Annotated in this window: 102 protein-coding genes and 1 riboswitch (2 of these 103 running past the window's edge); of the genes, 42 read left to right on the forward strand and 60 right to left on the reverse strand. The window is 65.4% G+C overall.

Features of this window, described 5'->3' with window-relative positions; translation table 11 throughout:
- Both F3H41_RS13670 and F3H41_RS13675 read right to left on the reverse strand, forming a co-directional pair.
- Positions 1-256, reverse strand: partial view of an ABC transporter substrate-binding protein gene (locus tag F3H41_RS13670; protein ID WP_149739248.1) — the 5' portion only. 773 nt of this gene lie to the left of the window's left edge; only the first 256 of its 1029 coding nucleotides appear in the window; the start codon lies at positions 254-256; the stop codon falls past the left edge of the window.
- A 126-nt stretch (positions 257-382) separates the two neighbouring features.
- Positions 383-802 (reverse strand): YqaA family protein, encoded by a 420-nt coding sequence (locus F3H41_RS13675; protein WP_149739249.1) that lies wholly within the window; start codon positions 800-802, stop codon positions 383-385.
- Between the two features lie 237 nt (positions 803-1039).
- Between F3H41_RS13675 and zigA the strand changes: the two genes are divergently transcribed.
- The 5 genes from zigA (at position 1040) to F3H41_RS13700 (ending at position 5815) form a co-directional block, all read left to right on the forward strand.
- Positions 1040-2242, forward strand: a complete 1203-nt coding sequence (gene zigA, locus F3H41_RS13680; RefSeq protein ID WP_149739250.1) for a zinc metallochaperone GTPase ZigA — start codon at positions 1040-1042, stop codon at positions 2240-2242.
- Between the two features lie 56 nt (positions 2243-2298).
- Positions 2299-2512, forward strand: a riboswitch (cobalamin riboswitch).
- Positions 2513-2614: 102 nt separating this feature from the next.
- The gene (locus F3H41_RS13685; protein WP_188129465.1) at positions 2615-3031 is read left to right on the forward strand and encodes a DUF1636 domain-containing protein; all 417 of its coding nucleotides are present in this window, start codon (positions 2615-2617) and stop codon (positions 3029-3031) included.
- Complete coding sequence (locus F3H41_RS13690) at positions 3028-3846, forward strand: ABC transporter ATP-binding protein (protein WP_149739252.1); 819 nt, start codon at positions 3028-3030, stop codon at positions 3844-3846. Before F3H41_RS13685 ends, F3H41_RS13690 begins: the two co-directional genes overlap by 4 nt.
- The gene (locus tag F3H41_RS13695; RefSeq protein WP_149739253.1) at positions 3843-4802 is read left to right on the forward strand and encodes an ABC transporter substrate-binding protein; all 960 of its coding nucleotides are present in this window, start codon (positions 3843-3845) and stop codon (positions 4800-4802) included. The genes F3H41_RS13690 and F3H41_RS13695 overlap by 4 nt, the downstream gene beginning before the upstream one ends.
- 8 nt (positions 4803-4810) lie before the next feature.
- A complete protein-coding gene (locus F3H41_RS13700) occupies positions 4811-5815 on the forward strand; it encodes an iron ABC transporter permease (RefSeq protein WP_244616204.1) in 1005 nt (334 codons plus the stop codon).
- A 7-nt stretch (positions 5816-5822) separates the two neighbouring features.
- Here F3H41_RS13700 and F3H41_RS13705 read toward each other — a convergent pair whose 3' ends face one another.
- The 7 genes from F3H41_RS13705 to F3H41_RS13735 all read right to left on the reverse strand — a co-directional run bounded on the left by F3H41_RS13705 (position 5823) and on the right by F3H41_RS13735 (position 13045).
- Positions 5823-6599, reverse strand: a complete 777-nt coding sequence (locus tag F3H41_RS13705) for a glucose 1-dehydrogenase (protein WP_149739255.1) — start codon at positions 6597-6599, stop codon at positions 5823-5825.
- Positions 6600-6611: 12 nt separating this feature from the next.
- Positions 6612-7343 carry an SDR family oxidoreductase gene (locus F3H41_RS13710; RefSeq protein WP_149739256.1) on the reverse strand — a complete coding sequence of 244 codons (732 nt, stop codon included), beginning with the start codon at positions 7341-7343 and terminating at the stop codon, positions 6612-6614.
- 91 nt (positions 7344-7434) lie between these two features.
- Positions 7435-8199, reverse strand: a complete 765-nt coding sequence (locus tag F3H41_RS13715; protein ID WP_149739257.1) for a 3-oxoacyl-ACP reductase family protein — start codon at positions 8197-8199, stop codon at positions 7435-7437.
- Positions 8200-8215: 16 nt separating this feature from the next.
- A complete protein-coding gene (locus F3H41_RS13720; RefSeq protein ID WP_149739258.1) occupies positions 8216-9535 on the reverse strand; it encodes a D-tagatose-bisphosphate aldolase, class II, non-catalytic subunit in 1320 nt (439 codons plus the stop codon).
- Complete coding sequence (locus tag F3H41_RS13725) at positions 9532-10566, reverse strand: sugar kinase (protein ID WP_149739259.1); 1035 nt, start codon at positions 10564-10566, stop codon at positions 9532-9534. Before F3H41_RS13725 ends, F3H41_RS13720 begins: the two co-directional genes overlap by 4 nt.
- 254 nt (positions 10567-10820) lie before the next feature.
- On the reverse strand, positions 10821-12023 hold the full coding sequence (locus F3H41_RS13730; protein WP_149739260.1) for an ROK family transcriptional regulator: 1203 nt from the start codon (positions 12021-12023) through the stop codon (positions 10821-10823).
- Positions 12024-12160: 137 nt separating this feature from the next.
- A complete protein-coding gene (locus F3H41_RS13735; protein ID WP_149739261.1) occupies positions 12161-13045 on the reverse strand; it encodes a sugar phosphate isomerase/epimerase in 885 nt (294 codons plus the stop codon).
- Between the two features lie 291 nt (positions 13046-13336).
- On the opposite strand from F3H41_RS13735, the gene F3H41_RS13740 reads away from it, so the two are divergent.
- From F3H41_RS13740 to F3H41_RS13750, 3 genes are all read left to right on the forward strand, one after another.
- The gene (locus F3H41_RS13740) at positions 13337-14380 is read left to right on the forward strand and encodes an NAD(P)-dependent alcohol dehydrogenase (RefSeq protein ID WP_149739262.1); all 1044 of its coding nucleotides are present in this window, start codon (positions 13337-13339) and stop codon (positions 14378-14380) included.
- Positions 14381-14617: 237 nt separating this feature from the next.
- Positions 14618-16009 (forward strand): FGGY family carbohydrate kinase, encoded by a 1392-nt coding sequence (locus tag F3H41_RS13745; RefSeq protein WP_149739263.1) that lies wholly within the window; start codon positions 14618-14620, stop codon positions 16007-16009.
- Positions 16010-16120: 111 nt separating this feature from the next.
- On the forward strand, positions 16121-17683 hold the full coding sequence (locus F3H41_RS13750) for a histidine kinase dimerization/phosphoacceptor domain -containing protein (protein ID WP_188129466.1): 1563 nt from the start codon (positions 16121-16123) through the stop codon (positions 17681-17683).
- A gap of 84 nt (positions 17684-17767) precedes the next feature.
- Here the strand turns inward: F3H41_RS13750 and F3H41_RS13755 are convergent, their stop codons facing one another.
- The 3 genes from F3H41_RS13755 to F3H41_RS13765 all read right to left on the reverse strand — a co-directional run bounded on the left by F3H41_RS13755 (position 17768) and on the right by F3H41_RS13765 (position 20799).
- Positions 17768-18031 carry a hypothetical protein gene (locus F3H41_RS13755; protein ID WP_149739265.1) on the reverse strand — a complete coding sequence of 88 codons (264 nt, stop codon included), beginning with the start codon at positions 18029-18031 and terminating at the stop codon, positions 17768-17770.
- A gap of 115 nt (positions 18032-18146) precedes the next feature.
- Complete coding sequence (treZ, locus tag F3H41_RS13760) at positions 18147-19925, reverse strand: malto-oligosyltrehalose trehalohydrolase (protein ID WP_149739266.1); 1779 nt, start codon at positions 19923-19925, stop codon at positions 18147-18149.
- 127 nt (positions 19926-20052) lie between these two features.
- Entirely contained in the window at positions 20053-20799 is a 747-nt protein-coding gene (locus F3H41_RS13765) for an endonuclease/exonuclease/phosphatase family protein (protein ID WP_149739267.1), read from the reverse strand.
- Between the two features lie 138 nt (positions 20800-20937).
- Here F3H41_RS13765 and F3H41_RS13770 point away from each other — a divergent pair, with 138 nt between their 5' ends.
- The gene (locus F3H41_RS13770) at positions 20938-21885 is read left to right on the forward strand and encodes a lysylphosphatidylglycerol synthase domain-containing protein (RefSeq protein ID WP_149739268.1); all 948 of its coding nucleotides are present in this window, start codon (positions 20938-20940) and stop codon (positions 21883-21885) included.
- Between the two features lie 62 nt (positions 21886-21947).
- Here the strand turns inward: F3H41_RS13770 and F3H41_RS13775 are convergent, their stop codons facing one another.
- Complete coding sequence (locus F3H41_RS13775; RefSeq protein ID WP_149739269.1) at positions 21948-23417, reverse strand: phospholipase D-like domain-containing protein; 1470 nt, start codon at positions 23415-23417, stop codon at positions 21948-21950.
- A 166-nt stretch (positions 23418-23583) separates the two neighbouring features.
- Between F3H41_RS13775 and treY the strand changes: the two genes are divergently transcribed.
- Positions 23584-26217 carry a malto-oligosyltrehalose synthase gene (gene treY / locus F3H41_RS13780; protein ID WP_149739270.1) on the forward strand — a complete coding sequence of 878 codons (2634 nt, stop codon included), beginning with the start codon at positions 23584-23586 and terminating at the stop codon, positions 26215-26217.
- Between the two features lie 106 nt (positions 26218-26323).
- On the opposite strand, the gene F3H41_RS13785 is transcribed toward treY, so the two are convergent.
- From F3H41_RS13785 to rhaM, 3 genes are all read right to left on the reverse strand, one after another.
- Complete coding sequence (locus F3H41_RS13785; RefSeq protein WP_244616192.1) at positions 26324-26641, reverse strand: DUF982 domain-containing protein; 318 nt, start codon at positions 26639-26641, stop codon at positions 26324-26326.
- A 251-nt stretch (positions 26642-26892) separates the two neighbouring features.
- Entirely contained in the window at positions 26893-27879 is a 987-nt protein-coding gene (locus F3H41_RS13790) for an aldo/keto reductase (protein WP_149739271.1), read from the reverse strand.
- 91 nt (positions 27880-27970) lie between these two features.
- Positions 27971-28285, reverse strand: a complete 315-nt coding sequence (gene rhaM / locus F3H41_RS13795) for an L-rhamnose mutarotase (protein WP_149739272.1) — start codon at positions 28283-28285, stop codon at positions 27971-27973.
- Between the two features lie 230 nt (positions 28286-28515).
- Here rhaM and F3H41_RS13800 point away from each other — a divergent pair, with 230 nt between their 5' ends.
- Complete coding sequence (locus F3H41_RS13800; RefSeq protein WP_149739273.1) at positions 28516-28899, forward strand: hypothetical protein; 384 nt, start codon at positions 28516-28518, stop codon at positions 28897-28899.
- A gap of 91 nt (positions 28900-28990) precedes the next feature.
- Here the strand turns inward: F3H41_RS13800 and tal are convergent, their stop codons facing one another.
- Positions 28991-29956, reverse strand: coding sequence for a transaldolase (tal, locus tag F3H41_RS13805; protein ID WP_149739274.1), 966 nt, complete (start codon positions 29954-29956; stop codon positions 28991-28993).
- 246 nt (positions 29957-30202) lie between these two features.
- Between tal and F3H41_RS13810 the strand changes: the two genes are divergently transcribed.
- Positions 30203-31171, forward strand: a complete 969-nt coding sequence (locus F3H41_RS13810) for a sugar-binding transcriptional regulator (RefSeq protein WP_149739275.1) — start codon at positions 30203-30205, stop codon at positions 31169-31171.
- 220 nt (positions 31172-31391) lie between these two features.
- Here the strand turns inward: F3H41_RS13810 and F3H41_RS13815 are convergent, their stop codons facing one another.
- The 3 genes from F3H41_RS13815 to F3H41_RS13825 all read right to left on the reverse strand — a co-directional run bounded on the left by F3H41_RS13815 (position 31392) and on the right by F3H41_RS13825 (position 36417).
- A complete protein-coding gene (locus F3H41_RS13815; protein WP_149739276.1) occupies positions 31392-34550 on the reverse strand; it encodes an efflux RND transporter permease subunit in 3159 nt (1052 codons plus the stop codon).
- A gap of 23 nt (positions 34551-34573) precedes the next feature.
- A complete protein-coding gene (locus F3H41_RS13820) occupies positions 34574-35734 on the reverse strand; it encodes an efflux RND transporter periplasmic adaptor subunit (protein WP_149739277.1) in 1161 nt (386 codons plus the stop codon).
- A 71-nt stretch (positions 35735-35805) separates the two neighbouring features.
- Positions 35806-36417, reverse strand: a complete 612-nt coding sequence (locus F3H41_RS13825; RefSeq protein ID WP_149739278.1) for a TetR family transcriptional regulator — start codon at positions 36415-36417, stop codon at positions 35806-35808.
- A 235-nt stretch (positions 36418-36652) separates the two neighbouring features.
- Here F3H41_RS13825 and F3H41_RS21300 point away from each other — a divergent pair, with 235 nt between their 5' ends.
- The 6 genes from F3H41_RS21300 to F3H41_RS13855 all read left to right on the forward strand — a co-directional run bounded on the left by F3H41_RS21300 (position 36653) and on the right by F3H41_RS13855 (position 44555).
- On the forward strand, positions 36653-37216 hold the full coding sequence (locus F3H41_RS21300; RefSeq protein ID WP_280177048.1) for a response regulator: 564 nt from the start codon (positions 36653-36655) through the stop codon (positions 37214-37216).
- Between the two features lie 251 nt (positions 37217-37467).
- Entirely contained in the window at positions 37468-39387 is a 1920-nt protein-coding gene (iolC, locus tag F3H41_RS13835) for a 5-dehydro-2-deoxygluconokinase (RefSeq protein ID WP_149739280.1), read from the forward strand.
- Positions 39388-39417: 30 nt separating this feature from the next.
- Positions 39418-41247, forward strand: coding sequence for a 3D-(3,5/4)-trihydroxycyclohexane-1,2-dione acylhydrolase (decyclizing) (gene iolD / locus F3H41_RS13840; RefSeq protein WP_149739281.1), 1830 nt, complete (start codon positions 39418-39420; stop codon positions 41245-41247).
- Complete coding sequence (iolE, locus tag F3H41_RS13845) at positions 41244-42146, forward strand: myo-inosose-2 dehydratase (RefSeq protein ID WP_149739282.1); 903 nt, start codon at positions 41244-41246, stop codon at positions 42144-42146. The genes iolD and iolE overlap by 4 nt, the downstream gene beginning before the upstream one ends.
- 412 nt (positions 42147-42558) lie before the next feature.
- Complete coding sequence (gene iolB / locus F3H41_RS13850; RefSeq protein ID WP_149739283.1) at positions 42559-43368, forward strand: 5-deoxy-glucuronate isomerase; 810 nt, start codon at positions 42559-42561, stop codon at positions 43366-43368.
- A gap of 71 nt (positions 43369-43439) precedes the next feature.
- Complete coding sequence (locus F3H41_RS13855) at positions 43440-44555, forward strand: Gfo/Idh/MocA family oxidoreductase (RefSeq protein ID WP_149739284.1); 1116 nt, start codon at positions 43440-43442, stop codon at positions 44553-44555.
- 15 nt (positions 44556-44570) lie between these two features.
- Here the strand turns inward: F3H41_RS13855 and F3H41_RS13860 are convergent, their stop codons facing one another.
- Positions 44571-45239: a sulfite oxidase-like oxidoreductase gene (locus tag F3H41_RS13860; protein ID WP_149739285.1), complete on the reverse strand. Its 669-nt coding sequence runs from the start codon at positions 45237-45239 to the stop codon at positions 44571-44573.
- A gap of 184 nt (positions 45240-45423) precedes the next feature.
- On the opposite strand from F3H41_RS13860, the gene F3H41_RS21305 reads away from it, so the two are divergent.
- Complete coding sequence (locus F3H41_RS21305) at positions 45424-45600, forward strand: hypothetical protein (RefSeq protein WP_188129468.1); 177 nt, start codon at positions 45424-45426, stop codon at positions 45598-45600.
- 61 nt (positions 45601-45661) lie between these two features.
- On the opposite strand, the gene F3H41_RS13865 is transcribed toward F3H41_RS21305, so the two are convergent.
- From F3H41_RS13865 to F3H41_RS13885, 5 genes are all read right to left on the reverse strand, one after another.
- Positions 45662-46831, reverse strand: coding sequence for a M20 aminoacylase family protein (locus F3H41_RS13865; protein ID WP_149739286.1), 1170 nt, complete (start codon positions 46829-46831; stop codon positions 45662-45664).
- 1 nt (position 46832) lies between these two features.
- Positions 46833-47630 carry an ABC transporter permease subunit gene (locus F3H41_RS13870; protein WP_149739420.1) on the reverse strand — a complete coding sequence of 266 codons (798 nt, stop codon included), beginning with the start codon at positions 47628-47630 and terminating at the stop codon, positions 46833-46835.
- An 83-nt stretch (positions 47631-47713) separates the two neighbouring features.
- Positions 47714-48445, reverse strand: a complete 732-nt coding sequence (locus F3H41_RS13875; protein WP_149739287.1) for an ABC transporter permease subunit — start codon at positions 48443-48445, stop codon at positions 47714-47716.
- Positions 48446-48504: 59 nt separating this feature from the next.
- Positions 48505-49284, reverse strand: coding sequence for a transporter substrate-binding domain-containing protein (locus tag F3H41_RS13880; RefSeq protein ID WP_149739288.1), 780 nt, complete (start codon positions 49282-49284; stop codon positions 48505-48507).
- A 36-nt stretch (positions 49285-49320) separates the two neighbouring features.
- The gene (locus F3H41_RS13885) at positions 49321-50094 is read right to left on the reverse strand and encodes an ATP-binding cassette domain-containing protein (RefSeq protein ID WP_149739289.1); all 774 of its coding nucleotides are present in this window, start codon (positions 50092-50094) and stop codon (positions 49321-49323) included.
- A gap of 218 nt (positions 50095-50312) precedes the next feature.
- Between F3H41_RS13885 and F3H41_RS13890 the strand changes: the two genes are divergently transcribed.
- The 4 genes from F3H41_RS13890 (at position 50313) to F3H41_RS13905 (ending at position 54716) form a co-directional block, all read left to right on the forward strand.
- Positions 50313-51185, forward strand: a complete 873-nt coding sequence (locus tag F3H41_RS13890) for an arginine deiminase family protein (RefSeq protein WP_149739290.1) — start codon at positions 50313-50315, stop codon at positions 51183-51185.
- Positions 51182-51802 (forward strand): TetR family transcriptional regulator C-terminal domain-containing protein, encoded by a 621-nt coding sequence (locus F3H41_RS13895; protein WP_149739291.1) that lies wholly within the window; start codon positions 51182-51184, stop codon positions 51800-51802. Before F3H41_RS13890 ends, F3H41_RS13895 begins: the two co-directional genes overlap by 4 nt.
- 95 nt (positions 51803-51897) lie before the next feature.
- Positions 51898-53088, forward strand: a complete 1191-nt coding sequence (locus F3H41_RS13900) for a pyridoxal phosphate-dependent aminotransferase (protein WP_149739292.1) — start codon at positions 51898-51900, stop codon at positions 53086-53088.
- Positions 53085-54716, forward strand: coding sequence for a 5-guanidino-2-oxopentanoate decarboxylase (locus F3H41_RS13905; RefSeq protein WP_149739293.1), 1632 nt, complete (start codon positions 53085-53087; stop codon positions 54714-54716). Before F3H41_RS13900 ends, F3H41_RS13905 begins: the two co-directional genes overlap by 4 nt.
- Before the next feature lie 23 nt (positions 54717-54739).
- Here the strand turns inward: F3H41_RS13905 and F3H41_RS13910 are convergent, their stop codons facing one another.
- Genes F3H41_RS13910 through F3H41_RS13925 form a run of 4 tightly spaced genes read right to left on the reverse strand, consistent with a single transcriptional unit; the run spans position 54740 to position 59437 of the window.
- Complete coding sequence (locus F3H41_RS13910) at positions 54740-55000, reverse strand: hypothetical protein (RefSeq protein WP_149739294.1); 261 nt, start codon at positions 54998-55000, stop codon at positions 54740-54742.
- Between the two features lie 4 nt (positions 55001-55004).
- Entirely contained in the window at positions 55005-56219 is a 1215-nt protein-coding gene (locus F3H41_RS13915; protein ID WP_149739295.1) for an aminomethyltransferase family protein, read from the reverse strand.
- 37 nt (positions 56220-56256) lie between these two features.
- Positions 56257-57831: an NAD(P)/FAD-dependent oxidoreductase gene (locus tag F3H41_RS13920; protein ID WP_149739296.1), complete on the reverse strand. Its 1575-nt coding sequence runs from the start codon at positions 57829-57831 to the stop codon at positions 56257-56259.
- Positions 57818-59437, reverse strand: a complete 1620-nt coding sequence (locus F3H41_RS13925) for an NAD(P)/FAD-dependent oxidoreductase (protein WP_149739297.1) — start codon at positions 59435-59437, stop codon at positions 57818-57820. The genes F3H41_RS13920 and F3H41_RS13925 overlap by 14 nt, the downstream gene beginning before the upstream one ends.
- Before the next feature lie 257 nt (positions 59438-59694).
- Between F3H41_RS13925 and F3H41_RS13930 the strand changes: the two genes are divergently transcribed.
- A complete protein-coding gene (locus F3H41_RS13930; RefSeq protein ID WP_244616193.1) occupies positions 59695-60366 on the forward strand; it encodes a TetR family transcriptional regulator C-terminal domain-containing protein in 672 nt (223 codons plus the stop codon).
- Between the two features lie 84 nt (positions 60367-60450).
- Positions 60451-61524 (forward strand): extracellular solute-binding protein, encoded by a 1074-nt coding sequence (locus F3H41_RS13935; RefSeq protein ID WP_149739299.1) that lies wholly within the window; start codon positions 60451-60453, stop codon positions 61522-61524.
- 9 nt (positions 61525-61533) lie between these two features.
- Here F3H41_RS13935 and F3H41_RS13940 read toward each other — a convergent pair whose 3' ends face one another.
- From F3H41_RS13940 to F3H41_RS13950, 3 genes are read right to left on the reverse strand one after another with little or no spacing between them, the layout of a single operon-like run.
- A complete protein-coding gene (locus tag F3H41_RS13940; protein ID WP_149739421.1) occupies positions 61534-62607 on the reverse strand; it encodes an ABC transporter ATP-binding protein in 1074 nt (357 codons plus the stop codon).
- An 11-nt stretch (positions 62608-62618) separates the two neighbouring features.
- A complete protein-coding gene (locus F3H41_RS13945; RefSeq protein WP_149739300.1) occupies positions 62619-63437 on the reverse strand; it encodes an ABC transporter permease in 819 nt (272 codons plus the stop codon).
- Positions 63434-64363 (reverse strand): ABC transporter permease, encoded by a 930-nt coding sequence (locus F3H41_RS13950; protein ID WP_149739301.1) that lies wholly within the window; start codon positions 64361-64363, stop codon positions 63434-63436. The genes F3H41_RS13945 and F3H41_RS13950 overlap by 4 nt, the downstream gene beginning before the upstream one ends.
- A gap of 233 nt (positions 64364-64596) precedes the next feature.
- On the opposite strand from F3H41_RS13950, the gene F3H41_RS13955 reads away from it, so the two are divergent.
- Positions 64597-66009, forward strand: coding sequence for an aminotransferase (locus tag F3H41_RS13955; RefSeq protein ID WP_149739302.1), 1413 nt, complete (start codon positions 64597-64599; stop codon positions 66007-66009).
- Positions 66010-66036: 27 nt separating this feature from the next.
- Here the strand turns inward: F3H41_RS13955 and F3H41_RS13960 are convergent, their stop codons facing one another.
- The 10 genes from F3H41_RS13960 to F3H41_RS14005 form a co-directional block, all read right to left on the reverse strand.
- Positions 66037-67236, reverse strand: coding sequence for an aromatic ring-hydroxylating dioxygenase subunit alpha (locus F3H41_RS13960; RefSeq protein ID WP_149739303.1), 1200 nt, complete (start codon positions 67234-67236; stop codon positions 66037-66039).
- A gap of 215 nt (positions 67237-67451) precedes the next feature.
- Positions 67452-68336 carry a formyltetrahydrofolate deformylase gene (gene purU / locus F3H41_RS13965; protein WP_149739422.1) on the reverse strand — a complete coding sequence of 295 codons (885 nt, stop codon included), beginning with the start codon at positions 68334-68336 and terminating at the stop codon, positions 67452-67454.
- Between the two features lie 194 nt (positions 68337-68530).
- The gene (gene glnT / locus F3H41_RS13970; RefSeq protein ID WP_149739304.1) at positions 68531-69838 is read right to left on the reverse strand and encodes a type III glutamate--ammonia ligase; all 1308 of its coding nucleotides are present in this window, start codon (positions 69836-69838) and stop codon (positions 68531-68533) included.
- Between the two features lie 118 nt (positions 69839-69956).
- Positions 69957-70418 carry an OsmC family protein gene (locus F3H41_RS13975; RefSeq protein ID WP_149739305.1) on the reverse strand — a complete coding sequence of 154 codons (462 nt, stop codon included), beginning with the start codon at positions 70416-70418 and terminating at the stop codon, positions 69957-69959.
- A 1-nt stretch (position 70419) separates the two neighbouring features.
- Entirely contained in the window at positions 70420-71748 is a 1329-nt protein-coding gene (locus tag F3H41_RS13980; RefSeq protein ID WP_149739306.1) for an FMN-binding glutamate synthase family protein, read from the reverse strand.
- 12 nt (positions 71749-71760) lie between these two features.
- Complete coding sequence (locus F3H41_RS13985; RefSeq protein ID WP_149739307.1) at positions 71761-72447, reverse strand: GXGXG domain-containing protein; 687 nt, start codon at positions 72445-72447, stop codon at positions 71761-71763.
- A 54-nt stretch (positions 72448-72501) separates the two neighbouring features.
- Positions 72502-73410 (reverse strand): glutamine amidotransferase family protein, encoded by a 909-nt coding sequence (locus tag F3H41_RS13990; RefSeq protein ID WP_149739308.1) that lies wholly within the window; start codon positions 73408-73410, stop codon positions 72502-72504.
- Between the two features lie 114 nt (positions 73411-73524).
- The gene (locus F3H41_RS13995; RefSeq protein ID WP_149739309.1) at positions 73525-74193 is read right to left on the reverse strand and encodes a helix-turn-helix domain-containing protein; all 669 of its coding nucleotides are present in this window, start codon (positions 74191-74193) and stop codon (positions 73525-73527) included.
- 23 nt (positions 74194-74216) lie between these two features.
- Positions 74217-74585 (reverse strand): ArsR family transcriptional regulator, encoded by a 369-nt coding sequence (locus tag F3H41_RS14000; RefSeq protein ID WP_244616194.1) that lies wholly within the window; start codon positions 74583-74585, stop codon positions 74217-74219.
- Positions 74586-74624: 39 nt separating this feature from the next.
- Entirely contained in the window at positions 74625-75653 is a 1029-nt protein-coding gene (locus tag F3H41_RS14005) for a GlxA family transcriptional regulator (RefSeq protein WP_149739310.1), read from the reverse strand.
- 94 nt (positions 75654-75747) lie between these two features.
- Between F3H41_RS14005 and F3H41_RS14010 the strand changes: the two genes are divergently transcribed.
- From F3H41_RS14010 to F3H41_RS14030, 5 genes are read left to right on the forward strand one after another with little or no spacing between them, the layout of a single operon-like run.
- Positions 75748-76998 (forward strand): sarcosine oxidase subunit beta family protein, encoded by a 1251-nt coding sequence (locus tag F3H41_RS14010; RefSeq protein WP_149739311.1) that lies wholly within the window; start codon positions 75748-75750, stop codon positions 76996-76998.
- Between the two features lie 9 nt (positions 76999-77007).
- Complete coding sequence (locus F3H41_RS14015) at positions 77008-77289, forward strand: sarcosine oxidase subunit delta (protein ID WP_149739312.1); 282 nt, start codon at positions 77008-77010, stop codon at positions 77287-77289.
- Positions 77286-80240, forward strand: coding sequence for a sarcosine oxidase subunit alpha family protein (locus F3H41_RS14020; protein ID WP_149739313.1), 2955 nt, complete (start codon positions 77286-77288; stop codon positions 80238-80240). Before F3H41_RS14015 ends, F3H41_RS14020 begins: the two co-directional genes overlap by 4 nt.
- Positions 80233-80799: a sarcosine oxidase subunit gamma family protein gene (locus F3H41_RS14025; RefSeq protein ID WP_149739314.1), complete on the forward strand. Its 567-nt coding sequence runs from the start codon at positions 80233-80235 to the stop codon at positions 80797-80799. The genes F3H41_RS14020 and F3H41_RS14025 overlap by 8 nt, the downstream gene beginning before the upstream one ends.
- Positions 80800-80838: 39 nt before the next feature.
- Positions 80839-81198, forward strand: coding sequence for a LysR family transcriptional regulator (locus F3H41_RS14030; RefSeq protein WP_149739315.1), 360 nt, complete (start codon positions 80839-80841; stop codon positions 81196-81198).
- Here the strand turns inward: F3H41_RS14030 and modC are convergent.
- Both modC and modB read right to left on the reverse strand, forming a co-directional pair.
- On the reverse strand, positions 81195-82265 hold the full coding sequence (gene modC, locus F3H41_RS14035; RefSeq protein ID WP_149739316.1) for a molybdenum ABC transporter ATP-binding protein: 1071 nt from the start codon (positions 82263-82265) through the stop codon (positions 81195-81197). The two genes, F3H41_RS14030 and modC, sit on opposite strands and share 4 nt — an antisense overlap.
- Complete coding sequence (modB, locus tag F3H41_RS14040; protein WP_149739317.1) at positions 82262-82963, reverse strand: molybdate ABC transporter permease subunit; 702 nt, start codon at positions 82961-82963, stop codon at positions 82262-82264. Before modB ends, modC begins: the two co-directional genes overlap by 4 nt.
- Before the next feature lie 386 nt (positions 82964-83349).
- On the opposite strand from modB, the gene fba reads away from it, so the two are divergent.
- Positions 83350-84393 carry a class II fructose-bisphosphate aldolase gene (gene fba / locus F3H41_RS14045; RefSeq protein WP_149739318.1) on the forward strand — a complete coding sequence of 348 codons (1044 nt, stop codon included), beginning with the start codon at positions 83350-83352 and terminating at the stop codon, positions 84391-84393.
- 80 nt (positions 84394-84473) lie between these two features.
- Here fba and modA read toward each other — a convergent pair whose 3' ends face one another.
- The gene (gene modA, locus F3H41_RS14050) at positions 84474-85274 is read right to left on the reverse strand and encodes a molybdate ABC transporter substrate-binding protein (protein WP_244616195.1); all 801 of its coding nucleotides are present in this window, start codon (positions 85272-85274) and stop codon (positions 84474-84476) included.
- 184 nt (positions 85275-85458) lie between these two features.
- Here modA and ung point away from each other — a divergent pair, with 184 nt between their 5' ends.
- The 6 genes from ung to F3H41_RS14080 all read left to right on the forward strand — a co-directional run bounded on the left by ung (position 85459) and on the right by F3H41_RS14080 (position 90783).
- Positions 85459-86160, forward strand: coding sequence for a uracil-DNA glycosylase (ung, locus tag F3H41_RS14055; RefSeq protein ID WP_149739319.1), 702 nt, complete (start codon positions 85459-85461; stop codon positions 86158-86160).
- A 109-nt stretch (positions 86161-86269) separates the two neighbouring features.
- Positions 86270-87046 (forward strand): precorrin-6A synthase (deacetylating), encoded by a 777-nt coding sequence (gene cobF, locus F3H41_RS14060; protein WP_149739320.1) that lies wholly within the window; start codon positions 86270-86272, stop codon positions 87044-87046.
- Positions 87047-87157: 111 nt separating this feature from the next.
- The gene (cobG, locus tag F3H41_RS14065) at positions 87158-88567 is read left to right on the forward strand and encodes a precorrin-3B synthase (RefSeq protein ID WP_149739321.1); all 1410 of its coding nucleotides are present in this window, start codon (positions 87158-87160) and stop codon (positions 88565-88567) included.
- Positions 88568-88625: 58 nt separating this feature from the next.
- Positions 88626-89258 carry a precorrin-8X methylmutase gene (locus F3H41_RS14070; protein WP_149739322.1) on the forward strand — a complete coding sequence of 211 codons (633 nt, stop codon included), beginning with the start codon at positions 88626-88628 and terminating at the stop codon, positions 89256-89258.
- 11 nt (positions 89259-89269) lie between these two features.
- On the forward strand, positions 89270-89995 hold the full coding sequence (locus F3H41_RS14075) for a precorrin-2 C(20)-methyltransferase (RefSeq protein ID WP_149739425.1): 726 nt from the start codon (positions 89270-89272) through the stop codon (positions 89993-89995).
- The gene (locus F3H41_RS14080) at positions 89992-90783 is read left to right on the forward strand and encodes a precorrin-3B C(17)-methyltransferase (protein WP_149739323.1); all 792 of its coding nucleotides are present in this window, start codon (positions 89992-89994) and stop codon (positions 90781-90783) included. The genes F3H41_RS14075 and F3H41_RS14080 overlap by 4 nt, the downstream gene beginning before the upstream one ends.
- Here the strand turns inward: F3H41_RS14080 and F3H41_RS14085 are convergent.
- The gene (locus F3H41_RS14085; RefSeq protein ID WP_149739324.1) at positions 90735-91517 is read right to left on the reverse strand and encodes a cobalt-precorrin-6A reductase; all 783 of its coding nucleotides are present in this window, start codon (positions 91515-91517) and stop codon (positions 90735-90737) included. The genes F3H41_RS14080 and F3H41_RS14085 overlap by 49 nt on opposite strands.
- On the opposite strand from F3H41_RS14085, the gene cbiE reads away from it, so the two are divergent.
- On the forward strand, positions 91516-92757 hold the full coding sequence (gene cbiE, locus F3H41_RS14090) for a precorrin-6y C5,15-methyltransferase (decarboxylating) subunit CbiE (RefSeq protein ID WP_244616196.1): 1242 nt from the start codon (positions 91516-91518) through the stop codon (positions 92755-92757). The genes F3H41_RS14085 and cbiE overlap by 2 nt on opposite strands.
- A gap of 231 nt (positions 92758-92988) precedes the next feature.
- A complete protein-coding gene (cobM, locus tag F3H41_RS14095) occupies positions 92989-93768 on the forward strand; it encodes a precorrin-4 C(11)-methyltransferase (protein WP_149739326.1) in 780 nt (259 codons plus the stop codon).
- A 6-nt stretch (positions 93769-93774) separates the two neighbouring features.
- Here cobM and mnhG read toward each other — a convergent pair whose 3' ends face one another.
- From mnhG to F3H41_RS14125, 6 genes are read right to left on the reverse strand one after another with little or no spacing between them, the layout of a single operon-like run.
- A complete protein-coding gene (mnhG, locus tag F3H41_RS14100) occupies positions 93775-94176 on the reverse strand; it encodes a monovalent cation/H(+) antiporter subunit G (RefSeq protein ID WP_149739327.1) in 402 nt (133 codons plus the stop codon).
- Positions 94173-94454, reverse strand: a complete 282-nt coding sequence (locus F3H41_RS14105) for a K+/H+ antiporter subunit F (protein WP_149739328.1) — start codon at positions 94452-94454, stop codon at positions 94173-94175. Before F3H41_RS14105 ends, mnhG begins: the two co-directional genes overlap by 4 nt.
- A complete protein-coding gene (locus F3H41_RS14110; RefSeq protein ID WP_149739329.1) occupies positions 94451-94939 on the reverse strand; it encodes a Na+/H+ antiporter subunit E in 489 nt (162 codons plus the stop codon). The genes F3H41_RS14105 and F3H41_RS14110 overlap by 4 nt, the downstream gene beginning before the upstream one ends.
- A gap of 4 nt (positions 94940-94943) precedes the next feature.
- Positions 94944-96572, reverse strand: a complete 1629-nt coding sequence (locus F3H41_RS14115) for a monovalent cation/H+ antiporter subunit D (RefSeq protein WP_149739330.1) — start codon at positions 96570-96572, stop codon at positions 94944-94946.
- A gap of 6 nt (positions 96573-96578) precedes the next feature.
- Positions 96579-96914, reverse strand: a complete 336-nt coding sequence (locus tag F3H41_RS14120) for a Na+/H+ antiporter subunit C (protein WP_149739332.1) — start codon at positions 96912-96914, stop codon at positions 96579-96581.
- Positions 96905-99847, reverse strand: a complete 2943-nt coding sequence (locus F3H41_RS14125; protein WP_280177047.1) for a monovalent cation/H+ antiporter subunit A — start codon at positions 99845-99847, stop codon at positions 96905-96907. Before F3H41_RS14125 ends, F3H41_RS14120 begins: the two co-directional genes overlap by 10 nt.
- A 417-nt stretch (positions 99848-100264) precedes the next feature.
- Here F3H41_RS14125 and F3H41_RS14130 point away from each other — a divergent pair, with 417 nt between their 5' ends.
- Both F3H41_RS14130 and F3H41_RS14135 read left to right on the forward strand, forming a co-directional pair.
- On the forward strand, positions 100265-100981 hold the full coding sequence (locus tag F3H41_RS14130; RefSeq protein ID WP_149739334.1) for a response regulator transcription factor: 717 nt from the start codon (positions 100265-100267) through the stop codon (positions 100979-100981).
- A gap of 3 nt (positions 100982-100984) precedes the next feature.
- Positions 100985-102241, forward strand: coding sequence for an ATP-binding protein (locus tag F3H41_RS14135; protein WP_149739335.1), 1257 nt, complete (start codon positions 100985-100987; stop codon positions 102239-102241).
- 180 nt (positions 102242-102421) lie between these two features.
- On the opposite strand, the gene F3H41_RS14140 is transcribed toward F3H41_RS14135, so the two are convergent.
- The 7 genes from F3H41_RS14140 to F3H41_RS14170 all read right to left on the reverse strand — a co-directional run.
- Positions 102422-103876: an efflux transporter outer membrane subunit gene (locus F3H41_RS14140; protein ID WP_149739336.1), complete on the reverse strand. Its 1455-nt coding sequence runs from the start codon at positions 103874-103876 to the stop codon at positions 102422-102424.
- On the reverse strand, positions 103873-107025 hold the full coding sequence (locus tag F3H41_RS14145) for an efflux RND transporter permease subunit (protein WP_149739337.1): 3153 nt from the start codon (positions 107023-107025) through the stop codon (positions 103873-103875). The genes F3H41_RS14140 and F3H41_RS14145 overlap by 4 nt, the downstream gene beginning before the upstream one ends.
- Before the next feature lie 2 nt (positions 107026-107027).
- Positions 107028-108284: an efflux RND transporter periplasmic adaptor subunit gene (locus F3H41_RS14150; RefSeq protein WP_149739338.1), complete on the reverse strand. Its 1257-nt coding sequence runs from the start codon at positions 108282-108284 to the stop codon at positions 107028-107030.
- Between the two features lie 333 nt (positions 108285-108617).
- Positions 108618-110225 carry a cisplatin damage response ATP-dependent DNA ligase gene (locus tag F3H41_RS14155; RefSeq protein WP_149739339.1) on the reverse strand — a complete coding sequence of 536 codons (1608 nt, stop codon included), beginning with the start codon at positions 110223-110225 and terminating at the stop codon, positions 108618-108620.
- Positions 110222-111238 (reverse strand): ligase-associated DNA damage response exonuclease, encoded by a 1017-nt coding sequence (locus F3H41_RS14160; RefSeq protein WP_149739427.1) that lies wholly within the window; start codon positions 111236-111238, stop codon positions 110222-110224. Before F3H41_RS14160 ends, F3H41_RS14155 begins: the two co-directional genes overlap by 4 nt.
- A 326-nt stretch (positions 111239-111564) precedes the next feature.
- Positions 111565-112518: a nucleoside hydrolase gene (locus F3H41_RS14165; protein WP_149739340.1), complete on the reverse strand. Its 954-nt coding sequence runs from the start codon at positions 112516-112518 to the stop codon at positions 111565-111567.
- Positions 112519-112604: 86 nt separating this feature from the next.
- A protein-coding gene (locus F3H41_RS14170; RefSeq protein ID WP_149739341.1) for an FAD-dependent oxidoreductase crosses the window boundary here: on the reverse strand, positions 112605-112965 show its 3' end. The gene runs 875 nt beyond the window's last position; 361 of the gene's 1236 nt are visible here — the last part of the coding sequence; its start codon lies off the right edge, out of view; its stop codon occupies positions 112605-112607.

Here is a 112965-nt window from a genome sequence, read left to right on the forward strand (position 1 = left end):
GTTGGGGCAGAACCTTGCTCGGCCAGAACGCGGTGCCGGCCATCTTGTCCTCGAGGCCGAGCAGCAGCATGATTTCCGCGCTGTTCTGGCCAAGCCCGATAGCGCGTTCCGGCGCTGCCTTGAACGTGACCTGAAGACCGCAATTCTCGATGGTCAGCGGATAGGTCGTTTCAGCGGCTTGCGCCTTGCCAGCAAGCAGCGCGGCGGCAAGAAAAAGGCCGGATGCGGCAGAAACGAGAGGGCGAATGCGGGTCATGGTTCAGCGTCCTTCAGCGTCAGCAATGAGCGAGTGCTTCTCAACACACCTTCTTTTCAAAAACAAGATGAAATTACTCATATTAAATGCGGCGTGACGGGAGAGCCATGCTCGCGGCGTCTGCGTTCAGGTGAAGAGCCAGGCAATCGCCGCGTAGCGGGCCGTCTTGGCGAGGCCGACGAGGAGGACAAAACGCCATAGCGGCTCCCGCAGGATGCCCGCCGCAAAGGTGATGGGATCGCCGATCACCGGCACCCAGCTTGCCAGCAGGGACCAGCGCCCGTAGCGCCGATACCAGCCCTGCGCCTGTTCCAGCTTCTGCTCGGAAAGCGGAAACCAGCGCCGGCCGCGAAACTGCTCGATGCCCCGGCCGAGCATCCAGTTGACGAGCGATCCCAGCACATTGCCGAGACTGGCCACCGTGACGAGAAGCGCGACGGGGTGGCCGTCTTGCCGGACGAGGTAGGCGAGAAGCGCCTCCGACTGGGCCGGCAGCAGTGTGGCGGCGAGAAAGGCCGTGGCAAAGAGGCCGAGATAGGTGGTCATGCGGCGGTCCTGTTTCGCAGCCGCCCTTTTGTCACGCCTGTCGGGCTTTGGCCATGCCCGGCGCTCTTGCCGGCGTCACAGTCCGTTGAAACGGCGGCGCGCCTCGATGGAGGCAAAGCGAGGGGGCTTGACAGCGTCCGAATATGTAATGTTATTACATTTACTATCGAAGTGTGCCACACCGGTTCCATCCGAAGGCGTCGCTTCTGCCCTGTTTTCTCATCTCTGGAGCCATTCATGAACAAGCTTCCCGTCACCGTTCTCTCCGGCTTTCTCGGCGCGGGAAAGACGACGTTGCTGAACCACATTCTCGCGAACCGGCAGGGGATGCGGGTCGCGCTGATCGTCAATGACATGAGCGAGGTGAACATCGATGCCGCGCTGGTGCGCGATGGCGGGGCGAACCTGTCGCGCACAGAAGAACAGCTCGTGGAGATGACGAATGGCTGCATCTGCTGCACGCTGCGCGAAGATCTTCTGACCGAAGTGCGTGCGCTCGCGGCTGCCGGCCGCTTCGATTATCTGCTGATCGAATCGACCGGTATTGCCGAGCCGCTGCCGGTTGCCGCCACCTTTGACTTCCGCGACGAGAATGGTCTCAGTCTCTCGGACGTCGCCCGCCTTGACACGATGGTGACGGTGGTGGATGCCGTGAACCTGCTGAAGGACTATGCCTCCACCGACTTCCTTCGGGATCGCGGCGAGACGGCCGGGGAGGGGGATGAGCGGGCGCTGGTCGATCTCCTCGTCGAACAGATCGAGTTCGCCGATGTGGTGGTGCTGAACAAGATCGGATCGGCCACGCCCGAGGAGCGGGATGCGGCCCGCAAGATCATCGTCGGGCTGAATCCGGATGCGAAGCTCGTCGAAGCCGATTTCGGCCAGGTGGACCTCAAGGAGGTGCTGGGCACCGGCCGCTTCGATTTCGCGAAGGCCGAGACCCATCCGCTGTGGTTCAAGGAGCTGCACGGCTTCAAGGATCATGTTCCCGAAACCGAGGAATACGGCATCCGCTCCTTCGTCTATCGCGCCCGCAAGCCTTTCGATCCCATGCGCTTCCAGTCTTTTCTCGATCGTCCGTGGCCGGGGGTCGTGCGCGCGAAGGGCTTCTTCTGGCTTGCCACGCGGCCGAATGATGTCGGCGAGATCAGCCAGGCCGGGGCGCTGGTGCGCAACAGCCGGCTCGGCCGCTGGTGGTCGTCGGTGCCCAAGGCGCAGTGGCCGCAGGATCCCGGCTTTGCCCGTCATATGACGCCCTATCTCGATCCGGTCTGGGGTGACCGCCGGCAGGAAATCGTCTTCATCGGCGCCGATCCGATGAACGAGGCTCGCATCCGCGCCCAGCTCGACGCCTGTCTGATCGACAGCCCGGTGTTCCAGCCGGATCTGTGGCGCAGCCTTGCCGACCCGTTCCCGCGCTGGGACCGGCAGGCGGCCTGACGACAGGCGGCAGGAGGGTGACGCGGTGTCCCGCCTTGACAGGCGGACCGCGCTGCCGTCTAACGGACGGTGACGGTTCCCGAGGCAAAGCCGGAGGGATTAATAGGGAACACGGTGAGGACGACCCGAATGGGGCCGAAACCGTGGCTGCCCCCGCAACTGTGAGCGGCGAGGCTCTGCCATCCATGCCACTGGTCGGAAACGACCGGGAAGGCCGGCAGAACCAGCGACCCGCAAGCCAGGAGACCTGCCGTCGAAGCACGTAACAACCGGACGGGGTGATCCGGGAAGTGTTGGACCGTCCGGCCCCGCGCCCTGTCGCATGGCCTCTCGCTTCATCCTTCTCCGGCTCCGTTGTTTCGAAGGATGATGATGGACGACCTTCTGTCGATGGCGGTTTGCAGCCGCTGCCAGACTCTGCCCGTACCCGACGCGGTGCGCGGCACGGTCCCACCCGATCTTGCCACCTCTTACCCACAGGCGCCCGGCGCGCGGCTTCTCGACCGGCTCGCCGCCGCCGTTGCCGACCACGGCATCCGCGTGCAGCCGACCGCCTGCCTTGCCGGCTGCGACCGGCCGCTGACGATCGGCATTTCCGCGCCGGGACGGGCCTCCTACCTCTTCGGCAATATCGATCCCGAAACCGATCTGCCTGCGCTTATGGACTTTGCCGCGCTCTACCGGACTGCCCCCGGCGGCTGGACGAACGAGGGGCAGAGGCCGCTCGGCCTTAGGGGCAAGATCATCGCGCGCATTCCGGCGCCTGCCGTCAGCGAGGTGCACGCATGAGCGAAATCCTTCTGGATGCGAAGGACCTCTCCTTCGTCACGGCCTCGGGTGCCCGCATCGTGCGGGATGTCTCGCTGCAGGTCGCCAGCGGCGACCGTCTGGCGATCATCGGCCCGAACGGGGCCGGCAAGACGACGCTGATGCAGATGCTCGCGGGACTTTTGAAGCCGGCAACCGGTTCGCTGCGCCTCGCGGGCCGCCCGCTCGACCTGCTGCGGCCGGCCGAACGCGCACGGCTCGTCGCCGTGGTTGGTCAGTCCGATCAGCCGGACCGGCGTATTCCGGTGCGCGACTACGTGGCGCTCGGCCGCATTCCCCATGCCGGGACCGTCTCGCCCAAGGTCGATGCCTTCCTCGTCTGCGAAGCGCTGGAGCGCACCGGCATGGACGGTTTTGCGCGGCGCGAGATGGGGTCGCTGTCGGGCGGCGAGCGCCAGCGGGCGCAGATCGCCCGGGCACTTGCGCAGGAGCCGCGCATTCTCTTCCTCGATGAGCCCACCAACCATCTCGATCCGCGGGCGCGCGGCACACTGCTGTCGCTCGTCGCCGATCTCAATCTCACGGTGGTTGCCGTGCTGCACGACCTGCATCTGGTGCCGGGCTTTGCCACGCGCGTCGCGGTGCTGAGCGCGGGCGCCATGGTCGCCTCCGGTCCGGCCGCGCAGGCACTGTCACGCGAGACGATCCGCGATGTCTTCGGCATCGACCTCATCCGTCTTCCCCATCCCCACGAAGACCGCGAACTGACCGTCTTCGACATTCCCCTCACATCGACCCCTGTCCTTTCTCCCGATTCCGGAGCCCTTCGCCCATGATCCCGCGCACCCTTGCCGTCAGCGCCGCCCTGTTTGCCGCGCTCTTCTCCACATCCGCCTTCGCCTTCCCGGTGACCGTCGACAGCTGCGGCCAGCCGCTCACCTTCGATGCCGCGCCGAAGCGCATGGTGGTGCATGACATCAACATGTCGAAAATGGCCTTCGCGCTCGGCCTCCAGCCCGAGATGGTCGGCGTCACCGGCATTTCCGGCTGGTACAAGACGGACGACGTCTTCAAGAAGGAGCAGGGCGCCATCCCCGAGCTGGCGCCGAAATATCCGACGGTCGAGAACCTCGTCGCAGTCAATGCCGATTTCTTCTTCGCCGGCTGGTATTACGGCATGAAGCCCGGCGGCGACGTGACGCCGGATACGCTTTCCCCCCATGGCATCAAGACGCTGGTGCTGACGGAAAGCTGCGTGCATCTCGACAAGAACCGCCCGGCCGCCTCCATGGACCTTCTCTATGGCGACATCGAAAAGCTCGGAACGATCTTCGGCAAGGAGGCGGAAGCCAAGACGCTGGTCGATGGCTGGAAAGCGCAGCTTGCCGATATCCAGGCGAAGATCGGCGACAAGACCGGCACGCGCGTCTTCCTCTTCGACAGCGGCGAGGACAAGCCGTTCACGGCCGGCAAGTTCGCGATCCCCACCGCCATGATCGCCGCCGCCGGCGGTGAGAATATCATGGCCGACATGGAAACCAGCTGGGGCACGACGGACTGGGAAACGGTCGCAACGCGCAATCCGCAGTTCCTCGTCCTGCTCGATTACCAGGATGGTGCGGGCTACAAAAAGCTGCTCGATTTCCTGAAGGCGCATCCGGCCATGAAGGAGACGGATGCGGTGAAGAACGAGCGGTTCGTGGCCCTGCGCTATGAGGAACTGACGCCTGGCCCCGACAATGTCGCTGCAATCGGCAAGATCGCCCGGGCCATGCATCCGGAAGCCTTCTGATCGTGAGCCTGCGTTTCGGTTTCGGTGTGACGGCGGCGCTTGTTGCCGTTGCCCTGCTCGCCTGCGCCTCCGTCGCCTACGGCTCCACCGTCATTCCCATCGCCGATGTGCTGACGGCGATCGGCCGAGCCGTGGGGCTGGTGAACGATGGCGTGACGACGCCCGTCGATCGCATCGTCGTCGATCTTCGCCTGCCGCGGGCCATCCTGGCGATTGCTGTGGGGGCCGGACTCGGCGTCATCGGCCTGCTGCTCCAGACGGTTACCCGCAACGACCTCGCCGACCCCTTCCTCTTCGGCCTTTCCGCGGGGGCCGCGGCAGGGGCGGTGGCGGTCATCACGCGGATCGGCGACCGGCTCGGCGTCTTTACCCTGCCGATTGCGGCCTTCGTCGGCGGCATGCTGGCGACGGGCGTGGTGCTGATGCTGATCCGCCGCGCGCAGGGCTACGGACCGGAACGGCTGGTGCTGGCGGGGCTCGCCGTCTCCTTCCTGTTTACCGCGCTCACCAATTACCTCGTCTTTTCCGGCGACCAGCGGGCGGCGCATTCCGTTCTGTTCTGGACCATGGGGGGGCTTGGCCTTGCCAGCTGGCAGAATATCGGCATCGGCATCGTCGGCGCGCTGATGGCACTCGGATACACGCTCTACCGGCACCGACAGCTCGATGCGCTGCTCGGCGGCGAGCAGACGGCCGAAAGCCTCGGCGTGCCGGTCACGCGGCTGCGCAACCTGACCTTCCTCGTTGCCAGCTTCTCGACCGCGCTGCTGGTCTCTATTGCCGGGGTCATCGGTTTCATCGGCCTGATGATCCCGCATATGGCGCGCGCCTTCGCCGGGCCGCTGCATGCGCGGCTCGCCGTCGCCTCGGCGCTTCTGGGTGCGGCCCTGCTGCTCGGCAGCGATCTCATCGCCCGCACGCTGCTGCCGCCGCAGGAGCTGCCGGTCGGTGTCGTCACCAGCTCCATCGGGGCCTTCTTCATCGTCGCCATGCTGGCCTACCGGCCGCGCTGAGAACGGCTCACCAGCAGGTGAAGCCGCCGTCGACGGGGAGGACGGCGCCGGTGATGAGGCTTGCAGCGTCCGAGGCGAGGAAGAGGATGGCGGCCGCCACCTCGTCGGCCTGGCCCATGCGGCCCATCGGCGTATCGTTCAGCCAGATCGGCAGGCGCTCCAGGTTCGCCGGATTGGCGCTGACCATCGGGGTCTCGATATAGGTCGGCGCCACGGCGTTGACGCGCACCTTGTGCTGCGCCCATTCCGCCGCCATGGAGCGGGTCATGTGGTGCACGGCGGCCTTGGAGACGTTGTAGGGCGTCTGCGGCTGCGGGCGGTTGGCGATCGTGCCGGACATGGAGCCGAGATTGACGATCGAGCCCTTGCCGGCCTTGACCATGTGGGCGCCGAAGGCGCGCGAGCACCAGAAGACGCCGTTGACATTGACGTTCATGATCTTCAGCCACAGATCGTCCGAGACGTCCTCCGAGGACGTGCCGCTGTCGCCGATGCCGGCATTGTTGATGAGGATGGTGGCGGGCGTGCCGCGCGCGGCCAGTTCGTCGGCAATCGCGGTCATGCGGGCGCTGTCGGTCACGTCACCTTCGAAGAGTTCGGCCTTGTAACCCCTGGCGGTCAGGTCCTTCACGGCCTCTTCACCCATCTCCGCCCTCGGCTCGATGATGACGACATGGGCGCCGGCCTCGCCGAGCGCTAGCGCGGTCTGGTAGCCGATGCTGCGACCGCCGCCGGTAACGACGGCGACGTCGCCGGGAAGGTCAAAACGCTGCTTGAACGACATGGAAGTTTCTCCTCAGATATCCTGGCTGGCGGGAAGAATCACGACATCGCGGATGGTGATGTGGCGCGGGCGGCTCAGCATGAAGAGTAGCACGTCGGCGATCTCTTCGGGTTCGATCAGGCTTTTGGCGGCCTTGGCTTTTTCCAGCCGCTCCTCCACCCAGTCATCAAGAAGGGCGGTGATAACAGGGCCGGGCGCGATGGAGCCGACGCGAATGCCGTGTTTGGCCACCTGCCGGCGCAGCGTGTAGACCAGCGTCTGCACCGCATGTTTGGAGGCGGAATAGACCGGTTCCCACGGAATATGTTCGTGGCCTGCAACGGAGGTGGTGACAACGATGTCGCCCGTTTGGCGCTCGATCATGTGCGGCAGCACGGCATGCACGGTGCGGAAGACGGCGTTGACGTTGAGGTTCAGCAGCCTGTCGAAGGCATCGGGATCGCCGTCCACGAGATCGCCGCCGATATAGGTGCCGGCATTGGCGTGGAAGACGTCGAGCCGGCCGGCCTTGGCGAGGATCGCTGGCACCATGGTCCTGACGCTTTCCGGGTCGAGGAGATCGACGACGAGCGGGATGGCGCGGTCAGGGCTGACCTCGGCACAGATGCGCTTCAGCGCTTCCTCAGCGCGATCCACGAAGAAGACGGTGGCGCCTTCAGCGACGCAGGCTTTCGCACAGGCGAGGCCGATGCCGGATGCCGCGCCGGTGATGGCAACAACCTTGCCGGAAAGTGACTCTGCCATGGATTCCTCCATTCGACGGGGATGGGATGCGCAGGTGTATCGGGCGGCGCCAAGCGGCGCCGCCGGTTGCCCGGGCGATCAGATGGATTGCTCAGCGGGTCGTATAGCCGCCGTCGGCGATGAGAACGGCGCCTGTGACGTAGCTCGAGGCGGGTGAGCAGAGGAAGAGGATGCAGTTGGCCATTTCCTCCGGCAGGCCGTAGCGGCCGATCGGCGTAGCGGCGCGCCAGACGCTGTCCCATTCTTTGTTGGTCTCGCGCACAGCCGTCATGTCGGTCTCGATATAGCCGGGCGCAAGCGCATTGACGCGGATATTGTCGGGGGCAAGCTCGTTGGCGAGACTCTTGGTCAGCATGTGCACCCCGGCCTTGGAGGCATTGTAGGCCACCTGGTTCTGCGGCACGTTGGTGACGACACCGGAGATCGAGCCGACATTGAGGATGACGCCGCCACCCTGGGCGCGCATCGGGTTGATGGCCGAGCGGCAGAAGCGGAAGAGCTGCGTCAGGTTGGTCGACATGATCTTTTCATAGAGCTCGTCGGTAAAGTCGGGCGTATCGCCATGCTGGGCGACGCCGGCATTGTTGACGAGAATGTCGATGCGGCCATACTTTTCGATGGTGTGGGCGATCAGCTTTTCCGGCGTTTCCGGGTCGCGCGCGTCAGCCGAGACGAAGTCGAATTCGTAGCCGGCAGCCTTCAGTTCCGCTTCGCCCTCCGGATTGTCGCGCCGCGCCGTCAGCACGGATTTCGCACCGGCCTCGCCGAAGAGCTTGGCAACGGCAAGGCCGATGCCGCGATTGCCGCCGGTGATCAGCGCGACCTTGCCGTCCAGTCTGAAGTCGTTGAGTGCCATGATGTTTCTCCCAAATTTATCGTGAGGCCGTGTTGTCTCGGGTCAGCGGCGCGCCTCCTCCGGCGCGGCCCGTCGATGCATAGGCATAGTCTTCCACGACGCGGCCGACGGCGGCCACCGCAAGGGCAGCGGGATCGAGCGGCGTGCCCGCGAAGGCGGTGAAGTGGGGCAGGTGTTGCCGGAAGAGCGTGACGGGCACGCTGACACCGGAGAGGCGAGCGAAGAGATCCGAAACGGCCGCCTCCGCTTCCTTCTGGTTCCAGTAGTAGCGGATGCGATCGGAATAGGAATAGTGGCGCTGGATGCGCTGGTTCTCAACCGTGCCGCCATAGTGCCGCGCCCAGTCGCCCGGCTTTTCCAGCATCAGCGTTTCCATGGCATCATGCAGGGCACGCGGAGCCCGATCGGGGAAGAGGTCGCCGGCGATGAGGTCGAGGCCGTAGAGCGCCTCGCGCAGGGCAAAGGTCAGTTCCGGCCCGACCTTCAGGATGGCGAAGCCGTCTTCGACGAGGGCCCGCAGCGGTCCGCGGCCCTGGTAATCGGTCGAATGCGCCTCGAAGGCGAGGTCCGGCTCATCGTCCAGAACGGCGCACAGGGCTTTGGCCTTGTCGCGATCGTAGAGAATGACGTTCTCGTTTCCGAACTCCACGCCGGGCTGCACGACGACGCCGACGACGCGGGCAAAGGCATCCGAGAGGCCGGCGTCGGCAAAGACGCTGCGGTGGATGGCGATGGTGGTGCGTGCGGCTTTGGCCGAGGTCGGCTCGATGGCGGTCAGCACATGGTCGGCGCCGCCGGGCGGGGGCACTTCCGTGCCGATGATGTAGACAGGCGGCGTGCGGCCGCTGCGTCTGGCTGCCTCTTCGGCGACCTTTGCCAGGCGCGCGGCGCGGCCGGCGGTCGCCGCGTCGTCAAGGGCTTCCGGTTCACCCAAGCAACCCATCGAGGCGTCGAGGTGGATCTTCGAAAAGCCCGCCTCAATGTAAGCCGCGACCATCTTTTCAGCCTCGGCCATCGCAGCCTCGGCCGTCTGCTTTCGCCAGGGGTTTGGCCCGAGGTGGTCGCCGCCGAGGATGATGCGGTCATGGGCAAGGCCCGCAGCATCGGCCATCGAGAAAACACGGGCGGCAAAGTCGGCGGGCGTCATGCCGGTGTAACCGCCCTGATGGTTCACCTGGTTGCAAGTCGCCTCGATCAATACGGTGGTGCCCGTGCGGGCGGCGTATTCCAGCCCGGCGCGGATGACAAGAGGGTGGGCCGAGCAAAGCGAGGTGATGCCCTGCGCCTTTGTCTTTGCAACGGTCGGATCGCGGCGGAAGAGGGCAGGGCCGGTCATGGGCGCCTCCGGGTGGCCGCGATGAAGGCGTCGAGCTCGGCGAGCGTGCCGGCGCCTTCCATCGGGCCCTGCACGGTGACATTGCGGGCGCCGGCGGCATTGGCGTAATCGAGGGCGCGGGCCGGCTCCATGCCGAGCCGGCGGCAGGCGACGAAGGCGCCGCCGAAGCAGTCGCCGGCTCCCGTCGGGTCCACTTCCGGCACATCGAAGCCGGCGCAATCGACGCGACCGCCATCGGCGCCGAACCAGGTGGCGCCGGCTTCGCCGCGCTTCAGCGCGATTTCGCGCACGCCGCGGTCGAAAAGGGCGGCGACGGCCTCCTCTTCGCTGCCATCGATACCGGCGGCGACGAAGAGCTCATTGCCGGAGGGCAGCAGCAGGTCGGCGGCCGCGATGGCGCGGGAAAAGCGCTCGGCGGTCTGGCCGTGCTGGAGCAGTTCCTTGCGCATGTTGGGATCGACCGAGACGCTGCCGCCATTGGCGCGGATCGTGGCCAGTGCCTCTTCCAGCATGTCGGCGACGGCGGGGATGGCGAAGGCGGTGCCCATGATGTGCAGGTGGCCGGCGCGGGCGATGAGGGCGCGGGCGGGACCATCGAGCGACAGGCGGGCGGCGGCGGATTTCGAGATGTTGAAAACAAAGTCGCGCGACCCATCCGGCCGATAGCGCACGAAGGCGCTGCCGGTGGGGTAGGCGGGATCGACGGCGACGGCCGACACATCGACACCGTCACGGGTCAGGCGATCCGTGTTGACGCGACCGAAATCATCGTCGCCGACGGTGGCGATGATGCCGGCGCTACCGCCGAGGCGGGCGCACTGGTCGATGAAGATGGCCGGTGCGCCACTCGGATAGGGGCCGGTCAGCGTCAGCGGTTCCAGAAATCCTGTACCGCGTTCGGCGGCCATGATCTCCACGAGGATTTCGCCGATCGTGATGGTGGGGCCGCGTCTATCGGGACTGAGGCCACCCCTGTCGATTGTCTCGCGCAGTGTGCCGTTCGCCTGCCCGGCGCCGTCTGGCTCGCTCATGCCGTTCCCGTCTCAAAGGCAGGTCGCCGCGGGCTGTCGCGCCCGTTGCTCCTGGTCTTGTTTTTGCATCGAGCTTTGGCGTTTTTCGCGCCTTGCTCCTCCCGTGGACGACACCTTAGCGAGGATTGTAATTTCATGCAACATATTACGTCGGGCAAGGTGGGGCAAGGTCACGCGATTTGCCCTCGTCGCCGCGCAAGCAATGCTGCGGCGCAATATTCGTTGCTTGCGAAAAGGAATGTGCGGGCACCGCTTCAGGCGGGCTCGTCGGCGAAGCGGTTGCTTTCCAGCGACAGGTAACGCTGATGCAGCATGCAGGCCGCGCCATAGGCCGAGCCGGAATTGGCTTCGGCATTGAGGAGCACGACCGGCAGCGGGAAACCTGGCTCCTGGGCATTCTTCATGTGCGCTGTGAGGCGCGATGCGATGAGCGGCAGCAGCTTGGCGACGGAACCGCCGAGCACGATCCGGTCGGGATCGATGATGCGACAGGTCTGGGCGAGCGCGTGGCCAAGCGCCTTCGCCCAGATTTCGGCGATGGCCACGGCCTCGGGTGCGCGGTCCTCGACATCCGCCAGGAAGTCCTCGAGGCTGGCCTCGCGCCGGCCTGTCTGTTTGCGGTAAAGGGTGAGGATGCTGCCGAGGCCAACGACCTCTTCGAGGTTGCGGGCGGCGCCGTCTTCGGTCGGTATCAGCATGTGGCCTATCTCGCCGGCAAGCCCGTGCGCGCCGCGCAGCAGCTTTCCGTCGATGACGATGCCGCCGCCGACACCGCTTTCCATCACGACGAAAAGCGTGACGCCGCCGGCCATTTCCAGGCCGGAATAGCCGGCGCCGATCGCGAAGGCGTTGGCGTCGTTCTCGACCATGACGGGCACGCGGCCCGGCAGATACTGCCGGGCGAGGTCGCTGAGGTTGACGTTTTTCCAGCCGAGCAGCGGGGCGAGATGCACCGTTCCATCGGGGCGAAGCTGCGAGGGGGTGGAGATGCCGACGCCTTCGAGCCGCTCGATATCCTCGGGCGAAAGATCGGCAAGGGCGCCCTTGACGGCATGGCGGATTGCGTCGGCGGCGGAATGCGCTGGCCCATCGAAGGGCTCGGTGCGGCTGTGTGCGACGGCGCCGGAAAGGCCGATCCGGACGGTGGTGATGTGCTCGACGCCGATCTCGATGCCGATGAAGAGCACCGCATCCGGAACGAGTTCGATCATGACGCCGGGACGCCCGGCGCGGGCATGTTCGCGCGGAAAGCTTCTGTCATCCTCCATCTCGCGCACGAGGCCGGCAACGGTGAGTTCGGCGATGATGTGGCCCGAAGAGGACCGGTTGAGATTGAGGGCGCGCGCCAGATCGGCCCTGCTCAACCGTTTGGCCCGGTGCAGCGCCTGCAGGGCGGCAATCTCATTGTTCTGCCGGATCCTGCGCGGGGAGCTTGCAACGAGGCTGGTGTCTTTCATGGGCGAGGGGTCCGCGTTTCTAGCCTTGAGCTCGGCGCTTGCACGAAGCAGCGGCGCGCCTGTTACCATACTGGTTTGTAACAGTTTCGCGCCCGGATGCCAGTCAAGCTTAGAGGATGCTCGTCACCGTGACCGCCTCAGGGGCGGCCGTTGGTCTCCCGCCGGCGCTTCGCTTCCGCCATCTTGAGGTCGATGAACTGTTTGGCGTGAATGGCGAGCGGCATGTTCTCGGTCCAGGTGTCGCGCCAGATGGCGCAGGCGATCGTCAGTCCCTCATCGACCACCGCGCTGGAGAAGGATTCGAAGGTGATGTCGCGCTGGTAGTCGATGTCGAGCAGGGCGTCGAACATCAGGTCGAAATTCAGCGTTCCGTCACCCAGATAGCCGCGATTGCTTTCGCCGATGTGGAAATAGCCGAGCTTGTCGCCGGCGAGCCGAATGGCGGCGGCGGGATTGGCCTCCTCGATGTTCATGTGGAACGTGTCGAGGTGTAGCCGAACATGGTCGGAGCCGGTTTCGGCGATGAAGGCGAGGCCTTGGGCGGTGGTGTTGAGGAGGTTGGTCTCGAAGCGGTTCACCACCTCCAGCACGAGATCGACGCCCTCCGCCTTCGCGATGTCGGCGGTCTTGGCAATGGCCGCGATGCTGTTCTTGCGGCCCTTCGCGGTTGGGGTGCGCGAATATTTGGTGTGGGCGGAGTAGAGGATGCCGCCGAGCTTGGAGCCTCCGATATCCCTGACCGCCTTGACGGCGTCGGAGAGCACCGCCTCGCCCTTCTTCACGATGTCGGCGTCCTCGCTGGAGACGTCGGCCGACAGCGGCAGGCCCATGGTGACGGCGATGTCGATGTCGAGCGCCTGGGCGCGCTTGCCGAGCCGGTCGAGGTTGAATTTCTCGGGTTTGAGATAGGCGAGCTCGATCAGTTTGAAGCCGGTTTCTGCGGATTTTTCCATTGCTTCGATGAGGGACTCTTCGCGCGCGCCATCCGTCCAGACGAAAGAATGAATGCCAAGCCGTGCCATGAATAAACCTCCCGGATTTTATTTGCTGTTAAAAGCAACAAAATGTGTTTTTACGTCCCTGTCAAGAACGGATGGATAGTGCCAGCAGGTGATCGCCATGCGACCGATCGCGAACCACGAGATCGTCGCGGAAAATTGGCTGGATAGGCAACAAATATTGCACCACCCGGCACGATCCGCTAGACAGGACGCGCGTCAGGAGGAGGCGCGCCTTCGCGAACTTCGCCGAAAGATGGTTGCACCGGAGCCGTTCGCCTGCAATCCCGTGCCTGGATAAAGTGAGGAAACCCGATGAAATCCCTGGTTCTCGAAGAGAAGATGAAGCTGTCGCTGCGCGATTTTCCCATCGAGCGCGAGGAGGTCATGGGGCCGAATGACGTGCGCATCAAGCTGCATACGGTCGGCATTTGCGGCTCGGATGTGCATTATTACACGCACGGCGCCATTGGCGATTTCGTGGTGAAGGCGCCGATGATCCTCGGGCATGAGGCATCCGGCACGGTCATCGAGGCGGGGTCCGCCGTGACCGATCTCAAGGTCGGCGACCGCGTCTGCATGGAGCCCGGCGTTCCCGATCCGCTGAGCCGTCCGACGCGCCTCGGCCTCTACAATGTCGATCCGGCCGTGCGGTTCTGGGCAACGCCGCCGGTGCATGGCGTGCTGCGCCCGAGCGTCGTGCATCCGGCCGCCTTCACCTTCAAGATCCCGGACACCGTCTCCTTTGCGGAAGCGGCCATGGTCGAGCCGCTGGCCGTCGGCGTGCACGCCGCAACGAAGGCCCAGGTGAAGCCCGGTGATATCGCGCTCGTCATCGGCGCCGGCCCCATCGGCCTTGTCACGGCCCTTTCGGCACTCGCGGCCGGCTGCGCCCGCGTCTTCGTCAGCGATGTCGACGACACCAAGCTCGCGCTTGCCGCAAGCCTCGGTGCGGTCACGCCGATCAACGTCACCCGGCAGGATGTGACGCGGGAGATTCTTGCGGCCACCGACAATTGGGGTGTCGAGATCGTCTTCGAATGCTCCGGCAGCCCGAAGGCCGCCGCCGCCGTCTTCGACCCGCTCTGCCCTTCGGGTCGCGTCGTCTTTATCGGCATGCAGCTCGAGGATATCGCCTATAGCGTCGGCAAGGCGATGGTGCGCGAGGCGCGCGTCGAACACGTCTTCCGCTATGCCCATGTCTTCCCGCGCTGCGTGGCGATGCTGGCCTCCGGCGCCATCAATGTGAAGCCGCTGATCACCCGCACCTTCGGCTTCGAGGAGAGTGTCGAAGCGTTCCGCATCGCTGCGTCTGCGCCGAGCGGCGAGGTGAAGATGCAGATCGAGCTGCCGCAATAGGCTCGGTCCGCGCGCTCGGATCCGGCACTTTGACCGTCCCGGGGAGTCGGTGCCGCGCCTCGCACGCATCGTGGAACGAGGTTCTTTCCCGATCTTGCCGCACCCGGCGTCATGCGGACCAGGCCCCGGTTGCGGCGGGCGGCGAAGGCGGGGGTGTTCGCCTTGAACTGACGGCGGTTGTCAGCGCGTCCTCTTTCATGGAATAGCTCTGCCGAAATTTGGGGGAGTGGGTGCCACATGCGTTGTCTTGTCTTTGATCTCGGTGCCGGTTCGGGGCGGGCCATGCTGGTCGAACTTCAGGGTGAAACCCTGTCGATCCGCACCCTGACCCGCTTCACGGGCTACGAGGTGCGGGCGGTGGACGGGCCGGCCTGGGACATCGACATCATCCGCGCCGGTATCCGCGAAGGCCTGGCGAGGGCCGCCGATCACGGTGAGATCGCCTCTGTCGCCGTCGATAGCTGGGGTGTCGATTTCGTGCTGATCGACGTCGACGGCGCGATCGTCGATCCGCCGCGCACCTATCGGCATCCCCGAGGTGGCGTGGGGCTTTCCGCGCTCTCTGCCCATCACGAGCGGATCGCGGCGCGCACTGGTCTGCAGATCATCCCGATCGCGACGCTCTTCCATCTCAGCCAGTGGGCGAGGGACAATCCCGAAAAGCTCGCGCAGGCCGAACAGGTGCTGATGATCGCCGACTATTTCGCCTTTGCCCTGTCGGGCGTGGCGCGGTCGGAGCGCACGCTGGCGCGCACCACAGGCTTTCTCTCGGTCGCAACGGAGGATTGGGATGACGAGATCGTGATGCTTGCCGGCCTGCCGCGGCACATCTTCGGGCCCATCGTGCCGGCCGGCACCGTGCTCGGACCCATGCAGGCGCAGTGGAGTGGGCCACCGGGCCTCGCGCAGACGAAGGTCGTCTCGGTGGCGGGGCACGATACGGCCTGCGCGGCCTTTGCGCTGGCGCCGCTGGCGGGCGAAGCCTTTGCCGTTTGCGGGTCCTGGAACCTCTTCGGCGTCGAGGTGCCGGCGGGAACCCTGCCGGCGGAAACGGGCGCCTGGGGTTTCGGCCTTGAAGGCGGCATCGGGTCACGGGCGGTGCTCGACCGCGCCATGCCGGGCCTGTTCCTGATGCGGCGACTGAGGGACAGCTGGGCGGCGCGTGGCGGTGAGACGCTCGACTTTCCCGCCATCAGCGCGCTTGCGCTGGACGCCGATCCGGCAACGCCTGCGATTGCGCCTTCCGACCCGGTGTTTTTCGATCCCGTCGACATGGTCGGGGCGATGGAAGGTTTCCTGCCTGCCCTTGCCGGTGCCGGCATCGCTGCGCTGGCGCGCTCGCTCTATGTCGGGTTGGCGCGGGAGGCCGCCGAGACTATCCGTCAGCTCGCCGTGCTCTCCGGAGAGCCGATCCATACGATCCGGGTCGGTGGCGGCGGAAGCCAGGATGTCGCCTGGATGCAACTCCTTGCCGAGGAGACGGGGTGCGAGGTGGTCGCGGGGCCGGTCGAAGCCAGCGTCGTCGGGAATGCCCTGATCCAGCTGACCGCGCTCGGCGCCATCCCCTCGCTGGAGGCGGCGCAGGCGCTTGCGCGGCGCGGCGCTGGCATGCAGCCGGTCACGGAATAATGCTGAACGTCCGTCGCGATTATGACTTCCTGTCATTGCATCTCGTTGATGTTTCATTGATGTTACGGCCTCGCGCAAGCAGACAACATGTTTTGCGAAGGTGGAGGGTCGATGTCGTCTGGTCCGAAAAACCGCCACACGGTCGAGCGGACATCATCGCTGCTGCTGGCGAGCCTTATCGTCATCATCGTCATTCTCACGAGCGGCTGGCTCGTGCAGAGCTACCGCGCGACCCGTGACAATCTCACCGACCGGGTGACGGCGTCGACGAAGATCGTCGGCACCCATACGGAATGGCTGAATGCCGTCGCCTGGCAAGCGCTGCGCCGCATCGACGATACATTGCCGAAGCCCCTTTCCCTGCCTGCGGGCGAGGAGATTGGCTCCATTCGGGATGCGGTCAAGGACCTGCCCGGGCAGGTGCAGGCCTATGTGGTCGACGCCAATGGCCGGACCATCTTTTCCACCGACCCGAAGATAAAGCCGGTCGATATCACGGATCGCGAGTATTTTTCGGCATTGCGCGACGGTACGCCGACCTTTGTCTCGAGCCTTTTGACCAGCCGGCTGAGCGGCGACCAGATCTTTGTCTTCAGCCGCCGGCTGACGGAAGGCGGCGTGTTTCGTGGCGCTGCCATGGTCGCTTTCGATGTCGATCTCCTCGCGCCGATCTGGGAGTCGGTGGCGCTCGGATCCAATTCCACCATCAGCCTGTTTCGCAATGATGGTGTGCTGGTGGCCCGCTATCCCGTTGCGGATCCACTGCCCGAAATTGCAGCTTCGCCCCGCTTTCTGGAGAGGCTGGCCACGGCGCCGGCCGGTACCTACGGACTTGTCTCACCGATCGATGGCGTCCAGCGCCTCGTGGCCTATGCTACGGTTCCCGGTACGCGTTTCGTCGTCGTTTCGGCAGCCGACTACGCCGAGGGTATGCAGGGCTTCTGGCACAATCTCTATCTCGCCATGGGGTTGGCGACGATCGCCATTCTCGGCGCGCTCGTGGCGGGCTGGTGGATCCGCTCGCTGTACCGGCGGGAGGAGTTGCAGGCTGCGCAGATCCGTCAGGCGAACGAGCAGAACGAATTGCTGCTGCGGGAAATCCACCACCGCGTGAAGAACAACCTGCAATCAGTGCAGTCGCTGCTGCGCGTCCAGACCCTGCCGGCGGAGACGCAGAAGGTGCTGTCGAACCGGATCGGCGCCATGGTCGCCGTCCATGAACGCATCTACAGCCAGGATGGCTTCCAGGAGATCGATCTGGCTGCGTTGGTGACCGCCGTGGTCGATCGCCTTGTCGAGGCCTATGCGAGCCCGGTGAGCGTTGAATACGACATCGATCCGGTGCCCATCGACAATGACTGCGCCACGCCGCTTGCCCTGCTTTTCACGGAAGTCGTCACGAATTCGATCAAATACGCCTTCACCGACCGCGCCGATCCGCAGATCGCCATCACCGTGCGCGCCGATGACAAGGGTCGGGCGACCATCGTCGTCCGCGACAATGGCAAGGGCTTCGATATAGAGAAGACACCGAAGAACATGGGCAGCCGGCTGATCGTCGGCGCGGTCCGGCAGCTTGGCGGGCAGGCGCGCTTCGAGCGCGATGGTGGCACGGTATTCCATGCCGAGGTGCGTATCCGCTCGGCAAAGCCCCTTGCGCAGGCGTCGGCGTAGAGGCGTCCAGCAAAGCTGAGGTGGCGGTTTTTGTCCGGCCGCGTCGAACGAAGTGAACGCTTGCCGGGCGCGGCCGAGGTGTGCTCAGTCGCGGGCCGGCAGGGCGGGCCAGTGGCGGTCGCAGCGAAAATCCGTCGGGATTGGCGCGGGCGCGGCGATCTTTTCGCTCATCAGATCCATCTGCGCCAGAACGTAGGCGCGGGCCCGCAGGGCGTTTTCGCCGCAGCGGGCGAGGACGTGGTGGAGACGCTGCGCGGCCTCGGCCGCAAGGTCGGCGGGGGTCGGCTCGTGTACGCGGCCGGCCTCGTCGGCAATGGAGATCAAATAGGGGCGGTAGCGCTGCGTCATCGGTCGTCCACTTCAAGGATGACGCCATCCTTGGCCGGCGTGGCTTGCCCCAGAGTGGAGCCGTGTATGGACGCGGCCCCATCGCTGCAAAGCATGGTCGTTCTTGATGGCGCTGTCAGGGCTGTTCGAGCGTCCAGATGACCGTCCAGGCACCGATCTCCCCGCTGGCGCCGACTGCGCCTTCGATCCAGAGACTTCTTCCGGCGGGCGCTGCGATCGGCACTCCGTCCACGTCATCGAGATTGGCCGTCACCGTCAGCCGGCTGCCGTCGCCGAGCCGCCAGGTGACGCGTATCACTTTGCCTGCCAACCGCTCCCCTTCCGCTTTGCCGGTGATGCCCGGCAGGCGGGGGATGACGGTGCTTCGGCGCAGCGCGATGAGGCGCTTGTAAAGGGATAGGTGGTCGGCATGGTCGCCGGACAGCCGCTCCTCCCAGTCGAGCTTGGCCGCCTCGAAGGTCTCCGGCACCGTGGGAACCGGCGGTTCGCCGTCGTGATCTTGGAAGCCCGGAAGGCGGGCCAGTTCCTTCGCGCGCCCTTCGCGAACGGCCGTGTTGAGCTCTTCGTTGAAATCGCAGAAATAGGGGAAGGGCGTCTTCGCATTCCATTCCTCGCCCATGAAGAGCATGGGAATTTGCGGTGCGAGCAGGTAAAGGGCTGCGATCGCCCTCAAGGCTTCCGGCTTGGCGATCTCGCCGATGCGGTCGCCATAGGCGCGGTTGCCGACCTGATCGTGGTTCTGGATGAAGGACACGAAGGCGGTTGGCGGCAATTCGCCGCTCGGCTCCCCGCGCGGCGTGCCGCGATACGGCATGGTTTCGCCCTGGAAAACGAAGCCATCGACAAGGGCGCGGATCAGCTTCTCCTCGCCCTCGTAGTCGGCGTAATAGCCCGTCGTCTCGCCGGTTGCCGCCACATGCAGCACGTGGTGAATGTCGTCGTTCCATTGGGCCGTATAGGTCTCGGCCTTTCCATCGCCGTTGCGGTCCAGCAGGCGGGCGTCATTTTCCTCATTCTCGACGATAAGATGCACGTGACGGTCCCCGGCAGCCGCGCGAATGCGCCGCGCCATCTCGTGCAGCAGATGTTCCTCGCTGTCATCGATCAACGCATGCACGGCGTCGAAGCGCAGGCCATCAAGGCGGTAGTCGACAATCCAGTAGAGCGCGTTTTCGATGAGGAAATCGCGGGCGTCGCGTGCGCCTTCGCCATCGAGATTGACGGCATTGCCCCAAGGCGTGTGGTGGCTATCGGTGAAGATCGGCGCCATCAGCGGCAAGTAGTTCCCGTCCGGGCCGAAGTGGTTGTAGACGACATCGAGAAAGACCGAGATGCCACGGGAATGGGCCGCATCGATAAAGGCCATCATGTCTTCCGGCCGGCCATAACGGCTGTCCGGCGCATAGGGCAACACGCCGTCATAGCCCCAGTTTCGCCGTCCGGGAAAATCGGCGACCGGCATGATCTGGATGGCGGTGATGCCGAGGGCTGCGAGATGATCGAGGCGCTCGATCGCCGCCGCGAAGGTGCCATCGGGGGTGAAGGTGCCGACGTGCAGTTCGTAGAGGATCGTTTCTTCCCAGGCCCGTCCGCGCCAGTCCGGCGTCATCCAGCTGAAGGCGCGGGTGTGAACGATCTCGCTCGGCCCATGCACATCCTCCGGCTGGTGGCGCGAGGCGGGGTCCGGCACGCGGGTGCCGTCAGGCAGGAGAAAGGCGTAGCGCGTGCCGGCGGGGCAGGGCGCGTGGGCAAAGTGCCAGCCCTTTTCGTCCCGCTCCATCGGCTGTGGCGGCCGTCCCTCCACGTCAAGGAGGATGGTCTCCTGGCGCGGCGCCCAGAGGCGAAATTCGAAACCGTTGTCACAGGGTGTCGGGCCGAAGGAATAGGTTGTCACGTGGTGCAGCTCCAGTCTTCTGTTGCATGGGTCCCACGGGCGGAACCGGGTCCGGGCGGGAAGGTTTCCATCGGGCCCTGCCCAATCCCTATCTGGAGCGCGGCGATCCAACGTCGAGTCGTGACCTTCAAGCCGATCGCTGCGCCGTCTCCAGCTCGATCGTCACCGAGAGCGGCAGATGATCGGAGGCACGCCGGGCCGGCGGCCGCTTGATGACCTCGGCGGCCACCGTCCGGATGCCCTTGCTGCCGAAAATGTGATCGATGCGCAGCAGAGGGAAACGCGCCGGGAATGTCGCGTCCGGTCTGGCGTGCACGGCGCGCGGAAGGTCCGTCAGCCGTGCCGCGAGGGCCCGGTAGGGCGCGCTGCGGGGCGGAGAGTTGAAGTCGCCGGCAAGGATGAGCGGACCCTCGGCGCGATGGGCCGGACCGATCCAGTCCGGGCCGAGCAGGGTTTCCACCTGCTTCATGCGGTCGCTGCCGCGAAGACCGAGATGGGTGTTGATCACCTGCAGCACCTGTCCGCCGCCGACATCCACCTCCACCCAGAGCGCACCGCGTGCTTCGCCGCGGGCCGGCAGCGGGCCGGCCTTAATGAGCCGGGTCGGGAAGGCGGTGAGGAGCGCATCGCCATACCGTTCGTTTTCGACATGCAGGGCCGGATGGAAATGGGCCTGCATGCGCAGGTGCTCGGCGATGATGCGCGACTGGTCGAGCCCGCCGCTGCGCAGCCGCTCAACATCCACTTCCTGCAGGGCGATGATGTCGGCGCCGGTCATGGCGATCGTATCGGCGATGCGGCGGGGGTCGAGGCGACGGTCGGTGCCGAAGCAGCTGTGGATGTTGTAGGTGACGATCGTCAGGCGGCGCGGCATCTCGTTTTGGCAGTCTCCTGTTGGCGGGCACGTCGAGGCAGCTCGACGCTCGAAGGGCGGGGCGGCAATTTCCTTGCAGCGGGGAGGGAACACCTTCGGCCTGCATTTCGTTCCGCATCGAATCAAGCGGAGACCCCCATGACCCTCACGTCCCGGCGCAGCCTTTTCAACATCGTCCTGGTGGTGGCCACCCTGGCCGCGATGGTGCTCGTCTATCGCGGCCTCAGCCGCTACTCCTATGACGAGATCCGTCAGTCCCTGGCCGCGATCTCTACAGGGCACATGCTGGCGGCCATCGGCTTTGCGGCGCTCTCCTACTTCGCGCTGACGTTCTTCGACTATCTGGGCCTTCGCTATGCCGGCCGTCCCTTAAGCTACGGGAAGGCGGCGATCGCATCGTTCTCCGGCCTTTCCATCGGCCACAATGTGGGCGTTGCGGCACTGTCGAGCGGTGCGGTCCGCTATCGCTTCTACTCGCGCTATGGCCTCAGCAACGAGGAGGTCGCGAAAGTCATCCTGTTTTGCGGCGCGACGGTCGGCATCGGTCTCGTGACGCTCGCGGGCATCAGCCTCGTTTTCCTGCCGGATCTCGCCGGGCGCGTCGCGGGGCTGGGGGTCAGCGGATCGCGCATCGCCGGCATCGTCTGCCTGCTGGTGATCGCCGCCTATCTCGTCGCAGCCGCCGTTGTACGCGGCACTGTCACGGTGCGAAAATGGACCTTCGACATGCCGAGCCTGCCGCTGGCCATCGGCCAGGTGGCGGTCGGTACGGCCAACTTCGTCTTCGTCGCTGCCTGCCTGCATCAGCTCATTGGCGGAGATGCCGGCTTCGGCGCGGTCACGGCGGCCTATGTGGTGGGCAACCTTGCCGCGCTCGTCAGCCATGTGCCGGGCGGTCTTGGCGTGCTGGAGGCGACGATTTCCTATGTCATGGGCGGCGCGGCCTCGATCGGCGCGCTGATCGCCTTTCGCTTCATCTACTTCTTCCTGCCGCTGCCTTTCGGCCTCGCCTGCCTGTTTGGCGGAGAAATCGCCAATCGGATGGGAAACGCGACCGACCGGGAAGCCGAACGTCCGGCCACCTGACAGGCGACGACCGGAATGCATTTCGGAATAGGGAAGGCAGGGCGCGCCGATAGCGCCCGCCGTCAGCTGCGGGCGAACAGGCGAAACAGCCGGGGCAGCGGCCACCAGGGTTCGCGCGGATCGACAAGGTCGGTGCCGATGACGAGATCCGTTGGCCCAGCCTTGCGGGCATCCTCAAAGGGCCGAAGACCGCGCGGACCGACATTGAGCTGGTCGAAGGCTTCCGTCAGGGAACCATTGCCCTCAAGGACGGCCGCCATCACCTCCTGCGACGCGCCGAGATGTTCTGCAAAGAGGCGTGCGCGCAGGGCGCGCAGCGCTGTCCGGTCCTTGGCCCGGTCCGTTTCGATGGCGAGGTCCAGCTCGCTGTCGAGTTTTTCGGAGCGCTGGTTGAAGTTGGAGGAACCGACACGCAGGAAGACGTCATCGACGACGATGATCTTCGAGTGCACGTTGACCTCCTCGCTTGTCCCGTCGGCGCGCGGCACGACCGGGAAGCCGGCCCTGAGGCGGCCGTAGTGATCAGACGCGATCAGCTTGCGCAGCAACCGGTCGCGGTTGGCGCCGAGCACCAGGCGTTCGAGAAAGCCATGGGACGAGCGCGTGGTGATGATTACGACTTCCGGGCCGTTCGGATCCTCGAGCTTCTCGCAGAGCAGACGGGCGATCTTGCGGGAAGCGAAGTACTGGTTCTCGATGTAGATGTGGCGGCGGGCCCGGGCCAGGGCGGCGAGCGTCAGGCGCATTGCCTCGTTGCGGCCCTTGCGACCGCGAAGGTCCGGCTCGGTGCGGGCGAGCGAGACGGGAATGTCGGAGAAAACAGGCGTCGCGATGAAGGGCGCCGCATCGCCAGCCCGGCGGACCGGCGCGATGCGCTGGCGATTGGCCCGCAGCCAGCGGCGGCGCGCGATGTCGCCGATGGCCGCCGCCGCCGCGCCTTCCACCACGCTCTGGGCATCGTGGACCGGGCCGTAAGCGCCGCCATCCGGCAGGGTGCGGTGCGGATCATCCGGACGGTGTTCGGGCGTATCCCAGCGCTTGGCCGTCAGGTCGATACCACCGGCAAAGGCGATGCGATCATCGATGACGACGAGTTTCTGGTGGTGCGAGCCGCGAATGGCGTGGCGGGTGTCGAAGCAGATCTCGATGCGGGGATGCTCGTTCCAGCCCTGTCCGGAAAACATCTTCAGCGATTTGCCGGAATAGATGGGACCCATAGCCCAGACGAGAATGCGGATCGTCAGCCCCGGCTTGGCCTCGGCCAGCGCCAGCAGCCGCGCGCCAAGCGTCGGGCTTTCCTCGCAGTCCGGCCGCAGGCGGATATCCGGATTGAAGTCCCAGCCGACGATCCACAACTGCTCCTCGGCCAAATCCAGCGCACGGTCCAGCGCCGCATAATAGGCTGCACCGTCGATCAGCAGGTCGAAGCGATCTGCCGTTGCGGTGCGCCAGGCGGTGTCGCCAGGGCGGGCGATGGGCTTGGCCGTCAGGGGGCGGCGCTTGAAGGTCGAGAGGAGGCTATCGTGTCGCAAGAGGGGTTCCCAGCACGCTCATGGTGCCCGGCGAAGGCCGGCACTCCCCGCGAAACGGGCCACGAGGCACTTTGTTCCAGCCTGATGCCGTCGCCTATGGCCAAAGGCGGGAACAAAGCCCGGCGGGGCTCGTTTACTTCGGCCCTTCCAGGAGAACCCCCGCCCCATGCCCCTTCCCACCGCGACCTACCGCCTGCAATTCCGCAATGGAATGACCTTCGATGCCGCCCGCACGCGCATTCCCGCCATCAAGGCGCTCGGTGTCAGCCATCTCTATGCTTCTCCGATCTTTACCGCGACGAGCGGGTCCACCCATGGCTATGACGTGACCGATGCCAATGCGATCGACCCCGCCCTTGGTGGAGCCGAGGGGCTGGAGGCCCTGTCGCGCGCCCTGAAGGAGGCTGGTCTCGGGCTGATGATCGATATCGTGCCCAACCACATGGCCTCCTCGCTCGAAAATGCCTGGTGGAAAAGCGTGGTGCGCCACGGCGCCGACAGCCCGTTTGCCGGTCATTTCGACATCGACTGGAGCCAGCGGCTGACCCTGCCGTTCCTCGGGGAAGACGCGGTGGACGCCGTTGCCGAGGGCAAGATCCGGCTTGGCATCGACCCTCAGGATCATGGTCCGTCCCTGATGTATTACGACACGGCCTATCCGCTGACGCCGCAGAGCTGGTCGATGCTGGCGGAGGCACTTCCGGACCCGGAAGCGGCCACGGCGCTCGCTGCCCTTGCAGAGGCTGCGGGGCCGGGTGCGGACTGGCCGGACGAGCGGCTTGCCGCCTTGGCGCCCCGGCTGGAAGGCCCGCTCGACGCGCTCTCCGGCAATACGGCGCTGATCGCGGCGCTGCACGACGCTCAGCCCTATGTGCTGACCAACTGGCGCACGGCCTGCAAAAGCCTGACCTATCGCCGCTTTTTCGAGGTCACGGGTCTCGTCGGCCTGCGTGTCGAGGATCCCGCGGTTTTCGAGGATGCGCACCGGCTGATCCTTGATCTCGTGCGGCGCGGGGTGGTGGATGGGCTTCGCGTCGACCATGTCGATGGCCTTGCCGATCCCGCCGCCTACCTGCAGCGCCTGCGCGCAGCCGTGGGACCTGATGTGACCATCGTCGTCGAAAAGATCCTGGAGGAGGACGAGAGCATTCCGTCCGACTGGCCGATCGAGGGTACCACGGGCTACGAATTCATCACGGCCCTGACGCATCTCCTGGTCGACGAGACCGATACGGGCGTTCTCCACCGTGCCTTTGCCGATGCGAGCAATGACGAGCGACCGCTCGGCGTACAGGCGCTGGAAGCCAAGGACCTGATGCTGGAGGTGAATTTCGAGGGTGAGGTGAGGCGGCTCAGTGCGTTGCTCGCCGCCGCCTCGCGAGCTTCCGGTTCTGGCATCGAGGCCGATGCCTTTGCGGAGGCGGTGCGGGCGATGATCCGGGCTTTGCCCGTCTACCGCACCTATGTGACGGAAGAGGGCCCGAGCGAGGCCGATTGCCGGCGCCTCGCCTCCATCCGCGAGACGGCGGCCGAGACGGTGACGGGCGAGGCGGCGCGCAAGGCGGTGGATTTCGTTGCGCGGCTGATGGCAACTCCCCTGGACGGTGTCGACGCCGATGCGCAGCTGGAAATCCGCACGAGGTTCCAGCAGCTCAGCGGCCCCATCATGGCCAAGGCGATGGAGGATACGCTGTTCTACCGCTACGGCGCCATGCTGGCCCTCAACGAGGTCGGCGGCAATCCGGGCCAGCGGCCGGGCGGGCCCGTGGCCTTCCACACCCGCATGGTGCGCCGGCAGGCGGATATGCCCCATGCCCTTTCGGCCACGTCCACCCATGACACCAAGCGTGGCGAGGATGCCCGTGCGCGGCTTGCGACCTTGAGCGAAATGCCGGCGCTGTGGATTGCGGCGGTGACGCGCTGGCGACGGCTGAATGCGCCGCTGGTGCCGACACTTGCGCGTGGACCGGCCCCGGAGGCCTCGGTTGAGTGGACCCTTTATCAGGCCATGCTCGGCGCATGGCCGATCGAGGGGCGGCAGGATCCTGAGTTCGCAGGCCTTGCCGAGCGCTTCGACAGCTATGTCGAGAAGATGCTGCGGGAGGCCAAGATGCGCACCAACTGGGGAGCGCCGGACGAGGCCTATGAAAAGGCGGTGCGCGGCTTTGCGCGCCATCTTCTCGATCCCGACGCCAGCGCGGTCTTTCTCGCCGATTTCGAGAAGACCGCTCAGCCCTTCCTGACGGCGGGCCTCGTCAACTCATTGTCGCAGACCGTGGTCAAGCTGATGGCACCCGGCATTCCCGACGTCTATGCCGGCAGCGAGCAGGCGGACTTCTCGCTCGTCGATCCCGACAATCGTCGTCCGCTGCCCCCGCCCGTTATCCCCCCGGCCCCGGCGCCGATGCCAACGCCGCAGAGCTTTACCCGGTACAAGGCGGCGCTGATCCGCCGGCTCCTGTCGCTGCGGACCATGCCGCAGGTGCGGGAGGCTTTCGCCGGTGATTATCGCCCGCTGGCCATCGAGGGGCCGGCCGCCCGGCACTTCCTGGCCTTCGAACGCCGAGGGCGGGATTGTGCGGTGATCACGGTCGTGCCGCGCTGCGTGGCGGGACGATTGGTCGAGGGCACGCTGATGCCCGATACGGACCTGACCGTTGGCGCCGACATCGCGCTTCCCTTCGATCTCAATGGAAGGCTGATCAATGCGCTGAGCGGCGAGCGCGTCGATGCGAGCTTCGTGGCCTCCGTCGGAAGCCTTCTCGGCGACCATCCGGTGGCGGTGCTGGCGACGGAGTGATCCGTCGGCCTGCCCCGGGCTGGAGAACCCACAAGTGACCGCAGGGCAATAAAAAAGGCTGCTCCGGATCGGGCAGCCTTTGTTAAGTGTCTCCTGGCGGTCCCGCTCAGGCAGCGCCGGCGGTTGCCCGCGTGCTATTGGCGGCGACGGGCATGGCCGCTGGCATGGTCATGCGATTGGTCTCCGTGCAGAGCACGCCGGCTTCCAGCGCTGCGGCGATCATCGCTTCGCGGGCGGCCTCCGTCTCGCGCGGGTCTGTCAACGCGTTGCGGCAGCGTTCGCGGGCTGCTGCATAGTGGTTGCCGCGCCGTACCGGCCATTCAGCGTTGAGAAAGTCGAGGGCGTCGTACGGACTGCGCACGTCGTGGCGGATGCCGCTGTGGAGCTTGAGGGTGACGGGACGAAACCAGGCGATGTAGTGCATGACCATTTTTCTTGCCTCCATGGTGGGCTTCAAACGCGCCGCCGTGAGGAAGGTTCCGCATAGCTTCGATGATTTCGAGAAAATTTTTGATTGCAGTGCAATATGCGTTTGAGCCGAAAAGCGGTGGTCTGCAATCGGACGATCCTTCCCGGGCGCGCAGCCTCGGGAAGGTAATTTTTCAAAAGGAATTCAGATTCTTATCGCAAATCGATTTAGGCGACTTCTCATCGTGTTCCCTCTGGTGAGATTTACTACCATCGGTAGTGAACATGCGGCGCAACCAGCTTTTCGTAGACTTCGCGCGTTGCCGCCATGGCCGCTTCCGACAAGCGCGGCAGATCGGCAGCGCTTGCGTTGGCGCGGGCCTGTTCGGCATTGCGGGCGCCCGGAATGACGACGGTGACGGCGTCCGCCATCAGGATCCAGCGCAGCGCGAAGGCGACCATGCTCTGGTCGGCCGGCACCAGCTTGCGGATTTCCTCGACGGCTTCGAGGCCAACCTCGAAGGGAACGCCGGCAAAGGTCTCGCCGACATCGAAAGCCTCGCCATTGCGGTTGAAGGCGCGGTGGTCGTCGCTGGAGAAGGTGCTGGCGGCGGTGATCTTGCCCGAGAGCAGGCCGCTTGCCAGCGGGACGCGGGCAATGACGGCCACGTCGCGCGCCTTGGCCTCGCGGAAGAACAGATGATCCGGGCGCTGGCGGAAGATGTTGTAGATGATCTGGATGCTTTCGACGCCGGGATATTCGATCGCCTTCAGGGCCTCCTCGACCTTCTCGACGCTCACGCCGTAACCCTTGATCTTGCCCTTGGCCTTCAGTGCCTCCAGCGCGTCGAAGACGCCGCGGCGGTAGAGCACCTCGGTCGGCGGGCAGTGGAGCTGCACGAGATCGAGCGTCTCGACCTTCAGATTGGACAGGCTGCGATCGATGAAGGCTTCAAGGTTTTCGGCAGTGTAGCCATCGGCCACATGCGGGTTCAGCCGCCGGCCGGCCTTGGTGGCGACCATCGGGCGATCCCCGCCGCGGGCGGACAGGACGTCGGCCACGATGCGTTCGGACCGGCCATCGCCATAGACGTCGGCGGTGTCGATGAAGGTCATGCCGGCATCGAGCGCGGCGTTGAGGGCGGCGCGGCCGTCGGCCTCGCTGACCTCGCCCCAGGAGCCGCCGATCTGCCAGGCGCCAAAGCCGATGGGGCCGACGGTGAAGGGCATGCGCCCGAAAGGTCGTTGCTGCATTTGATCTCCTTGAATGCTGTCTGCGCGTGCAGATGGGGTGCTGGCGCCCCGAGGAAAGGTCTGTCAGAGAAGGGCTGTCAGAAAACGCCAGTCAGGGAAGGTGGAACATCTTCACGAGCGGCACCTGCACCGGCGTGTTGTCCGGCTCCACGGCCATGATGTCGGCCATGAAATCCCACCAGCGGCGCACGATCTCGCTCTGCGGCAGGGCGTCCATTGCGTGGTTTTCCGGTCGTTTCAGGATGGCGAAGAGGTGGTGGGTCTCCTCGTCCAGCCAGATGGAATAGTCGCTGGCGCCAGCCTCTTTCAAGAGGGCGGCAAGCTCCAGCCAGATCTCGTCGTGACGCCTGCGGTACTCCGTCGCCTGTCCCCTGTTGAGGATCATGCGGAACGCGATCGTTTCCATGCCGGCCTCCCTGCCCTTGTCTTCCCTGCTCCGGCCGCGACGTGAACCCATCGCGTGCGGCGCGTCAAGGGTGTCGTCGCCATTCTCCCGAGGCGGACGGCAGCCCTCACATGCGGATGGCACTATTGTGTGTTGCGCGGGAACCATCGCGCCGTCACCCTCGTTACCCTCACGGCCAATCGTGGCCAGCGCACGGCCAGCTTGGCCCTTGCGAAGGGAAGGAGGTCACCATGTCGCACTTGCCTGAACTGCATGACGGTCATGCACCCATCACCCTGCAGCAACTGTTTGGAGAGGCGCTCGACGCCTATGACGACTGGGAGCCGGGCTCGGGAGAGCCGACGGTGACTCATGATGGGCAGGTCTACCCGATCAGCGCCGTTTTCGAGCGGATGCGCAGCTGCACGGACATCCTGCCGAACAATCTCGTTGTCATCGTCAAGGAGCGCGTGACGAAGCCGCTGACCAACGAGGCCTATGACCAGATCCCGTTTTCGACCGCGGCGCGTGTCATGGGCATCCTGGTGCGCCGTCGCCGTCGCTCCGAGCCGAGCGACATTGCCGGCCTGATCGAGATGATGACGCAGGGCCGTCCCGCGCTGGTGCGCGGCTGATCGACATCCGGCGGCGTCGATCGCTGAAAACAAGGCGGGGGATCCGACGATCGGATCCCCCGCTTTTTATTTCACGGTGCGCTGCCGGACATCAGGCCGCGGCGCGCTGCATGCGCTGGGCCACCATGGCGCGGAGCGCGCCGAGGTCCTTGGCGAAAGCGCGGATGCCTTCGGCGATCTTTTCCGTCGCCATCGCGTCCTCGTTCAGCATCCAGCGGAAGGTCTTCTCGTCGATGTCGAGCTTCGGCTGGGCCGAAACCGTTTCCGGCGACAGCTTGCGCGTCAGCGTGCCGGTGTCCTGCTCCAGCTCGTCCAGCAGGTTCGGCGAGATGGTCAGGCGGTCGCAGCCGGCCAGCGCTTCGATCTCGCCGATGTTGCGGAAGGAGGCGCCCATGACGATCGTGTCGATGCCGTGGGTCTTGTAGTAGGCGTAGATGTCGCGCACCGAGAGGACGCCCGGATCTTCTTCCGCCGTGTAGTCCTTGCCGGTCGACTTTTTGTACCAGTCGAGGATACGGCCGACGAAGGGCGAGATGAGGAAGGCGCCGGCATCGGCGCAGGCAACGGCCTGGGCCTTGTTGAAGAGCAGCGTCAGGTTGCAGTCGATGCCTTCCTTCTGCAGCACTTCGGCGGCGCGGATGCCTTCCCAGGTGGAGGCGAGCTTGATCAGGATGCGGTCACGCTCGATGCCGCGATCCTTATAGGCTGCGATGATCTGGTGCGCCTTGTCGATCGAGGCCTTGGTGTCGAAGGAGAGGTCGGCGTCGACTTCGGTCGAGACGCGGCCGGGCACGAGGCCGACGAGGGCGGCGCCGACGGAGATCGCCAGGCGGTCGGCAACGGCGGCGACGACGGCATCGGAGGCGCCGTTCTGCGAATTGCCCCACTTGACGGCTTCATCGACGGCATCGGCGAACATCGGCGTGCCCAGCGCCTTCAGGACGATGGTCGGGTTGGTGGTGCAATCGACCGGCTTCAGGCGGGCAACCGCCTCGATATCGCCGGTGTCGGCCACCACGGTGGTCATGCTGCGCAGTTGTTCAAGCTTTGTTGCCACGGAACGTTCCTCCGAATTGATGCCCGGGGACGGGGTGTCCCAGGGGTGAAACCTGTTCTCCCGTGCCGGGAGATCAAGGGTGACAGGCCGCTTCCCCGCCATCCCTTCCTCCTTTGCCTTATCCTGCAATCATGGCATTTTTGTCAAATCATTTGATCAAAAGTCGCGCTGAATGCTAAAGAGAAGACGAGGGTCGATCGTCCCGCCGCGGGCGCCCGGAATGCGAAACGATTTCAGAGGACAGCGATGGCGAAGCTTCAGAGACATGCGCCCGTGCTTCTCGAAACGCGCTCGCTGCGCGCTCGCGCTGCGTGGCTCTACTACAACCGCGGGATGACGCAGAAGGACATTGCCGAACATCTCGGCGTCAGCCGCTCCACCGTCATCCGCATGCTGGACGAGGCGCGCAAGCGTGCCGAGGTGCAGATCATCATCAATCAGACGCCGGGCGAATGCACCGAGCTGGAACTGATGCTGGAGGAGCGCTACGGGCTTGATGAGGCGATCGTCGTTCCCGGCGAGGGCGATGCGCTGCAGACGGCGCGGGATGTGGGCGCCGCGCTCGGCCGTTTTCTCTCCGACGTCATCACCGACGGCGCGGTGGTCGGGGTCGGCTGGGGACGCACGCTGAATGCGTCGTTGCAGACCTTTTGTCCCGCCCGCCGGGAAGGCGTGCAGGTGGTGTCGCTGCTCGGCGGCCTCGTGGACACGACCGTCATCAATCCCGTCGAATATTCCTGGCGCATGGCCAGCCTGCTCGGCGGCGACTGTCTTCTCTTCCTCGCGCCGCTCTTGGTCGACAGCGCCGATACGAAGCGACGCCTGATCGAGCATTGCGGGCTTGGGCAGCTCATGGATCTTGCCAACAACCTCGATATTGCCGTCGTCAGTTGCGGAGATTTCGTTCTGTCGGGCACCTCGCTGTCGCACAATTTCATCGCCGATGCCGACCAGAAGAGCCTGCTCAAGGCCGGCGCCATCTGCGACACCATGTGCCATTTCCTCGATGCGGAGGGGCGCACGGTGGATCATCCGATCCACGACCGCGTCATGTCCGTCGGTCTTGATACCGTGGCGCGCGCCAAGCACATCGTGCTCGCCTCCGGCGGCGCCCACCGGGCCCGTGCCATCCGCGCCACCATGCTGCGCACCGGCTGCCACACGCTGGTGACCGACGAGGGTGCAGCCCGGGTTTTGCTGGAGCTGGCGGGGTGATGGGGTGGGCGGTGGCGATGCCTCCGCCGTCGTCATGCCGGCCGCCGAGCCGGCATCCAGCGCGATCACGTCCGTGATCGCAGAGGACTCCTTCACGGCGCAGACGCGCCGTGGCTAGATTCCGGCTCGGGGGCCGGAATGACGGTGGGGAATAGTTTGCCCGCCAAGCAAACGGGGCCGCCCTCTCGGACAGCCCCTCCATCGTCTCAAGCGCTTCAGCTCACTCCGCCGCCAGATGCAGCTTCGCAGCTTCGGCCTCCGCGAGGGTTTTCTCGGCCCCATCGGGCGCATCCGTCTTCTTCTTCGGCTCGCGGCCGAAGAAGAGGGCGTAGGCAGCGGGAAGGACGAGGATCGTCAGGACCGTCGCGACGAGGATACCGCCCATCATGGCGTAGGCGAGCGGGCCCCAGAAGACGCCGCGCGAGATGGGGATGAGGGCGAGCACTGCTGTCAGCGCCGTCAGCACGATCGGGCGGAAACGACGCACGGCCGCGCCGACGATGGCTTCCATCCGTTCATGGCCGGAGGCGATATCCTGGTCGATCTGGTCGATGAGGATGATCGAGTTGCGGATGATGATTCCGAGCAGCGCGATGACGCCGAGGATGGCGACGAAGCCGAAGGGGGCGCCGCTGATCAGCAGCGCAGCAGCCGCGCCGATGATGCCGAGCGGTCCGGTCGCCAGAACCAGCATGGATTTGCCGAAATGCTGGAGCTGCGCCATCAAGAGCACCACGATGATGAGCAGCATGATCGGCGCCTTGGCGGCGATCGAATTCTGGCTTTCGGCGCTGTCTTCCGCCCCGCCCTGGATCTCGACCTTGTAGCCGGTCGGAAGGGCGGCGCGCAGGTCCGCCATCTCGGCATACATCTTCAGCGATACGTCGTTCGACTGGACGCCATCCGGCAGGGTGGCGCGCACCGTGATGGTCGGCAGGCGATCGCGCCGCCATTCGATGCCCTGCTCCATGACGGGAACGACGCGGGCGATCTGTGACAACGGCACGAAGCCGCCGAAGTCGGTGGGGATGTAGATGGAGTTGACCGAGGTCAGGAGATTGCGGCTGGCATCCGGTTCGCGGGCGACGATCGAGACGGTTTCCTCGCCGTCGCGGAAGTCGGAGAGCGGCGCGCCGCTGACGGAGGCCTGGAGCATCTGGCGCAGGCGCTGCGAGGTGACACCGAGCGCGCGGGCGCGGTCCTGATCCACCACCAGCTTCATGGCCGGCACCGGCTCCAGCCAGTCGTCATGCACGGCGCCGAGCTGCGGGTTGGCGAGGAAGCGGGCCTTCACCTCGTCGGCGATGCGACGCACCTCGTCGCGTTCCGGGCCGATGACGCGCATCTGCACGGCCCAGCCGGTCGGCGGCCCGAGGAAGAGGCGGTCCACCTTGCCGCGTACGGTCGGGAAGTCCTTGGCGAGGATGTCACGCAGCTTCAGGATCAGGCGTTCGCGGGCCGGTTCGTCATTGGCCATGACGAGGAGCTGGGCGTAGTTGGGATTGCGCAGCTGCTGGTCGAGCGGCAGGAAGAAGCGCGGGGCGCCTTCGCCGACATAGGTGGCGATGAACTTCTTGTCCGGATCGTCCATGATGCGCGATTCAAGGGCGGCTGCCTGCTTTTCCACTTCCTTGATGCTCGTGCCTTCCGGCAGCCACATGTCGACAAGGATTTCCGGACGCGAGGATTGCGGGAAGAAGTTCTGCGGAATGAACTGGAACGACCAGAGGCTGGTGGCGAAGGTGCCGAGGGTCAAGAGGATGACGATGATGCGGTGGCGCACGGCCCAGCCCACCGTGGCGCGCAGGCCCCGGTAGAAGCGCGTATCGAAGGCATCGTGGTGGCTGCCGGCATGGGCGCGCTGCTTGAGGATCATGTAGCCGAGCCAGGGCGTGAAATAGACCGCCACGAACCACGATATGACCAGCGCGATACCCACCACGTAGAAGAGCGAGCGCACATATTCGCCGGCGGTGGAATCGGCAAAGCCGACCGGAATGAAGCCCGCCGTGGTGATCAGCGTGCCCGTCAGCATCGGAAAGGCGGTGGAGGTATAGGCAAAGCTCGCCGCTTCGATCTTGACGAGGCCTTCCTCCAGCTTGCGCTCCATGAGTTCGACAACGATCATCGCGTCATCGACGAGCAGGCCGAGCGCGATGATGAGGGCGCCCAGCGAGATGCGCTGCAGGTCGATGCCGAGTTCGTACATGACGGCGAAGGTGCCGGCCAGCACGAGCGGGATGGCAATGGCGATGACGAGGCCGGAGCGCCAGCCGATGGAGAGGAAGGAGACGACGAGCACGATGGCGAGCGCTTCGCCAAGCGCCTTCATGAATTCGCCGATCGCTTCGCGCACCACTTCCGGCTGGTTGGAGATCTGGTCGACCTTGACGCCGTGCGGCAGCGTCTGCTCGAAGCGCGCGAAGGTTTCGTCCACGGCCGTACCGACATCGGTGACCTTGAAGCCCTTGGCCATGACGACACCGATCTGCACGCTGTCCTGGCCATTGAAACGGAACTTGCGCTGGTAGGGATCTTCGAGGCCGGGGGTAACGGTGGCGATATCGCCGAGGCGGGTGACATTGTTGCCGGAGCGCAGACGCAGATTGCGGATGTCGTCCACCGCATCCACGCTGCCTTCCACGGAGATGCGCACCGAACGCTCGCCGGTATCGACGGCGCCGGCCGGGTCCACGCTGTTCTGGCCGGCAAGGGTCGATTGTATGTCGGCAAGCGTCAGTCCGCGCTCGGCCAGAAGCTTGGAGGAAATGTCTATATAGATTTTCTGCGGCTGATCGCCGAGGATCACAGCCTTCTCGATTCCGGGCGTCGTCAGCAGCATGTCGCGGGCCGAGAGGGCGAATTTTTTCAGTTCGGGATAGCTGAACCCGTCGCCCGTCAGCGAATAGAGCGTGATGAACGTATCGCCGAACTCGTCGTTGAAGAAGGGACCGAGCATGTCGCTCGGCAGTTCCGAGCGGATGTCGCCGACCTTCTTGCGGACCTGATAGAAGGCATCGGCCACCTCTTCGGCATTCGTATCGCCCTTGACCTGCAGGGTAATGATGGCGCTGCCGGCGCGGGTGTAGGATTTCACCCAGTCGATATGCGGCGTTTCCTGCAGCTTTCGTTCGATCTTGTTGACCACCTGGTCCTGCATCTCCTCGATGGAGGCGCCGGGCCAGGCGGCCTGAACCACCATGACGCGGAAGGTGAAGTCCGGATCTTCCTTTTGGCCCATGTTCATGAGGCCGAAGATGCCGCCGATGAGCATGAGGGCGAAGAGGAAGCGGGCGATGCTGGGGTGGCCGATGGCCCAGCGCGAGAGGTTGAACGAGCCCTTCGGGCCCGCGCTGTTGTGATCGACAGGGGCGGTCATGATAGGTTCCGGGTCCGTTGGGTTCAGCGCTGGATGCTTGCCGTGGCATCGGCCGGCGGCGTGGCGGCGGCGGCATCCCTGATCTCGGGATCCAGCTTGACCTGCAGGTTCTCGCTCATGAACTGCGTGCCGGCGGCCACGACGAGATCGCCGGGCTTGAGGCCGGAGGCGATGCGCACGCCCTTGTCGGCAAATTCGGCCACTTCGACGGGACGCGCATGCACCGTCTCGCTTTCGCGGGCGACCGTCCAGACGATCGGCTTCTTGTCCTTTTCGGCAAGGGCCGTCAGCGGAATGGTGATGAAGTCCTGGCCTTCATTCGCGGTGGTCTCGACAAAGGCGGTCATGCCGAGCAGCACGCGATCGTTTTCCGGCAGGCTGATGCGCACGTCGAAAGTGCGGGACGTGGGGTCTGCGCTGCCCGCGACTTCGCGGACCTTGCCCTTGAGCCGCAGACCGCGGTCCGACCACAGGCCGACCGTCACGTCCTTGCCGACGGTGAAGGCCGAGACTTCCGTTTCGGGAACGGCGATCTGCACTTCCTTCTCGCTGTCGCGGGCGACCGTGACGACCGGCGTGCCGGCGGCGACGACGAGGCCCTGTTCGCCCTGCGTCGCCGTGACAATCCCATCCTCGACGGCCGTCAGGTCGGTGTAGCGCACCTGATTTTCGGCCTGGGCAAGGCTGGAGCGCGCACTGTCGCGCAGGGAAGCGGCCTGGCTGACGCCATTTTCCGCCTCCTCGAGCTGCGACTTGGAGGCAACGTTCTTGTTGAAGAGATCACGGGCGCGGCGCTCGGCCGATTGGGCGGTCTCGACCTGCCGTTCGGCGGCGGCAAGGTTCGCCTTCGCCGTCTCGACGGAAAGCCGGTAGTCGGTGGGGTCGATCCGGGCGAGCACGTCGCCCGCCTTCACCCGGTCGCCGATATTGACCGGACGCTCGGTGATCTTGCCGGGGACGCGGAAGCCGAGGGCCATTTCGCTGCGGGCGCGGATGCGGCCGGAATAGTCGAGCTTGCGCTCACCCTCGCTGCCGGCGACTTCCACGACCTTGACCGGACGGATGACGGGGGCGGGTGCTTCGGCCTTTTCCTCGGTGCAGCCGGCAAGAACGGCCGCGGAAAGCGCGAGCAGGATGCCGACGGCAAGGCGGCTGCGGCGGAAAGGACGGGTTTGTGCGAACATCGGGCTTGTCCTGATTGCGTGTGGCCGGGGTTCAATCGGCCATGACATAAACGTGGCGGGGCTTCTGCCGGTCAGGCCTTCAGCGCCCTGATGGCAAATTCGATCAGTTCATCGACGGTGGCCCGGTTGGTCTTGGCCAGACACTGGGCCACCACCTGGGGGTGGCAAAGGGTGACGATGGATGCGCTGAAACAGCGGGCGGCGGCATCGGCATCCTGCTCGGCAAATTCGCCGGCTGCGATTCCGTCCCGGATGATCCCGGCCAGCACCTCGTTGACCCGGTCGAAATGGGCGTCGATCACGCTCCAGTCCCGCTCCATGGCGATGACCACCATTTCATGGACCTTCTGCTCGTCCAGCATGGTTTCGACCGTCATATTGTATTGGTTCAGCACATAGGCGCGCAGGCGATCGGAGGCGGTGGCATCGAGGCTGGCCGCGTTGCACACGAGGTCGTAATGGGCGGCCAGCATGCGGCTCGCCAAGGCCTGATGGATTTCGACCTTCGAGCCGAAAAAGCGGTAGATATTGGCGCTGGACATGCCGAGGTCGCGGGCGATGTCGGCAACCGTCGTCTTCGTGTAGCCGTAATGCCGAAACAGTCGCTCAGCGGCATCCAGAATGCGTGTGACATTTTCCTGATGTCGCGAGGTCTCCTGATGGGCTTCGGCGAGTGCGTTCATGACGGTTAAGGACTTTCGAATGACGTGTGACGAATTTTGAATTTCATCACACATTATTCGAAATTCCGGCAGAGTCAATCTTCGATCACGTATGTGTGTCCGGATGTCGGTTCGAAAGGCCCTGAAGCGCACGCTCGCCGCCTTGCAGCGCAGGCGGACTGACCTAGTCTTTCGAGCAAATGAACGGAAAAGACCGTCACGCTCCACATGTCCGGCTCGCAGTTTCGTGTCTGGAATGGAACAAAGGGGAGAGACGGACGTTCTAGCCGGGATTTGGGAGCGCCGAGAGGGGCTCTGCCCGGTCGCTGAAGTACGGTGCGCCTGCGCCGCGGTTGAAAGTAAAAGCATGCGAGACAGTGACATGGCCTGCAAGATTCTCATTGTGGAGGATGAGTTCATCGTTGCGACAGAAATCGAATATCTGGTCGCGGAAAGCGGAAACGAACCCGTGGGAATCGCAGCCGACATGCCGGCGGCACGCCGGCTTGCGGACAAGGCAGACGTGGCTTTCGTCGATCTCAACCTTCGCGACGGTCCGACGGGCCACGAGATCGGCCGTATGCTGGCCCAGGAGCACAATGTCACGGTGATCTACATCACCGCCAATCCTTCCCAACTCGGGCGCGGCGTGCCCGGCACGCTCGGCGTCATCCCCAAGCCGGTAACGGAGCATGAGATGACGGAGGCGATCAATTTCGCGATCGCCGTGCGGACCGTGATGGATTCACCGATCCGCGTTCCAGCGCCCTCGCGGCTGCGACTGTTTTCGTTCAACGATGGCGAGGGTGCTGTCGCCTGACAGCCGGCGTGGAGCGGATGGATGGTGTGATCTGACCGGCGGTTCCCCGCCGGTTTTTTGTTGTGTCGACCTTCCCGCCGGCATTCGGCAAAATTTGGAATAAATAGTCTAAAAATTCCATAAATGCATTTTCGTTCCATTGCGGACGTGCGGAGAAGCTGCTACCTCATTCTGGCGATCACTGAGGCTTCCACGGAAGCTTGGGCACAACGGCCGGAACGGCCCCGATCGCCATCAGGGGAGGCAGACCATTGAAATCGCTCGACCTCATCACGATCGGACGATCCTCCGTCGATCTCTACGGCGCACAGGTCGGTGGCCGGCTCGAGGACATGGCCTCCTTCAACAAATACATTGGCGGTTCGCCGACCAATATCGCGGCCGGCACGGCGCGGCTGGGGTTGAAGTCGGCGCTGATCACCCGCGTCGGCAACGAGCATATGGGCCGCTTCATCCGCGAGCAGTTGGTGCGCGAAGGCGTCGATGTGCGCGGCGTCGTTACCGATCCCGAACGGCTAACGGCGCTGGTTTTGCTCGGCATTCGCGACCAGCACCAGTTTCCGTTGATCTTCTACCGCGAGAACTGCGCGGACATGGCGTTGTGCGAAGACGATATCGATCCCGCCTTCATTGCCGAGGCGCGCGCCGTCTGCGTAACCGGCACGCATCTGTCGCATCCGCGAACGGAAGCGGCCGTTCTGAAGGCCTTGCGTCTCGCGCGCGAGAGCGGCTCAAAGACCGCGCTCGACATTGACTATCGCCCCAATCTCTGGGGCTTGGCCGGCCACGGCGATGGCGAGAGCCGCTTTATCGAATCCGCCGCCGTCACCGCCAAGCTGCAATCGACGCTGACGCTCTTCGATCTCATCGTCGGAACGGAAGAGGAATTCCATATTGCAGGCGGTTCGACCGATACGATCACGGCGCTGAAGGCGGTGCGGGCTGTCAGCGGCGCCACGCTGGTGTGCAAGCGCGGGCCGATGGGCGCCGTCGTCTTCGAGGGTGCCGTTCCCGAAAGCCTTGATGAGGGCCAGACGGGGCAGGGTTTCCCGATCGAAGTCTTCAATGTGCTCGGCGCCGGTGACGGCTTCATGTCGGGCCTGCTGAAGGGCTGGCTGACGGGCGAGGACTGGCCGACGAACCTCAAATTCGCCAATGCCTGCGGCGCCTTCGCCGTCTCCCGCCACGGCTGCACGCCGGCCTATCCGAGCTGGGAGGAGCTGCAATATTTCTTCCGCACCGGCATTCGCAACAAGGCGCTGCGCAAGGATGCGGATCTGGAACAGGTGCACTGGGCGACAAACCGCAAGGTGCAGTGGCCTCAGATGCGCGTCTTCGCCTTCGACCACCGCATGCAGCTCGAAGAGATGGCCGACAAGGCCGGCGTGTCCCACGAGCGGATCGGCGCCTTCAAGGAACTCTGCCTCAAGGCCGCGACGACGGTGGCCGGCGGCCGGCAGGGCTATGGCATTCTCTGCGACGGGCGTCTTGGGCGCGACGCGCTCTATCAGGCGGCCGGCAGCGGGCTCTGGATCGGTCGCCCGGTGGAATGGCCCGGTTCGCGTCCCCTGACGCTGGAGCCGGAGATCGGCACGGATTTCGGAGGCCTCAACGAATGGCCGCTCGAGCATGTGGTGAAGGTGCTGTGCTTCTATCATCCTGATGATACGGCCGAAATGAAGGCCGAGCAGGAGGCGACGGTGACGCGCCTTTTTGCCGCCTGCCGCCGCAACCGGCTGGAAATGCTGCTGGAGGTCATCCCTTCCAAGGTCGGGCCGGTCGGTGACGACACGGTGGCCGCGATCATCGAGCGCTTCTACGAAATCGGCGTCTATCCCGACTGGTGGAAGCTGGAGCCGATGACCTCGCATGCCGCCTGGGAAAAGGCCTGTTCGGCGATTTCGCGCCACGATCCCTATACGCGCGGCATCGTGGTGCTGGGTCTCGATGCGCCGGCCGAGCAGCTGGAGGAAAGCTTTGCCATTGCCGCGGGCTTCGATCTGGTGAAAGGCTTTGCCGTGGGCCGGACGATCTTCGGTGATGCGGCCCGCGCCTGGCTGGCCGGCACGATGACGGACGAGGACGCGGTCGCGCAGATGGCCGAGCGCTATCAGGCGCTGGTGGCCGTGTGGGACAGAGCGCGCGCCGGCGCGAAAGTCGCTGCCGAATAGGCTGCGGAAAAGAAAGATCGGGAGGCAGCAGTGAAGACCGTGAGATTGACCGCCGCGCAGGCGATGTTCCGTTACCTCGCCAGCCAGAGGAATGCCGATGGCGAGCCCTTCATCGCTGGTGTCTGGGCCATCTTCGGCCATGGCAATGTCGCCGGCATCGGCGAGGCGCTGCATGGCATCCGCGACACGCTGCCGACCTATCGCGGCCATAACGAGCAGTCGATGGCCCATGCGGCGATTGCCTATTCCAAGCAGCTCGGTCGGCGGCGCGCCATGGCGGTGACCTCCTCCATCGGCCCCGGCGCGACCAACATGGTGACGGCGGCGGCGCTTGCCCATGTCAACCGTATCCCCGTGCTCTTCATCCCCGGCGACGTCTTTGCCAACCGCGCGCCGGACCCCGTGCTGCAGCAGGTGGAGGATTTCCAGGACGGCACCGTGACGGCGAACGATTGCTTCCGCCCCGTCAGCCGCTACTTCGACCGGATTGTCAGGCCCGAGCAGCTCCTGACCGCGCTGCCGCGGGCGCTGCGGGTGATGACCGATCCCGCCGAATGCGGCCCGGTGACGCTCGCCTTCTGCCAGGATGTGCAGGCCGAGGCCTATGATTATCCCGAAAGTTTCTTTGCGCCGAAGGTCTGGGCGCAGCGTCGTCCGCGCCCGGATGCCGACGAGCTTGCGGCGGCCATCGCGGCGCTGAAGGCGGCGAAGAAGCCGGTGATCGTCGCCGGTGGCGGCGTGCATTATTCGGGCGCGACGGAAACGCTGAAGGCCTTCGTCGAGAAGCACGGCATTCCCGTCGTCGAGACGCAGGCCGGCAAGTCGGCCCTGCCGTGGGACCACGCGCAGAACCTCGGGCCCGTGGGCGTGACGGGCGCGGCGAGCGCCAATGCGGTCTGTGCGGACGCCGATCTCGTCTTCGGTGTCGGCACGCGCTTCCAGGATTTCACCACAGGCTCCTGGGCGCTGTTCCGCAATACGGATCGCACGCTTCTGTCGCTGAACGTACAGCCCTATGACGGCTTCAAGCACAATGCGCTGCCGCTCGTTTCCGACGCGCGGATCGGGCTCGAAGAGCTGTCCGCAGCGCTCGGCGACCATTGCTTTGAATTGCCCGACGAGAGCCTGAAGCGCGGCTGGTTCGCCGATGCGGACGCCGTGACCGATGCGCCGGAGGCCGGCAATGCGCTGCCGACCGACATGCAGGTGATCGGCGCGGTACAGCGGCAGGCAAGCGACAACACCGTCGTCATGTGCGCGGCCGGCACCATGCCGGGCGAGTTGCACAAGTTGTGGAAGGCTGGCCGGCCCATGTCTTATCACATGGAATACGGCTATTCCTGCATGGGCTACGAGATTGCCGGCGGCCTTGGCATCAAGATGGCAGAGCCGGATCGCGATGTCATCGTGATGATTGGTGACGGCTCCTATATGATGATGAATTCGGAGCTGGCGACCGCCGTCACCATGGGCGTCAAGATCACGGTCGTCCTGACCGACAACCGCGGCTATGGCTGTATCAACCGGCTGCAGATGGCGACCGGCGGGGCGGAGTTCAACAATCTCCTCGACCACGCCCATCATGTGAACCCGTCGGCCATCGACTTTACCGCCCATGCGGCGGCGATGGGCGCGGAGGCCCGCAAGGTCAGCTCGATCGCCGAGCTGGAGGCGGCGCTGGCGGCCACGCGCGGCGGTGAACGCCCCGTGGTCATCGTCATCGATACCGATCCCTATCCGTCCACCGCGGCCGGCGGCCACTGGTGGGATGTCGCGGTGCCGGAAGTGTCCGTGCGGCCGCAGGTCAACGAAGCGCGCGCCCATTACGAGGCCGCCGTCAAAGCGAGAGACGAAGCATGATCCTCTACGGCACCAATCCGATTGCCTGGTCCAACGATGACGACCAGACGCTGGGCGCGCATATCAGCCTCGACCAGTGCCTGGACGAGACCGCCAAGATCGGTTTCGACGGCATCGAGAAGGGCCACAAGTTTCCGCAGGACCCTGATGGACTCAAGGCCGTGCTGGAGCCGCGGGGCCTGCGCTACGTTTCCGGCTGGCATTCGCTGAACCTTCTGACGAACTCCATCGAGGACGAGAAGAAGGCCATGCAGCCGGCACTCGATCTGCTCAAAGCCATGGGCTCGAAGGTCATCATCGTCTGCGAGACCTCGAACGCCATTCACGGCAATGACGATGTGGCACTTTCGCGCCGTCCGGTTCTGCCGGAAGCCGACTGGGCTACCTTCGGCGCCGGCGTCGAGGCGCTGGCGGCCTTTGCGGCCGAGCAGGGCGTCGCGCTCGTCTACCATCATCACATGGGCACAATCGTCGAGAGCGAAGACGAGATCGACCGCCTGATGGCGAACACCGGCCCGGCCGCCAAGCTCCTGCTCGACACCGGCCATTGCTGGTTCGGTGGCGGCAATCCCGAGCGTGTCGCACGCAAGCACATGGGCCGCGTCGGCCATATCCACGCCAAGAACGTGCGTGGCGCGATTGCCGAGCAGGTGCGCAGCGAAGGGCTTTCCTTCCTCGAGGGCGTGCGTCGCGGCGTCTTCACGGTTCCCGGCGACAGCGAGGGCGCGGTGGATTTCGAGCCGGTGCTGAAGGTCGCGGCCGAGCACGGCTATTCGGGCTGGGTGGTCATCGAGGCCGAGCAGGACCCCTCGGTGCGCAATCCGTTCGAGTACCAGAGCCTGGGGCTGACGTCGCTGAAGGCCTTTGCGAAGTCGGCGGGGCTCGATACGGGGGCGTGAGCCTTTCAACCGTCATCCTCGGGCTCGACCCGAGGATCCATGCTGCAAGCGCTGAGCTTGCAGGTGGATGGTCGGGTCAAGCCCGGCCATGACGGAGGGAGGGTACGTCCGCAAGGCCAAGTCTTTGGTCTGAAAAGTCCTCCCGGCCGCGCAGACGCGCGGCTGCTGGATCCCGGCTCGGGGGCCGGGATGACGCTGGTGGGGGAGTGGCGCATAACCAGGCGCCGTCATCCTCGGGCTCGACCCGAGGATTCATGCCGCAGACGCCGAGCTTGCCGATGGATGGTCGGGCAAGCCAGACCATGACGGAGAACGGGACGCTGTTGCGGTCGGGACCGCGCACGTTGCTTTACTGAAGTTCCACCGGCAACGGCCCAGCCGTCACCCGGAGATGCCTTTCAAGGAGACACCCATGGCCGATCTCTTGCGCAAACCTAAGGGCACCACCGGTAAGGTGCATTCGCTGACCCCGGCCGATGCCGGCTGGGGCTATGTCGGTTTCGGACTTTACCGTCTCAGGGCCGGCGAGCGTGCGGCGGAGGTCACCGGCGAGACGGAGGTCATCCTTGTGCTCGTTGAAGGTAAGGCAGAGTTTACGGCTGGCGGCAAGGATTTCGGCGAGCGGGGCGAGCGGATGAACGTGTTCGAGCGTATTCCGCCGCATTGCATCTACGTGCCGGCCGGCGCCGATTGGTCGGCGGTTGCGACCACCGACTGCACGCTCGCGGTCTGCACCGCGCCGGGCAAGCCGGGCCGCGAGGCGGCGGTGATCGGGCCGGAAGGCATCACGCTTGCCACACGCGGCAAGGATGCCAACACGCGCTACATCCACGCCATCGCAATGGAAGAGCGCGATGTGGCCGACAGCCTGCTCGTGACGGAGGTCTTCACGCCCACGGGAAACTGGTCGTCCTACCCGCCGCACCGGCATGACGAGGACAATTTCCCCGAGATGACCTATCTCGAGGAGACCTACTACCACCGACTGAACCCCGCGCAGGGCTTCGGCTTCCAGCGCGTCTTTACCGAGGACGGGTCGCTGGACGAGACGATGGCGGTTGCCGACCACGATCTGGTGCTGGTGCCGAAGGGGCATCACCCATGCGGCGTGCCGCATGGCTACGAAATGTATTACCTGAACGTGATGGCCGGGCCGCTGCGCAAATGGCGCTTCCAGAACCATCCGGACCATGACTGGATCTACAGGCGCGATAATCCGTAAGTCATTTCGAACCTTTTCTGCCGGGCGGGGAGGCCCGGTGGAAACGGACCATGATCGGGGAGGAGGAACCCATGAAACCGCTTGGCGTCGGGCTGATCGGCACCGGCTACATGGGCAAGTGCCATGCGCTTGCCTGGAATGCTGTTGCTTCTGTCTTCGGAGAGGTGGCGCGTCCGCGTCTCATGCATCTGGCCGAGCGCGACGCGGCGCTTGCGGCGGAACGGGCGCGGGCCTTCGGCTTTGCGAAGTCGACGGGTGACTGGCGGGCGGTGATCGCCGATCCCGAGGTCGATGTCGTCTCCGTCACCACGCCGAATGCCTTCCATGCGGAAATGGCCATTGCGGCCCTTGAAGCGGGCAAGCATGTCTGGTGCGAAAAGCCGATGGCGCCGAAGCTTGCGGACGCCGAGCGCATGCTGGCGGCCGCGCGCGCCAGCGGGCGCGTCGCCATCATCGGCTACAACTACATCCAGAACCCCGTCATCCGCCATATGGGCCGGCTGATCCGCGAGGGGGCGATCGGCGCCGTCACGCAGGCCCGCGTCGAGATGGACGAGGACTTCATGGCGGACCCGGCGGATCTCTTCTCGCTGAAGAGCGAGGCATCCTCGGGCTATGGCGCGCTTGACGATTTTGCCGTGCATCCGCTGTCGCTGCTCAAGGTTCTGGTCGGCGATGTCGAGGCAGTGATTGCCGACATGGGCAAGCCCTATGCTGACCGGCCGACGGCGGATGGCGGCCGGCGCACTGTCGAAAACCACGACATGGCGAGCATCCTGATGCGCCTTGCGGGCGGCGTGCCCGGTGTGATGGTGGTGAACCGCGCCGCCTTCGGCCGGAAGGGCCGCATCGCCGTGCAGATCTATGGCTCGGCGGGTGCGATCCTCTACGATCAGGAGCGCATGAACGAGTTCCAGCTGTACCAGCACGCCGGACGCGCGGAGGAACGGGGTTTCCGCACCGTGCTGACGGCGCCGCATCATGCGCCCTACGACCGGTTCGTTCCGGCGCCCGGCCATGGCCTCGGCTTCAACGAGTTGAAGATAATCGAATGCCGGGAGCTGCATGCCGCTATCGCCGGCCAGCCCTTCACCGCGCTGACCTTCGAGCAGGGTATCCGCATCGAGCGGACCGTGCATGCGATGGCTGAGAGCCATGCCGAACGGCGGTGGGTGGACGTCGCCTGATCTCCCGCCTTCGGCTCAGTCGTCCGAGTAACGCTCCTCGCGCCACGGATCGCCGCGCATGTGGTAGCCGTTGCGCTCCCAGTAGCCGGCCTTGTCGGCGGGGATGAACTGGATTTCGCGCAGCCATTTGGCGCTCTTCCAGAGATAGAGATGCGGCACGATGAGGCGCATGGGGCCGCCATGTTCCGTGCTGATCGGTTCGCCCTCCCAATGGGTGGCGAGGATGGCGTCGTCGGCGGCGAAATCGGCGAGCGGCAGATTGGTCGTATAACCGTCGAAGCTCGTCAGCAGCACGTGGGTGGCGTTCTCGGTCGGCATGGCGAGGTCGAGCAGGTCATGCGTTGACACGCCCTGCCAGCGATTGTCGTAGCGCGACCACGTCGTCACGCAATGCATGTCTGAGACGAAGGTCGATGTCGGCAGGGCGTTGAACTGATCCCAGTTCAGCGACAGGCGGTTTTCCACGGCGCCGGTGACGTCGAGCCGCCAGGCGGAAAGCGGAATCTGCGGCTGGACGCCGAGATCGAGCACCGGCCAGTTCTTGACGAGATGCTGGCCGGGCGGCAGGCGCTCGGTCTCCGGGCGGCTGATGCGGCCCGTGAGGAACTTGCCGTCGCGCGCCCAGGCCCGCTTGGTGCGGGTCAGTTTGCTGTCTTCGGGCGTCGTGGCGTCGTCTTCGCTCATGCGCATGTCTCCATGGCTCTGGTTCTTAGCGGACCCTGTCCTGAAATATAGGCCATCGCGCCAAAGCCGAAAGCCCTTTCGTGTGGCCTGTTCCGCAGGGGACAGCGCGAGGGCGGAGCATGTGCGATTGTCGGGTCACTGGATGAGACGGGCTCATCCGAAACCGACACAAAGGACCCCAGCCATGCGCAAGATCGTTCTCTCCACCGTCATCGCCGCCTTCGCCGCCCTCTCCTTCGCCGCCCCCTCCCAGGCCGGCTACTACAGCTACGACTACCAGCCGGTCTGCCACATCAAGAAGATCAAGACCTGGGACCACTACGGCAACCTCGTCATCAAGAAGATCAAGGTCTGCAAGTAACGCTGATCGATCAAGGCGCGAAACGGCGCGGCGGGGTTTCCCGGCCGCGCCTTTCGCCGTTTCAGGCCTTGCGGGCGAGGAAGGTTTCGGCAAGCTCCGTCCAGAAGGCGGCGCCGATCGGCAGAAGGTCGTCGTTGAAATCATAGGCGGGGTGGTGCAGCGGCTTTTCCTCGCCCGTCACGCGGCTGCCGAGGAAGAAGTAACTGCCAGGCACTGCGCGCAGCATATAGGCGAAATCCTCACTGCCCATGTAGGGGCGGGCGAGGTCGACGACGTTTTCCGCCCCTGCAAAGCGCGCCGCCACGCCGCGCAGGAAGTCCGTCTCGGCGGTGTGGTTGATCGTGGCGTCGTAGCTGCGCTCGTAATCGACGGTGGCGCGCATGCCGAAACTCTCTGCCTGCGCCTCGGCGATCAGGCGGATGCGGCGTTCGAGTTCGTCGCGGACCTTGGGGTTGAAGGAGCGGATGCCGACGACGATCTCAACCCTTTCCGGGATGATGTTGCTGGCCGAGCCGCCGTGGAAGGAGCCGACGGTGATGACGGTCGGATCCTGCGGATCGATGTTGCGCGAGACGATCGTCTGAAGGGCCATGACGATGGAGGCGCCGCAGACGATGGGGTCGGCTGTCTCCTGCGGCTCGGCGCCGTGGCCGCCGCGGCCGTGCACGGTGATGCGGGCCTCGTCGACGGCGGCCATGATCGGCCCGTCGCGCAGCGCGAATTGCCCGAAGGGCAGGCCGGGCTCGTTGTGGAGCGCAAAGACGGCGTCGCAGGGAAATCTGGTGAACAGGCCTTCCTCGACCATGATCTTCGCGCCGCCGACATTCTCCTCCGCCGGCTGGAAGATCAGATGCACGGTGCCCTCGAAATTGCGTCGCTCGGCGATCATCCGGGCCGCACCGAGCAGCATGGCGGTGTGCCCATCATGGCCGCAGGCATGCATCTTGCCGGGGATGGTGCTGGCATAGTCGCGGCCCGTCTCCTCGTGAATCGGCAGGGCGTCCATGTCGGCGCGGATGCCGATCGAGCGACCGGCCCCGTTGGTGAGGGTGGCGACGAGGCCGGTGCGGGCAAGGCCGCGCGTGACGGTGTAGCCGAGCGCCTCCAGCTGGGCAGCGACGACGGCGGAGGTCCGCTCTTCCTCAAGGCCGAGTTCGGGATGGGCGTGCAGATCGCGGCGCATGGCGATCATCTCCGGCACGGCATTGGTCAGTTCGGGCAGGCGGGTCATGTCAGACACCCCGTGTCGGTATCCGGTTCTCGAGCGCCCGGAAGGCGACGACGAGAATGCCGGTGAGGCAGCAATAAATGGCGGCGAGCAGCAGGAGCGGCTCGTAGGTGAGGAAGGTCTCCTGCCGCACGCGCGAGATGACGGCGTAGACGTCGATGACGGTGATGGTGGCAACCAGCGGCGTCGACTTCAGTTGCAGCACCGTCTCGCCGGCCAGCGTCGGCAGGGCGCGGTGGACAGCCCGCGGCAACCAGATGCGGCGAAAGAGCGTGAAACGGCCCATGCCATAGGCGCGGCCCGCCTCCAACTCGCCGGCCGGGATGCCGGCAAAGGCGCCGCGCATGACCTCGCCCTCATAGGCGGCGAAGGAGATGGTCAGGGCCGCGAGCCCGTAGGGCCAGGACTGGCGGAGATAGGGCCACAGGAAGGATGAGCGGATCTCCGGATACTGCGCGAAGATCGAGCCGAGGCCGTAATAGAGCAGCCAGAGCTGCAGCAGCAGCGGCGTGCCGCGGATCAGCGTGCAGAAGGCCTGCGCTGCCCGCTTCAATGGCCAGGGGCCTGTAACCTGCACGAGCCCCAGCGGCACCGCAAGCAGGAAGCCGAGGCCGGCGGAGGCAAAGAGCATGATCAGCGTCACGACAATGCCGGAGCCGATGCGCGGCAGGTAGCCGGGCAGCCAGTCCCAGCGCATCAGAAGCGCCATGGCGAGGATGGCGCCGGCAAAGATCAGCATCAGCACGATGCGGTGCGGCACCAGCAGCGCCTTTAGTGCACTGCTTTCAGGAGCGGCGGGCATGATGGCGGCCACATGGTCGCGGGCATCGGGAGCGCCGGGCTCCGGCGGCATGTCCGCCTTGGGGGATGGGGCGTTGGAACTGCTCATGCCACCTCCGGGAAACCGCGCCGGGCGCGCCGCTCGATGAGGGCGATGAGGCCGTTCGAGACCAAAGTCAGCAACAGGTAGAGCACGCCGGCGGCAACGAAGAACAGCATGTAGTGCTTCGTGGTGCCGGCCGCCTGCCGCGTGACCAGCGTCAGCTCGCTGAAGCCGACGACGGCCAGAAGCGCGGTGTCCTTGGTGGCGATCAGCCAGAGATTGGCCAAGCCGGGAATGGCGTAGGGCAGCATGGCCGGCAGAGTGATGCGCCGCAGCATCTGCACCGGCGCCATGCCATAGGCGCGGGCCGCCTCCATCTGTCCCGAGGGTACGGCCTTGATCGCGCCGCGCAGCACCTCGGTCGAATAGGCACCCTGCACGACGCCGATGACGAAGATGCCGGCGGCAAGGCCGCTGATGTCGATGGGCGGGTAGCCGGCAAGGGCGAGCACCTGGTTCACGCCGTCCGTGCCCGCGTAGTAAAGGAGCAGGATCAGCACCAGTTCCGGAACGGCGCGCACGAGGGTGGTGTAAATCTCCAGCAGGTCGCGCGTGATCGGCCCGCCATAGAGCTTGCCGAAGGCACCGCCGACGCCCAGCAGGAGGCCGAGCGAATAGCCGCCGATGGCGATCTGGATGGAATTGACGAAGCCGGCCAGCAGCACACCGCCCCAGCCCGGGGCGGAAAAGGCAAGCAGGCTCCAGTCAATCAGGCTTGAGGCATCGGCGGCCATGCGCATCTATCCTTTCACGAAAAGGAAGGCGGCGGGGTCACCCCCGCCGCATCGAGCCGTCATTCGCCGTAGATGTTGAAGTCGAAGTACTTCTTGGAGAAGGCGTCATAGGTGCCATTGGCGCGGATCGCCTTGATGGCGGCGTTGATCTTTTCCTTCAGCGCCGTGTCTTCCTTGCGCAGGCCGACGCCAACGCCGGCACCGAGGATGACGGGATCATCGGCGACATTGCCCTTCATCTCGCAGCAGGCCTTGCCCTGCTCGCTGTCCAGGAAGGCTTCGAGCGTGATGGAATCGGCCTGGACGGCATCGAGGCGGCCGGCGGCGAGATCCTGGTTGGCCTCGTCCTGTGTCTGATATTCCTTGATTTCGGCGGCCGTGGAGAAGTGCTTCTTGGCGTAGTCGGCATGGATCGTCGATGCCTGGACGCCGAGGATCTTGCCGGCAAGGCCTTCGGGCGTGGCTTCGAAGGGGACGCCCTTGGCGCCGATCACGGCGGTCGGGGTGTTGTAGTACTTGTCGGAGAAGTCGATGGTCTTCTTGCGCTCGTCGGTGATCGACATGGAGCCGATGATCATGTCGATCTTCTTGCTCGTCAATGCCGGAATGATGCCGTCCCAGGCGACGGGGGTGATCACGCAGTCGAGCTTGGCTTCGGCGCAGATCGCCTTCTGGAAATCCACTTCCCAGCCCACCCAGTTGCCGTTGGCATCCGGCGAGGTGAAGGGCGGGTAGGGCTCGGCGGCAAAGCCGACCTTGACCTGTTCGGCCTTGGCACCGGCAGTGCTGGCAAGGGCGGCGAGGAGCGCCAGTGCGCAGATCGAAAGAGCTTTCTTCATGATGCTTTCCTTTCTCGGGAGGTCGGTGGCGTAACGTCAGTGAATGGAGCGGATGAAGCGCTTGAGGCGCTCGGATTGCGGATTGTCGAAGATGGCGTCCGGCGGCCCCTGTTCCTCGATCTTGCCGTCGGCGAGAAAGACGATGTGGTTGGCGACGTTGCGGGCAAACTTCATTTCGTGGGTGACGAGCAGCATGGTGCGCTTTTCGCGGGCGAGGTCGCCGATCACCGAGAGCACTTCGCCGACGAGTTCCGGGTCGAGCGCCGAGGTCGGTTCGTCGAAGAGCATGACATGCGGCTGGATGGCGAGCGCCCTGGCGATGGCCGCGCGCTGCTGCTGGCCGCCGGAGAGGAAGGCGGGGTAGGCATCGTGTCGCGCCTCCAGCCCGACGCGGGCGAGGAGCGCTTCCGCGGTGGCGATCGCCTCGGCGCGGGGAATGCCGAGCACATGGATCGGCACCTCGATGATGTTCTGCAGGATCGTCATGTGCTGCCAGAGATTGAAGCTCTGGAAGACCATGCCGAGGCGCGAGCGGATGCGCTGGATCTGCTTGCGATCGGCGGGCATCTGGCCGCCGCGCCCGTCCGGCTTCATGCGGATCGTTTCGCCGCGGATGGCGACAGAGCCGGCGCTCGGCAGTTCCAGCATGTTGATGCAGCGCAGGAAGGTGGATTTGCCTGAGCCGGACCCGCCGATGATGGCGATGACGTCGCCTTCGCGGGCGGTGAGCGAAACGCCCTTCAAGACCTCCAGCGGGCCAAAGCGCTTGTGGAGATCGGATACGGATATGGCCTCGGCGGCTAATGTCACAGACGGACCTCCAGCGCCGGGCCGCGCGGTTGCGCGACAGCTTTCATGCGAGACTGTTCCCCTTTTCCCGTGCGGCGGTTTTTGCTCGTCACGTCGTCTTGCGGATTGCATCGTTGCACTTGCGAGGTAATTATTCAAGTGTACAATAAGCAATGTTCGCGATTTTCTGACCCGGTCGTGATCGCCTCTTCCGTTCGTCCCCCTCTTCAGGAGCAAGCATGTCCCGTTACGGTTCCCAGGAAATGTCCGCCGCCTTGACGCGTGTTCTGATGCGCCGGCCCGGGCCCAGTCTTGCAGGTGCCGATGCGGCGCGCTGGCACTATGGCCCCGGTTTCGACGGGCCGCGCGCGGTGGAACAGTACAGCGCCTTCGCGCGGCTGGTGGAAGCGTCGGGGGCCGAAATCCTCTGGCTCGAGGACAATGGCGACGGGCTGGCCGACGCCATGTTCACCCATGACCCCTCGCTGATGACCGACAAGGGCGCCGTCATCCTTGCCATGGGCAAGCCGCTCCGTGCCGGCGAGCCGGATCTGCACGAAGCGGCCTATCGCGCCGCCGGCATTCCCATTCTCGGGCGCCTTGAGGCTCCCGGTACCGTCGAGGGCGGCGACTGCATCTGGCTCGATCGTTCGACCCTGATCGTCGGGCGTGGCGTGCGCAGCAATCAGGCGGGCATCGAGCAACTGTCCGCCATCCTCGCGCCGATTGGCGTCACCGTCATCGGCTTCGACCTGCCGCTCTGGCAGGGGGAGGAAGCGTGCCTGCATCTGATGTCGGTGATGAGCCCGCTCGCGGACGATCTCGCGCTGGTCTTCGCGCCGCTGCTGCCGGCGCCGTTCTATCAGTTGCTGAAGGCCCGCGGCATCCGGCTGATCGAGGCGCCGGCCGAGGAGTTTTACGCCAGCAACGGCCTCAGCCTCAACGTGCTGCCGCTGAAGCCGCTGGATGTCGTCATGGTCGACGGCTTTCCGCAGACGAAGGCGGCGATGGAAGCGGCCGGCTGCACCGTGGCCGTGTTCGAGGCCGATGCGCTGTGCATCGCCTGCGAAGGCGGGCCGACCTGCCTGACGCGGCCGGTTCTGAGGGGATGATGCGCCGGACCTTCCACCGGGCCCCGGAGGCGGAGCGGCGGCAGGAGCTGATCGCCGCGACCCTCGACTGCATCTCGGAGCTTGGCCTCAAGGGGGCGACCGTGCGCGAGATCACGGCGCGGGCCGGCGTGACGGCAGGTCTGGTGCGGCATTACTTCGAGACCAAGGACCAGCTGATCGCGGCCGCCTATCGAAGCCTGATCGCGTCCCTGACGGAGAAGGCGGAGAATCTCACGGGCGATCCGGAAAGCCGGCTGCGCGACTTCATCGTCATCAACCTGACGGAGCCCGTCGCCAACAGCCGCAGCCTGTCGCTCTGGGCGGCCTTCATCAGCCAGGTCGGGTCCGATCCCGTGCTGGCGGCGGTGCATCGCGAGGGCTATCTCGCCTTTCGCGATTCGCTCGAGGGGCTGATTGCCGACTTCCGGGTGCTGCGCGGGCTCACCGCCGATCCGGGCATCTGCCGCGCGCAGGCCATCGCCATCAACGGCCTGATGGACGGGCTGTGGCTGGAAGGCTGCCTTGCGGGCGATCTCTTCGCGGATGGCGAACTGATCCGCATCGCGACGGGGTCGGTGGAGGCCCTGCTCGGGCTGTCGCTGCAAGGGGCGGGCTGACGGCCTTTGCGGCCGGAAACGAAGGACAGGACCGAGGGATTTGCGCCCGAGCCTTGCACAAGGCGGGCCGTCTCTTTGACAACAGGGGGAACGACATGCGCTATTCGACCATAACCGACCGCCTCGCCGATCTCGGCTCCGGCAAATGGGCCCTGCACATCCGGGCCCGGGAACTCGCCCGCGAGGGCCGCGATATCATCGAGCTGACGATTGGCGAGCCGGATCTGCCGGTCGATCCGCAACTGATCTCGGTGTGCCAGGCCGCCATGAATGCCGGCCGCTATCGGTACTCGAACGGGCGCGGCGAGCCGGCCGTGGTCGAGGCGATCGCGGCGAAGTACCGGCAGCGACGCGCCGACGTGACGGTCGACAATGTCATGGTGTTTCCGGGCACGCAGACGGCGCTGTTCGCGGTGATGCTCGGCCTTTGCGAGCCGGGTGACGGGGTGCTGGTCGGCGATCCGCTCTATGCCACCTACGAAGCGGTGATCCGCGCCACGGGCGCCGAGCCCGTCTACGTGCCGCTCAGGCCCGAGCGGGGCTTCCATATGCAGGCGGAGGATCTGGAGCGGGCGTTGACGCCGGCCTGCCGGGTGCTGCTGCTCAACACGCCGCACAACCCGACGGGCGCGACGCTCACCCGCAATGAGATTGCCGCCCTCGGTGCCGTCGCCCGCCGCCATGATCTCTGGATCGTCTGCGATGAGGTCTATGAGGAGCTCATTTTCGGCGGTGCGTTTGCCTCGCCCTTCGATGATCCCGATCTTGCCGAGCGGACCATCGTAGTTTCCTCCATCTCCAAGTCCCATGCCGCGCCGGGCTTTCGCAGCGGCTGGGCGGTGGGGCCGGCGGAGTTTGCGCGGCGGCTGCTGCCGGTCTCCGAAACCATGCTGTTCGGCGTGCAGCCCTTTATCTCCGATATGACGGCCTATGCGCTGTCCAACCCGATCACGACCTCTGCGACCATGCGCGCCGCCTATCAGGGCCGCGCGTCGCGCATCTGCACGGCACTGTCGGGCGGAGGCGTGCTCGCGCCGCACCGGCCGGAAGCCGGCATGTTCATCGTGGTCGATGTCTCCGCCACCGGGCTCGATGGCGAAACCTTCGCCTGGCGGCTTCTGGAAGAGGAGGGCGTTGCCGTGATGCCGGGCGCCTCCTTCGGCGAGCAGGCCAAGGATTTCATCCGCCTCAGCCTCACGGTCACGGAGACGAGGATCGAGGAGGCCTGCCGACGCATGAATGCGCTGGCAGCCCGCATTCAACCGCGCAAGGAGCGTCGTGCATGAGCGCTGAACCCGTCGTCACAGAAAAGGCCTTGACCGTTGGCGAGGCGCTGGTCGAACTGCTGGCGCTGAACGGCGTCGAGGTCGTCTTCGGCATTCCCGGCGTCCATACGGTCGAGCTTTATCGCGGGCTTGCGGCCTCGCCGATCCGGCATGTGACGCCTCGCCACGAGCAGGGCGCCGGCTTCATGGCCGACGGCTATGCGCGCGTCACCGGCAGGCCGGGCGTCGCGCTCGTCATCACCGGGCCGGGCCTGACCAATACGCTGACGGCGATGGCGCAGGCGCGGCAGGATTCCATCCCCATCCTCGTCATCTCCGGCGTCAACCGCCGCGATTCGCTCGGCCACGGACGCGGCCTGCTGCACGAGCTGCCCGACCAGCACGCGCTGGCAAAGACGGTGGCGCTCTACAGCCACACGCTGCTCAATCCCGCTGATCTGCCGGCTGTGATCGAACGAGCCTTTGCCGTGCTCGGTTCGGGACGTCCCGGCCCCGTGCATATCGAAATCCCGACGGATGTGATGGCGGCGAAGGTCAGCCTGCCGGCAACCGTGCGCCCGGCGCAGGCCACGCGCCCCCGCGCCGATGCGGAAACGCTGCAGAAGGCGGCGATCCTGTCGGCGGAGGCACGCCGACCGGTCATTTTGTGCGGCGGCGGTGCCATCACGGCAGAGGCGGAAATCCGCGACCTTGCCGAGCGGATCGGGGCACCGGTCGTCACCACCGTCAACGCGCGCGGGATGATGGCCGGGCATCCGCTGAATGTGCCCGCGAGCCCCAGTCTCAAGGCCGTGCGCGCCCTCATTCGCGATGCCGACCTCGTGCTCGCCTTCGGGACGGAGATGGGGCAAACCGACTATGACATGTATGCCGATGGCGGGTTTCCGCTGCTCGACAAGCTGATCCGCATCGATATCGATGCCACGCAGCTGGCCGCCGGGCCGCAGACCGCCATGTCGATCCTCTCGGGCGCCCGCGCGGCGGCGCTTGGCATGCTCGGCTTCCTGCCGGACGATGTCGCGGGTGACGGCGCACGGCGGGCCGAAGCGGCGCGCAAGGCCACATTGAAGGAGCTGACCGCCAAGATGCGGGCCGAGATCGACATCATCGATACGATCTACAAGACGCTGCCGGAGGTGACGATCGTCGGGGATTCGACGCAGGTCGTCTATGCCGGCAACCTCTTCTGCAACGCGCCGCGCCCGCGCAGCTGGTTCAATTCCGCCACCGGCTTCGGCGCGCTTGGCTATGCGCCGCCGGCTGCGATCGGCGCTACCGTCGGTGTCGGCGGCGCTCCGGTCATCTGCCTCGTCGGGGATGGTGGCATCCAGTTTTCCCTGGCCGAGATCGGCTCGGCTGCCGATATATCCGCGCCGGTGATCTTCCTCGTCTGGAACAATGACGGCTATCAGGAGATCGAGACCTACATGATCGACAATGGCATCGTGCCGGAAGGCGTGCGACCGGGCGCGCCGGATTTCCCCAAGGCTGCCGAGGCCTATGGCATTCCGGGTAAACGGCTTGCCAGGCTCGAGGATCTCGCGGCGGCGCTGACCGAAGCGGCGGCGCGCAAAGGGCCATCGCTGATCGAAATCCACGAGACGCTGACGGCCGGAATCAAGCGGTAGGGCGTCAGCGTGTCAGGTATTGCTTACGCTTCATCGGAGCTGAGTCCACGCGCCGCATCATCCAGCCAGTCAAGCCAGGCTGCGCCGACCTGCCAGCGGCGCAGAACGTCGCACGGATCTTCGCCGTCAAGGCGGCAGCAGATGCGATAGATCTCCAGCGTCTCCTCATCCATCGCGCCGGCCGCATGGAAGAAGGCCGCAGCCGCATAGCGCGACCGGCCCGACCAGGCGAGGCCGGGCGGCGTGAGAATGAGGCGAAGGTTGCGGGCGCGCTCCTCGTCCATCGGATCAGAACAGGCCGGGCGGATTGGCGGTGCGGCGCGGCAGGGAGACGAAGGGGCGCGGTACGATGACGGCGCGCTTCATCATCTTCTGGTAGGAGAGTTCGCGAAGGGCGTAGATTTCCACCCAGAGGTCGTTCGTGATCTCGGTGCCGAAGGGGCGGGTGAGCGAGGCAAGGGCTATGTTGCGCTTGGCGGTGGGCGACCAGATGGCGGCGGTGACGACGCCGGCCTCGCGGCTGCGACCATGATAGACGATGGCGCCTTCGGCCGGCACGTTGCCCTCGATTTCCAGTCCGACCAGAACGTGTTTCAGCGCGCCGGTGCGGCGGGCGTGGAGGATGGCGCGGCGGCCATTGAAATGCGGCTTTGCGGGATCGACCAGCCAGTCCAGTCCGATCTCGTCCGGCATGCGCTCGCGCCCGGGCCGAAGCGCGATGTCGGCGCCGATGAAATCCGCCCCCGCCACGATGAAGCCAGCCTCGATGCGGGCGCGGTTCAGCGCATCGTAGCCGATGGCCCTGAGGCCGTAGGCCTGCCCGGCCGCATGGATGAGGTCCCACAGCGCCAGTGCATGTTCGCTTGGCACGAAAAGCTCGTAGCCGAGATCGGCGGTAAAGCCGGTACGCGAGATCGTGACGTCGCCGAAGGGGGCGGGAAGCGTCGTGATCTGGAAGGGGCGCAGGCTCGCCACATTGCCAAGGCCGGCGGCTTTGAGCGTGGCGAAGGCGGTCGGGCCCTGCAGCGCAAGACCGGCGATCTCCTCCGTCTCCTCGCGGATATCGACATCAAAGCCGATGGCGCTGTCGAGCAGCCAGGGCAGGTGCCGGTCCTGGCAGCACAGCCGGAAGACATCGGGCGCGAGGCGAAACAGGGTGCCGTCATCGAGCACATGGCCGGCATCGTCGCACCAGGCGGTATACTGCACCGTGCCAGTTTTCTGCCGGCTGACATCGCGAAGGGTCAGGCGGTTGAGATAGCGCTCGGCATCCTTGCCCTCGATCCGGTACTTGACCATGGGCGAGAGGTCGAAGAGCGAGGCCGTGGAGCGGATCGCGAAATATTCGAGTTCCGTGTCATCAAGCGCGTGCGGCGCCTTGTAGCCGGCCCAGTTGTACCAGTCGTTGACGCGGTCGAGGGCGGCAAGGCGCGGGTGAAACGGGGTTTCCAGCCGTGGCGTCTCGATATGGGCTTGCGCTCTGAGGCGCATGGTCAGCGTCATCGGCCTCTCCTTGATCTCTTTGCCTCGGCGGTGACCCTCATGGCCGGCTGCCGGCCATGAGGGTCCGGGCTGCCAGAAGGCCCGGCAGCCCAGAAATGCCGCCGCCCGGGTGGGAGCCGGCGGCGGCAAGGGTGAGCCCGTCGATCGGCGTCCGGTAGCCGGACAGCGCGTGGATCGGGCGATTGACGAGAAGCTGGTCGGGCTGCATTTCGCCGTGGTGCCAGTGGCCGCCCGGCAGGTCGAAGCGCTCTTCCATGGCGTCGGGTGTCAGCAGTTCTGCGGCGATAATGGTGGCGCCGATGCCGGGCGAGACATTTTCCAGCAGCGAGAGGACGCGACTGACAAAAGCAGGCCCTTCCGTTCCCCAGCCCTCGCGCGGCCTATAGGGCGCGTATTGGGCGAGGATGGACAGGGTGTGCCGCCCGGCCGGGGCGAGATCGGGATCGGCGAGGGTCGGCACGGTGATTTCCAGGGCGGGTTCCTCGGAGGCGCGCCCGTATTTGACGGCGTTGAACGCTTCCTCCACCTGCCCGAGCGAGCGGGCGACGACGATGCGGCCGGTTGCGGCATCGGCGGGCGCGCCGGGAAAGACCGGGGCGCGGTCGAGCGCGATATCGATGCGCGCCGTCACGCCGTCCGTCCGGTAATGGGTCAGTGCTCGCACCAGGCCGGTGTCGCATTCGGCCGGGCTGACGAGGTCGAGGAAGGTGGTGCGCGGATGCAGCGCGGAGACGACGGATGTGGCGGCGAGCGTCGTTCCGTCCGCGAGGCGCACGCCGGTCACGGCGCCGCGCTCCGTGAGGATGGCGGCAACGCGGGCGCCGGTGCGGATCGTAACCCCCGCCGTGTGGGCGGCGGCCTCGAAGGCCTGGGCAACACGGGAAGCCGGGATCTGGCCGCCGCGCTTCCCGCCGATTTCGCCGGTCAGGCGATAGTAGAGGCCGATGAGCGAGGTCGGCGAGCGCGGGCCAAGCCGGAAGCCCAGGGTGGCGTCGCAGGCCAGCAGCGCTTTCAGGCGGTCGTCGGTGAGAAACTCGTCGGCGACATCGGCGACATTGGTCAGCAGCATGCGCAGGAGATCCCGCGCCTCTTCACGCCCGTGCGACAGCATTTTCAGACCCGCCCCGCCGGCGGTTAGAAGATCCGAGAGGTGCGCACCATCGAGACGGGGTGGGGCCTTGCGCAGGAAGCGGCCGAGCACGGAGGCCTGGAACATCAGCTTGCGGCGCAGCGCGGCAAAGGCGCGCGCTTCCTCCGGCGTCACGCCCTTGACCGTTTCGCCATAGGCGCCGCGCAGCGTCACGGCCGGACGGCCGGGTGCGAGCACCGTCGTCGGTGTCAGCGCGGCATCGCGGGTGAGATCAAGGCCGAGTGCCTTCTCGACCTCCGGGTCGAGACGGTTGAGGAGATGGGCAAGGCCGGGGCTGCGGAAGCCGGAATGAAAGGTGTAGGGGCGCGTCGCGCCGCCCAGCGTCTCAGCCGCTTCGAGCAGCAGCACGGAGCGGCCCGCCTTCGCCAGCACGGTGGCGGCCGTCAGGCCATTGTGGCCGCCGCCGATGACGATGACATCGCAGGTTCCGGCCGCGGGTGTGGGCGTGTCAGATGACGTCATGGGCGGGGCTCATATGCTCGTTGGGTCTTCTGAGGTCGCGCAGGATCTCGGCCGCGGCATTGCGTCCGGGGGCGCCCATGACGCCGCCGCCCGGATGGGTGGAGGAGCCGCACATGTAAAGGCCGTGGATGGGGCTGCGATATTGCGCATAGCCGGGCACGGGGCGATTGAAGAGCAACTGGTCGAAGGTCAGTTCGCCCTGGAAGATGTTGCCTTCCGTCAGCCCGACCTCGGCCTCGATCTCGCGCGGGGTGCGCACCTCCATGTGCAGGATTCGCTCGCGGAAGCCCGGCGAATGGGCGGAAATCTGGTCGATCACCGTTTTGGCGAAACCGTCCCGGTCGGCATCCCTCCAGTCGCGGCCTTCGATCTTCGGTGGGCAATATTGCACGAAGGTCGAGACGAAGTGCTTGCCGGGCGGGGCCATGGTGGGGTCGAGCGTGGTCGGGATCATCATGTCGAGGAAAGGATCGGCCGACCAGCGCCCGGCCTTCCAGTCGTCATAGGCCCTCTCCATGCGCTCGACGCTGTCGGTGAAGTGGAGGTCGCCCTTGATGCAGGTGGAGCCGGCCGGCAAGGCGGGGAATTCCGGCAGGGAGTCGAGCGCGATGTTCACCTTGCCAGAGGAGCCGCGCATCTTGAAATGGCGCACGCGGTGGACGAAGCGTTCGGGCAGGTCCTTCTCATCGACGAGCTTCAGGAAGGTGCGCTTCACATCGGCATTCGACACCGTCAGGCGGGCGCGGACCTCCTCGCCGCCTTCGAGCACGACACCTTCGGCGCGGCCGCCGCGCGTCAGGATCTTCTCGACGCCCGCGCCGGTCCGGATGACCCCGCCGGAGGCCTGGAAGGAGGAGGCGAGCGCCTTCGTCACGGCGCCCATGCCGCCGCGTGCATAGCCCCAGGCCCCGACGGAGCCGTCGACCTCGCCCATGTAGTGGTGCAGCAGCACATAGGCCGTGCCCGGCGACATCGGGCCGAGCGCCGTGCCGATGATGCCAGAAAGCGCCAGGTAGGCCTTGATCACGTCGGTCTCGAAATATTCGTCGAGGAAGTCGGAGATGGACATGGTCCAGAAGCGCAAAGTGGCCGCCATCTCGTCTGCGGAGAATTCCCCGAACTTGCGGGCGAGATAGAGCAGTTCGGAGATGTCGCGCGGCTTGAAGGAGAAGGGGTCGGGGGCGGTGCGCATCAGCAGGGGCTGGATGAAGCGACACTGGCGCGTTACGTCGCGGGCATAGCGCTCGTAGGCCTCGGCATCGCGGCGCGAGAAGCGGGCAAATTCGCGCCGGTGGCTGTGGTGGTCGCGGTAGGAGGCGAGGTAGTCGCCGTCGCGCATCAGTACCGCGCCGCCCTCATAGGCGATGACCTGCAGCCCGTGCCGCGGCAGTTCGAGATCGCGCATGATCTCGGGGCGGAAGAGAGAGCAGACGTAGGAGCAGTTGGAATAGAGGAAGCCCGGTGTCAGTTCCCGACTGGTCGCGGCGCCGCCGACCCAGTCGTTCTTTTCGAGCACGATGACATTGAGCCCGGCGCGCTGCAGGTAGCAGGCCGTCACCAGCCCGTTGTGGCCAGCGCCGATCATCGCGACGTCATAGGTCTGCATTCTCGCGCCCCCTTGCCCTGCCATCGGCCGCCGTTCCCGTCTGCGCGGCGCCATGGTCACAAAATCGTGGCACGGCAGATGCCGTCTTGTCCATATTTATTGAATGAATGTTCAGTCAGTATGTTGCAAAATCCTGAAATCGCGATAGGATTTTTGCGAAATGAGGTCGGGAAGGCGGACGCGGCAGCGCAGCGCGGCGGTCTGCCGCCGGCGGGCGAAATGGTGTACAGCGGACAGCGGTCAACAAGGGAAGCATGATGGAAGCCGATGTCCAGACGGAGACGAAGACGCAGGAAAAGCGAGGCCGAAAGGCATCGAAGGAACTGCGGCAGATGCAGCTGATCGAGGCGACGATCGATTCGCTCGCCAAGCGCGGCTATGCGGAGACGACGCTTGCGGATGTAGCGGATGGCGCAGGCCTGTCGCGCGGCATCGTCAACTTCCATTTCGAAAGCAAGGACAAGCTGCTCGTCGCCACGCTGCAGCACATGGCCGACGAATATGCCAACCACTGGACGGCGCAGCTCGAGGCGGCCGGTGACGACCCGGCCCGGCAGCTCTGGGCGCTGGTCGCCGCTGATTTCGACCGGCGGATCTGCACGCGGCGCAAGCTGGCGGCCTGGTGCGCCTTCTGGGGCGAGGCGAAGTCCCGCCCGACCTATCAGGCGCTGTGCGGGGCGCGCGACGAGCGTTACCAGCAGACCTTCGTGTCGCTCTGCGTGACGCTGAAGGCCGATGGAGGGTACGGGTTTGATGCCGAGGGCATGGCGCTCTCGCTCTGTGCGATGATGGAGGGACTGTGGCTGCGGCTGATGCTGGGCGACGGTCTGACCCGTGAGACGGCCTATGCGGCAGCAGTGGAATTCGTGGTGGCGGCCTTTCCCCGCCACTTCACGCATGCGGGCGTGCTCGAAAACGGGCGGAGCTGAGGATCATTCTTCCTCTGCCGTTGCCGCGCTAAGGGCCGTCCATGTCTTGTGGCCGATGGCGGCCGGAACGGAGGCGATATGAGAATGACCCGATTGTCTGCCCGCGGCGTCACGGCGGCGCTCCTGTCCACCCTGCTTCTTGCCACGGTCCTTCCGGCCCGTGCCGAGGGACTGACGGTCTTCGACTGGTCCGGCTACGAGGACCCATCGAACCATCCAGCCTACACCGCCAAATATGGCAGCGAACCGGATTTCACTTTCTTCGGCGACGAGGAAGAGGCCTTCCAAAAGCTGCGCTCCGGCTTTGCCGCCGATCTTGCCCATCCCTGTTCGCAGAGCATTCCCCGGTGGCGCGAGGCGGGGCTGATCGAGCCGCTCGATACCGCGAAGCTGACGGCATGGAAGGATATCGAACCCGGCATTGCCGCGATGAAGAACCTGATGACCAGCGAAGACGGCAAGGCCTGGTTCCTGCCCTTCGAATGGGGCAATTCGCTGGTTCTCTACCGTTCCGACACGGTGAAGCCGGAGGATATCCCGACGCTGAAGGCGCTGACGGAGCCAAAATTTCAGGGACGCATCTCGATCGGCGACAATGTGGATGATGCCTACGCGCTGGCAAGTCTTGCTATAGGCCTCAAGGACTGGACGCAGATGACCGATGCCCAGTTCCAGGAGGCCTCCGATTTCCTGCGCGCCCTCAACAAGAACGTCCGCATGTACTGGACGGAAAACACCGATCTCAGCCAGGCGCTGGCGAGCGGCGAGCTGGATGTCGCCTGGGGCTGGAACGAGACGGCGTCCTCGCTGAAGGCCAGCGGCCAGCCGGTGGAGATGCTCAAGGACACTGCGGTTGGCGTTTCCACCTGGGTGTGCGGCTATGTGCGCCTCAAGGGTGCCACTGCCGACGAGGCGCATCAGTACGATTTCCTCAATGCGATCTCCGATCCTGCCGTCTCGAAATATCTGGTGGAAACCTGGGGTTACGGCCACGGCAACGCCAAGGGGATGGCCGCGGTCCCGCCGGACGTGCTGAAGGCCAAGGGCTATGACAATGTCGACGGCTTCCTGAAGAACACGCTGTTCCAGCAGCCGCTGCCCACCGATTTGCGCCAGAAGATGATCGCCGAATTCGAGAAGATCAAAGCCGGTTATTGAGCCTGCGGTTCAATCGGCCAGCGCGACGAAGGCCTCCGGGTCATAGGCGAGCTGGACGGTTGCGCCGCGGGGCAGATCATCGGCGCCGAAGCTGTTGGTCTCGATCACCGAGAGCGGCTCGTCGAGTCCTTCGGCGCGGATTCTGAGGTGGGTCGTCTCGCCGAAATAATCGCGGTCGACGACGGTGCCGGTGATCTGGTGGGGCGTGTCCTGCGGCTCCCAGAGGATACGTAGGCGCTCGGGCCGAATGCCGAGGGCAGTCGTTTCGCCCGTGCGGGTGAAGCCGGCCGGCTTTGTGGCAGCCACGGTGCCGAAGCGGCCCGCCTCGACGCTGAGGCTGGTGGCGGTTTCGTTCAGGATTCGGCCGCTGAGGAAGTTCATGCCGCCGAGAAAGGCGGCCACCTCCCGGCTTTGCGGATGCTGGTAGATTTCCTTCGGCGTGGCGATCTGGGCAACACGGCCGGCAAACATCACCGCGATGCGGTCGGAAAGCGCCAGCGCCTCGTACTGGTCGTGGGTGACAAGCACGAAGGTGATGCCGACGGCCCGCTGCAGGGCGCGAAGTTCCACCTGCATTTCCTCGCGCAGCTTCTTGTCGAGCGCCGAGAGCGGCTCATCCAGCAGCAGCACCTTCGGCCGCAGCACGAGGGCGCGGGCGAGCGCCACACGCTGCCGCTGGCCGCCCGACAATTGCTGGGCGCGGCGCTCGCCGTAGCTGCCGAGGCGCACCTGGTCCAACGCCTCGCTGACGCGGCGTTTTTCCTCCGATGGCGAAAGCTTCAGCCGTTTCAGCCCGTAGGCGACGTTCTCGGCGACCGACAGGTGCGGGAAAATCGCGTAGTTCTGGAACACCATATTGGTTGGCCGTTGGTTGGGCGCCTTGCCGATCACGCTCTCCCCGTCGATGCGGATATCGCCGGCGCTCGGCGTTTCGAAGCCGGCGATGGAGCGCAGCAGCGTCGTCTTGCCGCAGCCCGAGGGGCCCAGCAGCGAGAAGAACTCGCCGGGCGCGACATCGAGCGAGACCGCGTGCAGGGCCTTGTAGATGCCATAGGATTTTTCCAGCGCGTGAATGGCGATCATCGGGTCTGTCATCAGAGGAGCACCTGCTGTTCCAGCCGGCGTTCGGCGCGGCGGCGCACGCTTTCGGCAAGGGTGATGAGAAGGATGGAGGCGAGCAGCATGAGGCTGCCGAGGGCAAGGACGCTCGGCAGTTTCGCGGCAAAGCGCAGTTGCCCCCAGATGTAGACCGGAAGGGTGGGTTCGGTGCCGGCAAGGAAGAAGGCGAGGATGAATTCGTCGAGCGAGACGGTGAAGGACACGATCAGGCTGGAGACGATGGCGGGGGCAACGAGTGGCAGCGTGACGCGGCGGAACGTGCCGGCCGCGGTCTCGCCGAGGTCGCGGGAGGCCTCCTCGAGCGATCGGTCCATGCCTTCGAAGCCGGCAACCAGCACCGACATGGAATAGGGCAGGCAGAAGATCGTCTGGCCGAGGGCGACGGCGACCAGCGACGGGGTCAGGCCTACCGACAGGATGATGGTCAGCAGCGAGACCGCGACGATGATTTCCGGCAGGAAGAGCGGTGCCGACAGGAACGCGGTGGCCGCCCGCTTGCCGGGAAAGCGGTAGCGCGTCAGGGCGCGGGCGGCGAGAATGCCGAGCAGCGTCGACAGGCACGCGACAATGATGCCAACCAGGAGGCTGTTGAGGGCGGCGCGCAGCATCTCCTTGTTGCCCCAGAGCGCGTCGTACCAGCGTAAGGTGAAACCGGAGAGCGGGAAGGCGACCGCTGCTGCATTGTTGAAGGAAAACAGCGGAATGAGCGCAATCGGCAGGTAAAGGAAGGACAGGATGAGGACGATGTAGAGGGTCAGCCAGCCGCCCTTGAAGAGGAAAGGTGTGCCCTTCATGCCAGCGCCCTCACCAGTCGGCGGCCGACGAGCACCACGAGGCCTGCCAGCAGCGAGGCGGCGATCATCGTGGTGATTGACAGCGCCGCGCCGAGCGGCCAGTTCGCGGCCTTGCCGAATTGGGCCTGAATGGCGGTTGCGATCATCACGCCGTCCGAACCGCCGATGAGCTTGGGGGTGATGTAGTCGCCGACCGTCGGGATCATGACGATCAGGAAGGCGTAGGTCACGCCCGGCAGCGTCAGCGGCAGGATGATGCGCAGGAAGCGCTGCACCGCCGTGTCGCCAAGGTCGTGGGCGGCCTCGATCAGGGAGCGGTCGAGCTTTTCCAGCGAGACGAAGATCGGCAGCACCGCGAAGGCCAGCCAGCTGTGCAGCAGCGCGATGATGACGGCATTGCTGTTGTACACGAGGGTTTCGATCGGCTTGTCGATCAGGCCAAGGCGCATCAGGCCGGAATTCAGCACGCCATTGTAACCGAGCACGATCTTCCAGGACATGATGCGCAGGAGATAGCTCGTCCAGCAGGGCACGGTGATGAGGAACAGCCAGAGGTTCTTCGATGCGCCGCCGTAGAAGGAGATGAAATAGGCGAGCGGATAGGCCATCAGCACTGCGAGCACGGAGACGCTGAGCGCATTGATGAGGGAGCGGCCGAGAAGGTCGAGATAGATCGGCTCCGTCAGGGCGGCGCGGTAGTTGGCAAGGGTGAAGGTGTGGTCGATCGTCAGGAAGTCCTGCGTCCAGAAGGAGTAGGCAAAGACGATGAGGATCGGCAGCAGCAGCAGGAAGGCGGCGTACAGCAGGGTCGGGGAGATGAGGGCAAGGCCGCTCGCCGCCTCGCCGGTGCGCCAGCCGCCCGGTGCGGGCGCCGTGCGGTGTAGCGGGCTCTGGTCCGGCTCGCGCCCGGGGCTTGCGGCCGCCATCGTCACAATTGCCCGCCCGAGCCGGCATGCAAGGCAGCGCCTTCACGACATTCAGCCATGTCGCATCTCCCGACGATAATGACGGCGTTTCGCCTGTCGTTGTTCCCGTCTGTCATGAAGCCGCAAAACGGGATTGAAGGCAAGGGGAATTTCTGAAATATTGATTGAACGGACATTCAATATAAGCCTCCATTATCCATTCTTTTCAGGAGGCTGTTCATGTGGAGGATATGATGGCTGCGGTTCATAAGACACCTGTTGGCGCGCCTGGCGCCGCAGAGGCGGTGACGGCCGTCGCAAGCCGCCATCTCGTGCAGCCCTGGCCAACGGCGGAAACGATCGGCGCGGAGGCGCGCGGTTTTCTCGGCGATGGCGACGGCATCTATGTGCATGACAGCGAGGGACGGCGGCTGATCGATGGGCCCGCAGGCATGTGGTGCGTGAATGCCGGCCATCGGCGCCCGGAACTCGTCGAGGCCATGTCGCGACAGGCTATGGCGCTCTCCTATAATTCGCCTTGGTACACGACGAGCGAACCTTCGGCGCTCCTGGCCGAGCGTCTGGCTGCCCATGCGCCGGCTGGGCTCGACCATGTGTTCTTCACGACCGGGGGCTCCTCGGCTGTGGAGACGGCGCTGCGCTTCATGCAGTTCATGAACAATGTGCGGGGACGGCCGGAGAAAAAGATGATCCTGTCCCGGCAGGGCGCCTATCACGGCTCCACCTTTCTCAGCGCCTCGCTGAACGGGCGGCCGCGCGACCATGACTGGATGGACAGTCTCTCGTCGCAGGTGATCAAGCTGTCCTGCCCCAATCCGTTCCGCCGGCCGGCTGGTCATTCGGAGGCGGCCTTCTGCGACAGTCTGGTGGAGGAACTGCGCGCGACCATCGAAAGGGTCGGGGCCGAGCGGATCGGGGCCTTTGTCGCCGAGCCGGTGATGGCGTCGGGCGGCGTGATCATTCCGCCGACGGGCTATCTGCCGCGCATCCGGGCGCTGTGCGCGCAGAACGATATCCTGTTCATCGCCGACGAGGTGGTGACCGCGTTCGGCCGGCTCGGCCATGTCTTTGCCGCTGACGATGTGTTCGGCATCGCGCCCGACATGATCACCTTCGCGAAGGGCGTGACGTCGGGCTATTTCCCGCTCGGCGGGGTGATGCTCTCCAGCGCGCTTCTGGAGACGCTGCGGGCCTCGAACCACCCCGATGCGATGTTCTCGCACGGCTACACCTATTCGAGCCATCCGATCGGCTGTGCGGTCGCGCTCGCCAATCTCGATCTTCTGGAGGGCGGGCTTCTGGCGCATGTGCGCGGCCTCTCCGATTATTTCCAAGAGAGCCTGTCGACGCTCGGCGATCTCGCTCTGGTCGGCGAGGTGCGCGGCATCGGCCTGATGGCCTGCATCGAATGTGTGGCCGACCATGTCGACAAGAACCCGCTGGCGCTCGATCTCGAGGTCGGCAAGCGCATCGACCGTCATTGCCAGGAGCGCGGCCTGTTGGTGCGCCCGCTGATCAACATGTGCGTGATGTCGCCGCCGCTGACGATCACGCGCGCGCAGATCGACACGATGACGGAAATCCTGCGCGAGTCTATCCGCGCGACGATGGACGAACTGGTGCGCGAGGGTCTGTGGGCCGGCTGAGAGCCGGCCTCCTGTCTTTGCGATCCTTCAGCGCGTGGCGCTCAAGGACGCATTGAGGGCGGCGAGGTCGCGTTCTTCCGGGGCCTCATCAAGTGCCATGACGGGCAGCACCGCGCGCAGGTGATCATGGTGGGTGCGCACGCCATATTCGAGGTCGGAGAGGTAGAAGCCCTCGAAGGCTTTCGCTGTCATGGCCTCGTTGGACCAGACGGTCAGTTGCACATCCTCGGCCTGGGTGTCGCGGTCGATGCGGGCGGCGAGGTAGCGGGCGACCCGCGTGCGGCGATCCTCGTCGTTGCGGCGATAGATGGCGCCGCGCAGCAGCGTGTGGCCCGTCGAAAGCGGGAATTCCTGGTAGAATTGCACGAGTTCCGGCGTGGTGGCGATGACCGCGTTCGGAAACAGCCCGAAATAGACCCAGGCCCGTTGTAACCCTTCCGGCAGATGCGTGGCCGGCGGGGCGAGGTGTACGTAATTGCGCACGCTCCAGCGGCGGCCGGCATGGGGATTGTAGGTGGCGTAGGAGCGGCAGAGGCCGTTGACGAAGGGTTCGTCGTAGTAGGTCGAGCCGTAGAGATCCTGCAGGGCCGGGTGGGCCATGGCGACGTGGTAGCCCTCATTGTCGACGTCGCGGACGGATTTCCAGTTGACGGGGGTTTCCTGCGTCCACACGCCGCCTGTCGGCACGAAGGTCTCCGGCTGATAGGCGCCAAGCTCCGCCGCAAAGGGCTGCATCAGGCTCGCCACATCCGGCTGCGGCCCCTTGCGGAAGCGGATGAAGACAAAGCCCATCCAGACCTCGGCCTCGATCGGCTTCAGGCCGAACTCGGTCTTGTCGAGCGGCGGGAAGCTCTTCGGCCTTGCCGCACCGCGCAGCGTGCCATCGAGATTGTAGACCCAGCCGTGGAAGGGACAGACGAGCGCATTGCTGCAATGGCCTGTGGGCTCCGTCACCAGCCGCGAGCCGCGATGTCGGCAGATATTGTGCAGGGCGCGCACCGCCCCGTCCCGGTCGCGCAGGATGAGAGCCCGCTCGCCGACGATGTCCAGCGTCAGGTAGTCGCCGGGCTCGGGAATGTCGCTGACATGGCAGGCGATCTGCCAGTGGGCGCGAAACACGTGGTCCCGCTCGAGGTCCAGCAGCGCTTCGCTGTGATAGCACCAGCCGGGCAGGCCGCGCCGATCCCAGTTTTCCGGAATGGAGAGATTGCGGACGGCCTCATTCATATGCATCTCCATTTGCTGAACGTTCATTCAATATCAGCACAAAATGAGCCGCGGGGCAAGGTGTTGCACCGGTTTCCGGGCAGCTCTCGCGGAGGCAAACAGGGCCGGGCGCATACGCACAACGGCCGGATGTGTGGCATCCGGCCGCTGGTGTCGAAAGAGGATAGGCGTGCCAGCCAAGGGCGCGGGCAGGGTTTGCCCGACCGCTGGTCGTCTTAGCCCATACGCTCGGAGGCGTAGGAGCCCGGGCTTGCCGGGAAGACGATCGTCTTGTTGCCGTTCATGAAGACGCGGTGGTGGATGTGGGCGTGGATGGCGCGGGCCAGAACCTGGCTTTCCACGTCGCGGCCGATCGAGACATAGTCGTCCGGCGACTGGGCATGGGTGATACGGGCGACGTCCTGCTCGATGATCGGGCCTTCGTCGAGGTCGGCGGTGACGTAGTGGGCGGTCGCGCCGATCAGCTTCACGCCGCGCTCGAAGGCCTGCTTGTAGGGGTTGGCACCCTTGAAGCTCGGCAGGAAGGAGTGGTGGATGTTGATGATGCGACCCGACATCTTCTTGCAGATGGCGTCGGAGAGAACCTGCATGTAGCGGGCGAGCACTATGAGTTCGGCGCCGGACTGCTCGACGATTTCCATCAGCTTGGCTTCGGCCTGCGGCTTGTTTTCCTTGGTCACCTTGATGTGGTGGAAGGGGATGTCGTGGTTGACGACCACCTTCTGGTATTCGAAGTGGTTGGAGACGACGCCGACGATCTCGATTGGCAGGGCGCCGATCTTCCAGCGGTAGAGCAGGTCGTTCAGGCAGTGGCCGAAACGCGACACCATGAGCATGACCTTCATCTTGGCGTCGCTGTCATGGAACTCGTAGGTCATGCCGAACTGCTTGGCGATCGGAGCAAAGCCCGACTTGATCTCCTCGCCCGCAACGCCTTCCTGGCTGATGAAGGTGAGGCGCATGAAGAACAGGCCTGTCTCAAGATCGTCGAACTGCGAGCTATCGACAATGTTTCCACCCTTTTCGGCGAGGTAGCCGGTGATGGCGGCGACGATGCCGCGGGTGGACTTGCAGGAAACGGTCAGCACGTAGCTCTTCATCGGGCTTGTCATCGGTTCGGTCTCTCGCTTTCGGGTCTGTCCGGCTCTCCCCTAATGACTTCCGGACGGCACAACAAGTAGCGCGACGCCGGCCCTTCTGCCGATACCGAATGCGACATCGGCAAGACTGAAAAGACCGGCGGGCATCAAGGCAAGGGGCGGGCGGCGCCTTGTCCACCCGCAAGAGAGTAAGGTCAGATATCCAGTGTCGTCTGGCGTTCCCAATCGGTGAAGTGGGAGGCATAGGCGTTCCATTCGCCATGCTTCAGCTTCAGGAAAGCGGCAGAGAAATCGGCGCCGAGCGCCGCCTTCAAGCCCTCGTCCTTGTCGAACTCCCGTAGCGCATCGAGAAGGTTCAGTGGCAGGCGCGGCGCATCGGTGATGGTGTGGCCTTCCTTGTACATGTCGATGTCGTAGTGGCGGCCGGGATCGGCGTCCGTCTTGATACCGTCGAGGCCGGCGGCGATGATGACGGCCTGCAGCAAATAGGGGTTCACGGCGCCGTCCGGCAGGCGCAACTCGAAACGGCCGGCGCCCGGCACGCGCACCATGTGGGTGCGGTTGTTGCCCGTCCAGGTCACCGAGTTCGGCGCCCAGGTGGCGCCGGAGATGGTGCGCGGCGCGTTGATGCGCTTGTAGGAATTGACCGTCGGGTTGGTGATGGCGGCGAGCGCGGAAGCGTGCTTCATGATGCCGCCGAGGAAGGTCTTGCCCTTAGCGGAGAGGCCGAAGGGCTGGGCCTTGTCGGCAAAGACGTTGGTCTTTCCGTCCTTGTCCCAGACCGAAATGTGGCAATGGCAGCCATTGCCGGTAAGCCCTTTGAAGGGCTTGGGCATGAAGGTGGCGCGCAGCCCGTGCTTTTCGGCGACGGACTTTACCATGAACTTGAAGAAGGAGTGCTTGTCAGCGGTCTTCAGCGTGTCGTCATATTCCCAGTTCATCTCGAACTGGCCGTTCGCGTCCTCGTGGTCGTTCTGGTAGGGCTTCCAGCCGAGTTCGAGCATGTAGTCGCAGATTTCGGCGATGACATCGTAGCGGCGCATCACGGCCTGCTGGTCGTAGCAGGGCTTTTCGGCGGTGTCGTAGATGTCCGAGATGGCCGAGCCATCCGGCTGGATCAGGAAGAATTCGGCTTCGACGCCGGTCTTCACATGCATGCCCATGCTCTCCGCCTCGGCAACCAGCGCCTTCAGCACGTTGCGCGGTGCCTGGCCCACGGACTTGCCTTCCATCATGCAGTCGGCCGCGACCCAGGCCACGTCCTTCTTCCAGGGCAGCTGGATGACGGAGGAAGGGTCGGGAAGCGCGAAGAGGTCCGGATGGGCCGGCGTCATGTCGAGCCAGGTGGCGAAGCCGGCAAAACCGGCACCGTCTGCCTGCATCTCGGCGATCGCCTGGGCGGGCACCAGCTTGGCACGCTGGCCGCCGAAGAGATCGGTGTAGGAAATCATGAAATATTTGATGCCGCGCTCGGCGGCAAAGGCTGCGAGGTCTGTGGTCATGAGAGGTTCCCCTTGGTTCTTCAGAACCGGCCGTTTTGGCTTTGTCGGGGCGCCGGTCCGATGGGTTCAGGCCGGCGCTCCGATTGTCTTGCTGTGATGCAGGGTCGCGCCGGTCGGATCAGGCGCGCGGCTCGCACCGCACATCGGTGCGCACCGAATTGGCGATGAAGCACTCGTCGTGGGCCGCGTGGTGCAGCGCGTCGAGCGTTTCGGCATCCGGTGTCTCGCCCTCCCAAGCGATGACCGGATGCAGCACGACTTCGGATACCCAGACGCGTCCTTCCGGCGTCTTGGCCATCCTTCCCTCGGCGACATCCTCGTAGCGGTTGACCGTCAGGCCCTTTTTTGCCGCGAGATAGAGGAATGTCAGCATGTGGCAGGACGAGAGGCTGGCGATGAAGGCCTCTTCCGGGTCGACACCCGCCGGGTCCGAGTAGCGCGGCACGACGTGGGGCGAAGACGAGGCGCGAAAGCTTACGCCGCCATCAAAGCTCCACTGGTGGCCGCGCCCGTAGCGGTTGTCTGTGAAGACCTCCTCGGGCCCGCGTTCCCACAGGATCGTTGCGGTGTAGCTCGCCATCTCAGAACCCGCCCTTGCCCGGATACCAGCTGGTGCCGGCCAGCGGCACCTGCGCCATGGCGGCGGCTTCCATCGTCAGGGCGCAGAGATCTTCCGGCTCCAGATTGGTCAGCTTGTTCTTGCCGCAGGCGCGCGCAATCGTCTGCGCCTCCAGCGTCATGACCTTGAGATAGTTGGCAAGACGGCGGCCGGCGAGGACCGGGTCGAGGCGGGCGGCAAGCTCGGGGTCCTGCGTGGTGATGCCGGCCGGATCCTTGCCCTCGTGCCAGTCGTCATAGGCCCCGGCCGTTGTGCCGAGCTTCTTGTATTCCTCTTCCCAGTGCGGGTCGTTGTCACCGATGGCGACGAGCGCCGCCGTGCCGATCGAGACGGCGTCCGCGCCGAGCGCCAGCGCCTTGGCCACATCAGCGCCGGAGCGGATGCCGCCGGAGACCACCAGCTGCACCTTGCGGTGCATGCCGAGATCCTGGAGCGCCTGAACGGCGGGGCGGATGCAGGCAAGCGTCGGCATGCCGACATGCTCGATAAAGACATCCTGGGTTGCCGCTGTTCCTCCTTGCATGCCGTCGAGGACCACGACATCGGCGCCGGCCTTCACGGCGAGCGCCGTGTCGTAATAGGGGCGCGCACCGCCGACCTTCACATAGATGGGCTTTTCCCAGTCGGTGATTTCGCGCAGCTCGAGGATCTTGATTTCGAGATCGTCCGGGCCGGTCCAGTCCGGGTGGCGGCAGGCGGAGCGCTGGTCGATGCCCTTCGGCAGGTTGCGCATGTTGGCGACACGATCGGAGATCTTCTGTCCGAGCAGCATGCCGCCGCCGCCGGGCTTGGCGCCCTGGCCGACCACGACCTCGATGGCATCGGCGCGGCGAAGATCCTTCGGGTTCATGCCGTAGCGCGAGGGCAGGTACTGGTAGACGAGCTTTTCGGAATGGCCGCGCTCCTCATCCGTCATGCCGCCGTCGCCGGTGGTGGTGGAGGTGCCGGCGAGCGTGGCGCCGCGGCCCATGGCCTCCTTGGCATTGCCCGAGAGCGCGCCGAACGACATGCCGGCAATGGTGATCGGGATCTTCAGCTCGATCGGCTTCTTGGCAAAGCGCGTGCCGAGCACGACGGAGGTGTCGCACTTCTCGCGGTAGCCTTCGAGCGGATAGCGCGAGATGGAGGCGCCGAGGAAGAGCAGGTCGTCGAAATGCGGCACCTTCCGCTTCGTGCCGCCGCCTCTGATGTCATAGATGCCGGTGGCCGCGGCGCGGCGGATTTCGGCCATGGTCGCATCGTCGAAGGTGGCCGACTTGCGGGGCGGGGTCTGCGGATTGCTGTAGCTCATGATTGCGGCCCCTCAATATGCTTCGGCATTGTCGATGTTGAAATTGTAGAGCTTGCGGGCCGAGCCGTAGCGCTTGAACTCTTCCGGCTGGACATCCGTGACGCCGGCCTTGTCCAGAAGCTCTCGCAGCTTTTCGATGTGCTCGGGGCGCAGCGGTTTTTCGATGCAGTCGGCGCCGAGGCTTTTGACCGTGCCGCGCACGAAGAGCTTGGCTTCATAGAGGCTGTCGCCCAGCGCCTCGCCGGCATCGCCGAGCACGACGAGGTGGCCGGACTGGCCCATGAAGGCCGACATGTGGCCGATCGACCCGTGCACGACGATGTCGATGCCCTTCATGGAGATGCCGCAGCGCGAGGCCGCATTGCCCTTGATGACCAGCAGGCCGCCGCGGCCGGTGGCACCCGCATATTGCGAGGCATCGCCCTCGATGACGACGGTGCCGGACATCATGTTTTCGGCAACGCCCGGACCGGCCGAGCCATGGACGGTGACGGTGCCGCCATCATTCATGCCGGCGCAGTAGTAACCGACGGAGCCGCGCACCTCGACGGTGACGGGGCTGTCGATGCCGACGGCGACCGCATGGTGGCCGCGCGGATTGACGACCTCGAAGGCGGTGTCATTGGTGCCGGCGGAAAGGCCGTGCAGCGCGCTGTTCAGCGCACGAAGCGGGGTTTGGGAAAGATCGAAGACGGGCATGGGTGGAAGGCTTTCCTGACGGTTCGTGCCAAGGGGAGAGCGGAGAGGCGGGTATCAGGCCGCCTTCTCGTGATCCCAGAAATAGACGGTGGCCGGTTCCGGCTCCCAGACGCGGGCGGTCTCGATGCCGGGCAGGCCGACCAGCGCGCGATATTCCGAGCCGAAGGCGACATACTGGTCGGTCTCGGCCATGACGGCGGGCTTGCAGGCAATGGGATCGCGCACCACGCCGAAGCCCGACTTGGTGCCGACAACGAAAGTGAAGAAGCCGTCGAGATCATCGAGCGCGCCGGTGAGCGCCTCGCCCAGATCCTTGCCCTTGGCCATTTCGGCCGTGAGATAGGCGGCGGCGACTTCCGAGTCGTTTTCCGTCTCGAAGCGCATGCCTTCGCGCTTCAGTTCGCGGCGCAGATTGTTGTGGTTGGAGAGCGAGCCGTTGTGCACGAGGCACTGATCGGCGCCGGTGGAGAAGGGGTGGGCGCCGAGCGTCGTCACCGCGCTTTCGGTCGCCATGCGGGTGTGGCCGATGCCGTGGCTGCCGGACATGGCCTCGACGCCGAAGCGGGCGACGACATCCTTCGGTAGGCCGGTTTCCTTGTAGATTTCAACGCTTTCGCCCGCACCCATGACGCGGATGGCAGGGCGCAGCGTGGCGATGGCCGCGCGGGCCTCCGCGAGCTTGTCGGCGGGAACCTCGATCACGGCATGGGTGCTCTTGACGGAGACGGCCGGCTTCACGCCAAGTGCGTCATCCAGCGCCTCGCCAAGGCCGTCGAAATCCGTCGCCGGATTGGCAGACTGGACCGTCAGCTTGCCCTTGCCATCAGCAGCGCCACCATAGATGGCGATGCCGGCCGAATCCGGGCCGCGATCGGTCATGGTGACCAGCATGTCCGACAGGAGCTGGCCGAGCTTCGGCTCCAGACTCTTGTCCTTCAGAAACAGCCCGACAATCCCGCACATGGCTTTCAAAACCTCCATCGTTCGACTGATGGAAGCTGTAGCACCTGATAAGGGTGATATCAACTAGGGGGAATAAAAGTTTCTCTAGGAGAAATATGTTTGTCACTGCCGGACCTAGCTTCCGGCCTTTCGCTGGGGATAGGAAATGATCGACAGATAGCGACAAGGCAGCTTCGTCAGCACCTCCGGCCCGTGCGGCGCATCGGCGTCGAAGAACAGGCTGTCGCCGGGATGCATCGGGTAGAGCCGGTCGCCGTGGCGGTAGGACACCTCGCCCTCCAGCATGTAGATCAGTTCCATGCCCTCGTGCTGGAAGGTGGGGAAAACGTCGGATTCGGCATTCAGCGTGATCAGGTAGGGCTCGACCGTCACGCCGCTCGAATTGTTGTCGATGTGGCCGAGCAGGCTGTATTGGTGGCCTGCGCGCGTTCCGCGTCGCTCGATAGACACGCCTTCGCCGGCCTTGACGAAAACGGCGTTGCGCGGCTCCTCATAGCGCCGGAAAAACGCCGTCAACGGCACGCCGAGCGCCTTCGACAGGGATTGCAGCGTGGTCAGCGAGGGCGAGATATTGCCGTTCTCGATCTTCGAGAGCATGCCGAGCGAAATGCCGGTGGCGGCGGCAAGGTCGGTCACGGTGATGCCGAGCTGCTTGCGATAGGCGCGCACCTCATGGCCGATTGCCATTTCGAGGTTGTTTTCCTTGGGCTCGCGCAGCGCGTGGGGATCCTGGGTGAGGGCGGGGTTGCCCGTGCCGCCTGCTTCCGTCTTCTGCACTGCCATCTCTATGTCTTTCACCCGATCCGTCATGCAGCCGCGCCGATATCGAACTCGACATGGATACGGTCGAAGGGGAAGACGAAACCGTCCGGTGTCCGGTCGATCACGCCGCTCTTTGCCAGCAGGTCCAGATCGGCATGGACGTTCTTCACGTCGCGACCGACTCGCCGCGCGACGTCGCGCACGCTCAAAGGGCCCTGTCCCGCCATCGCCTTGATGATCTCCAGCCGCTTGGGCGCCAATGTCCGGTGCATCGCATCCCATGTGTCGAATGAGAGCGTCTGTCCGTCAGCGACTTCGCCATCGGTCGCTGCGTGCTTCCAACTGGATGCGGCGGCGGCCAGCGTGTCTTCCAAAGTCTCGATCTTAACGCTCAGGGTTCTCATGTTGGTCATTCTACCAACGCTCTCCTGTGTTGGCAATCACGCCAACGACTAGCGATCGCCCCGCATCTGCCCCGGTGTCGCGCCGAAGGCGGTCTTGAACTGGCGTGTGAAATGCGAGGCGCTGGAAAAGCCGGTGGCAAAGGCGATCTCGGAAATGGAGAGGGGGCTTTGGGCAAGCAACTTGCGAGCCTGGTCGAGGCGCAGGCGTCGGTAGGTCTCAGAAAAGCCGGCGCCGAGTTCTTCCGAAAAGAGGCGGTCGAGGTGGCGGATGCTGATGCCGGCGGTGCGGGCGATGGTGGTTCGGGGCAGGGGCCGTTCCAGCGTCCTCTCCATAGTCTCGAGGGCGACGAGCAGGGCCGGATGGCGGGTGCCGTGGCGCTCGACGGCCGAGCCGCGTTGTGGCCCCTCGGGTTCGGCGATGGCCGTGTGGAGATACCAGTCGCTGACACGGCGGGCAAAGGCCGGACCCATGCGGTCGGATATCAGCGCATGCATCATGTCGAGCGGTGCAATACCGCCGCCACAGGTGATCCGGTCGCGGTCGATGACGAAGCGGGCCGGGCGCGGCGCGAGCGTCGGGAAGGCTTCCTTCAGCGCCGGGGCGTGTTCCCAGTGGATGGTGAAGTCGCGGTCATTTAGCAGCCCGGCTTCGGCCAGGAGGTAGGAGCCGGAGGAGATGCCGCCGAGCCTGACGCCTTCGCGGGAGAGGCGCCTGAGCGCCGGATAGGCGGCGCGCGCGGCTTTCCAGTCCTCGGGATTGCCGCCGGCGAGGACGAAAACGGTGTGGAGGCCGGGCGCAGCGCGGGCCATGTCGGTGGCGGGCACGGCGAAGCCGGCGGAGGAACGAACCATTTCGGCCGCGGCGCTGAGGATCTCGACGGAATAGAGGTCGGCGCCTGCAATCAGGTTCGCGGCGCGAAGGGGTTCGGTCGCCGAGGCAAAGGACATCAAGGCGAAACGATCGACCAGCAGGAAACCGAAGCGCTGGGTGGCCTGGCCGGCCGGATTGGCCTGCTTCGTCTGGGCGGCCGTGTCGACGTCGACGCCCGCGGGGCGCAACTGGGGAAAATCACTCATGGCCTGAAAATGACATGTAATGGCCCATTTATGCAATTCCGTTTGCAGCCAGCGGCGTAGCCTTCCTGTCATCTTCCGATAACGGGTCGCCGCCATGCGCTATTCCGCACTCTCGCTTCTCACCAAGGCCCTCGGCGGCAACAAGGGCTGGTCGCCGGCCTTTCGCTCGCCGACGCCGAAGCCGCATTACGACGTGATCATCGTCGGGGGCGGAGGGCATGGGCTCGCGACGGCCTATTACCTTTCCAAGGTTTTCGGGATCACCAATGTGGCGGTGCTGGAAAAGGGCTATCTCGGCTCCGGCAATATCGGCCGCAACACGACGATCATCCGTTCCAACTACCTGCTGCCGGGCAACAATCCCTTCTACGAGCTCTCCATGAAGCTGTGGGAAGGGCTAGAGCAGGACTTCAATTTCAACGCGATGGTTTCGCAGCGCGGCATCGTCAATCTCTTCCATTCCGATGGCCAGCGCGATGCCTATACGCGGCGCGGTAATGCCATGCAGTTGCTGGGCGTGGGTGCGGAACTGCTAGACCGGGACGCGGTCAAGACCATGCTGCCCTTCATGGATTTCGACAATGCGCGCTTCCCCATTCTCGGAGGTTTGCTTCACCGCCGCGGCGGCACGGTGCGGCATGATGCGGTGGCCTGGGGCTATGCGCGCGGGGCCGACAGCCATGGGGTCGACATCATCCAGCACTGCGAGGTCACCGGCATTCGCCGCGAGAACGGCAAGGTGACCGGTGTCGAGACCTCCAAGGGCTTCATCGGCTGCAACCGTCTGGCGCTCGCCGCGGCGGGCAATTCCACCGTCGTCGCCGACATGGCCGGGCTTCGTCTGCCGATCGAAAGCCACGTGCTGCAGGCCTTCGTTTCCGAAGGGCTGAAGCCCTTCATCGACTGCGTCGTGACCTTCGGCGCCGGGCATTTCTATGTTTCGCAGTCCGACAAGGGTGGCCTTGTCTTCGGCGGCGATATCGACGGCTACAATTCCTATGCGCAGCGCGGCAATCTGGCGACGGTGGAGCATGTGGCCGAAGCCGGCGTTGCGATGATCCCGTCGCTCTCCCGGGTTCGGGTGCTGCGCTCCTGGGGCGGCATCATGGACATGAGCATGGACGGCTCGCCGATCATCGATCGCACGCACATCGACAATCTCTACCTGAATGCCGGCTGGTGTTACGGCGGCTTCAAGGCGACGCCGGCCTCCGGCTACTGTTTCGCGCATCTGATCGCCCGCAACGCGCCGCACGAGACGGCGCGTGCCTTCCGCCTCGACCGGTTCGAAACCGGCCGGCTCATCGATGAAAAGGGCGTCGGCGCCCAGCCCAACCTGCACTGAGGATCGGATATGGCAAGCCTCATCACCTGCCCCCATTGCGGCCCGCGCCCCAAGGAAGAATTTTCCATCAGGAGCGATGCGTCGCTGACCCGCCCGGCGCCGGATGCCGATGCCGAGACCTGGCATGCCTATGTCTATCTGCGCGACAATTCGCGCGGTCGGCATCGGGAATACTGGCACCATGCCGCGGGCTGCCGGCGCTGGCTGGTGGTGGAGCGTGACACACAGACCCATGTCGTGCATTCCGTGACCGATGCGGCGGACGCGACCCGCACCAGAGGTGCCGCATGACCCCCTTTCGTCTTCCGGCCGGCGGGCGCATCGACCGCAGCCACAAGATCGGCTTTTCCTTCGACGGACGCGCCTATTACGGCCACGCCGGCGATACGCTGGCGTCTGCGCTGCTCGCCAACGGCGTCAGCCTCATGGCGCGCTCGTTCAAATATCACCGCCCGCGCGGTCCGGTAACGGCAGGTGCCTCCGAGCCGAACGCGCTTGTCACCATCGGCACCGGCGGGCGCACAGAGCCGAACACGCGGGCGACCGTCGCCGAGCTTTACGAGGGGCTGGATGCCGTCAGCCAGAACCGCTGGCCGTCTCTGTCCTTCGACATCGGTTCGGTCAACAGCCTTCTCTCCCCGGTGCTGGGTGCCGGCTTCTACTACAAGACCTTCATGTGGCCCGCCGCTTTCTGGGAGAAGGTCTATGAGCCGTTGATCCGCAAGGCCGCGGGTCTCGGCCGTGCCACCTACGAGGCGGATCCGGACTCTTACGAGAAGTGCTGGGCCCATTGCGACCTGCTGGTAATCGGCGGCGGTGCGGCCGGGCTTTCCGCCGCCGTGACGGCGGCGCGGGCCGGGGCGCGGGTGATCGTCGCCGACGAGCAGGCGGAGATGGGCGGCTGGCTGCTCTCGGAAAGCGGCGTCATCGATGGTACGCTGGCGGCGACGGTGCTGGCCGGTCTGCTCTTTGAGCTTGAAGGGCACCCGAATGTGACGCTGCTGTCGCGCAGCACGGTCTTCGGCTGGTACGATGACGGCGTGTTCGGTGCGGTGGAGCGGGTGCAGAAGCATGTGCCGCGGATCGACGCCAACCGTCCGGTCGAGCGCCTGTGGCGCATCGCGGCGCGGCACGCCATTCTGGCGACCGGCGCGGAAGAGCGCCCGCTGGTGTTCGGCGGCAACGACATTCCAGGCGTGATGACGGCATCCGCCATGCGGACCTGGCTGACCCGCTACGGCGTAGCGGCGGGGAAGAATCCTGCCATCTTCGCCAATGATGACAGCGCCTATGCGCTTGCGGCCGATCTCGAAGCGGCTGGCATGGCGGTCGCGGCGATTGTCGATCCGCGTGCCGATGGCGGCCGCGATTGGACGGGGCGAGCCGAGGTGCTGCGGGGTGCGGTCGTCACGGACGCCCATGGCGGCAAGGCGGTGGAGGCGATCTCGGTGCGAGTGAATGGCACGCTGCGCAAGATCGCGGCCGATGCGCTCGCCATGGCCGGGGGATTCAGTCCTGTCATCCATCTTTCCTGCCATCGCGGCGCCAAGCCCGTCTGGTCGGAGGAAAAGGCCGCGTTCCTTGCGCCGTCCGGCCTCGACGGTTTGACGGTCGCCGGCGGTGCGGCGGCGCTGCGTGGTCTCGGTGCCGTCATGGCCGACGGGGCCGCGAAGGCGGCGTCGGTGCTTGCTGCGATCGGTTTTGCTGGGACGCCGGCTTTTGCCTCGGCGCCGGAGGAGGGCGGGGCGGCAAAGCCGCTCTGGTCGGTTCCGGGCACCAAAGGCAAGGCTTTCGTCGATTACCAGAACGATGTGCATACAAAGGATCTGGGGCTCGCCGTGCGCGAGGGCTACGGTCACGTCGAGCTTGCCAAGCGCTACACCACAAACGGCATGGCGACCGACCAAGGCAAGCTTGGGAATGTGAATGCGATCGGCATTCTGGCGGAAGCGCGCGGCGTTTCGCCGGCCGAGGTCGGTACGACGACGTTCCGGCCCTTCTATACGCCCGTCTCTTTCGGTGCGCTCGCCGGCACGTCGCGTGGCAAGCATTTCCAGCCGGTACGCCAGTCGCCGCTGCATGGCTGGGCAAAAAGGAACGGCGCGACCTTTGTCGAGACGGGGCTCTGGTATCGCTCCGCCTGGTTCCCGCGGGCCGGCGAGACGACATGGCGCGAGAGCGTCGACCGCGAGGTGACGACGACGCGCAGCGCCGCCGGGCTCTGCGACGTCTCCACCCTCGGCAAGATCGAGATTACCGGCAGGGATGCCGCCACTTTCCTCGACCGCGTCTATTGCAACGGTTTCGCCAAGCTCCCCGTCGGCAAGGCGCGCTACGGGCTGATGTTGCGCGAGGACGGGTTCATCTACGACGACGGCACCACGAGCCGGCTGGAGGAAAACCGCTACTTCATGACGACCACCACGGCCTATGCGGCCGGCGTCATGGCGCATCTGGAGTTCTGCGCGCAGGCGCTCTGGCCCGAGCTCGACGTGCGCTTCGCCTCCGTCACCGATGAATGGGCGCAGATGGCGATTGCCGGGCCGAAGTCGCGGGAGATCCTCTCCGCGATCGTCGATGCCGATCTTTCGGATGCGGCCATGCCCTTCCTCGGCGCGAAGACCGTGACGCTCGGCGGCGGGGCGATCGAGGCGCGGCTGTTCCGTATCTCGTTTTCGGGCGAGCTTGCCTATGAACTCGCCGTGCCCGCCGGCTATGGCGAGGCGGTGGCGGATGCGATCATGGAGGCGGGGCGGGTGCATGGCATCTGCGCCTATGGCGTCGAAGCGCTGGCCGTGATGCGCATCGAGAAGGGGCATGTGACGCATAACGAGATCAACGGCACGGTGGTGCCCGCCGATCTCGGCTTCGGCCGCATGGTCTCGGCCACCAAGGCGGATTTCATCGGCAGGGCCATGCTCGCGCGCGAGGGGCTGACCGATCTCGACCGGCCGCGCCTCGTGGGCGTCAAGCCGGTCGATCCCAAGGACGGCTTCCGCACCGGCAGCCACATCCTCGCGGAAGGGGCGGAGGCGACGCTGGAGAACGATCAGGGCTACGTCTCCTCCTCCTGCTATTCGCCTTCCCTCGGCCACACCATCGGCCTTGCGCTCGTCAAGCGCGGGCCCGAGCGGCTCGGCGAGCGGGTGCAGATCTGGAATTCCCTGCGCGGTGAATTCACCATGGGTGTCCTGACCAGCCCCGTCTTCATCGACCCAGACAATGCGAGGCTCCATGGCTGAGATCGTGCTTTCCCACCGCGCCGCGCTGGCCGGCGTTGCCACCGGTCGCTTCGGAGCCGCCTTCGATTCCAGCCGCTCGCTGACGCTGACGGCCCTGCCGGAAGGCCATGTTCTGCATCTTTTGGCCGCGCCCGGCGCTGTCCCTCATGCAGGCGCCATCACCGCTGCGGGTGGGGGCACGCTGCGCGCCTACGCGCCCGGCCAGTGGTTCGTCGTCGGGGACGAGAGGCTGACGGCGTCGCAGAAGGCGGAAATTGCCGGCCGGCTTGCGGGCGTGGCGGATGTCGTTGATACCAGCCATGGGCGCGTGCGCATGGCGCTGTCCGGCGCCGCGGTCGAGCGCGTGCTGGCCAAGGGCACGGCGGTCGATCTGGCGCCTTCCGCCTTTCCGGTCGGCCGGAGCGCGACGACGCTGGTTGGGCATATCTCGGTGCAGATCACCCGCACGGGTGAGCAGAGCTTTGAACTCATGGTGCTGCGCGGCTTTGCGGAAAGCCTGTGGGATGAGCTGATCGGCATGGCCCGGGAATTCGGCGTGGAGGCGGTCGGGCCGGCCTGAGGCCTTCCGCCCATCCATGTCTACGCTTAAGGTGCGGCCATGACGAAACCCGCCCCGCTCAAGCCCGTGCTCCGCATCGATTTTCCGCCCGGCGACCGGCTCGGTCGCGGCAAGATCGAATTGCTCGAACATATCCGCGACACCGGCTCCATCTCTGCGGCCGGCCGTGCCATGGACATGTCCTACCGCCGCGCCTGGCTTCTCATAAGCGATCTCAACCGCATGTTCCGCGAACCTTCCGTCACCAGCCAGCGGGGCGGGCGCGAGGGCGGCGGCGCGGCGCTGACCCCGTTCGGCGAGGAACTGATCCGGCGGTTCCGCCAGATGGAGGCGGATGCCGCGGCGGCGATGCGGGCCGATCTCGACTGGCTTGAGACGGCGCGATCCACTGACGACTAACGCGTCAGCGCCACGCTCTTGATCACGGCATGAACGGGGCGCCCCGGTGCGAGGCCGAGGCTGCGGGCGGAATGCGTGGTGATCCGCGAGAGCAGCTGCGTGCCGGCGCAGTCGAGCGTCAGGTCCACCGTTCCGTCCTCGGCCGGCGTGATCTTGACGAGCGTGGCCGGCAGGATGTTGAGGGCGCTGAGGCCGTGGGGATGGTCGAGTGCGATCATCACGTCGCGGGCGGGCACGAAAAGCCGGACGGATCCATCGGGCGGGGCACTGAGGCCGGGGATGCGCAGCGTCAGCCCGCTGTCGGTCCGTACCGTTGCCAGCCCGTCCGCTTCCCCCGCAAAGCGGGCCTCGATGCGGACGCCGGCCTCGTTGCGGCCGAGGCGGTCGGCGAGCGTTGCGGTGGAAAGAATAGTGGAAGCGGGGCCTTCGGCGACCATGTGGCCCGCCTCCAGCACCACGACGCGGTCGGCGAGCAGTGCAATCTCCTGCAGGGCATGGCTGACGTAGAGGATGGGAATGCGCGTCTGCCGGCAGAGGCGTTCCAGATAGGGCAGGATGTCGGCCTTGCGTTCCTCGTCCAGCGCCGAGAGCGGCTCATCCATCAAAAGCGCGCGCGGCGCCGACAGAAGGGCGCGGCCGATGGCGACGCGCTGGCGCTCGCCGCCGGAGAGCGTCGCCGGACGCCGGTCGAGGAGATGGGTGATGCCGAGAAGATCGACCACGGGGCCGGGTGCATCCGGCACGATGCCGCGCGGCAGGAAGCGCTGGCCATAGGCAAGGTTCTGCCGCACCGTCATGTGCGGGAAGAGGCGCGGTTCCTGAAAGACATAGCCGAAGCGGCGGCGGTGGATGGGCGTGCTGAGGCGCCGTTCCGTATCCAGAAGCACGGTATCGTCGATCGACACGCGCCCCGCATCCGGCGCCAGCAGGCCGGCGACGGCATTGATCAGCGAGGTCTTGCCCGAGCCCGAACGGCCGAAGAGGGCGGTGACGCCCGGCGGTACGGTAAAGCCGGCATCGAGTGTCAGCGTGCCCAGGCGGTGGCGGATGGCAATGGAAAGCGTCATGCGGCTGCGCTCCTGCGGGCGACGCGGCCTGCCAGCATTTCCGAGGCGACCAGCGCCGCCATGGAGATGGCGACCGATATCAACGTCAGCCGCAGCGCATTGGCATCGCCCCCCGGCACCTGCGTGAAGGCATAGATGGCCGCCGACAGCGTCTGCGTCTCGCCGGGGATGGCTGAGACGAAGGTGATGGTGGCGCCGAACTCGCCCATGGCCTTGGCAAAGCCGAGGATGGCGCCGGCGATGACGCCGGGCAGGATGAGCGGCAGGGTGACCGTGGCGAAGACCTGCACCCGCCCGGCCCCAAGGGTTGCGGCGGCCTGTTCGAGCCTGCGGTCCACCATCTCGATCGACAGGCGGATGCTGCGCACCATCAGCGGAAAGCCCATGATGGCGGCGGCGAGCGCCGCGCCCGTCCAGCGGAAGGAGAAGACGAGGCCGAGATGGGCTTCGAGGAAGGCGCCGACAGGGCCCTTGCGGCCGAAGGTGATGAGCAGCAGGAAACCGGTGACGACGGGCGGCAGGATGAGCGGCAGGTGGACGAGCCCATTCAGGAGGCTCCTGCCCGGAAAGCGGCCGCGCGCCAGGGCCAGCGCCACGAGAATGGCGAACGGCAGGCTGACGAGGGTGGCCACGGTCGCGATCCGGATCGTCAGCAGGATCGCCGTTGTCTCTGCCCCGCTCAGCATCCAGCCGTCCATGCCCGTCTCGTCCTTCCCGGCGACCCGAAGAGGCGCCTGTCATGAAAGGTCCATATCATTGGACCGGAGCCGAGCGAATAGTTCTCTCCAATTGAAAAATTCCAGCGTGCGCTGCAGCAAAATTCAGCAATCAAAGGTTTAATTTCGTCTGCAACGCATGGGTGAAAAGCGCTAGGGCGAGGTCGATGAAATTTCTTGCAAGCATTTGTATCGATTAAAAAAAGCGGAACCGATCTTTTCGGTTGAATGACCGTTGTCAAACGCTTTTCTGTGTCTATGGTGGCCGCATTGCGGACCTGAGAGGGGCCACGGCGCGGCTTGAACGCGCCGTCAGCAGCGATTTTCGCGGCGCGCCGAGCGCCGCATTTTAACAGGGAGACGACGGAATGGCCTTGATCACCATGCGGCAGCTTTTGGACCATGCGGCCGAGCACAACTATGCGCTGCCTGCGTTTAACGTGAACAATCTCGAATATGTTCAGTCTGTCATGCGCGCCGCCGATGCGACGGATTCGCCCGTGATCCTGCAGGCCAGCCGCGGCGCCCGCGCCTATGCCGGCGACGGCTTCCTGCGCCACCTGATCCTCGGCGCGGCCGAAGAATATCCGCATATCCCGGTCTGCCTGCATCTCGACCATGGCGACCAGCCCTCGACCTGCATTTCGGCCATCACCAACGGCTTCACCTCGGTCATGATGGACGGCTCGCTGCTGGCCGACGGCAAGACGGTCGCCACCTATGACTATAACGTCGACGTCACCGCCGAAGTGGTAAAGATCGCCCATGCGGCCGGCGTTTCCGTCGAAGGTGAACTCGGATGTCTCGGCAATCTGGAAACGGGCGCCGGCGACAAGGAAGACGGCCACGGCTTTGAAGGCAAGCTCTCGCGCGAGGAACTGCTGACCGATCCGGACCAGGCGCTCGACTTCGTGACGAAGACCGGCGTCGATGCGCTGGCCGTCGCCATCGGCACCAGCCACGGCGCCTACAAGTTCACCCGCGCCCCCGATGGCGACATTCTGTCGATCGACACGATCGCCAAGATCAATGCCAAGCTGCCGAACACGCACCTCGTCATGCACGGTTCCTCCTCGGTGCCGCAGGACCTGCAGGACCTCTTCACCACCTATGGCGGCGAGATGAAGCAGACCTGGGGCGTTCCGGTCTCGGAAATCCAGAAAGCGATCCCGCTCGGCGTGCGCAAGGTCAACATCGACACGGACCTGCGTCTGGCCATGACCGGCACGATCCGCAAGAACTTCAAGGAAAAGCCCGACAATTTCGACCCGCGCAACTATCTGAAGCCGGCTGTCGCGCTGATGACGGAAGTCTGCAAGGAGCGCTTCATCGCCTTCCGCACCGCCGGCAACGCCTCGAAGATCCGCGCCAAGCGCCTTAACGAAATGGCGAAGATCTACGCCGCCGGCTGATCGGCGCGGCGGTTCGTGACTGGACTTTGGACGGCGCGGGTGGAAACATCCGCGCTGTTTTCGTTCTGGGTCAGTGCCCCTCACTTCCCCAGCATCGTGAACCCGTACCTCTCGAAAATGGCAGCCGCTTCCGGCGTTTTGAGGAAGGCAAGGTAGGCCGCCGATGGTGCCTCCTTGCCGGCTGCGAGCGCGGCGGCGGGGTAGACGATCTTCGGGTGGCTGTCTTGCGGGAAGGTGCCGATGATGGCGACGCCGGCGTCGGCTTTGGCGTCGGTCTCGTAGACGATGCCGAAGGGAGCTTCGCCGCGCGAGACGAGGAGGAGGGCGGCGCGCACGTTTTCCGCGCCGGCGACCTTGCCTTGCACTGCAGGCCAGATGCCGAGCGCCGTCAGCGCCGCCTTGCCGTATTTGCCGGCGGGCACACTGTCCACCGCGCCCATGGCCAGCCTGCCGTCGCCGAGAAGGGCGGCAAGGTCGAAGCCCTTTTCGATGGTCACCGATGTTGCCTTGTCCTTCGGCGCGATCAGCACGAGACGATTGCCGAGAAGATCGCTGCGCGTGGCGTCGCGGATCAGCTTACGTTCGGCAAGGTAATCCATCCAGGCAAGGTCGGCGGAAAGGAAGACGTCGGCGGGCGCGCCTGCCTCGATCTGCTTGGCGAGCGCCGAGCTTGCCGCATAGGAGACGGTTGCCGTCCCGCCGCCCTTTTCCTTCCAGGCCGCATCGACCTCGTCCAGCGCGCCCTTGAGGCTGGCGGCGGCGAAGACGGTGACATCATCGGCGGCGCGCGCCTGATGCAGAGCGGGGAGCGTGGCGAAGCCGAGGGGCAGGGCAAGAAGGAGTGCAAGAAGCATGCGACGGGCAGGACGGAAAGGGGGCATGGCGGGCTCCGGGATCGATGTATCACGCCGAATATATCGATCCCTCAGCGAAGGGCCAGCGTTATGTTTTGTGGAATATAATGAAAGGCACGAAACGTTTCGGCGGCGCAGTTGTTTCCTCATTTGGCCAAAGCCGGTATGCACCGGTGCCGGAAAACAGCGACAGACAGGCAGGGAGGCGATGATGGCCGATCAGCAGATGGTGAAGCTCAACGATAGCTGGAAAGCGGTGCTGGCGCCGGAATTCGAAAGCCCCTACATGGCCGGGCTGAAGGATTTCCTGACGGCGGAGAAGGCGGCCGGGAAGACGATTTTCCCGAAGGGATCCGAATATTTCCGCGCCCTTGATCTGACGCCCTTCGACAAGGTGCGTGTCGTCATTCTCGGACAGGATCCCTATCACGGCGAGGGGCAGGCCCATGGTCTGTGCTTCAGCGTTCGCCCCGGCGTGCGCCCGCCGCCCTCGCTCGTCAACATCTACAAGGAACTGAAGAGCGATCTCGGCATCGAGCCGCCTCGCCACGGCTTTCTGGAGCACTGGGCGCGGCAGGGCGTGCTCCTGCTCAACAGCGTGCTGACCGTGGAGCGCGGGCTTGCCGCCTCGCATCAGGGGCGCGGCTGGGAAAAATTCACCGATGCCGTGATCCGCGCCGTCAACAATCTGCCCTATCCCGTCGTCTTCATTCTTTGGGGCTCCTATGCGCAGAAGAAGGCGGCCTTCGTCGACGGGACACGGCATCTGGTGCTGAAGTCCGCGCATCCCTCGCCGCTCTCGGCCCATTCCGGCTTTCTCGGTTCGCGACCCTTTTCCAGGACCAATGAGTTTCTGGTCTCCAAGGGCGATGCGCCGATCGACTGGAGCCTGCCGGCCGACCCGACCGTCTGAGGCGCGCGACGGGCCGCGTCGCTGGCGGGCTTGCGCGCCGGCGGCCGATCCGCCATCACCGTCTGGACAGATGCAGGACAGGGCAGGCAGACAGTATGGCAGGGGGCGCATGAAAACCATTCTCGTGATCGGCATCGGCACCGGCAATCCCGATCACCTGACGATTGAGGCGGTCAAGGCGCTGAATGCGGCCGACGTGCTGTTCATTCCGCTGAAGGGCGAGGAGAAGGCGGGGCTCGCCGAGGTTCGCCGCGAGATCTGCCGCCAGCATGTGACGCGTGCCGACAGCCGGCAGGTGGAATTCTCGCTGCCCAAGCGGCAGGCCGAGGGGCGTGCCTATGTCGCCGGCGTCGATGACTGGCATGCGGCGATTGCGGCGACCTATGAGGACCTGTTCGCGCGGGAGATCCCGCAGGGCGGTACTGGCGGTTTGCTCGTCTGGGGCGATCCGATGCTCTACGATTCCACGATCCGCATTCTGAACCGCGTGGTGGCGCGCGGGAATGTCGCTTTCCACATGCGCGTCATTCCCGGCATCACCAGCGTGCAAACGCTGTGCGCGGCCCATGGCATTCCGCTCAACCTGGTCGGCAAGCCCGTCGAGATCACCACGGGCCGGCGGCTGAAGGAGACGTTTCCGCAACGGTCGGAAAGCGCCGTGGTGATGCTGGACGGCGAGCAGGCCTTCATGGCGATCGACGATCCCGATGCGCGCATCTATTGGGGCGCCTATCTCGGCACGGCGGACGAGATCGTCATTGCCGGTCGGCTGTCAGAGGTGAAGGACGAGATCCTCGCGACCCGGCAGGCGGCCCGGCAACGCCACGGCTGGATCATGGACATCTACCTGCTGCAGAAGGGCGAGGATTTCGACGATCTGGCGTGAGTGGCCGTCAGCGACCCGCAGCCGATTGATCCTGCGCAAGGACAGGAGCGGCAAGATGCGGTGAGCACGGCCATGCTTCTGTCATTCACCGGGATAGGATAGGGTGCCGCCATGACTCTCGTCGATAGGCTACTTGCCGACACACACAATGGCGCTTCGCCGTCCTCAGCCGAGCGCGCCTCCGCCTCGCTGGCGCGCGGCGCCTGTCCGACGCTCTCGGCGCCGATGCAGACGGGGGATGGCCTCCTGGCGCGGCTGCGGCCGCTTGAACCCGGCTTGTCGCCTGACACCTTCACCGCCCTGATGCGGGCGGCAGCGACGACAGGCAACGGCATCGTCGATATCACTGCGCGCGGCAATCTGCAGGTGCGCGGCCTGACGAGTGAGAGCGCTGAACGACTGTCGCGCATGATTGCCGATGTTCCGCTGCCGCTCGCTACCGGCCTTGCCATCGAGGTTCCGCCGCTGGCGGGCATCGATCCCTACGAAATCGCCGATCCGGCGCCGCTCGCCGCTGACCTGCGGGCTGTCGTGGCGGCCTCCGGTTTTCAGCTGGCGCCAAAGCTTTCGGTCGTTCTCGACGGCGGCGGGCAGCTCGATCTGTCGGCCAGCGCGGCGGATCTGAGGGCCGATGCCGTCAAGGCCGGTCTCTGGCGGATTTCCGCTGGCGGGGAAGCGGCGCGGGCGCGGCTGATCGGTCATGTGGGGACGGGGGGTGTCGTGCCTGCCCTTACCGCCTGCCTTGCGGCCCTGCACGCAAGCGGGCCCCGGGCGCGCGGGCGGGACCTGATGGCGCAGATGGTCGCTTTCGATCGTTTCGTGGAGAACAGCGATCCGCTCGTGCGGCCGGCTTCGGTCGCCATTCCCGGACTGCACGATATGGGCTCTGCCGGGACAGTGCTGGGCCTTGGCCTTGCCTATGGACAGGCGGAAGCCCCGACGCTTGCCCATCTCGCCGGCAGGCTGGCCGATCTCGGTGCCACGGAAATCCGGCTGGCGCGGGACCATGGCTTTCTCGTGCTCGGCCTTGCTCCGGCTTCGATCGACGCGGCCTTGCAGCTTGCCAAGGAGGCGGGCCTGCGCCTTGCGGCCGACGATCCGCGCAATCACATCGATGCCTGCGTTGGTGTCGGCGCCTGCGCATCGGCCACCATCGCAACGCAGGCGCTGGCCGCGCGGCTGATCGCCGGTGCGCCGTCGCTTTTCGATGGTTCGGTGGCGATGCATCTGTCCGGCTGCCCCAAGGGCTGCGCGCGGCCGGCGGCGGCAGACCTCGCTCTCGTGGGTGCGCCATCAGGATATGGATTGGTCGTCAATGGGACGGCATCACGCCTGCCTCTTGCCTATAGGGGGGAGGATGGGATAGGCCCGGCTATCGACCGCCTCGGCAGGTTGGTGGAGGAGCAAAGGCATCCCGGCGAAACGGCCCGTGCCTGTCTCCAGCGGCTCGGGGAGGAGACGGTCGCATCGGCATTCCGCGAGGCCTCGGCCTCAAACGGACCGAGCGGCCAAGGAAAATGAGCCGGTAAACCCGGCCTCAGGCCCGTGAGACGGCCTGGATGAGCGGCCAGGATCAGGAATGCCAGACTACGATTACATCCGCGAGGGCGATGCGATTTATGAGCGCTCCTTCGCCATCATCCGGGCCGAAGCGGATCTGACACGCTTTTCCGAAGCGGAAGCCGACCTTGCGGTGCGCATGGTGCATGCCTGCGGCCTTGTCGAGGCTGCGCAGCATTTTGTCTTCTCGCCCGACTTCGTCGCTGCGGCCCGCGGTGCGCTCAAGGCCGGGGCGCCGATCCTGTGCGACGCCAACATGGTGGCGCATGGCGTGACGCATGCACGGCTGCCGGCCAAGAACGAGGTGATCTGCACGCTGCGCGACCCGCGCACGGCCGAGATCGCCAAGGCGATCGGCAATACGCGCTCGGCCGCGGCCATCGATCTGTGGATGGACAGGATGGCGGGTGCAGTCGTGGCGATCGGCAATGCGCCGACCGCGCTCTTCTACCTGCTCGAAAAACTTCGCGATGGCGCACCGAAGCCGGCGGCGATCCTCGGCATGCCGGTCGGTTTCGTCGGTGCGGCCGAAAGCAAGGATGCGCTGGCCGAGCAGTCCTACGGCGTGCCCTTCGCCATCGTGCGCGGACGCCTTGGCGGCTCGGCGATGACGGCGGCGGCGCTGAATTCGCTCGCGAGGCCGGGCCTGTGAGCGCGGCCGAGATGAAGGGCCTGCTCTATGGCGTCGGCACCGGACCCGGTGATCCGGATCTTCTGACCGTCAAGGCCGTGCGGATCATCGAGGATTGCGACGTTCTCGCCTATTTCGCCAAGGCGGGACGGCGCGGCAACGGCCGCGGCATCATCGACCGCCTCGCGCGCAAGCACACGGAAGAACTGCCGCTCTACTATCCCGTGACGACCGAGATCGACAAGGAAGAGGACGGTTACAAGAGCCAGATCACCGGCTTTTACGACGCGTCGGCCGCGGCCGTTGCCGCCCATCTCGAGGCCGGCCGCACGGTCGCCATCCTCTCGGAAGGTGATCCGCTGTTTTATGGCTCCTACATGCATCTGCATGTGCGCCTCGCGCATCGCTATACGACCGAGGTCATTCCCGGCATCACGGCCATGTCCGGCTGCTGGTCGGCCGCGGGCATGCCTCTGGTGCAGGGCGATGATGTCCTGTCCGTGCTGCCCGGAACCATGCCCGAGTTCGAGCTGACGCGCCGCCTGTCGGATACGGAAGGCGCCGTGATCATGAAGGTGGGCCGCAACCTGCCAAAGATCCGCCGGGCGCTGCAGGCCGCCGGCAAGCTGGACAATGCCATCTACGTCGAGCGCGGCACCATGGCCAACCAGGCGATGATCTCGCTCGCCGAGAAGGAAACGGACGAGGCGCCCTATTTCTCGCTGGTGCTGGTGCCCGGCTGGAAGGCACGGCCATGACGGCGGGGGCACAGCGCGGGCGCCTCTACGTCGTCGGCACCGGGCCGGGCAGCCCGGAGCAGATGACGCCCGAGGCGCTGGCTGCCGTTTCGGCAGCGACGGAATTCTTCGGCTACGGACCCTATCTCGATCGGCTGACGCTTCGGCCCGACCAGGTGCGCGTCGCCTCCGACAACCGCGAAGAGCTTGATCGCGCCCGCCATGCGCTGACCCGGGCAGCAGCGGGCGTCGATGTCTGCGTCGTCTCCGGCGGCGATCCCGGCGTCTTTGCCATGGCGGCTGCCATGTGCGAGGCGATCGATGCGGGGCCGGCCGAATGGCGCGAGATCGAATTCATCGTGACGCCCGGCGTCACCGCGATGCTGGCCGTGGCCGCGCGCATCGGCGCCCCGCTCGGGCATGACTTCTGCGCCATCTCGCTTTCGGACAATCTGAAGCCCTGGGAGGTGATTACCCATCGCTTGCGGCTGATGGCCGAGGCTGGCATGGTAATCGCGCTCTACAATCCCATCTCCAAGGCCCGGCCCTGGCAACTCGGTGAGGCCTTTACGCTCCTGCGGGGCCTTCTGCCGGCATCCGTGCCTGTCATCTTCGGACGCGCGGCCGGTCGGCCGGACGAGCGCATCGTGGTGAAGCCGCTTGTGGAAGCCGATGCGGCGCTGGCGGACATGGCGACCTGCGTCATCATTGGGTCGCCGGAAACGCGGATCATCGCGCGTCCGGACCTGCCGGATCTCGTCTATACGCCGCGCTTTATCGATCCCACATCCGGGACGCCGAAGCGATGAGCGATGGCGGCGAGCGCAGCCTCCACGGTTTCGACCGTCGGCACCTGCGGCGGCAGGCGGCGCTCGACCATGATCACGTCGATCCCAAGCACACGGGCGGCTGCGAGCTTGGCGGCCGTCGCCTCGCCGCCGCTGTTCTTGGTGACGATGACGTCGATGGCGTGGCCGGCGAAGAGCGCGGTCTCGGCTTCCAGCGTGAAGGGGCCTGCGGAGAGAATGTAGTTCGCGCTCGGCACGGACAGCGGCGGATCGACGGGATCGACGCTGCGGATCAGATAATGGTGCTGCGGGGCGGCGGCGAAGCGATGGGCTTCCTGCCGGCCGATGGCGAGGAAGACGCGGCGGGGCGTTTCGCCAAGCGCCCGGACGGCCGCGTCGATCTCCGTGACGGACGTCCAGCGATCGCCCGCGACGGGCTGCCAGGCGGTGCGGCGCAGCGCGAAGACGGGCGTACCCGTGCCGACCGACGCCTCGGCCGCGTTGATGGACATTCGGGCTGCGAAAGGGTGCGTGGCGTCGATCAGAAGGTCGATCGCCTCGTCCTTCAGGTATCGGGCGAGGCCTTCGGCGCCGCCGAAACCGCCGATGCGGGTCGGAAGCGGCAGGGGACGCGGCTCGGCCGTGCGGCCCGCCAGCGAAATGGTGGCTTCGATATCGGGCAGGCCGGCAAGGCGTTCCGCCAGCCGGCGGGCTTCGGTCGTGCCGCCCAGAATGAGAATGCGGTGCGCGCCCATGTCTACCCTTGATCCCTCGTGCCTTGCCGTGCGCCCCTGGCTGACCGTGGTCGGCATCGGCGAGGATGGTCTAGCGGGTCTTGGCGACGAGGCCAAGCGGGCGATCGCGGCGGCCGCGACGGTCTTTGGCGGCGAGCGGCATCTGGACCTCGCGGCGCCGCTGATTGCCGGCAAGCCGGTGCGCTGGCCGGTTCCCTTCGATGCCGCCGTGCAGGCGGTGGTGGACGGACGCGGTACGCCGACCGTGGTGCTGGCTTCGGGCGATCCCTTCTTCTTCGGCGTCGGCGTGACGCTGTCGCGGCGCATTGCGATTGCGGAAATGCGGGTGATGCCGGCGCCCTCCAGCTTCAGCCTTGCGGCGGCCCGGCTCGGCTGGGCGTTGCAGGATGTCACGACCGTCTCTTTGCATGGCCGGCCGCTCGATCTCATCCGCCCGCATCTGCAACCCGGCGCCCGCCTTCTGGCGCTGACCTCGGATGGCGACGGGCCCGCGGCGCTCGCCGCACTGCTGACGGCGACGGGATTTGGTCGTTCGATGCTGACGGTTCTGGAGGCGCTCGGCGGCAGCGAGGAGCGGGTGACGCACGGGCCGGCCGGCAGCTTCGCGCTGACGAACGTCAATGCGCTGAACCTCTGCGCCATCGAGGTCGTCGCGGATGCCGAGGCGCGGGTCCTGCCGCGTGCGGCGGGGCTCGACGACGGTCTCTTTGAGCATGACGGGCAGATCACCAAGTCCGAGGTCCGCGCCATCACGCTGTCTGCGCTGCAGCCGCGCCGGGGCGAATTGCTCTGGGATATCGGTGCGGGTTCCGGCTCGATCGGTATCGAGTGGATGCTGGCCGACGTCGCCAACCGGGCGATTGCCATCGAGCAGCATGGGGAACGATCGCAGCGCATCCGGCGCAATGCGGTGGCTTTCGGCGTGCCGGGACTGGTTCTGGTGGAGGGTGTTGCGCCTGCGGCGCTGACTGGCCTGCCGACACCGGACGCGATCTTCATCGGTGGCGGCGGCAGCGAGGCGGGCGTGTTCGACGCCGCCGTCGCCGCGCTGAAGCCGGGCGGGCGTCTCGTCGCCAATGGCGTGACACTGGAGATGGAGGCGTTGCTGCTTGCCGCTCACCAGCGCCTCGGCGGCAACCTGATCCGCATCGACATTGCCCGGGCCAGCCCGGTCGGCGGCATGACGGGCTGGCGTCCGGCCATGCCGGTCACGCAGTGGCGCTGGGTGAAGCCGTCGTGACGGCGCGCCTTGACGGTTTGGGCGCAGGCCGCTCATCCGCCCTTCGGGCACCTTCTCCCCGAGGGGAGAAGGGACGCGTCGCGCGCTTCTTCTTCTCATTCACCGCTCGGTTTGTGGCAGGGATCTCTTCTCCCCAACGGGGAGAGGGCAGGGCGAGGGGGTGCCCAGCCCTCCGACACCTGCGACTGGCCAACCACGCGCAAACATTCCTGCATTGAAAGGACCATCATCATGACCGTGCATTTCATCGGAGCCGGGCCGGGCGCGGCGGATCTGATTACGGTTCGCGGACGCGATATTATCGCGCGGGCGCCGGTGTGCCTCTACGCCGGTTCGATCGTCTCGCCGGAGCTTCTCACCTGGTGCCGGGCGGATGCGCGCATCGTCGATACGGCGCCGATGTCGCTGGACGAGATCGAGGCGGAATATGTGCGGGCGCATCAGGCGGGCGAGGATGTGGCGCGGCTGCATTCGGGGGATCTGTCCGTCTGGAGCGCCGTGGCCGAGCAGATCCGCCGGCTGGAAAAGCACGGCATCCCCTACACGCTGACGCCGGGCGTTCCGTCCTTTGCGGCGGCGGCGGCAACGCTCGGGCGGGAGTTGACCCTTCCCGCCGTGGCACAGAGCCTCGTCCTGACGCGGGTTTCCGGCCGGGCCTCGCCCATGCCGGCCGGCGAAACGCTCGCCGGCTTCGGTGCGACGGGCGCGACGCTCGCCATTCACCTCGCCATTCACGCCCTGCCGCGGATCGTTGCGGAGCTTTCGCCGCTCTATGGGACCGATTGCCCCGTCGCCATCGTCGTCAAGGCCTCCTGGCCGGATGAGCGGGTGGTGCGCGGCACGCTCGGCGATATCGAGGCGAAAGTCTCTGAAGAGCCGATCGAGCGCACAGCCCTCGTCTTCGTGGGGCGCACGCTGGCCGCCGAAGGGTTTCGCGAAAGTGCGCTTTATGACGCTGCGTACCAGCGCCGCTTCCGTGGCCGCGATGGAAATGCCGGGCTGGACGAGTAGGCGGGGCTACTCCGTCGGCAGTTCCGGCAGGCGGTTGGCGGCTGCATCGGCGATGGAAGGGCCGGGCACGGTCTTGGCCGGCACATCGTTGCCCTCGGTGCGGTCGCGGTAGAGCGAGGCCTTGCCGAGCAGCATGAGCGTGATCGGTGTCGTCAGCACCGTGAAGATGATGATCAGCACCTCATGCACGATCCAGCGGCCTTCCAGCAGCGCAAAGCAGAGACCCGAGCCGAGGCAGACGAGAATGACAGCGCCGCTGGTGGCAAGGCCCGGCGCGTGGAGCCGCTGGTAGAATTCCGGCAGGCGCACCATGCCGATGGCACCGATCAGCGAAAAGAGGCTACCGGCCAGAACGAGCAGGCAGACGATGATGGCGGCCCAGACGGGCAGGTCGGCAATCCCGGTCATTCGATCACCTCGCCGCGCATGAGGAATTTGGCGAGCGCGATGGTGGAGACGAAGCCGAGCAGCGCGACCGCCAGCGAGATTTCGAAGTAGATGCTGTCGCCGGTGCGAATGCCGAAGGTGATAAGCATCAGCATGGCGTTCACGTAGAGCACGTCGAGGCCGAGGATGCGGTCCTGTGCGCGGGGGCCCTTGATGATCCGGTAAAGGATCAGCAGCATGGCGGCGCCGAGCAGGATCTGCGCGAACTGGATGGACCAGACAAGGAAAAGCGCCGTCATCGGAAAATCTCCAAAAGCGGTTTTTCATAGCGATCCCGGATGATCGTCGGCCAGTCCTCGGAATCGTCGAGGTCGAGAATATGCAACAGAAGCGTGCCACTGCGCCGGTCGAAGGAAAGCCAGGCGGTCCCGGGCGTCGCCGTCAGGATGCAGGCCAGGAGGGCGAGACCGTTCTCGTCCTTCAGCGTCAGATGCACCGTAGCAAAGCCCGAGCGCGGCGGGCGGCGGAGACTTCTGAGGATGCTGCGGGCGACCTTCATGTTGGAGAGCGTCAGGTCCGTGACGACATTGCCGGCAAGGCGCACCATGGCGCCAGGGCCACGCACGCGTGACTTCAGGGGTTCCAGATTGACCATGGCCCAGGCGGCGGGGACCGACAGGAGGATGCCGAGGAGCAGATTGGCCGTCGATGCCGAGCGCGTCATGACGATCCACATGACCAGCAGGCCAAGTGTCAGCAGCGGGAAGGGAAACCAGTAGCGCATGGCCTCAGCCTCCTTCCGCAACGGGTTTGGCGCCAATGACCTGTTCGGCCGGCGGCACGGTGACCGCGCCACGCACGGCCTCGATGTAGCGGGCCGGCTCCATCAGCGCGTCTGCCGTATCATCCATGTAGGCGATGGCGGAGGCCGCCCGGATGCTGAAGAGCACGCAAATGCCGAGCAGCATGATGACGGGCAGGATCTCGACGACCATGACGCGCGGCACGGTGCCTTCCAGCGAGGCCCAGAAGGTGCGGATGCCGGCGCGGCTCATGGCGATCATGGCGGCAAGACCGGAGACGATGAGAAGGGCGACAAAGCTCCACTGCGCGGCCGTCACGGCGCCGGGATTGCCACCGATGACGCCGCTGAGCATCGCGAATTTGGCCAGGAAACCGGACAGCGGCGGCAGGCCGGCAATCAGGATGCCGCAGGCCGAGAAGCAGAAGCCGAGCACCGCGATCGTGGCGGGAATGGCAACCCCGACTTCCTGCTCCACTTCTTCGTCTTCTGCATCGCCGTAGGCCTCCATCGTCACCGCCAGAACGTCGGCGCCCGCATCGCGGCCGCGTTCGACAAGCTCGATCAGCAGGAAGAGGGCGGCCAGCGTCAGGGTGGAACTGACGAGGTAGAAGAGCGCGCCGCCGATCACCTCCGGCTTGCCGAGGCCGATGGCGGCCAGCAAGGTGCCGGAGGAAACCAGCACGCAATAGCTCGCCAGACGCCCCATGGCCTGGGAGGCGAGAACGCCGATCATGCCGAAGGCGATGGTGGCAAGGCCGCCGTAAAAGAGCAGCGCCTGGCCAAAGCCGGCAGACGCGCCGGATCCGGGGCCGAAGACCAGTACGCTGAGGCGCAGCAGAATGTAGATGCCGACCTTGCTGAGAATGGCAAAGATGGCGGCTGCCGGCGGCGTCGCGACGGAGTAGGCCCCCGGCAGCCAGAAGCACAGCGGCCACATGCCCGCCTTGATCAGGAAGGTGATGCCGATGGCGGTGGCGCCGGCCTCGAGCAAGAGCCGGTTTGCTGGCTCCGCCTCGCGAAAGGCAAGCGCGATGCCGGCCATGTTCAGCGTTCCCGCCGCGCCGTAGATGAGCGCGATGCCGACGAGGAAGAGCGAGGAGGCCGCAAGATTGATGGCGATGTAATGCAGCCCGGCGCGCACGCGCTGCGGACCTGAGCCGTGCAGCAACAGGCCGTAGGAGGCGGCCAGCAGCATCTCGAAAAAGACGAAGAGATTGAAAATGTCGCCGGTGAGATAGGCGCCGTTGAGGCCGGCGACCAGCATCAGGAACAGGCTGTGGAAGTGGTACCCGGCCGTGTGCCACTTCGCCATGCCATAGACCTGCGCGGCCAGCGCCAGAATGCTGGTGAGAAACAGCATCAGCACGGACAGTCGATCGGCGACGAGAACGATGCCGAACGCGGATGACCAGTTGCCGAGCAGGTAGACCAACGGCACGGCGTCGGCTTCTGCCGCCTGACGCATCAGGACGACGGAAATGATGAAGACGACGAAGGTGGTCGAGACGCCGAGCAGGCCCTTGAGGATGCGGCTGCGTTCACTGATCGGGATCATGGCGGCCGCAACGATCAGTGGCAGCAGGATGGGCAGGGTTATCAGGTGGTTCGGCATGGCCCGCTACTCCCTGCCATCGACATGGTCGGTGCGGGTGAAGCCGCGCGAGGCGAGCAGCACGACGAGAAAGAGGGCTGTCATGGCAAAGCCGATGACGATGGCCGTCAGCACAAGCGCCTGCGGCACGGGATCGGTGTAGGCGGCAACGGGCGGATTGGCGATCTTGTCGATGACCGGTGGTGCATCGACGCGCAGGCGTCCCATGCTGAAGATGAAGAGGTTGACCGCATAGGAGAGCAGGGACAGGCCGATGACCACCTGATAGGTGCGCGGGCGCAGGATGAGCCAGATGCCGGATGCCGCAAGAACGCCGATGGCCGCCGAGAGGATCAGTTCCATTCCGGAGCCTCCGCACTGTTGGCCGATGCGGCCGCACGCTTCTGGGCACGGGCATGGGCGCGGGGGGCGCGCACTGACTGGTGGGCGAGCGCGATGAGGATGAGGACGGTGGCGCCGAGCACGAGGGAGAAAACGCCGAGGTCGAAGATGAGCGCTGAGGCGGCCGGGATCTTCCCGAGATAAGGAAGGTCGAGATACTGGAAATAGGTCGTCAGGAACGGATAGCCGAAGACCCAGGAGGCAAGGCCCGTCGCCGTCGCCAGCACGAGGCCGATACCCGCCCAGCGCAGCGGGTGGATGCGCAGCCGCTCCTCGACCCAGCGTGTACCGCCGGCCATGTATTGCAGGATGAAGCCGATCGACATGGCGATGCCGGCCGCAAAACCGCCGCCGGGCATATCGTGGCCACGGAAGAACAGCCAGGCGGCGAAGAGGCCAATGACCGGGAACAGCCAGCGCATCAGCACCGAGGGGATGAAGACGTATTCGGTGGCGCTTTCGCCGTCGTCGCGGTCCGGATGGTCGCTGTCGAAGGCGTTCTGGATCCGCTGCTGCTCCGGCTTTTCAAGGCTGTCGGTCGCGGGGCGGAAGCGCAGAAGAAGGGCAAAGACGGTCAGGGCGACGATGGCCAGCACGCCGATTTCCCCGAGCGTATCGAAACTGCGGAAGTCGACGAGGATGACATTGACCACATTGGTGCCGCCGCCTTCAGGATAGGCGCGCTTGAGGAATTCGTCTGCGATGGTCTGCCCCTGCGGCGTCGTCATGACGGTGTAGGAGAGCACGGCGAGGCCAAGACCGGCGAAGACGGCCATGACGAGGTCGCGCAGGCGGCGAAGCCTGACGTTCAGGGCGTTTTCCTCGGCCGGATTGACGCTCTTGAAGCGCTTCGGGAGCCAGCGAAGGCCGAGCAGGATCAGAACGGTGGTGACGATCTCCACCAAAAACTGCGTGAGGGCGAGATCTGGGGCGGAAAACCAGACGAAGGTGATGCAGGTGGCAAGCCCGGCGCCGCCGAGCAGCACCAGAGCTGCCAGGCGATGGAACTTCGCCTGATAGGCAGCCGCGATCGCGCAGCCGCCGCCCACCAGCCAGACGAACGCCAGCACAGGATCGGCAGCACGCAGGGTCACGTCCGGCGGATTGAAGCGGGCCAGAAACAGCGGTACGCCGACGGCGGCGATGGCGATGCCAAACAGAAGGCGCATCTGCGGCTGCAGACGGCGGGTGCCGGCGAAGGCTTCCACGGCGCGTGCCCATTTCCAGGAAACGGCGACCAGCACGCGCTCGAAGATGCGTTGCCCTTCGAGGCGGCGGATCAGCGGCGGACCTTCCGGGCTGGTCTTCAGGTAATTTTTCAGGATGAGGTGCAGGACGACGCCGCCGACCAGCGCGACCAGACTCATGACCAGCGGCATGTTGAAGCCATGCCAGATGGAGAGCGAATATTCCGGCGTTTGCGTACCGAGAACAGACACGACGGCCAGATGCAGGAAGGGGCCGATCGTATAGGCCGGCACGATGCCGATGATCAGGCAGATCAGCACGAGCAGCTCGATCGGCGCGCGCATCCAGCGCGCCGGCTCGTGGGGATCTTTCGGCAGATCGGTGGCGGGCGGGCCGAAGAAGACGCTTTGAATGAAGCGCAGCGAATAGGTGACCGCGAACATGCCGGCGAGCGTTGCGAGATAGGGCGTCAGCGTATCCAGAATGTTGAGCTGGTGCGTCTCGATCGCTTCGGCGAAGAACATTTCCTTTGAGATGAAGCCGTTCAGCAGCGGCACGCCGGCCATGGCGGCGCTGGCGACCATGGCGAGCGTTGCCGTATAGGGCAGCGCCCTGAAGAGGCCGCTCAGCCGCCGCATGTCGCGCGTGCCGGTCTCGTGGTCGATGATACCGGCGGCCATGAAGAGGGAGGCCTTGAAGGTGGCGTGGTTGGCGGTGTGGAAAATGGCGGCGACGGCCGCCAGGGGACTGCCAAGCGAGAGCAGCACCACGATGAGGCCGAGATGGCTGATGGTGGAATAGGCCAGGAGGCCCTTGATGTCCTGCTGGAAGATGGCGAACCAGGATCCCAGAACGAGCGTCGCGAGGCCGGCAAGGCCGAGCAACCAGAACCATTCGGGCGTGCCCGACAAAACGGGCCAGAAACGGGTGAGCAGGAAAACGCCCGCCTTGACCATCGTCGCCGAGTGCAGGAAGGCCGATACAGGGGTCGGCGCGGCCATGGCATGCGGTAGCCAGAAGTGGAAGGGAAACTGCGCGCTCTTGGTCAGGGCACCGAGCAGGACGAGGACGAGCATCGTCAGATAGAGCGGATGCTCGCGGATGACATTGCCGGATGCCAGGACCACATCGAGGTCATAGGAGCCGACGATGCTGCCCATGATGAGGAGGCCGACCAGCAGGCAAAGGCCTCCTGTTCCGGTCATGATCAGCGCCATGCGTGCACCGTCACGGGCGGCGGCGCTGTGGTGCCAGTAGCCGATCAGCAGGAAGGACACGATGCTGGTCATTTCCCAGAAGACGGCGATGAGGATGAGGTTGCCCGCCAGGACGAGGCCAAGCATGGCGCCCATGAAGGCCAGGAACAGGGCGAAGAAGCGCGGGATGGGGTCGTTGGGCGACATGTAGTAGCGCGCATAGGCGACGACGAGCATGCCGATGGCAGTAATGAGGGTCGCAAACAGCCAGGAATAGCCGTCCATGCGCAGCTTCAGGTCAAGCCCGTATTCCGGCATCCAGGGCACGACGTGGCTGAGGACCGTGCCGCCGCTGATGGCGGGAAAAAAGGCCAGGTTGAGGAGAAAGAGAAGAAAGGAGACACCGCCTGCCAGCCAACCGGCAAGATCACCTCTTCGAGCCGGGACGCACAGAACAAGCATGCTGGCCAGGAAGGGCAGGAAGACCACAAGCAACAGGAAGGGTGTCAAGTCGTCGATCGTCTCGGCTCCTTTGAAACGGCTTCAGGCAGAGGGATGGCGCGGCCGGGGCCGCAAGGCGACGAGGCCACAGGCAATCTATGTCGCACTGCGAAAGGTGCCAAGTCTTTCGCTTAAAAATTACGCCTTTTCACAAAATTGTAGGTTCCACTTGTGGAAGCTGCGAAGATTGGTTTTTGTCTTGCAATATGGTCCAGCCGGGATATGGAACGTTCGCCAGAGCTTAATTTAGAATTCGATCGTGGCAGATCTCGGCCTGACCTGTTCCACATATGCTGCCGAGCGCAGGTGTCAGGCGCATGTCAGGCAGGCATGCGTCAACGGTTTTGAGTGTGCGTCGCATAGAAGCAAAGAGACAGAGCATGACAGGCGTCCCGCTTTTCGCCGGAATCGCGCCAGAGGTCGAAAATGGAAACCGCGCCCCATATTCTTGTCGTCGATGACGACCCCGAGATCTGCCGGCTGCTGACGAAGTATCTGGATAGCCAGGGCTTTCGCGTCACCTCGGCCGGGAGTCGTGCGGAGTGCGAGGCATGCCTCGCCGAGCAGTTTATCGATCTCGTCGTTCTCGATGTGATGCTGCCCGATGGATCGGGGCTGGATCTGTGCCGTTCCCTCAGCACGCGCTTTCCGCAGCTGGGCGTCATCCTCCTGACGGCGCTGAGGGAAGACGTCGACCGCATCATTGGTCTCGAATTCGGGGCCGATGACTATCTTGGCAAGCCCTTCAATCCGCGGGAACTGGTCGCGCGGATCCGCGCCGTGCTGCGCCGCGGGCGGGCGGCTGCTTCCGTGGCCCTCCCCGAAACGCGGTTCCAGTTTGCCGGTTACGTCGCCGATCTCGAGCAGCGCAGCGTGACGGCGCCTGATGGCTCGGTGATCGAACTCACCGGCGGTGAGTTCGATCTGCTCGCCGTCTTTCTCCTGCGCCCGGGCCGCGTTCTGTCGCGGGACAACCTGCTGACCCTCACCCAGGGGCGCACGCCCGATCCGTATGATCGCTCGATCGACATTCTGATCTCGAGGCTTCGACGGAAGCTCGGCGGAGCCTCGGTCTTCACCCTGCTGAAGACGGTGCGGAACAAGGGCTACCAGATGGCCACCTTCGTCGAGCGAGTGCGCTGATCCATGTCGCTTCGCGCCCGTTTCGCCCTTGTGCTGATGATTGCCGTGCTGATCGTGGTGATTTTGGCGAGCATTATCACAATGCATCTTGTGCGGCGTCCCTCCGACGCCCGCGTGAGCGAAGTTGTGGCGGAGAAGGTCCAGATCGCGCGGCTGCTGTTTCAGGAGGATCCTGGTGCTGCGGAACGGCTCGGTCTGGAGATTGGTCCTGCGCCAGACTATAATTCGATCGATATCGCGCGTACCGCCAGCGTCAGGGACCTGCTTCGGGAGCGTGGTCAGGGCGAGGAGACTTCGGTCTTCTGGCGTACCGAACAAGACGGGGAGCGCACGACACATGTCGCAGTTCCCATGCAGGATGGGCGTTTTGCCTATCTTGGCATTCCCCGGCGCGATACATTCGCGAGCATTCCCTTGCTGGCCTATCTTGCTTTGGTCGCCATTGGCGTCAGCGTCGTTGCCCACTATGCCGGCATCATCGTGATGCGACCGCTGCGCTTGCTGGAGGACACGGTCAGTCGGGTGGGTGCCGATGGCATGCTCCCGAACCTTGCCGAAAAGGGACCGGCCGAGGTGCGCGCGACGGCAGCGGTCATCAATCGGCTGTCGGCGCGTCTCAACTCGGCGATTGCCGGGCGCATGCGCATGGCCGCCGCGGCCGCGCACGACATGCGCACACCGATGACGCGGATGCGCCTGCGACTGGAGTTTCTCCCGGATGCGGAGGAGCGAGCCGCATGGAGCGCCGATCTCGATGAGCTCGAGCACATGGCCGACAGCGCCGTTCGGCTGGTGCGCGAGGAGGTCGGCGCGGCGGGCGCCGGCCCGGTGCGTCTCGACCTCGTCGTGGCGGAAATCATCCAGGAAATGCGCGAGACGGAGCTCAGGATCGCTCTTGCGGGCGTGCTGCCACGGGCGGAAATCGCGGGGACACCCCTGGCGCTCAAGCGGGCCCTGCGCAATCTGTTCGTCAATGCCGCGACCCACGGCGCGGGGGCTACGGTGACGCTGAAGATCATGGATGGCAAGGTCGTGCTCAAGATTGTCGATTGCGGCCCCGGTATTCCGGTCGAGCTCCTGACGCGCGTCTTCGAGCCCTTCTTCCGCGTCGATCAGGCGCGGCGGCAGACCGTTCCGGGTGCCGGGCTCGGCCTCGCGATTGCCCGCGAGATCATCGAGAAGCACGGTGGAACGATTTCGATATGGAACCGGGATGGTGGCGGCCTGGAACAGACGGTGACGCTGCCTCTGCGCGGCTGAGCGCGATATCACGGCGATGATCCCGGTTGGCTCATGGCCACCAAGGCCGGGCCTACGCCTTCATGACCTGGCCGCCATCCGCCAAAGCAGAAGGCCCGGTCCGCAAGGGAGCCGGGCCTTTCTTCACTGAGGTCCGACGGTTTGTGATGAGATCCTCAAGCCGCAGGATTGAACGAGCGGTCAGTTCGTTGCCTTCGCTACAACGTCGCGCTTGCCAGCTCCGGTGATGGTCACGAGATCGTCGATGGACGAGCCGCCGCCCGTGGCAATGTTGAGGGCGACGTAATCACGGGCCAATTGGCGAATGCCGGAGGCGAGCTGCAGGCGGCCGCTGGCGAGCGAGCGCTCGGCATCGAGCACGTCGAGGATCGAGCTTGCGCCGCCGCGATAGCTTTCACGGGCAAGGTTGAGGGCCTGTTCGTAGGAGGTGACGACCTTGCGCAGCGCTTCCACCGTCTGGCGGTCGCGACGCAGGGCGATCATCGCATTTTCGGTTTCCTCGACAGCCTTCAGGACGGTCGCCTTCCAGTTCAGATAGGCCTGCTGGGCCTGGGACTCGGCAATCGTCACACGGGCCTTCAGCGCGCCGCCATTGAAGATCGGCAGGTTGATGGTGGGGCCGAAGGACCATGCCGAGAGGCTGCCCGTGCCGGTGACGGCGCTGGTGACGACGCGCGACAGGCTGACGTTGCCGGAGAGCTGCAGGCTCGGGTAGAGCTGCGATTCTGCAACGCCGATGGCGGCGGTCGCGGCAGCCAGCTGGCGTTCGGCTGCGCGCACGTCCGGGCGATTGCGCAGGAGATCGGCCGGCACGCCGACCTTGGTGTCGAAGCGCGGCGAGGGCTGAGGCGCGCCGCCGATCAGTTCGCCCGTCAAGGACGCGGCCGGCTGGCCGAGGAGGGTGGCGATGTGGTTTGCGGCGACATGGAAACCCGTCTCCAGGGCCGGCAACTCCGCAAGCGTGGCGTTGACGAGGCCTTCGGCCTGAACCACGTCGAGACTGGAGGCGGCACCGGCACTGCGGATGTCGTTGGTCAGCTTCAGTGTTTCGCGGCGCGATGCCAGGTTCTGGCGCTGCAGCGCAATCGATGCCTGATAGAAGCGCGCGTCGATATAGGTGCTCACGAGATCCGAGAGATAGGCGAGGCGCGCCACGCCGATATTGTCGTAGGCAGCGTCGAGCGAGGCATCTGCCGATTCCCGGGCGCGGCGATACTGGCCGAAGAGGTCCAGCAGCCATGAGGCGCCAAGCGCCGTGGAAGCCTGCTTGCGCTCGGTGGACTGTCCGCCGGGACCGATGACTTCCTGCCCGCTGACTTCCGCGCTGGACTGGCTGCTGAGCGACGGCAGACCGCCTGCGCCGGCCACGATGATGTTGGCCTGCGCCTCCTCGATGCGGGACAGCGCCTGCATGACGGTGAGGTTCTGGCTCTTGCCACGTTCGACGAGGCTGTCCAGCTTCCGGTCGCGGAACGCCTTCCACCAGGCGGCATTGGCATTGTCGACACCGACGCCGGCCTTGCCCTCGGAAAACTTCACCGGCAGCGCGGTTTCGGGGGCCTTGTAGTCAGGACCCACGACGCAGCCCGACAGGGAGAGAAGGGCAAGCGGGATTACAGCATGAACGAACTTCATTTCGTCTCTCCATCGGCAAGCGCAACGGGCTGCGCTGATTCGCCGGTTCGGTTTTCTGACTTCTTAACTACGAGTTTCTGGATCAGAATGAAAAGCGCCGGGACAAAGAATATCCCCAGAACTGTTGCGGACACCATGCCCCCGAGCACGCCGATGCCGATGGCATTCTGGGCGGCGGAGCCGGCGCCGGTTGCGATAGCCAGCGGCAGAACGCCGAGGATGAAGGCCAGCGAGGTCATGATGATCGGGCGAAGACGCAGCCGCGCCGCCTCCATGGTCGCCGATAGGAGATCCTGGCCGCGATCGTAGCGTTCCTTGGCGAACTCCACGATCAGGATCGCGTTCTTGGCGGCTAGGCCGATCGTCGTCAGAAGACCCACCTTGAAGTAGACATCGTTGGACTGGCCGAAATAGACCGCCGCTGCCAGAGCGCCGAGCACGCCGACGGGAACGGCGAGGATCACCGAGACCGGGACGATCCAGCTTTCATAGAGCGCGGCGAGGCACAGGAAAACGACGAGGATCGAGATGGCGTAGAGCATCGGTGCCTGTGAGCCGGAGAGGCGCTCCTGATAGGAGATGCCCGACCAGGCCGTGCCGTAGCCGCCCGGTAGGCCGGCGACCAGCTCTTCCATCTTGTCCATGGCGACGCCGGAGGAGACGCCTGGAACGGGCGCACCGCTGATCGAGACGGCGCTGACGCCATTGAAGCGATCGAGCGTCGGCAGGCCCTGGACCCAGCTGGTGGTGGCAAAGGCCGAGAAGGGCACCATTTCGCCGGCGGCGTTGCGGGCATACCATTTGCCGAGGTCCTCCGGCTGCATGCGGAACGGCGCATCGCCCTGCACGTAGACGGGACGGATCTCGTTTTCGAGCAGGAAGTCGTTGACTTTCGATCCTGCGAAGATCGTGCCGAGCATGGCGTTGGCGGCGGCAAGATCGACGCCGAGCGCGCCGGCCTTTGCCTGGTCGATGTCGATGCGCAGCTGCGACTGGCGGCTTGTCGTGTTGCCGCGCACGCCGGTCACGACGCCCGAGGCCTGGGCGGCCGCGGCCAGCTGGTTTGCCGCATCCTGGAGGGCAGCGGCGCCGTTGTTGCCGTTGTCGACGAGGTACATTTCAAAGCCGCTGGACGTGCCGAGGCCGGGCATGGAGGGCGGTGCCAGCGCAAAGACCTGTGCCTCGCGCATGCCGCCCATGAAGGCGCCCATGGCGCGGCCTGCCACCGCCTGGGCCGACAGGTTCGGGTCGGTCCGCTCATCGAAGTCCTTCAGGCGCACGAAGGTGATGGCATTGTTCTGGCCGGTGCCGGAGAAGGAGAAGCCGAGGGCGGAGAAGACGCTGTCCACGGCCTCCTTCTCGTTTTCGAGATAGTGCTTCTCCACCTGCTTGACGACGTCGAGCGAGCGCTCGGTCGTTGCGCCTTCCGGCAGGGTGATGATGGTCAGCAGGATGCCCTGGTCCTCATCGGGGATGAAGGAGCCCGGCAGCTTCTGGAGAAGCCACCAGGAGGCGCCGCAGACTACGACCAGCATGACGAGCACGCGGAAGGTGCGCTTCAGGAGGTAGCCGGTGGTCGAGACGTAACCGTTCGTCGCCTTGCCGAAGCCGGTGTTGAAGGCCCGGAAGAAGACGTTCTTGGGCTTGTGGTGCGTATTCTTCAGAAGCGTCGCGCACAGCGCCGGCGTCAGCACCAGGGCGACCAGCACCGAGAGCAGCATGGCCGAGACGATGGTAACGGAGAACTGCCGGTAGATGATGCCGACCGAGCCGCCGAAAAAGGCCATGGGAATGAAGACCGCCGTCAGCACGAGCGCGATGCCGATCAGGGCGCTGGTGATCTCGTCCATCGACTTGCGTGTGGCTTCGCGCGGGGAAAGGTTCTCTTCCTCCATTATGCGCTCGACGTTTTCCACAACGACGATGGCGTCGTCGACGAGGAGGCCGATAGCCAGCACCATGGCGAACATGGTGAGCGTGTTGATGGAATAGCCGAAGAGGGCCAAGATCCCGAAGGTGCCGAGCAGGACGACCGGCACGGCGATCGTCGGGATCAGCGTGGCGCGGAAGCTCTGCAGGAAGACGAAGAGCACGACGAAGACCAGCACGACGGCTTCGATCAGCGTGTGCACCACCTTTTCGATCGAGAGCTCGACGAAGGGCGATGTGTCGTAGGGATAAACCACCTCGACATTGTCGGGCAGCGTGTTTTCGATCGAGGCCATCGCTTCCTTGACGCGCGCGGCGGTATCAATCGCGTTGGCGCCGGTGGCGAGGTTGACGGCAAAGCCAGCGGCCGGCAGGCCCTTGTAGCGGCTGTCGCCGCCATAGGTCTCGCGGCCGATCTCGACGCGCCCGACATCGCTGAGGCGCACGAGATCGCCGCCCTGGCCGGATTTGAGGATGATGCCCTCGAATTCGGCGACGGTCTTCAGCTGGCTCTGGGCGGTGATGGTGGCTGTGAATTGCTGGCCGGGAATGACCGGCTGGTTGCCGATGGCACCGGCCGAAACCTGGACGTTCTGGGCCTGCACGGCGGCGGTGACGTCGCCGGGCGTCAGCTGGAACTGGTTGAGTTTGAAGGGGTCCAGCCAGAGCCGCATCGCATAGCCGGAGCCGAAGGTGTTGATGCTGCCGACGCCTTCAAGGCGCTTGATCTGGTCTTCGATGTTGCCGGACAGGATGTTGCCGAGCTCGACGGAGGAGCGCTTGCCATCCGTCGAGACGAGCGTGCCGACGAGCAGGAAGCTCGTGGTGGAGCGTTCGACGCGCAGGCCAAGCTGCTGCACGCTGCTGGGCAATTGCGGGGTGACGAGCTGCAGCTTGTTCTGCACTTGCACCTGGGCAATGTCGGGGTTGATCGTCTGGCCGAAGGTGAGGGTGACACTCGATGCGCCCTGCGACGAGCTCGATGTCATGTAGGTGAGGTCGTCGAGGCCGGTCATGGCCTGCTCGATCACTTTCGTCACCGAGTTTTCGACACCCTCGGCCGTTGCGCCCGAATAGGTCGCGGAAATGCTGACGGTGGTGGGAGCGATATCGGGATATTGCGATACCGAGAGGGTGGAAATGGCCAGCATCCCACCAATCATGATCGCGATGGCGATCACCCAGGCGAAGACGGGCCTGTCAATGAAAAAGCGTGCCATACTCAGTTCGAGCCTCCGCTTTCGGCCGGCGCGGCGGGCTGTTCACCCGCCTTGCCGGCGTCTGCCGGGGCCTGTTCTTGGGCGGGCCGCTCGATCTCGCCGCTCGGGCCGAGCTTCACTTCCTCAGCCTTGACGTCCATGCCGGTGCCGATGCGCTGCAGGCCGTCGACGATCAGCTTGTCGCCATCCTTGACGCCTTCGGTGATCAGCCAGGCATTGTCGATGGCGCGTTCGGTTTTCAGCACGCGCTCCTCGACCTTTCCTTCAGGCGACACGAAGCGTGCCGTCAGGTTGCCGGAGGGGTCCCGGCTGCCGGCCAGTTGCGGCAGAAGGAAACCGCGCTCCTGGCCCTGCATGACGGCGGCGCGAACGAACATGCCCGGCAGCAGCAGCTGATCCTTGTTTTCAAAGCGCACGCGGATCGAGAAGCTGCCGGTGGTCTGGCTGACGGTGAAATCGGGCGCCTGGAGCGTGCCGATCTTGTCATAGGCGGTGCCGTTCTCCAGCGTCAGCTTGACCTGACCGACATTCGGCGTCTGCTTGAGCGTGCCGGAGGCGATGGCTTCGCGCAGGCGCAGCAGGTTGGCGCTGGAGTCGGTGAGGTCCACGTAGATCGGATCGAGCTGGCGGATGGTCGTCAGCGCATCGGCCTGGCTGGCGGTGACGACCGTGCCCACGCTGATGTTGGAGATGCTGGTGACGCCGGAGATGGGGGCGCGGACCTCGGTGAGACCGAGATCGATCCGCGCGGCCTTGAGATTGGCTTCTGCCGATGCGACGTCGGCGCGCGCCTGGGCGAGCGTCAGGCGGGCATTGTCGAGCTGGATCTGCGTGCCGCCGCTGTCGACGAGCTGTTCGTAGCGCGTCACATTGGCTTCGGCCGTGGGGAGGCTGGCGCGCGCCTTCTGGAGCGCTGCTTCCGCGACAGCGACGGTTGCCTCGTAGCTGTCGTCGGCGATCTTGTAGAGAACCTGGCCCTTTTCGACGGGCTTGCCATCCTCGAAGCCGATGCTCTCAATGATGCCGCCGACGCGGGGGCGAATGTCCGCGGAGGCGAACGGAACGACGCGGCCCGAGAGCACGGCATTCACGTTTACGTCAGATTCCTTCAGCGTCACGACGCCGACCGTCACAGGTCCGCCGGCGCCCGGCATTCCGCCCGGTCCAGCGGCAGGCTTTTCCTCGCTGCAGGCGGAAAGAAGGCCGAGGAGAAGGGCGAAGCCGGCGAGGGCTGCGGGGCGGTGCGATCTCAAAACCATAAATTCTTCCAATAGGTTCACAGGATCATCATCTGCGCTTTGAAACGGTTGGGCGCGGACGGGCCGTCGGACGGCCAAAAAGAATGGCAGGCGAACGGAGTGCCCACGATTGATCGAACCATATAGTTCGAATTGGCGATCGTCCATCCCGTCCACGCGCGAAGTCGCCACATGTGTTAAAAAAGCCATACCTCTTCGACAGGCGCGAAAAGGCGCGGGAGCGTCAACGATCGTGACGGCTTTCAGGCCCCGCGATCCAGCCCGCACTCTCCCTGCACCCATCTTGGCGAAGACACAAAACAGTTTTGCAACGGCTGGTCCGCGGCGATCGAGTCAGTCGATCATCGCCAGCAATGTATCCAGCCGGTCGGCCTCACGCGGCAGCTTGTCCTGCCGCAGCCGCGCGATGCGGGGGAAGCGCATGGCGACCCCGGACTTGTGGCGCGACGAGCGGGCAATGCCCTCGAAGGCGACCTCCAGCACAAAACCCTTGTCTGGTTCGGCAAGGACGGAGCGCACCGGGCCGAAGCGCTCGACGGTGTTGTTGCGCACGAAGCGGTCGAGCACTTCCAGTTCCTCGTCGGTAAAGCCGAAATAGGCCTTGCCGACCGGCACCAGCACGTCGCGCCCCTCGGCCTGCGTCCAGACGCCGAAGGTGAAGTCGGAATAATAGCTGGAGCGTTTGCCGTGGCCGCGCTGGGCATACATCATCACAGCATCGACCGTGTGCGGATTGCGCTTCCACTTGAACCAGGGGCCTTTAACGCGACCCGGCAGGTAGGATGTCTGCAGCCCCTTGATCATCACGCCTTCGATGACCGGATCGGGCGGATCGGCGCGCAGGCGCTCCAGTTCGTCCCAGCTATCGAAGGGCACGAGCGGGGAGAGGTCGAAGCGGTCTGACGGTAGCTGCTCGATGACGGCGGCAAGGCGGGCGCGGCGGGCGAGGAAGCTTTCCGCCCGCACGTCCTCGTTGCCGTCGAAGAGCAGGTCGTAGGCCCGCACGAAGGCTGGATACTCCGTCAGCATCGCCTTCGACACGGCCTTGCGGTTCAGCCGCTGCTGGAGGTCGGAGAAGGATCGGGTCGTGCCGCCGGCGCGGCTTGCCGTGCCGATCAACAGTTCGCCGTCGATGACACCTTCGAAGGCTGCGGCTTCGACGATATCGGGAAAGGCGTGGGAGATGTCGTCGCCGCTGCGCGAATAGAGCCGGCGATTCCCGCCATTGGCTGAAAGCTGGATGCGGATGCCGTCCCACTTCCATTCGGCCGCGTAATCGGTGGGCAGGATGCCGGCGAGGTCGCGATCCTCGACGGGATGGGCGAGCATGACCGGATGGAAGATGGTGCGGCTTTCCGGCTCTGGCTTGTCCGCCTTGCCTTCAAGCCACTCGAAGAGGGCCACATAGGGCGGGTCGAGCCCGTGCCAGAGGGTCTCGATCTCCATCGCGTCAACGCCCCCGAAATCGGCCAGCGCCTGCCGGGCGAGGCGGGCCGAAACGCCGATACGGAAGCCGCCGGTGACGAGTTTGAGGAAGGCGAAGCGCTCTGAGGCATCGAGGCGGTCGAGGAGGGTGCGGACCAGGCTGCGCACCTCGGTGCGGCCCGCCGCTTGCAGGGCGTCGATGACCTCGCCAAGCGGCGGGCTTCGGTTGGCGCGCATGTCTTCGGGCGCCTGCCAGACCAGCGCGATGGTTTCGGCGAGGTCGCCGACATAGTCGTAGGAGTAGCGGAACAGCACCTCGTCCATCCGCTCCAGGACGAGTTCGCGCAGCAGTGCGGGTTTGACCGTCTTCAGCGTCAGCGTGCCGGCGATGGCGGCGAGCGCATATCCGCGGTCGGGGTCCGGCGTGGCGCGAAAGTAGTCGGTCAGGAGCGTGATCTTGGCGTTGCGCTGCGGGGTCAGGACGAGACGGTCGAGCAGGGCGGCGAAGGCCTTCATGCCTCTCCTCCCTCGTCTTCATAGCCGACGAGATGCAGGGGCTTGGCGGGCAGGCCTTGCAGGGCGCACCAGCGCACCAGCGCCTCTTCGCGTCCATGGGTCACCCAGACTTCGCCCGGACGGATCCCCTCGATGGTGGCGATGAGTTCGTCCCAGTCGCAGTGGTCGGAGATGATCATCGGCAGCTCCACGCCGCGCTGCTTGGCGCGCTGGCGCACCAGCATCCAGCCCGAGGCGAAGATCGGCAGCGGATCGGCAAAGCGCCGTGCCCAGCGATCGGCGAAGGCGGAGGGCGGGCCGACGACGATGGCGCCCGCAAACGAGCGCTTGCCGCCCGATGCGAGGGTTGCCGGCTCCAGCGGGCCAAGATCGATGCCACGCTCGACGTAGAAGTCGCAGAGCCGTTGCAGGGCACCGTGGATGTAGATCGGCGCATCGTAGCCCGTCTCGCGGATCAGCCGGATGACGCGCTGCGCCTTGCCGAGAGAGTAAGCGCCGACGAGATGGGCGCGCTCGGGGAATTGCGCAAGCGAGGTCATCAGTTTGGCGACCTCGCCCGTGTCGGCGGGATGGCGGAAGACCGGCAGGCCGAAGGTGGCTTCGGTGATGAAGACGTCGCAGGAGACGGGTTCGAAGGGCAGGCAGGTCGGGTCGCGACGGCGCTTGTAATCGCCGGAGACGACGATGCGCGTGGGGCCAGTCTCCACCGCTATCTGCGCGGAGCCGAGCACATGGCCGGCCGGGTGAAAATGCACGGTGACGCCGTTGATGGTCATGACTTCGCCGAGCGTCGCGACCTGTCGGCTGCCGGCAAAATCGGCCCCGTAGCGGATCGCCATGATGTCGAGGGTTTCTTCCGTCGCCAGCACATGGCCGTGGCCGGCGCGGGCATGGTCGGAGTGGCCGTGGGTGATCAGCGCCCTGTCGACCGGGGCGACGGGATCGATATAGAAGCCGCCGGCCTCGCAATAGAGGCCCTTCGGGGTCGGGTAGAGGAGCTGGTCGGGTTTCATGCAAGGGAGAAGATAGCCGCGCCGCGGCGGCGTGCCAGTCTTTCGCATTCGATTTCTTCGCGGATGGCTTCCAATTATCGCGTCGCGCCGCCGACCCGTACAGACGCGAGACGCCGACAGGCTTTAATCCGAAGATCCGACAGCCCATTGTCGATCCGATGGCCTCCAAGCGGCAGCCCTTCGCCGTCATCCTCGGGCTTGACCCGAGGATCTATATCGCGCGCTCGGTGGTCGCCGCGTGGATGGTCGGGTCAAGCCCGACCATGACGGAAGAAAAAGTTGCACGTTGACAGCAACCTGTTCGAACGCCTCCGTCCGGTTTCGTCTCAGCCCGCGTTGACGAGCGTCTTGTGGATGAGGTCGAGCACGGCTTTCGCGTCGATGCCGATGGCGGCCTGCTGGCTCGGGAGGTTGTCCCAGTGGCTCGGCGGGAACTTGCGGCCGTCCGGTTTCTGGATCGTCTGTCCATCGGCAATGCCGCCGCAGACGACGCGCATGGCGCCGCTTCTGAGCGTGAAAAGCTCGGGTGCGACGACGTAGACGCAGGCGCAGCTGTCATGCACGACCATGCCGTCGTCCACCAGACCCTCGTAGAAATCGATGTAGAACTGCGAGAGATCGGAGAGAAGCTCAGCGCGCTTGCCGCCGGCCTTGGCGATGTCGGCGAGCTGGCTGCGGGTCATCACCGTCTGCATGGTGACATCAAGGCCGATGACGACGACGGGCCAGGGGGCGGTGAAGACGCGGTCGGCGGCTTCCGGGTCGCCGTGGATATTGGCTTCGGCTGCGGGCGTGACGTTGCCGGGCACGTCGAAGGCGCCGCCCATGATGACGACGGACTTGACGAGGCCGGCGATCTCCGGAGCTTCGCCGAGCGCATTGGCAAGGTTCGTCATGCGGCCGACGGCGACCAGCGTGATCTCGCCCGGATGGGCGCGCACCATGTCGATGATGAAGCGATGCGCCGGGCGCGGATCGGCTGAGAGGCCGATGTCGTCGGGTACGTTGATGTTGCCCAGCCCGTCATCGCCGTGGATGAAGGTCGGCCAAGGGGCATGCGGGCGATGCGGATCGATGGTCTCGTTGGCACCGCGTGCGACAGGCGCGGGGATCTCCCATTCGCGCTTCAGGAACAGCGCGTTGCGCGTCGTCGTCTCGATGGCCGCATTGCCGAAGACGCTGGTGACGCCGACGAGATCGATTTCGGGGTGCTGGTGGAGAAACAGAAGCGCCATGGCGTCGTCGACGCCGGGATCCGTATCGAAAATGACTTTGTGCATGATGGTTCTTCTTGGTGTTGCAGTCCGCGCTAAAGGACCGGAGGCCTTGGCGAATGTCAACTGCGGGGCGACCGTTGGCTTCGGCCCTACTGGAAGCGGGCGATAGAGAAGGGCCGCGCGCCTTCGGTGTCGCCCTGTTCGAGAAGGTCGCAGACGCGGCGCGCCGTGACGGCAGAGAGGGTGAGGCCGAGATGGCCGTGCCCGAAGGCCATGGCGATGCGCGGGTCGGAGGGTGCGAGGCTGATGACGGGAATGGAATCGGGCGTCGAGGGGCGGCAGCCCATCCATTCGGTGCCGCCCGTCTCCGGCAGCGAGGGCACATAGCGGCGCATCTTTTCCCGCATGGCGCGGGCGCGGGCATAGTTGGCCGGTGCTTCGGGACGGGCAAGCTCCACCGCCCCGCCGACGCGCAGGCGGCCCTCCAGCGGCGTGGCGCAGAAGCCGTGT

It is taken from the genome of Rhizobium sp. RU20A (genome assembly GCF_900155885.1).
GTDB lineage: Bacteria > Pseudomonadota > Alphaproteobacteria > Rhizobiales > Rhizobiaceae > RU20A.

Coding starts and splice junctions, on each gene's coding strand:
- F3H41_RS13675 (WP_149739249.1), bottom strand. CDS start 802: ATGACCACCTATCTCGGCCTCTTTGCCACGGCCTTTCTCGCCGCCACA.
- zigA (WP_149739250.1), top strand. CDS start 1,040: ATGAACAAGCTTCCCGTCACCGTTCTCTCCGGCTTTCTCGGCGCGGGA.
- F3H41_RS13685 (WP_188129465.1), top strand. CDS start 2,615: ATGGACGACCTTCTGTCGATGGCGGTTTGCAGCCGCTGCCAGACTCTG.
- F3H41_RS13690 (WP_149739252.1), top strand. CDS start 3,028: ATGAGCGAAATCCTTCTGGATGCGAAGGACCTCTCCTTCGTCACGGCC.
- F3H41_RS13695 (WP_149739253.1), top strand. CDS start 3,843: ATGATCCCGCGCACCCTTGCCGTCAGCGCCGCCCTGTTTGCCGCGCTC.
- F3H41_RS13705 (WP_149739255.1), bottom strand. CDS start 6,599: ATGTCGTTCAAGCAGCGTTTTGACCTTCCCGGCGACGTCGCCGTCGTT.
- F3H41_RS13710 (WP_149739256.1), bottom strand. CDS start 7,343: ATGGCAGAGTCACTTTCCGGCAAGGTTGTTGCCATCACCGGCGCGGCA.
- F3H41_RS13715 (WP_149739257.1), bottom strand. CDS start 8,199: ATGGCACTCAACGACTTCAGACTGGACGGCAAGGTCGCGCTGATCACC.
- F3H41_RS13720 (WP_149739258.1), bottom strand. CDS start 9,535: ATGACCGGCCCTGCCCTCTTCCGCCGCGATCCGACCGTTGCAAAGACA.
- F3H41_RS13725 (WP_149739259.1), bottom strand. CDS start 10,566: ATGAGCGAGCCAGACGGCGCCGGGCAGGCGAACGGCACACTGCGCGAG.
- F3H41_RS13730 (WP_149739260.1), bottom strand. CDS start 12,023: ATGAAAGACACCAGCCTCGTTGCAAGCTCCCCGCGCAGGATCCGGCAG.
- F3H41_RS13735 (WP_149739261.1), bottom strand. CDS start 13,045: ATGGCACGGCTTGGCATTCATTCTTTCGTCTGGACGGATGGCGCGCGC.
- F3H41_RS13740 (WP_149739262.1), top strand. CDS start 13,337: ATGAAATCCCTGGTTCTCGAAGAGAAGATGAAGCTGTCGCTGCGCGAT.
- F3H41_RS13745 (WP_149739263.1), top strand. CDS start 14,618: ATGCGTTGTCTTGTCTTTGATCTCGGTGCCGGTTCGGGGCGGGCCATG.
- F3H41_RS13750 (WP_188129466.1), top strand. CDS start 16,121: ATGTCGTCTGGTCCGAAAAACCGCCACACGGTCGAGCGGACATCATCG.
- F3H41_RS13755 (WP_149739265.1), bottom strand. CDS start 18,031: ATGACGCAGCGCTACCGCCCCTATTTGATCTCCATTGCCGACGAGGCC.
- F3H41_RS13765 (WP_149739267.1), bottom strand. CDS start 20,799: ATGCCGCGCCGCCTGACGATCGTCACCTACAACATCCACAGCTGCTTC.
- F3H41_RS13770 (WP_149739268.1), top strand. CDS start 20,938: ATGACCCTCACGTCCCGGCGCAGCCTTTTCAACATCGTCCTGGTGGTG.
- treY (WP_149739270.1), top strand. CDS start 23,584: ATGCCCCTTCCCACCGCGACCTACCGCCTGCAATTCCGCAATGGAATG.
- F3H41_RS13785 (WP_244616192.1), bottom strand. CDS start 26,641: ATGCACTACATCGCCTGGTTTCGTCCCGTCACCCTCAAGCTCCACAGC.
- F3H41_RS13790 (WP_149739271.1), bottom strand. CDS start 27,879: ATGCAGCAACGACCTTTCGGGCGCATGCCCTTCACCGTCGGCCCCATC.
- rhaM (WP_149739272.1), bottom strand. CDS start 28,285: ATGGAAACGATCGCGTTCCGCATGATCCTCAACAGGGGACAGGCGACG.
- F3H41_RS13800 (WP_149739273.1), top strand. CDS start 28,516: ATGTCGCACTTGCCTGAACTGCATGACGGTCATGCACCCATCACCCTG.
- F3H41_RS13810 (WP_149739275.1), top strand. CDS start 30,203: ATGGCGAAGCTTCAGAGACATGCGCCCGTGCTTCTCGAAACGCGCTCG.
- F3H41_RS13815 (WP_149739276.1), bottom strand. CDS start 34,550: ATGACCGCCCCTGTCGATCACAACAGCGCGGGCCCGAAGGGCTCGTTC.
- F3H41_RS13820 (WP_149739277.1), bottom strand. CDS start 35,734: ATGTTCGCACAAACCCGTCCTTTCCGCCGCAGCCGCCTTGCCGTCGGC.
- F3H41_RS13825 (WP_149739278.1), bottom strand. CDS start 36,417: ATGAACGCACTCGCCGAAGCCCATCAGGAGACCTCGCGACATCAGGAA.
- F3H41_RS21300 (WP_280177048.1), top strand. CDS start 36,653: ATGGAACAAAGGGGAGAGACGGACGTTCTAGCCGGGATTTGGGAGCGC.
- iolE (WP_149739282.1), top strand. CDS start 41,244: ATGATCCTCTACGGCACCAATCCGATTGCCTGGTCCAACGATGACGAC.
- iolB (WP_149739283.1), top strand. CDS start 42,559: ATGGCCGATCTCTTGCGCAAACCTAAGGGCACCACCGGTAAGGTGCAT.
- F3H41_RS13855 (WP_149739284.1), top strand. CDS start 43,440: ATGAAACCGCTTGGCGTCGGGCTGATCGGCACCGGCTACATGGGCAAG.
- F3H41_RS13860 (WP_149739285.1), bottom strand. CDS start 45,239: ATGAGCGAAGACGACGCCACGACGCCCGAAGACAGCAAACTGACCCGC.
- F3H41_RS21305 (WP_188129468.1), top strand. CDS start 45,424: ATGCGCAAGATCGTTCTCTCCACCGTCATCGCCGCCTTCGCCGCCCTC.
- F3H41_RS13865 (WP_149739286.1), bottom strand. CDS start 46,831: ATGACCCGCCTGCCCGAACTGACCAATGCCGTGCCGGAGATGATCGCC.
- F3H41_RS13870 (WP_149739420.1), bottom strand. CDS start 47,630: ATGCCCGCCGCTCCTGAAAGCAGTGCACTAAAGGCGCTGCTGGTGCCG.
- F3H41_RS13875 (WP_149739287.1), bottom strand. CDS start 48,445: ATGGCCGCCGATGCCTCAAGCCTGATTGACTGGAGCCTGCTTGCCTTT.
- F3H41_RS13880 (WP_149739288.1), bottom strand. CDS start 49,284: ATGAAGAAAGCTCTTTCGATCTGCGCACTGGCGCTCCTCGCCGCCCTT.
- F3H41_RS13890 (WP_149739290.1), top strand. CDS start 50,313: ATGTCCCGTTACGGTTCCCAGGAAATGTCCGCCGCCTTGACGCGTGTT.
- F3H41_RS13895 (WP_149739291.1), top strand. CDS start 51,182: ATGATGCGCCGGACCTTCCACCGGGCCCCGGAGGCGGAGCGGCGGCAG.
- F3H41_RS13900 (WP_149739292.1), top strand. CDS start 51,898: ATGCGCTATTCGACCATAACCGACCGCCTCGCCGATCTCGGCTCCGGC.
- F3H41_RS13905 (WP_149739293.1), top strand. CDS start 53,085: ATGAGCGCTGAACCCGTCGTCACAGAAAAGGCCTTGACCGTTGGCGAG.
- F3H41_RS13910 (WP_149739294.1), bottom strand. CDS start 55,000: ATGGACGAGGAGCGCGCCCGCAACCTTCGCCTCATTCTCACGCCGCCC.
- F3H41_RS13915 (WP_149739295.1), bottom strand. CDS start 56,219: ATGACGCTGACCATGCGCCTCAGAGCGCAAGCCCATATCGAGACGCCA.
- F3H41_RS13920 (WP_149739296.1), bottom strand. CDS start 57,831: ATGACGTCATCTGACACGCCCACACCCGCGGCCGGAACCTGCGATGTC.
- F3H41_RS13925 (WP_149739297.1), bottom strand. CDS start 59,437: ATGCAGACCTATGACGTCGCGATGATCGGCGCTGGCCACAACGGGCTG.
- F3H41_RS13930 (WP_244616193.1), top strand. CDS start 59,695: ATGGAAGCCGATGTCCAGACGGAGACGAAGACGCAGGAAAAGCGAGGC.
- F3H41_RS13935 (WP_149739299.1), top strand. CDS start 60,451: ATGACCCGATTGTCTGCCCGCGGCGTCACGGCGGCGCTCCTGTCCACC.
- F3H41_RS13940 (WP_149739421.1), bottom strand. CDS start 62,607: ATGATCGCCATTCACGCGCTGGAAAAATCCTATGGCATCTACAAGGCC.
- F3H41_RS13945 (WP_149739300.1), bottom strand. CDS start 63,437: ATGAAGGGCACACCTTTCCTCTTCAAGGGCGGCTGGCTGACCCTCTAC.
- F3H41_RS13950 (WP_149739301.1), bottom strand. CDS start 64,363: ATGGCGGCCGCAAGCCCCGGGCGCGAGCCGGACCAGAGCCCGCTACAC.
- F3H41_RS13955 (WP_149739302.1), top strand. CDS start 64,597: ATGGCTGCGGTTCATAAGACACCTGTTGGCGCGCCTGGCGCCGCAGAG.
- F3H41_RS13960 (WP_149739303.1), bottom strand. CDS start 67,236: ATGAATGAGGCCGTCCGCAATCTCTCCATTCCGGAAAACTGGGATCGG.
- purU (WP_149739422.1), bottom strand. CDS start 68,336: ATGAAGAGCTACGTGCTGACCGTTTCCTGCAAGTCCACCCGCGGCATC.
- glnT (WP_149739304.1), bottom strand. CDS start 69,838: ATGACCACAGACCTCGCAGCCTTTGCCGCCGAGCGCGGCATCAAATAT.
- F3H41_RS13975 (WP_149739305.1), bottom strand. CDS start 70,418: ATGGCGAGCTACACCGCAACGATCCTGTGGGAACGCGGGCCCGAGGAG.
- F3H41_RS13980 (WP_149739306.1), bottom strand. CDS start 71,748: ATGAGCTACAGCAATCCGCAGACCCCGCCCCGCAAGTCGGCCACCTTC.
- F3H41_RS13985 (WP_149739307.1), bottom strand. CDS start 72,447: ATGCCCGTCTTCGATCTTTCCCAAACCCCGCTTCGTGCGCTGAACAGC.
- F3H41_RS13990 (WP_149739308.1), bottom strand. CDS start 73,410: ATGTGCGGGATTGTCGGGCTGTTTCTGAAGGACAAGAGTCTGGAGCCG.
- F3H41_RS13995 (WP_149739309.1), bottom strand. CDS start 74,193: ATGGCAGTGCAGAAGACGGAAGCAGGCGGCACGGGCAACCCCGCCCTC.
- F3H41_RS14000 (WP_244616194.1), bottom strand. CDS start 74,585: ATGACCAACATGAGAACCCTGAGCGTTAAGATCGAGACTTTGGAAGAC.
- F3H41_RS14005 (WP_149739310.1), bottom strand. CDS start 75,653: ATGAGTGATTTTCCCCAGTTGCGCCCCGCGGGCGTCGACGTCGACACG.
- F3H41_RS14010 (WP_149739311.1), top strand. CDS start 75,748: ATGCGCTATTCCGCACTCTCGCTTCTCACCAAGGCCCTCGGCGGCAAC.
- F3H41_RS14015 (WP_149739312.1), top strand. CDS start 77,008: ATGGCAAGCCTCATCACCTGCCCCCATTGCGGCCCGCGCCCCAAGGAA.
- F3H41_RS14020 (WP_149739313.1), top strand. CDS start 77,286: ATGACCCCCTTTCGTCTTCCGGCCGGCGGGCGCATCGACCGCAGCCAC.
- F3H41_RS14025 (WP_149739314.1), top strand. CDS start 80,233: ATGGCTGAGATCGTGCTTTCCCACCGCGCCGCGCTGGCCGGCGTTGCC.
- F3H41_RS14030 (WP_149739315.1), top strand. CDS start 80,839: ATGACGAAACCCGCCCCGCTCAAGCCCGTGCTCCGCATCGATTTTCCG.
- modC (WP_149739316.1), bottom strand. CDS start 82,265: ATGACGCTTTCCATTGCCATCCGCCACCGCCTGGGCACGCTGACACTC.
- modB (WP_149739317.1), bottom strand. CDS start 82,963: ATGGACGGCTGGATGCTGAGCGGGGCAGAGACAACGGCGATCCTGCTG.
- fba (WP_149739318.1), top strand. CDS start 83,350: ATGGCCTTGATCACCATGCGGCAGCTTTTGGACCATGCGGCCGAGCAC.
- modA (WP_244616195.1), bottom strand. CDS start 85,274: ATGCCCCCTTTCCGTCCTGCCCGTCGCATGCTTCTTGCACTCCTTCTT.
- ung (WP_149739319.1), top strand. CDS start 85,459: ATGGCCGATCAGCAGATGGTGAAGCTCAACGATAGCTGGAAAGCGGTG.
- cobF (WP_149739320.1), top strand. CDS start 86,270: ATGAAAACCATTCTCGTGATCGGCATCGGCACCGGCAATCCCGATCAC.
- cobG (WP_149739321.1), top strand. CDS start 87,158: ATGACTCTCGTCGATAGGCTACTTGCCGACACACACAATGGCGCTTCG.
- F3H41_RS14070 (WP_149739322.1), top strand. CDS start 88,626: ATGCCAGACTACGATTACATCCGCGAGGGCGATGCGATTTATGAGCGC.
- F3H41_RS14075 (WP_149739425.1), top strand. CDS start 89,270: ATGAAGGGCCTGCTCTATGGCGTCGGCACCGGACCCGGTGATCCGGAT.
- F3H41_RS14080 (WP_149739323.1), top strand. CDS start 89,992: ATGACGGCGGGGGCACAGCGCGGGCGCCTCTACGTCGTCGGCACCGGG.
- cbiE (WP_244616196.1), top strand. CDS start 91,516: ATGTCTACCCTTGATCCCTCGTGCCTTGCCGTGCGCCCCTGGCTGACC.
- F3H41_RS14085 (WP_149739324.1), bottom strand. CDS start 91,517: ATGGGCGCGCACCGCATTCTCATTCTGGGCGGCACGACCGAAGCCCGC.
- cobM (WP_149739326.1), top strand. CDS start 92,989: ATGACCGTGCATTTCATCGGAGCCGGGCCGGGCGCGGCGGATCTGATT.
- mnhG (WP_149739327.1), bottom strand. CDS start 94,176: ATGACCGGGATTGCCGACCTGCCCGTCTGGGCCGCCATCATCGTCTGC.
- F3H41_RS14105 (WP_149739328.1), bottom strand. CDS start 94,454: ATGACGGCGCTTTTCCTTGTCTGGTCCATCCAGTTCGCGCAGATCCTG.
- F3H41_RS14110 (WP_149739329.1), bottom strand. CDS start 94,939: ATGCGCTACTGGTTTCCCTTCCCGCTGCTGACACTTGGCCTGCTGGTC.
- F3H41_RS14115 (WP_149739330.1), bottom strand. CDS start 96,572: ATGCCGAACCACCTGATAACCCTGCCCATCCTGCTGCCACTGATCGTT.
- F3H41_RS14120 (WP_149739332.1), bottom strand. CDS start 96,914: ATGGAACTGATCCTCTCGGCGGCCATCGGCGTTCTTGCGGCATCCGGC.
- F3H41_RS14130 (WP_149739334.1), top strand. CDS start 100,265: ATGGAAACCGCGCCCCATATTCTTGTCGTCGATGACGACCCCGAGATC.
- F3H41_RS14135 (WP_149739335.1), top strand. CDS start 100,985: ATGTCGCTTCGCGCCCGTTTCGCCCTTGTGCTGATGATTGCCGTGCTG.
- F3H41_RS14140 (WP_149739336.1), bottom strand. CDS start 103,876: ATGAAGTTCGTTCATGCTGTAATCCCGCTTGCCCTTCTCTCCCTGTCG.
- F3H41_RS14145 (WP_149739337.1), bottom strand. CDS start 107,025: ATGGCACGCTTTTTCATTGACAGGCCCGTCTTCGCCTGGGTGATCGCC.
- F3H41_RS14150 (WP_149739338.1), bottom strand. CDS start 108,284: ATGGTTTTGAGATCGCACCGCCCCGCAGCCCTCGCCGGCTTCGCCCTT.
- F3H41_RS14155 (WP_149739339.1), bottom strand. CDS start 110,225: ATGAAGGCCTTCGCCGCCCTGCTCGACCGTCTCGTCCTGACCCCGCAG.
- F3H41_RS14160 (WP_149739427.1), bottom strand. CDS start 111,238: ATGAAACCCGACCAGCTCCTCTACCCGACCCCGAAGGGCCTCTATTGC.
- F3H41_RS14165 (WP_149739340.1), bottom strand. CDS start 112,518: ATGCACAAAGTCATTTTCGATACGGATCCCGGCGTCGACGACGCCATG.